This window comes from Chelatococcus sambhunathii, assembly GCF_001418005.1.
GTDB classification, from domain to species: domain Bacteria; phylum Pseudomonadota; class Alphaproteobacteria; order Rhizobiales; family Beijerinckiaceae; genus Chelatococcus_A; species Chelatococcus_A sambhunathii.
The window spans coordinates 1-113908 of sequence record NZ_LIOL01000003.1 but is presented as its reverse complement, the minus strand read 5'-3'; the positions used below and the strand labels follow the sequence as shown (position 1 = coordinate 113908).

The 113908-nt window shown below is 67.3% G+C and carries 105 protein-coding genes (1 of these 105 cut by a window edge); 85 read left to right on the top strand and 20 right to left on the bottom strand.

Annotated features, from left to right (window positions below):
• From ASC46_RS07105 to ASC46_RS07015, 19 genes are all read left to right on the top strand, one after another.
• Positions 1-596, top strand: the end of a protein-coding gene (locus tag ASC46_RS07105) for an HlyD family type I secretion periplasmic adaptor subunit (protein ID WP_055458606.1). 814 nt of this gene lie to the left of the window's left edge; only the last 596 of its 1410 coding nucleotides appear in the window; its start codon lies off the left edge, out of view; the stop codon is at positions 594-596.
• A gap of 392 nt (positions 597-988) precedes the next feature.
• The gene (locus ASC46_RS07100) at positions 989-1729 is read left to right on the top strand and encodes a calcium-binding protein (RefSeq protein ID WP_055458605.1); all 741 of its coding nucleotides are present in this window, start codon (positions 989-991) and stop codon (positions 1727-1729) included.
• 141 nt (positions 1730-1870) lie between these two features.
• On the top strand, positions 1871-4036 hold the full coding sequence (locus ASC46_RS07095; protein ID WP_245280497.1) for a glycosyltransferase: 2166 nt from the start codon (positions 1871-1873) through the stop codon (positions 4034-4036).
• Positions 4033-4872: a class I SAM-dependent methyltransferase gene (locus tag ASC46_RS07090; protein WP_055458603.1), complete on the top strand. Its 840-nt coding sequence runs from the start codon at positions 4033-4035 to the stop codon at positions 4870-4872. Before ASC46_RS07095 ends, ASC46_RS07090 begins: the two co-directional genes overlap by 4 nt.
• Positions 4869-6119: a glycosyltransferase family 4 protein gene (locus ASC46_RS07085; protein ID WP_055458602.1), complete on the top strand. Its 1251-nt coding sequence runs from the start codon at positions 4869-4871 to the stop codon at positions 6117-6119. Before ASC46_RS07090 ends, ASC46_RS07085 begins: the two co-directional genes overlap by 4 nt.
• A 16-nt stretch (positions 6120-6135) precedes the next feature.
• Positions 6136-6933: a hypothetical protein gene (locus ASC46_RS07080; protein ID WP_055458601.1), complete on the top strand. Its 798-nt coding sequence runs from the start codon at positions 6136-6138 to the stop codon at positions 6931-6933.
• Positions 6934-6970: 37 nt separating this feature from the next.
• Positions 6971-9148, top strand: coding sequence for a glycosyltransferase family 2 protein (locus ASC46_RS07075; RefSeq protein WP_055458600.1), 2178 nt, complete (start codon positions 6971-6973; stop codon positions 9146-9148).
• Between the two features lie 2 nt (positions 9149-9150).
• The gene (locus tag ASC46_RS07070) at positions 9151-10512 is read left to right on the top strand and encodes a glycosyltransferase family 4 protein (protein ID WP_055458599.1); all 1362 of its coding nucleotides are present in this window, start codon (positions 9151-9153) and stop codon (positions 10510-10512) included.
• Between the two features lie 40 nt (positions 10513-10552).
• Entirely contained in the window at positions 10553-11740 is a 1188-nt protein-coding gene (locus tag ASC46_RS07065; protein WP_055458598.1) for a polysaccharide pyruvyl transferase family protein, read from the top strand.
• The gene (locus ASC46_RS07060) at positions 11740-12954 is read left to right on the top strand and encodes a hypothetical protein (RefSeq protein ID WP_055458597.1); all 1215 of its coding nucleotides are present in this window, start codon (positions 11740-11742) and stop codon (positions 12952-12954) included. Before ASC46_RS07065 ends, ASC46_RS07060 begins: the two co-directional genes overlap by 1 nt.
• A 50-nt stretch (positions 12955-13004) precedes the next feature.
• Complete coding sequence (galE, locus tag ASC46_RS07055; RefSeq protein WP_055458596.1) at positions 13005-14000, top strand: UDP-glucose 4-epimerase GalE; 996 nt, start codon at positions 13005-13007, stop codon at positions 13998-14000.
• A gap of 189 nt (positions 14001-14189) precedes the next feature.
• On the top strand, positions 14190-17117 hold the full coding sequence (locus ASC46_RS07050) for a PAS domain-containing protein (RefSeq protein WP_082464741.1): 2928 nt from the start codon (positions 14190-14192) through the stop codon (positions 17115-17117).
• Positions 17118-17351: 234 nt separating this feature from the next.
• A complete protein-coding gene (locus tag ASC46_RS07045) occupies positions 17352-19220 on the top strand; it encodes a TRAP transporter large permease (protein ID WP_055458594.1) in 1869 nt (622 codons plus the stop codon).
• Between the two features lie 38 nt (positions 19221-19258).
• On the top strand, positions 19259-20266 hold the full coding sequence (locus ASC46_RS07040) for a TRAP transporter substrate-binding protein (RefSeq protein WP_055458593.1): 1008 nt from the start codon (positions 19259-19261) through the stop codon (positions 20264-20266).
• Between the two features lie 169 nt (positions 20267-20435).
• Positions 20436-21239 (top strand): SDR family NAD(P)-dependent oxidoreductase, encoded by an 804-nt coding sequence (locus ASC46_RS07035; protein WP_055458592.1) that lies wholly within the window; start codon positions 20436-20438, stop codon positions 21237-21239.
• Positions 21240-21242: 3 nt separating this feature from the next.
• On the top strand, positions 21243-22100 hold the full coding sequence (locus tag ASC46_RS07030) for an IclR family transcriptional regulator (protein ID WP_055458591.1): 858 nt from the start codon (positions 21243-21245) through the stop codon (positions 22098-22100).
• Positions 22097-23716 (top strand): acyl-CoA synthetase, encoded by a 1620-nt coding sequence (locus ASC46_RS07025; RefSeq protein ID WP_055458590.1) that lies wholly within the window; start codon positions 22097-22099, stop codon positions 23714-23716. The genes ASC46_RS07030 and ASC46_RS07025 overlap by 4 nt, the downstream gene beginning before the upstream one ends.
• Positions 23717-23726: 10 nt before the next feature.
• Positions 23727-24482: an SDR family NAD(P)-dependent oxidoreductase gene (locus ASC46_RS07020; RefSeq protein WP_055458589.1), complete on the top strand. Its 756-nt coding sequence runs from the start codon at positions 23727-23729 to the stop codon at positions 24480-24482.
• A 10-nt stretch (positions 24483-24492) separates the two neighbouring features.
• Positions 24493-25332, top strand: coding sequence for a PCC domain-containing protein (locus ASC46_RS07015; RefSeq protein WP_055458588.1), 840 nt, complete (start codon positions 24493-24495; stop codon positions 25330-25332).
• Between the two features lie 18 nt (positions 25333-25350).
• On the opposite strand, the gene ASC46_RS07010 is transcribed toward ASC46_RS07015, so the two are convergent.
• Entirely contained in the window at positions 25351-26454 is a 1104-nt protein-coding gene (locus ASC46_RS07010) for a substrate-binding domain-containing protein (RefSeq protein ID WP_055458587.1), read from the bottom strand.
• A 193-nt stretch (positions 26455-26647) separates the two neighbouring features.
• Between ASC46_RS07010 and ASC46_RS07005 the strand changes: the two genes are divergently transcribed.
• The 7 genes from ASC46_RS07005 (at position 26648) to ASC46_RS06975 (ending at position 34249) form a co-directional block, all read left to right on the top strand.
• Positions 26648-27631 carry an autoinducer 2 ABC transporter substrate-binding protein gene (locus ASC46_RS07005; protein WP_055458951.1) on the top strand — a complete coding sequence of 328 codons (984 nt, stop codon included), beginning with the start codon at positions 26648-26650 and terminating at the stop codon, positions 27629-27631.
• Positions 27632-27714: 83 nt separating this feature from the next.
• Positions 27715-29232, top strand: a complete 1518-nt coding sequence (locus ASC46_RS07000) for a sugar ABC transporter ATP-binding protein (RefSeq protein ID WP_055458586.1) — start codon at positions 27715-27717, stop codon at positions 29230-29232.
• Positions 29225-30226: an ABC transporter permease gene (locus tag ASC46_RS06995; RefSeq protein ID WP_055458585.1), complete on the top strand. Its 1002-nt coding sequence runs from the start codon at positions 29225-29227 to the stop codon at positions 30224-30226. Before ASC46_RS07000 ends, ASC46_RS06995 begins: the two co-directional genes overlap by 8 nt.
• The gene (locus ASC46_RS06990; RefSeq protein ID WP_055458584.1) at positions 30223-31239 is read left to right on the top strand and encodes an ABC transporter permease; all 1017 of its coding nucleotides are present in this window, start codon (positions 30223-30225) and stop codon (positions 31237-31239) included. Before ASC46_RS06995 ends, ASC46_RS06990 begins: the two co-directional genes overlap by 4 nt.
• Before the next feature lie 2 nt (positions 31240-31241).
• Positions 31242-32090: a sugar phosphate isomerase/epimerase family protein gene (locus ASC46_RS06985; protein WP_055458583.1), complete on the top strand. Its 849-nt coding sequence runs from the start codon at positions 31242-31244 to the stop codon at positions 32088-32090.
• Between the two features lie 12 nt (positions 32091-32102).
• Entirely contained in the window at positions 32103-33536 is a 1434-nt protein-coding gene (locus ASC46_RS06980) for an FGGY-family carbohydrate kinase (protein ID WP_055458582.1), read from the top strand.
• A 14-nt stretch (positions 33537-33550) separates the two neighbouring features.
• Positions 33551-34249, top strand: a complete 699-nt coding sequence (locus ASC46_RS06975; protein ID WP_055458581.1) for a class II aldolase/adducin family protein — start codon at positions 33551-33553, stop codon at positions 34247-34249.
• Positions 34250-34252: 3 nt separating this feature from the next.
• Here the strand turns inward: ASC46_RS06975 and ASC46_RS06970 are convergent, their stop codons facing one another.
• Positions 34253-35152 carry a LysR substrate-binding domain-containing protein gene (locus ASC46_RS06970; RefSeq protein WP_055458580.1) on the bottom strand — a complete coding sequence of 300 codons (900 nt, stop codon included), beginning with the start codon at positions 35150-35152 and terminating at the stop codon, positions 34253-34255.
• Between the two features lie 229 nt (positions 35153-35381).
• Here ASC46_RS06970 and ASC46_RS06965 point away from each other — a divergent pair, with 229 nt between their 5' ends.
• The 5 genes from ASC46_RS06965 (at position 35382) to ASC46_RS06945 (ending at position 39950) form a co-directional block, all read left to right on the top strand.
• Positions 35382-36365, top strand: coding sequence for a TRAP transporter substrate-binding protein (locus ASC46_RS06965; protein WP_055458579.1), 984 nt, complete (start codon positions 35382-35384; stop codon positions 36363-36365).
• On the top strand, positions 36362-36943 hold the full coding sequence (locus tag ASC46_RS06960) for a TRAP transporter small permease (protein WP_055458578.1): 582 nt from the start codon (positions 36362-36364) through the stop codon (positions 36941-36943). The genes ASC46_RS06965 and ASC46_RS06960 overlap by 4 nt, the downstream gene beginning before the upstream one ends.
• Positions 36940-38202: a TRAP transporter large permease gene (locus ASC46_RS06955; RefSeq protein ID WP_055458577.1), complete on the top strand. Its 1263-nt coding sequence runs from the start codon at positions 36940-36942 to the stop codon at positions 38200-38202. Before ASC46_RS06960 ends, ASC46_RS06955 begins: the two co-directional genes overlap by 4 nt.
• A 20-nt stretch (positions 38203-38222) precedes the next feature.
• Positions 38223-39593, top strand: coding sequence for an NAD(P)H-dependent oxidoreductase (locus tag ASC46_RS06950; protein ID WP_055458576.1), 1371 nt, complete (start codon positions 38223-38225; stop codon positions 39591-39593).
• 72 nt (positions 39594-39665) lie between these two features.
• Entirely contained in the window at positions 39666-39950 is a 285-nt protein-coding gene (locus tag ASC46_RS06945; protein WP_055458575.1) for a putative quinol monooxygenase, read from the top strand.
• Positions 39951-40097: 147 nt separating this feature from the next.
• Here the strand turns inward: ASC46_RS06945 and ASC46_RS06940 are convergent, their stop codons facing one another.
• Genes ASC46_RS06940 through ASC46_RS06930 form a run of 3 tightly spaced genes read right to left on the bottom strand, consistent with a single transcriptional unit; the run spans position 40098 to position 41197 of the window.
• Positions 40098-40370, bottom strand: a complete 273-nt coding sequence (locus ASC46_RS06940; RefSeq protein WP_276199402.1) for an HPP family protein — start codon at positions 40368-40370, stop codon at positions 40098-40100.
• 54 nt (positions 40371-40424) lie between these two features.
• Positions 40425-40730 carry a DUF6522 family protein gene (locus ASC46_RS06935; protein WP_055458573.1) on the bottom strand — a complete coding sequence of 102 codons (306 nt, stop codon included), beginning with the start codon at positions 40728-40730 and terminating at the stop codon, positions 40425-40427.
• Positions 40727-41197: an RrF2 family transcriptional regulator gene (locus ASC46_RS06930; RefSeq protein WP_055458572.1), complete on the bottom strand. Its 471-nt coding sequence runs from the start codon at positions 41195-41197 to the stop codon at positions 40727-40729. The genes ASC46_RS06935 and ASC46_RS06930 overlap by 4 nt, the downstream gene beginning before the upstream one ends.
• A 224-nt stretch (positions 41198-41421) precedes the next feature.
• Here ASC46_RS06930 and ASC46_RS06925 point away from each other — a divergent pair, with 224 nt between their 5' ends.
• From ASC46_RS06925 to ASC46_RS06895, 7 genes are all read left to right on the top strand, one after another.
• The gene (locus ASC46_RS06925) at positions 41422-42381 is read left to right on the top strand and encodes an ABC transporter substrate-binding protein (RefSeq protein WP_055458571.1); all 960 of its coding nucleotides are present in this window, start codon (positions 41422-41424) and stop codon (positions 42379-42381) included.
• Positions 42371-43201: an ABC transporter permease gene (locus ASC46_RS06920; protein WP_055458570.1), complete on the top strand. Its 831-nt coding sequence runs from the start codon at positions 42371-42373 to the stop codon at positions 43199-43201. The genes ASC46_RS06925 and ASC46_RS06920 overlap by 11 nt, the downstream gene beginning before the upstream one ends.
• Positions 43198-43938: an ABC transporter ATP-binding protein gene (locus ASC46_RS06915; RefSeq protein WP_055458569.1), complete on the top strand. Its 741-nt coding sequence runs from the start codon at positions 43198-43200 to the stop codon at positions 43936-43938. The genes ASC46_RS06920 and ASC46_RS06915 overlap by 4 nt, the downstream gene beginning before the upstream one ends.
• Positions 43935-45182 carry an NnrS family protein gene (locus tag ASC46_RS06910; RefSeq protein ID WP_082464740.1) on the top strand — a complete coding sequence of 416 codons (1248 nt, stop codon included), beginning with the start codon at positions 43935-43937 and terminating at the stop codon, positions 45180-45182. Before ASC46_RS06915 ends, ASC46_RS06910 begins: the two co-directional genes overlap by 4 nt.
• Before the next feature lie 73 nt (positions 45183-45255).
• Positions 45256-46584 carry an HdeD family acid-resistance protein gene (locus ASC46_RS06905; protein WP_055458568.1) on the top strand — a complete coding sequence of 443 codons (1329 nt, stop codon included), beginning with the start codon at positions 45256-45258 and terminating at the stop codon, positions 46582-46584.
• Between the two features lie 9 nt (positions 46585-46593).
• A complete protein-coding gene (locus ASC46_RS06900) occupies positions 46594-47748 on the top strand; it encodes an MFS transporter (protein WP_055458567.1) in 1155 nt (384 codons plus the stop codon).
• Positions 47749-47866: 118 nt separating this feature from the next.
• Positions 47867-48994 carry a GGDEF domain-containing protein gene (locus tag ASC46_RS06895; RefSeq protein WP_245280496.1) on the top strand — a complete coding sequence of 376 codons (1128 nt, stop codon included), beginning with the start codon at positions 47867-47869 and terminating at the stop codon, positions 48992-48994.
• 174 nt (positions 48995-49168) lie between these two features.
• Here ASC46_RS06895 and ASC46_RS06890 read toward each other — a convergent pair whose 3' ends face one another.
• Entirely contained in the window at positions 49169-49936 is a 768-nt protein-coding gene (locus tag ASC46_RS06890) for a Crp/Fnr family transcriptional regulator (protein WP_055458565.1), read from the bottom strand.
• A 138-nt stretch (positions 49937-50074) separates the two neighbouring features.
• On the opposite strand from ASC46_RS06890, the gene ASC46_RS06885 reads away from it, so the two are divergent.
• Genes ASC46_RS06885 through ASC46_RS21510 form a run of 3 tightly spaced genes read left to right on the top strand, consistent with a single transcriptional unit; the run spans position 50075 to position 51599 of the window.
• The gene (locus ASC46_RS06885; RefSeq protein ID WP_055458564.1) at positions 50075-50407 is read left to right on the top strand and encodes a four-helix bundle copper-binding protein; all 333 of its coding nucleotides are present in this window, start codon (positions 50075-50077) and stop codon (positions 50405-50407) included.
• A gap of 47 nt (positions 50408-50454) precedes the next feature.
• Positions 50455-51420, top strand: a complete 966-nt coding sequence (locus ASC46_RS06880) for an SDR family oxidoreductase (RefSeq protein ID WP_055458949.1) — start codon at positions 50455-50457, stop codon at positions 51418-51420.
• A gap of 20 nt (positions 51421-51440) precedes the next feature.
• Positions 51441-51599, top strand: coding sequence for a hypothetical protein (locus ASC46_RS21510; RefSeq protein WP_169790090.1), 159 nt, complete (start codon positions 51441-51443; stop codon positions 51597-51599).
• A gap of 22 nt (positions 51600-51621) precedes the next feature.
• Here the strand turns inward: ASC46_RS21510 and ASC46_RS06875 are convergent, their stop codons facing one another.
• A complete protein-coding gene (locus ASC46_RS06875) occupies positions 51622-52821 on the bottom strand; it encodes a citrate synthase family protein (RefSeq protein ID WP_245280495.1) in 1200 nt (399 codons plus the stop codon).
• Positions 52822-52908: 87 nt separating this feature from the next.
• Between ASC46_RS06875 and ASC46_RS06870 the strand changes: the two genes are divergently transcribed.
• Positions 52909-54045 (top strand): citrate synthase, encoded by a 1137-nt coding sequence (locus ASC46_RS06870; protein WP_072249452.1) that lies wholly within the window; start codon positions 52909-52911, stop codon positions 54043-54045.
• A gap of 72 nt (positions 54046-54117) precedes the next feature.
• Here ASC46_RS06870 and ASC46_RS06865 read toward each other — a convergent pair whose 3' ends face one another.
• Genes ASC46_RS06865 through ASC46_RS06855 form a run of 3 tightly spaced genes read right to left on the bottom strand, consistent with a single transcriptional unit; the run spans position 54118 to position 57618 of the window.
• Positions 54118-55434, bottom strand: a complete 1317-nt coding sequence (locus ASC46_RS06865; RefSeq protein WP_055458562.1) for an ABC transporter substrate-binding protein — start codon at positions 55432-55434, stop codon at positions 54118-54120.
• Positions 55435-55484: 50 nt separating this feature from the next.
• Positions 55485-56771 carry an ABC transporter substrate-binding protein gene (locus tag ASC46_RS06860; RefSeq protein ID WP_055458561.1) on the bottom strand — a complete coding sequence of 429 codons (1287 nt, stop codon included), beginning with the start codon at positions 56769-56771 and terminating at the stop codon, positions 55485-55487.
• Between the two features lie 55 nt (positions 56772-56826).
• Positions 56827-57618, bottom strand: a complete 792-nt coding sequence (locus ASC46_RS06855) for a FadR/GntR family transcriptional regulator (protein WP_055458560.1) — start codon at positions 57616-57618, stop codon at positions 56827-56829.
• Between the two features lie 89 nt (positions 57619-57707).
• On the opposite strand from ASC46_RS06855, the gene ASC46_RS06850 reads away from it, so the two are divergent.
• The 8 genes from ASC46_RS06850 (at position 57708) to ASC46_RS06820 (ending at position 63648) form a co-directional block, all read left to right on the top strand.
• On the top strand, positions 57708-58853 hold the full coding sequence (locus tag ASC46_RS06850; RefSeq protein WP_055458559.1) for a mandelate racemase/muconate lactonizing enzyme family protein: 1146 nt from the start codon (positions 57708-57710) through the stop codon (positions 58851-58853).
• Positions 58854-58857: 4 nt separating this feature from the next.
• On the top strand, positions 58858-59751 hold the full coding sequence (locus ASC46_RS06845) for a carbohydrate ABC transporter permease (protein ID WP_055458558.1): 894 nt from the start codon (positions 58858-58860) through the stop codon (positions 59749-59751).
• On the top strand, positions 59741-60586 hold the full coding sequence (locus ASC46_RS06840; protein ID WP_245280494.1) for a carbohydrate ABC transporter permease: 846 nt from the start codon (positions 59741-59743) through the stop codon (positions 60584-60586). Before ASC46_RS06845 ends, ASC46_RS06840 begins: the two co-directional genes overlap by 11 nt.
• Positions 60587-60600: 14 nt before the next feature.
• A complete protein-coding gene (locus ASC46_RS06835; RefSeq protein WP_055458557.1) occupies positions 60601-61488 on the top strand; it encodes a DUF6772 family protein in 888 nt (295 codons plus the stop codon).
• Positions 61488-61823, top strand: coding sequence for a hypothetical protein (locus ASC46_RS06830; RefSeq protein ID WP_019404311.1), 336 nt, complete (start codon positions 61488-61490; stop codon positions 61821-61823). Before ASC46_RS06835 ends, ASC46_RS06830 begins: the two co-directional genes overlap by 1 nt.
• Before the next feature lie 3 nt (positions 61824-61826).
• On the top strand, positions 61827-62591 hold the full coding sequence (locus ASC46_RS06825; RefSeq protein ID WP_055458556.1) for an SDR family NAD(P)-dependent oxidoreductase: 765 nt from the start codon (positions 61827-61829) through the stop codon (positions 62589-62591).
• Between the two features lie 130 nt (positions 62592-62721).
• On the top strand, positions 62722-62895 hold the full coding sequence (locus ASC46_RS21090; protein WP_210165979.1) for a hypothetical protein: 174 nt from the start codon (positions 62722-62724) through the stop codon (positions 62893-62895).
• A 78-nt stretch (positions 62896-62973) separates the two neighbouring features.
• A complete protein-coding gene (locus ASC46_RS06820) occupies positions 62974-63648 on the top strand; it encodes a phosphoribosyltransferase (protein ID WP_055458555.1) in 675 nt (224 codons plus the stop codon).
• A gap of 5 nt (positions 63649-63653) precedes the next feature.
• Here the strand turns inward: ASC46_RS06820 and ASC46_RS06815 are convergent, their stop codons facing one another.
• From ASC46_RS06815 to cysD, 4 genes are all read right to left on the bottom strand, one after another.
• Positions 63654-65219: a bifunctional aminoglycoside phosphotransferase/ATP-binding protein gene (locus ASC46_RS06815; protein ID WP_055458554.1), complete on the bottom strand. Its 1566-nt coding sequence runs from the start codon at positions 65217-65219 to the stop codon at positions 63654-63656.
• A 34-nt stretch (positions 65220-65253) separates the two neighbouring features.
• Positions 65254-65574 (bottom strand): phasin family protein, encoded by a 321-nt coding sequence (locus ASC46_RS06810; protein ID WP_055458553.1) that lies wholly within the window; start codon positions 65572-65574, stop codon positions 65254-65256.
• Positions 65575-65701: 127 nt separating this feature from the next.
• Complete coding sequence (gene cysC / locus ASC46_RS06805) at positions 65702-67573, bottom strand: adenylyl-sulfate kinase (protein ID WP_055458552.1); 1872 nt, start codon at positions 67571-67573, stop codon at positions 65702-65704.
• Positions 67574-68527 (bottom strand): sulfate adenylyltransferase subunit CysD, encoded by a 954-nt coding sequence (gene cysD / locus ASC46_RS06800; protein WP_072249451.1) that lies wholly within the window; start codon positions 68525-68527, stop codon positions 67574-67576.
• A gap of 193 nt (positions 68528-68720) precedes the next feature.
• Between cysD and ASC46_RS06795 the strand changes: the two genes are divergently transcribed.
• Entirely contained in the window at positions 68721-70163 is a 1443-nt protein-coding gene (locus ASC46_RS06795) for a DUF2793 domain-containing protein (RefSeq protein ID WP_157672322.1), read from the top strand.
• A 32-nt stretch (positions 70164-70195) separates the two neighbouring features.
• On the opposite strand, the gene ASC46_RS06790 is transcribed toward ASC46_RS06795, so the two are convergent.
• The 3 genes from ASC46_RS06790 to ASC46_RS06780 form a co-directional block, all read right to left on the bottom strand.
• On the bottom strand, positions 70196-71905 hold the full coding sequence (locus ASC46_RS06790; RefSeq protein WP_055458550.1) for an FkbM family methyltransferase: 1710 nt from the start codon (positions 71903-71905) through the stop codon (positions 70196-70198).
• 82 nt (positions 71906-71987) lie between these two features.
• Positions 71988-74501 carry a glycosyltransferase family protein gene (locus tag ASC46_RS21210; RefSeq protein WP_055458549.1) on the bottom strand — a complete coding sequence of 838 codons (2514 nt, stop codon included), beginning with the start codon at positions 74499-74501 and terminating at the stop codon, positions 71988-71990.
• Between the two features lie 5 nt (positions 74502-74506).
• Entirely contained in the window at positions 74507-77167 is a 2661-nt protein-coding gene (locus ASC46_RS06780) for a glycosyltransferase (RefSeq protein ID WP_210165978.1), read from the bottom strand.
• Positions 77168-77673: 506 nt separating this feature from the next.
• Between ASC46_RS06780 and ASC46_RS06775 the strand changes: the two genes are divergently transcribed.
• The 13 genes from ASC46_RS06775 to ASC46_RS06725 all read left to right on the top strand — a co-directional run bounded on the left by ASC46_RS06775 (position 77674) and on the right by ASC46_RS06725 (position 91747).
• Entirely contained in the window at positions 77674-78648 is a 975-nt protein-coding gene (locus ASC46_RS06775) for a glycosyltransferase (RefSeq protein WP_276199188.1), read from the top strand.
• Positions 78649-78997: 349 nt separating this feature from the next.
• Positions 78998-80428: a mannose-1-phosphate guanylyltransferase/mannose-6-phosphate isomerase gene (locus ASC46_RS06770; RefSeq protein ID WP_055458546.1), complete on the top strand. Its 1431-nt coding sequence runs from the start codon at positions 78998-79000 to the stop codon at positions 80426-80428.
• A 97-nt stretch (positions 80429-80525) separates the two neighbouring features.
• Positions 80526-81233 carry a winged helix-turn-helix transcriptional regulator gene (locus ASC46_RS06765; protein WP_055458545.1) on the top strand — a complete coding sequence of 236 codons (708 nt, stop codon included), beginning with the start codon at positions 80526-80528 and terminating at the stop codon, positions 81231-81233.
• Between the two features lie 5 nt (positions 81234-81238).
• Complete coding sequence (gene gmd, locus ASC46_RS06760; protein ID WP_245280493.1) at positions 81239-82336, top strand: GDP-mannose 4,6-dehydratase; 1098 nt, start codon at positions 81239-81241, stop codon at positions 82334-82336.
• The gene (locus tag ASC46_RS06755) at positions 82333-83277 is read left to right on the top strand and encodes a GDP-L-fucose synthase family protein (RefSeq protein WP_055458543.1); all 945 of its coding nucleotides are present in this window, start codon (positions 82333-82335) and stop codon (positions 83275-83277) included. The genes gmd and ASC46_RS06755 overlap by 4 nt, the downstream gene beginning before the upstream one ends.
• A complete protein-coding gene (locus ASC46_RS06750; protein ID WP_055458542.1) occupies positions 83258-84451 on the top strand; it encodes a DegT/DnrJ/EryC1/StrS family aminotransferase in 1194 nt (397 codons plus the stop codon). Before ASC46_RS06755 ends, ASC46_RS06750 begins: the two co-directional genes overlap by 20 nt.
• Before the next feature lie 24 nt (positions 84452-84475).
• Positions 84476-85336: an ABC transporter permease gene (locus tag ASC46_RS06745; RefSeq protein ID WP_082464735.1), complete on the top strand. Its 861-nt coding sequence runs from the start codon at positions 84476-84478 to the stop codon at positions 85334-85336.
• 3 nt (positions 85337-85339) lie between these two features.
• The gene (locus ASC46_RS06740) at positions 85340-86602 is read left to right on the top strand and encodes an ABC transporter ATP-binding protein (RefSeq protein WP_055458540.1); all 1263 of its coding nucleotides are present in this window, start codon (positions 85340-85342) and stop codon (positions 86600-86602) included.
• Between the two features lie 10 nt (positions 86603-86612).
• Positions 86613-87500, top strand: coding sequence for a glycosyltransferase (locus ASC46_RS20780; RefSeq protein ID WP_157672320.1), 888 nt, complete (start codon positions 86613-86615; stop codon positions 87498-87500).
• A gap of 61 nt (positions 87501-87561) precedes the next feature.
• Entirely contained in the window at positions 87562-88830 is a 1269-nt protein-coding gene (locus tag ASC46_RS20775) for a glycosyltransferase family 4 protein (RefSeq protein WP_210165977.1), read from the top strand.
• 40 nt (positions 88831-88870) lie between these two features.
• Positions 88871-89713, top strand: a complete 843-nt coding sequence (locus ASC46_RS06735; protein WP_055458539.1) for an alpha-1,2-fucosyltransferase — start codon at positions 88871-88873, stop codon at positions 89711-89713.
• A complete protein-coding gene (locus ASC46_RS20770) occupies positions 89710-90789 on the top strand; it encodes a glycosyltransferase (protein WP_072249446.1) in 1080 nt (359 codons plus the stop codon). Before ASC46_RS06735 ends, ASC46_RS20770 begins: the two co-directional genes overlap by 4 nt.
• A gap of 67 nt (positions 90790-90856) precedes the next feature.
• Positions 90857-91747, top strand: a complete 891-nt coding sequence (locus ASC46_RS06725) for a glycosyltransferase family 2 protein (protein WP_055458537.1) — start codon at positions 90857-90859, stop codon at positions 91745-91747.
• A gap of 119 nt (positions 91748-91866) precedes the next feature.
• On the opposite strand, the gene ASC46_RS06720 is transcribed toward ASC46_RS06725, so the two are convergent.
• The gene (locus tag ASC46_RS06720; protein ID WP_055458536.1) at positions 91867-92583 is read right to left on the bottom strand and encodes a carbonic anhydrase; all 717 of its coding nucleotides are present in this window, start codon (positions 92581-92583) and stop codon (positions 91867-91869) included.
• A 269-nt stretch (positions 92584-92852) separates the two neighbouring features.
• Here ASC46_RS06720 and ASC46_RS06715 point away from each other — a divergent pair, with 269 nt between their 5' ends.
• From ASC46_RS06715 to cydX, 14 genes are all read left to right on the top strand, one after another.
• On the top strand, positions 92853-93812 hold the full coding sequence (locus ASC46_RS06715) for a hypothetical protein (protein WP_245280492.1): 960 nt from the start codon (positions 92853-92855) through the stop codon (positions 93810-93812).
• Positions 93813-94291: 479 nt separating this feature from the next.
• Complete coding sequence (locus tag ASC46_RS06710; RefSeq protein ID WP_055458535.1) at positions 94292-94624, top strand: ArsR/SmtB family transcription factor; 333 nt, start codon at positions 94292-94294, stop codon at positions 94622-94624.
• 179 nt (positions 94625-94803) lie between these two features.
• Positions 94804-95010 (top strand): YgaP family membrane protein, encoded by a 207-nt coding sequence (locus ASC46_RS06705; protein ID WP_055458944.1) that lies wholly within the window; start codon positions 94804-94806, stop codon positions 95008-95010.
• Positions 95007-96356: a bifunctional sulfur transferase/dioxygenase Blh gene (gene blh, locus ASC46_RS06700; protein ID WP_055458534.1), complete on the top strand. Its 1350-nt coding sequence runs from the start codon at positions 95007-95009 to the stop codon at positions 96354-96356. Before ASC46_RS06705 ends, blh begins: the two co-directional genes overlap by 4 nt.
• The gene (locus ASC46_RS06695) at positions 96347-96721 is read left to right on the top strand and encodes an ArsR/SmtB family transcription factor (RefSeq protein ID WP_055458533.1); all 375 of its coding nucleotides are present in this window, start codon (positions 96347-96349) and stop codon (positions 96719-96721) included. Before blh ends, ASC46_RS06695 begins: the two co-directional genes overlap by 10 nt.
• Positions 96718-97149 (top strand): YeeE/YedE family protein, encoded by a 432-nt coding sequence (locus ASC46_RS06690; protein ID WP_055458532.1) that lies wholly within the window; start codon positions 96718-96720, stop codon positions 97147-97149. Before ASC46_RS06695 ends, ASC46_RS06690 begins: the two co-directional genes overlap by 4 nt.
• Positions 97149-97592: a DUF6691 family protein gene (locus tag ASC46_RS06685; RefSeq protein ID WP_055458531.1), complete on the top strand. Its 444-nt coding sequence runs from the start codon at positions 97149-97151 to the stop codon at positions 97590-97592. Before ASC46_RS06690 ends, ASC46_RS06685 begins: the two co-directional genes overlap by 1 nt.
• Before the next feature lie 22 nt (positions 97593-97614).
• A complete protein-coding gene (locus ASC46_RS06680) occupies positions 97615-99363 on the top strand; it encodes a SulP family inorganic anion transporter (protein WP_055458530.1) in 1749 nt (582 codons plus the stop codon).
• A gap of 240 nt (positions 99364-99603) precedes the next feature.
• Positions 99604-100182: a GbsR/MarR family transcriptional regulator gene (locus tag ASC46_RS06675; protein WP_055458529.1), complete on the top strand. Its 579-nt coding sequence runs from the start codon at positions 99604-99606 to the stop codon at positions 100180-100182.
• A gap of 2 nt (positions 100183-100184) precedes the next feature.
• A complete protein-coding gene (gene cydD, locus ASC46_RS06670) occupies positions 100185-101966 on the top strand; it encodes a thiol reductant ABC exporter subunit CydD (protein WP_055458528.1) in 1782 nt (593 codons plus the stop codon).
• Entirely contained in the window at positions 101963-103654 is a 1692-nt protein-coding gene (gene cydC, locus ASC46_RS06665; protein ID WP_055458527.1) for a thiol reductant ABC exporter subunit CydC, read from the top strand. Before cydD ends, cydC begins: the two co-directional genes overlap by 4 nt.
• Positions 103655-103735: 81 nt before the next feature.
• Positions 103736-105313: a cytochrome ubiquinol oxidase subunit I gene (locus ASC46_RS06660; protein ID WP_055458526.1), complete on the top strand. Its 1578-nt coding sequence runs from the start codon at positions 103736-103738 to the stop codon at positions 105311-105313.
• Between the two features lie 5 nt (positions 105314-105318).
• A complete protein-coding gene (cydB, locus tag ASC46_RS06655; protein WP_055458943.1) occupies positions 105319-106476 on the top strand; it encodes a cytochrome d ubiquinol oxidase subunit II in 1158 nt (385 codons plus the stop codon).
• Positions 106477-106488: 12 nt separating this feature from the next.
• On the top strand, positions 106489-106635 hold the full coding sequence (cydX, locus tag ASC46_RS06650; protein ID WP_055458525.1) for a cytochrome bd-I oxidase subunit CydX: 147 nt from the start codon (positions 106489-106491) through the stop codon (positions 106633-106635).
• A gap of 55 nt (positions 106636-106690) precedes the next feature.
• Here cydX and ASC46_RS06645 read toward each other — a convergent pair whose 3' ends face one another.
• Together ASC46_RS06645 and ASC46_RS06640 are read right to left on the bottom strand one after the other, a co-directional pair.
• Positions 106691-107116, bottom strand: coding sequence for a BA14K family protein (locus ASC46_RS06645; RefSeq protein WP_055458524.1), 426 nt, complete (start codon positions 107114-107116; stop codon positions 106691-106693).
• Between the two features lie 40 nt (positions 107117-107156).
• Positions 107157-107579: an EF-hand domain-containing protein gene (locus ASC46_RS06640; RefSeq protein WP_055458523.1), complete on the bottom strand. Its 423-nt coding sequence runs from the start codon at positions 107577-107579 to the stop codon at positions 107157-107159.
• 179 nt (positions 107580-107758) lie between these two features.
• Here ASC46_RS06640 and ASC46_RS06635 point away from each other — a divergent pair, with 179 nt between their 5' ends.
• From ASC46_RS06635 to ASC46_RS06605, 7 genes are all read left to right on the top strand, one after another.
• Positions 107759-108199, top strand: coding sequence for an EF-hand domain-containing protein (locus tag ASC46_RS06635; RefSeq protein ID WP_245280491.1), 441 nt, complete (start codon positions 107759-107761; stop codon positions 108197-108199).
• 47 nt (positions 108200-108246) lie between these two features.
• Positions 108247-108636: a hypothetical protein gene (locus ASC46_RS06630; protein ID WP_055458522.1), complete on the top strand. Its 390-nt coding sequence runs from the start codon at positions 108247-108249 to the stop codon at positions 108634-108636.
• Between the two features lie 15 nt (positions 108637-108651).
• Positions 108652-109263 (top strand): RNA polymerase sigma factor, encoded by a 612-nt coding sequence (locus ASC46_RS06625; RefSeq protein WP_245280490.1) that lies wholly within the window; start codon positions 108652-108654, stop codon positions 109261-109263.
• A complete protein-coding gene (locus ASC46_RS06620; RefSeq protein ID WP_055458520.1) occupies positions 109260-109691 on the top strand; it encodes a hypothetical protein in 432 nt (143 codons plus the stop codon). The genes ASC46_RS06625 and ASC46_RS06620 overlap by 4 nt, the downstream gene beginning before the upstream one ends.
• Positions 109688-110086, top strand: coding sequence for a periplasmic heavy metal sensor (locus ASC46_RS06615; RefSeq protein WP_055458519.1), 399 nt, complete (start codon positions 109688-109690; stop codon positions 110084-110086). The genes ASC46_RS06620 and ASC46_RS06615 overlap by 4 nt, the downstream gene beginning before the upstream one ends.
• Before the next feature lie 261 nt (positions 110087-110347).
• A complete protein-coding gene (locus ASC46_RS06610) occupies positions 110348-113107 on the top strand; it encodes a cation-transporting P-type ATPase (protein ID WP_082464733.1) in 2760 nt (919 codons plus the stop codon).
• An 83-nt stretch (positions 113108-113190) separates the two neighbouring features.
• On the top strand, positions 113191-113908 hold a 718-nt coding region (locus tag ASC46_RS06605), incomplete at its 3' end, for a cation:proton antiporter domain-containing protein (RefSeq protein WP_210165976.1).

The window sequence follows — 113908 nt, the reverse complement described above, 5'->3', positions numbered from 1 at the left end:
CCAAGGCTGCGGCCGAACTGGAGATCCTGTCACTTCAGACGGACTTCCAGCAGCAGGTGGCGGCCGATTTACAGCAGGCTCAGCTCGAGCTCGCGGACACGACCGAGCGCATGCATTCCGCCAAGGACGTGCTGGAGCGCGTCGCGGTGCTGGCGCCGGAGGACGGCATCGTCACCGATATCCGCATGCGCACACCCGGCGGCGTCATCGCTGCCGGCCAGGCGATCCTGGATCTGGTGCCGGATCAGGAGCGGCTCATCGTCGAGGCGAAGGTCAGTCTGCGCGACATCGATTCCGTACACGTCGGGGCGCCGGTGCGGGTGCGCCTCCTCGCCTACAACAATCGCAGCCAGGCGCCGCTCGACGGCCGTCTCATCTATCTGTCGGCCGATCAGCAGATCGACGAGCGCAACCAGGCCGCGTTTTATGTCGTGCGGGCGGAAATCCTGCCGGAGAGCCTTGCGGCCAATCCGTCGGTACGGCTCTATCCCGGCATGCCGGCGGAGATCCTGATCATCAACAAGCCGCGGCTTGCCGTCGACTACCTGCTGGCACCAATCACAGAGAGCTTCAACCGGGCTTTCCGCGAAGAATAGCCGGCGTCGGGTCTCGCTACGCCCCCCCCGGAGCCCGGTAACTCCGGCGGGGCTGCCTTGCTGCACCGCCAAACCGCCCAACGATACCTGTCGTCTATCGCATCGTGGCGACGTCTCCCGGTGTTGCGCCGCGGCATTTAATTCGAGTTTCGAACTTTTTTCGCAGCAAATTGAAGCATTAATATATGAAAATGACTTGCTGATTTGATGACGATATTATGGCAATACAAAAGTCATTCCATGAACTATTATTTTATGACTTCACACTCGCAGAAAGCGCCCCTATAGTCCCGCCGTCAAATGCTGTTGTGCGCTGCACACTGCACATGAAGACGAGCCGGCAAGGCCGGGCTGGATGTCCGCTCTCCGGCGAACCAACGAAGGAGACAGCTATGGCGACTCTCGAAGGTGGCGCCTTCGACGACACCCTCTTTGGCACACGAGGCGCAGATGTGATCTGGGGCCACGGCGGCGATGACCTGATCTTCGGCGGTCGGGGCGATGACGTTCTGTTCGGCGGCGAGGGTGACGACCGGCTCTTCGGCGGCCAGGGCGATGACGCCCTGTTCGGCGGCGAAGGAGACGACCTCCTGTTTGGCGGTCAGGGCGATGACATCCTGCAGGGCGGGGCAGGCAGTGACATCCTGTTTGGCGGCCAGGGGGCCGATATCCTCCAGGGCGGCGCCGGCGACGACATTCTCGACGGTGGCAGGGGTGACGACATCCTGCAGGGCGGCGCTGGCGACGACATTCTGCGCGGTGGCCAGGGCGACGACATCCTGCAGGGCGGAGAAGGCAACGACGTCCTCATCGGCGGCCAGGGTAACGACATCCTGCAGGGCGGTGCCGGTGACGACATTCTCCAGGGTGGCGCCGGCAACGACGTCTTTGTCTTCACCGGCGGCGGCGGAAACGATGTCGTGCTCGACTTCAAGGTCGGCGAAGATGTTCTGCAGATCGCGAAGGACATCAACGGCACGGGCATCGCATCGGCCGACGATCTCGTCGACCGTATCCACCAGGCGGGCGCCAATACCGTGATCGACCTCGGCAATGGCGACACGATCACCCTCGTCAATACGGACGCCGAGAGCGTCCAGCAGAATCCGGGCGACTACTTCACCGTCCACTGACAATGAGGGGCGTCGCGGCCGGGCCTGGCTGCGACGCCCCCGCCGATGCGGGGTGAACGGATGGCGTTGCTTGATGTCGACGAAAGAGCTGCCGAGTCTGCCGAGGCCGGGCATCCGAGAGTTTTTCTCCTTGATCGCGAGGTGCTTCTGCTCGCATGGGACGTGGCGAAGGCGGTTGATGCCGTGGTGCCGCTGTCCGTCGCAGGTGGCCTGTCGATCGCACCGACGGCTTCGCTGCGCCTGACGCTGGCCGAGGGCGGCACACGCCTTCTGTGGGCCCTGCGCCGGCCGGCCGGCATGCCGCTGAACATTTGCCTGTCCGCGAGCGCTCCCGGCGAGCGTGTGGACATCGCGATCGGCGCGCAGGAGGCGGTTGCCCCGGCCGATGCGGCAAGTCTGCTGGGTGGCCTCGACGCCGCGGGCCGCCTTGCTCTACTGTCCGCGCTCCTCAGTCTCTGGCCGTCGTTGTTCCGCCTGCGGCGCAGCCGCGCCTATCTGCGGCTGCTGCGCTCGCTGCTGCAGGCGATGGCGCCCAATCCGCCGGCTGCCGTCATCCTGGCCCGCGCCGCCGATGATTTCGTTCTCGTCGAAACGATGCTGGCCGCCGGCTTCGGCCGGATCGATGCCGCCTATGCCGTCAGCGACCGAGGTCTCTGCAAGCTCGAAGGCGTGCCGCATTGCGCGCCCTTGCGGCGGGACGGCCGCCAGAGCGTGCACTGGCTGGCCGGCGATGCCGCGCTCTCCGGGCCGGGAGCCCTCATCGTGCTGACAGGGCCCGACGGCATGAGCGTGCGCGCGCTGACGCAGGCAGGTACGCAGCCGCCGACGATGGTGCGCTGGCTGCGCGAGAAGGCGCAGGGCGCGCCCGGCCTGCGCGAGCATCTCCTGCGCGAGCTCTCGGAGCGGTCCGAGGCGGGACAGGCCATGGCGCTCGAAGCGCAACTGCGCGCCCCTCTGCAACCGCGTCGCGTCGCGGGCGGGGGCGCCACACCGTCGGCCGAGATTGCCACCGCGCTGGCGACGGCCTCCGGCACGCTCGTCACCGGTTGGTATCGCGATCCGAGCGACCTCGTTGCCGGCATCGAGGCCGTGACGGGCAACGGGCCCCAGGATCTGACACCGGGCCTTCACCGCTTTCCCGTCGACATCGAGGGGCCTGGCGAGGATATCCGCCTGCGCGCCACCGGCTTCGCGGTGCGGGCGCCGGCCTTTCAGGGCGCCGTGCCGCTGCTGCAGCCGCGCTTCCGGCTGCGCCTCAAGTCGGGCGCCTTCCACGATCTCGTGCCCGGCCCGCAGCCGGTCGATCCGGCCGAGCGCCGCGCGGCCGCCCTGCGGGCCGTGCCACCGCAGCATGTGAACGAAGCGGTTCTGGCCGGCACCATCGCGCCGGTGATCGAGCGGCTCCACGCCGAGGCACGCGGTCGTATCGGCGAACCATCCGTGGTGATGATCGGGCGCCCTCTGGCACGGCCCCGGGTATCTGTTGTCGTGCCGCTCTATCGCGTGCTCGATTTCCTGCGCTTCCAGATCGCCGCCTTCGCGGCCGATGCGTGGTTCCGCGACCATGCGGAGCTGATCTATGTGCTCGATTCGCCCGATCAGGCGCGGGACGTGGAGCATCTCCTCACCGGGCTGCACCTCGTCTATGCGCTGCCGATGAGGCTTGTCGTCATGGCGCGCAACGCCGGCTTCGCGCGGGCCTGCAACACGGGCGCCGCCGAGGCGCGAGGCCCGGTCCTCGCCATGGTCAATTCGGACGTGGTGCCGACAGCGCCCGGCTGGCTACCGGCGTTGGCGAAACGCCTCGACGGGCGCCGCGGCATCGGGGCTGTCGGCCCGAAGCTGCTCTTCGAGGACGACTCGCTTCAGCATGCGGGCATGTTCTTCTCGCAGGACCATCGCGGCCGCTGGCTCAACCAGCATTTCCACAAGGGCATGCCGCGCGATTATGCGCCGGCCTGTAAGGAGCGTATCGTGCCTGCCGTGACCGGCGCCTGCCTCGTCCTGCCGCGCCCGCTTTTCGACGACGTTGGCGGCTTCACCGAAGACTACGTCATCGGCGATTACGAGGACAGCGACCTGTGCCTGAAGATCACGGCGCGCGGGCGGCGCATCCTCTATGCGCCTTCGGTGGAGCTCTACCACCTCGAGCGCAAGTCGATGAAGGAGAGCGCCGACTACATGCGCGGCATCGCCTGGCAATACAACTGCGCCCTCCATACGGCGCGCTGGGGCGATCTCATCACCGACATCATGGAATCCCGCGGCAGCCGTCGGCGCCGGCGGGAGAGGAGCCTTTGTGCATGACAGCCCAGATTGCCCACCGCATTTCCTCGCGCGATGCCTCACCGCTCACGGCGGCGGAGGAGGCGCGCCTGACCTGGCTGACCGGGTCGGTGCTCAACAACCGTTTCCTGCCCGCGCCGCCGCCCGAGAACGTCTTCGTCGGCGACGGCGACTACCGCGCCATCGGCGCCGAGTTCCTCGGCCATTTCGTCCGCCTCGGCGGTCTCAAGCCCTGCGACAGGGTGCTCGACATCGGCTGCGGCATTGGCCGCATGGCCGTGCCGCTGACGCAATATCTCGACAGCGACGCCGTCTACGAGGGCATTGACCCGGTGGGCGAGGGCATCGCCTGGTGCACGCAGACGATCACGCCCGTCTATCCCAATTTCCGCTTCTGCCGCCTCGACGTGGCGCATCCCCTCTACAACCCGGAGGGGCCGCTTGCCGGCGAGGACGTGGTGCTGCCCTTCTCTGACGGCAGCTTCGACTTCGCCGCCATGGTGTCGGTGGCCACCCACCTGCCGCTCGCCGAGATCACGGCCTACATGCGCGAGGTCGCGCGCCTGCTCGCGCCGGGCGGGCGCCTGTTCCTCACCGCCTTCATCGTCACGCCGGGTGACCATGCGCGGGACGGCGCCCGCCCGCGCTTCCAGCGCGGCGAAGAGGCCGGCACTTGGGTGGCCGATCCGGAGGCGCCGCTCGGGGCCATCGGCTTCGATTCCGGCCTCGTCGAGAATGCGGTCGAGACCATGGGCCTGCGCATCGAGCGCGTGAGCCTCGGCCACTGGCGCGGCGGCACCGACGCGCCGCATTATCAGGACGTCATCGTGGCGAAGAGCCCGGGGGCACCCGCATGAAGGTGCTCGTCGTCGCGCACAACCATCCCGACTTCCATCCCGGCGGCACGGAGATCTTCGCGCACGACCTGTTCCTGAGCCTGAAGGAGCGGGGGCTCGAGGCCCTGTTCCTGGCCGCCACCAACCGCATCCACCGCGATCCGCGGCCGGGCACGGCCTTTCAGGGCCTGCCGGGGGCGAGCGACGAGGTGGTGCTGTGGAGCGGCCATTTCGACCGCTTCTACATGAGCCAGACCGATACCTATGGTGTCGTGCCGGACCTCAAGGGCCTCATCGAGAGCTTCCGGCCGGACGTGGTGCATATCCACCACCTCCTGCTCGTCGGCGTGGAGTTCATCGCCCTCGTGCGACGCCTTCTGCCCGAAACGCGCATCGTTGTGACGCTGCACGACTATTATCCGATCTGCGCGCATGACGGGTTGATGATGCGCACGAAGGAGCGCGAGCGCTGCGACGCGGCCTCGCCGCACCGTTGCCATGGCTGCTTCCCCGAGATCGGTGCGGACCGCTTCCTGCTGCGCGAGCGCCACCTGAAGACGCACTTCTCGCAGGTCGACCTGTTCATTGCGCCGAGCCGCTTCCTCAAGGAGCGCTACGTCGCGTGGGGGCTGCCGTCCGGCGCGATCGAGGTGGTCGCGAACGGCCGGCCGGCGGTGCCGGCTGCCGCCCATCGCTCCTCCCCCGACGGGCGGCGGCCGGTTTTTGGCTATTTCGGCAACTTCAATCCGTGGAAGGGTGTGACCGTGCTGCTGAAGGCGGCGGCGCGGCTCGCGGACCTCGATGGCTTCGCGCTGCGCCTGCATGGCGGGGCGCCGTTCCAGGCCGAGCACTTCGTGGCGGAAGTCGACGAACTCGCCGCCGCCGTGGAGCCGCATGTGGTGCGGCTCGGCCCCTACCGCCGCGACGAACTGCCGGCCCTGATGGCGGCCGTCGACTGGGTGGTGATGCCCTCGATCTGGTGGGAAAACGCCCCGCTCGTCATCCAGGAGGCCTTCCGCCACCGCCGCCCGGTCATCGCGAGCGGCATCGGCGGCATGGCCGAAATGGTGCGCGACGGTGTCGACGGCCTGCTCGTGCGGCCGGACGATCCGTCCGCGCTCGCTTCGGCGATGCGCGAGGCGGCGGAGACCCAGGGCCTCTGGGATCGGCTCGTCGGAGGCATCGCTGCGCCGCCGGATATCGGCGAGGTCGCGGACCGGCACATCGCCCTCTACAGCCGCGCCGGCCGCATGGCCGACGCCGCCTGAACGAGGAGAAAGCCTCATGACTGCTGCGCAAGCAACGACGGAACGACCAGCGCCCCAGTCGGCGACGCCCGCGCCCGAAGCGGCCGCCAATCTCGCCGCCGACATCAACGGTCGCATGGATGCCATCGAGGGATCGCGTCTGTTCGGCTGGGTATGGGACCGCAATCGCCCGCTGGAGCGACTGCAGGTCAAGGTGCTCATCGCCGGGCGCCAGGTGTTGTCGACGGTGGCCGACAAGCCGCGGGTGGACCTGCGCCGCAACGGTGTCGGCGACGGCGCCCATGCCTTCGAGGTCGATCTGCCGGAATTCGTGCTGCACCATATCGACCAGCTGTCCATCATCGCCACTTCGCCGTCGACGGGCCAGGAGACGGCGCTGCGCATGCCCTCGCAGGACGAGCGAGCGGCGGAGGCGGCGATGAACACGCCACTCGGCCGGGTGCTGGATCAGCTCGACGTTCTGATCGCGGCCCAGCGCCGTTCGCAGATCATCCAGCGCGAGGCGGCCGAGGCGCTGCGCATGACGGCCGAGCAGGTGGAGAAGATGTCCTCCAATGAGGAGGGCATAGGCGCCGCCGTCGAGCTCGTACGTGCGAGCCAGGCCGAGCTGACGCGCCGCGTATCGGACATCGAGGTGTTCCTCCTGCGCTTCGACCGTACGCTTGCCGATTTCGACGAGCGCATCCGCGACCTGACGCACACGGCCGACCGACCGATGCGCCGCGCAGTGGCGCTGCTCGGCGCGCTCAGCCTCGTGGCCGCTGCGTCGTCGATCGCGGTGCTGCTGGTCCTCGTCGGGAGGATGGGCGCGTGAGGCGGGTCTGGCACGTTCGATCAGGGGGAGAGGATCAATGACCGACCAGGCGGACCTGCCCATCGACGGCGAGACGGCGCTCGCCGCGCCCATCGGCGAGGAATTCGTGCTTGTCCTCGGCGTGGCCGATGCCATGCCTCAGACGCTCCAGGTGCTGCTCAACGGCGACCCGGCGATGTGCATGGAGGCGACGGTCGTCTCCTGGCGCCGGCCGGGCGCGCCGTCCGACGCCGCGGTCGGATTCGTGGCCGCCATACCGCTGCAGATCAACGGGCGCCTGCGTCTCGGCTCCGTCGTCATGCGGCGGGCGGGGCGGCCGGCGCGCTTCACGCTGATGCGCCGCGCGCTGCCGCTGCCGCGGCTGCTCCACCTCATGGCTGGCGATGCGGGCGACGCCTTCGCCGAGGCTGTCGACGGGCTCATCCAGGCGCTGATGGCGGGCAAGGGCAGTCAGCGGCGGCTCGCCGCGGCGCTCACCATGCTGCAGGTCGCGGCGCGCAACGACGGTTTCGTCGAGGTGATGGGTGCTCTCGATACGGGCGAGATCTACCTGCAGGGATGGTCCACCGAACTGCCGGCGGATGCGACGCGCCTGCTCGTCTCGCACGAGGGCTTCCTCGTCGGCGATTTCGTCGCCGCGACGGTGCCGCGCGAGGACCTCGGTGGGAACGGCCGCGGCTTCGTCGGGCTGCTCGATCCAGGCAAGGTGCCCGTCGAGGCGGATGCCTTCGAGCGCCTGTTCTTCCGGGGTGCTGAGGGCTGGCGCGCGCTCGACATCTACGAGCGGCGCGTGCTGCTCGCTTCGACCGACGTACCCGCGCACATCCGTGACGTGTTGCCGCGCGCCGAGGCGAGCCCCGAGACGCTGCGACAGCTGCGCCGCGCGGCGCAGCGTTTCGATGGCCGCGACACCGTTTCGGCACTGCAGAAGCCGATCCGCCTCGGCATGGACATGGTGGCGGAGGTCCCAGGCGGTGGCATGCTCGTGTCGGGCTGGATGCTCGATCCAGACGGGCTCGTCGACACGATCGCATTGCGCTGCGGCACCATGGCCGAGGGCATCAATGGCACCTGGACGCGCCTGCCGCGACCGGACGTGACTCATGCCTTCCAGAACGATCCGCTCTTTGCCGGGCGTGTCGATCCCGCACGTCACGATCACGGCTTCCTCGCCTTCGTGCCCGGCGTCTCGGCGAGCGACGGCGCCCCAGCCTATTTCGAGCTGGCGATCGGCGAGGACACGATCGCCTTCTACCCGCTGACGGTCACGCGCGGCCTGTCGCGCCGGGCGCTCGAGCGCCTGATGTCGGCACTCGATCCGCACACCGCGACCGCGTCGGTCGCCATCGAGCGCCACATCGGGCCGATGCTGCAGGCCATGGAGCGGCCCGCGCCGCGGGTCGTCGAGACGCGCGACTTCGGCTTCGACGAGGCGGCGCCGCTGGCGCTCGTCGTCGGCGCCGCCGGCGAGCCGGAGGAGGCGGCGGTCGCCCTCTGCCTGCTGGCGCTCGATCCGGAGACGCGCAACGTCCCGATCATCCTGTCCGTGCCCATCGGCCATGCCGACCGCATCGGCGCCGACGCGCAGCGTCTCGCCGGCTTCTACGGGCTGCGCCTCAGGCTCGTCGTTGCGGAGGGCATCGAGGACATGTGCGACGCCTTCGAGGCGGCCGTGGGCGCCACGAGCGCCGAGACGCTCGCCTTCCTTTCCGCCTCGGTGCTGCCGCGCGAGGCCGGCTGGCTGTCGCGCATGGAGCGCGCCTACCGGGCCCGCGGCGGCAAGGTGCTCGTCAGCCCCACCATCGTCTTCGAGGATGATTCCATCCGCTTCGCGGGAACGTGGCTCGAGACCGAGGATGGCGAGCGGCGGCTGAGCGACCGCTACATCGGCTATCCGCGCGACGTGGTGCGCAACGCCGAACCGAGTGACGTCGTCGCCGGTACGGTGGCCTGCTGCATGCTGCCGCGCGCCGCCATGGAGGCCGTCGGGGGCTTCAACCGGTCCTATCTCGGCGCCACGGAAAAGGGACGTGACCTGTGCCTGCAGCTCAAGCTCGCCGGCACGCCGTCCATGTGGCTGCCGGAGGTCGAGATGATCGCTGCGGAAGAGAACGCCGGCGCCATCGCGACACCGTGGCAGAAGCTCGCCCAGCGTGCCGATAGCTGGAGCTTCAACCGCCGCTGGTCGCTCCTTGTCGCCAACATGCGGGGGTGAAGATGACCGATCGTTCGAGAGCCGACCGTCAGACGCCGCGTGCCGCGAACCATCCGCTGCGCGTGCTCGTCGTCTCGCATGGCCACCCGAGCTTTTCGCTCGGCGGCGCCGAGATTGCATCCTACAACCTGCATAAGGGGCTCAACCGCATCGATGGCGTCGGCTCGCGCTACCTCGCCCGCGTCGGCCATCCGGTCGCGCGCCACGGCGCGACGGCACTTCTGAGCCTGCGCCAGAAACAGGGCGAGATCCTCTACCACGCCGACGAATACGACCATTTTCTGCTGTCGAACCGCAATACGGAGGAGATCGAGCGCGATTTTCTGCGCGTGGTACGCGATCTCAGGCCGGACGTGGTGCATTTCCACCACTTCATCGGCCTCGGCCTCGAATGCCTCTATGCCGTCCGGCAGGCACTGCCCGAGACCTTGATCATCGTCACCTTCCACGAGTTCCTCTCCATCTGTCACCACCACGGGCAGATGGTGAAGACCGGTGGCGCCAAGCTCTGCAACCGCGCTTCGCCGGCGGATTGCAACGCCTGCTTCCCTGACATCTCACCGGCCCGTTTCCTGCGGCGGGAGCATTTCGTGCGGGGCCTCCTCGACGTTGCGGACCATTTCGTCTCGCCGAGCCGCTTCCTCGTCGAGCGCTATGTCGACTGGGGGCTCGACGCCTCGCGCTTCACTGTCATCGAGAATGGGCTCGACATCGCCGAGCCTGCGCCGCCGCGGCCGCTGCCGGCGGGCGGGCGGCGCTGCCGCTTCGCCTATTTCGGCCAGATCACGTCCTTCAAGGGCGTCGACGTCTTGCTCGATGCGGTCGGGCGGATTCCTGAAGCGGTGTGGGGCGAGGATGCCCAGCTGATGATCTTCGGCGGCAACCTCGAGCGCCAGCCCAAACCCTTCCAGGAGAAGATCGAGGCGCTGATCGAGCGGGCCGGCCCGCGCGTGCGCTTCTACGGCGCCTACCAGAACAGCGAGATGCCGCGCCTTATGCGTTCCATAGACTGGACGATCATCCCCTCCATCTGGTGGGAGAACTCGCCCATCGTCATCCAGGAATCCTTCTTCCACGGCCGCCCGCTCATCTCGAGCAACATCGGCGGCATGGCCGAGAAGATCACCGACGGCGTCGACGGTCTGCACTTCCGCGTCGGCTCGTCGGAGGACCTCGTCGACCGCATGGTCGAGGCGCTGACGGACGAGACCCTGTGGGAGCGGCTGCGCGCGCGCATCACCCGCCCCATCGACTACGAGGAATGCGCGCGGCGCCACCTCGATCTCTACAACGCCGTCGCCGCGGAGCGCGCCGCGACCCGGGCCACCGCCGCGGTGCCCTCGGCGGCGGCGCGCAGCGCCTGAATTGTCCATCGTAACGCCACAGGTGAAAGGGAGAGGTCCTATGGCAAGAATTCTCGTGATGATCCCCTCGGGAGAGGTCTACGATCACGACTGCGTCCGCTGGTACCGCTACAAGGATGTTCAGGCGCACATCAACCATTATCATAACATCGGCGACGCCTTCGTCTTCGATTCCTCGCTGAAGCTTCTCAACTACGAGAAGCTCGACGTGCTGCAGATCGCCAACCCGAACCTCGACGACATCGACCGCATCAACCGGGAATACGACTACGTCTTCCTGCGCGGTTCCAACTACGTGCACAAGGACATGAAGTGGAGCCGCACGCTCGAGGTCCTGCAGCGGCTGAAGATCCCGGTCATCGCCTTCGGCATCGGCGCCCAGGCACCGGTCAAGGGCAAGATCGAACTGTCCGACGAGACGAAGACCGTGCTGCGCATGATGGCGGATTCCACCACCTCCATCGGCGTGCGCGGCGCCTATTCGGCGCAGGTCCTGTGGGACATAGGCATCCGCAACGTGCGCATCGTCGGCTGCCCCACGGCCTTCCGCCGCAACGACCCGAACCTGGCGATCACCCTGCCGCCGCTGGAGAAGGTGAAATACGCCGGCATCACCATGCGCCGTGAGGTCTCGCCGGCCTATGCACAGGACATCAAGCGCTATCTCACCTTCCACCGCGACCTTGTGAAGTCGCTGGCCCAGCGCTTCGACGTGGTCCTGATGGCCCAGGGCGAGGTCGAAGAGAAGAAGATCGTCTTCGGCACGCCCGAGCAGAAGGAGGAAGCCTTCGAGGCGCTGCGGGCCAACAAGTGGGTCTCCGAGTGGTATCTCGACGAGGTGATGGAGAAGCTGCACCGCGAGCGGCTGTTCTATTCCGACGTCGTTGCCGACTACGAGGCGCTGGTGCAGCAGAAGGATATCGTGCTCGGCTACCGGCTGCACGGCAACCTGATGGCCCTGTCGAACGGCACTCCATCCATCTATTTCACCTACGACAGCCGCACGGTGGAATTCGCCGAGACGTATCAGATCCCCAGCTTCGACGTCTTCTCGGGCAAGGACTTCGTGCTCGAGGAATATTGGGACCAGTCATTGTTCGACAAGTTCAACCGGGCTTATCATCACACCTATCGCGAGATGCGCCAGTTCCTCGTCGAGAACGGCGCCGACACCAAGATGGTCGACGTCATGCAGAAGACGCCGGAGCCGGCGCGCAAGGTGGCGTGATGGCGGCCAGCGCGAGGGGGGTAGCCACCGCTGTCATTGCAGGAGCGCTCGCGGGTGCGATCGCGACCGGGCTCATGCCCGGCGCGGCCCGCGCCCAGACCTCCGGCGGCTATTCCCTCGCGCCGACGGGGCCGGTCGAGACCGTGTTCGACTGGTCCCGCGACGCCTGCGTCAAGAGCCACGTGCCGGATGCTCCGGCGCGTGCCTTCCGCAACGCGGATGGCGAGGTGCGGCTGATCATCAGCCACAACGACAACCGCGCGCTGCTCGGCCCCAGCCTCGATGCGGTGGTGCCGAGCTGCGCGGTGATCTACGAAGCCAACCGCTCGCCGAAGCTCGCCGCCTTCGACGACCTCAGCTGGATCAGCAGCGTCTATACGGGCGACGGGCGCACGGTCTATGCGCTGGCCCACACGGAGCTGCGCGGCGAGCGCACCCCGGGCCAGTGCCCGGCCGGCAAGTACAGCGCCTGCCTGCTCAACACCGTCACCGGGCTCGTCTCGCGTGACGGCGGCCGCAGCTTCCGGCCGGAGGGGGAGGGCGGCCCGCCCGTCGTGGCGACCTTGCCCTACGACTTCCCGACCGATCGCACGGCGCGCGTCGGCTACGCCAATCCGACCAACATCATCAAGCGCGACGGCTGGTACTACGCCTTCATCTTCGCCGACGGCTACCGGGCGCAGAAGCGCGGCGCCTGTCTCATCCGTACGAAGAACCTTAGCGATCCGGCGTCTTGGCGGGCGTGGAACGGGCGCGATTTCTCCGCCCGCTTCGTCGATCCTTTCCGCGACGAGGTGACCGATGCCGACGCGCACACCTGCACGCCAGTGGCGACGCGCATCATCGGCCGCATGATCGGCGGGCTCGTCACGCTGCGCGATAGCGGCGAGGTGATGGCGGTGTTCGGCGACAAGCGCAAGATGCCGGACGGCCGCGTGGTCGAGGGCTTCTTCACCTCCACCTCGCGCGATCTCATCGAATGGAGCGAGCCGCGGCTCGTCATGGCGGCCGAGCTCCTGTGGGACAAGTCGTGCGACGAACGGCACGCCTATTTCTACCCCTCACTCATCGACCCCGATGCGAAGACCTTTTCCTATGAGGATTTCGGCGAGCGCGGCTATCTCTATCTCACGCGTTATCAACTGAGAAACTGCAAGGTCACGTGGGATCGGGATCTCGTCCGCGTGCCGGTGGAACTGAAGCGCGGTGGCTGATAAGACCGGGCAGGACACATGCAACGACGGATGATCTCAAGAGGGCGGCGATGACGGTTCTGGTGACAGGCGGTGCGGGCTATATCGGCAGCCACATGGTACTCGCCCTGCGCGATGCAGGGCGCGAGGTCGTGGTCCTCGACAACCTGAGCACCGGCTTCCGCTGGGCGGTGCACCCGGAGGCCGCCTTCGTCGAGGGCGACTGCGGCGACGAGGCGCTGCTCGGCAAGGTGATCCGCGAGCACGGCGTCGATGCCATCGTGCATTTCGCGGGCTCCATCGTGGTGCCGGATTCGGTCGCCGATCCGCTCGGCTACTATCTCAACAATACGGTCAGGTCGCGCGCGCTCATCGCCGCAGCGGTGGCGAACGGCGTGCCGCGCTTCCTCTTCTCCTCGACCGCCGCCGTCTACGGCGATGCGAAGGAGAGCCCGATCGTCGAAGCGGCGCCGCTCGATCCCGTCTCGCCTTACGGCACGTCGAAGCTGATGACCGAGATGATGCTGCGCGACACGGCGCGGGCGCATCCGCTGAAATATGTCGCGCTGCGCTATTTCAACGTGGCGGGCGCCGACCCGGCCGGTCGCTCCGGCCAGTCGAGCCCGCGCGCCACGCATCTCATCAAGGTCGCGACGCAGGCGGCGCTCGGCGAGCGCACGCATCTCGATGTCTTCGGCACGGACTATCCGACGCCAGACGGCACCTGCCTGCGCGACTACATCCATGTGAGCGACCTGGCGCGGGCCCATGTCCTCGCCCTCGACTACCTCGCTGCCGGGGGCGAGAGCACGGTGTTCAACTGCGGCTACGGGCGCGGCTATTCGGTGCTCGAGGTCATCGAGGCGGTCAAGCGCGTCTCCGGCGTCGATTTTCCGGTCAACCATGCGCCGCGCCGGGCCGGTGATCCCGCCGCGCTCGTGGCCGGTGCCGGGCGGATCCGCGAGACGCTCGGTTGGAAGCCGGAGTTCGACCACCTCGACACGATCGTGGCACACGCGCTCGCCTGGGAGCGCAGTCTCGCGGCCCGGCGGCAGGCCGCGGAATAGGCGACGGATCCCATCTTGCGCCGTGCGCAACAGACTTAAGTGTTGCTTCACGTTTTTCCTGCTGACCTAATGCCTAAATCGAGGGCAGCGGGCCCGGCGACGGTCGACGGCAGTCCGCCGTCGGCACGGGCGGGTGGCCGTGCGGGTGCGGTAACGGCCCCGGCTCGGCCGGGGCGGTGAGACGTCGAGATGCCGAGAAGGAAACGCCGCCTGGTACGGCGGGTGCCATCCGCGAGCGATGCCTGGTCGGCTCCCCGTCTCAGGCGGCAGGTCAACGACCTCTCGCGGCGGTTCGACAGGATCATCAACGGCACGCCGCAGATGCTCTGGACGAGCCGCGCCGACGGCAAGGGAGATGCCTTCAACAAGGCCTGGCACGATTTTGTAGGCGTCCCGCCCGGCACGATCACGTCGGACAACCTGGCGCAATGGATCCATCCGGACGACCGCGCCAGGGTCCGACGTGCGTGGCGGCGGGCCTTGAGCGCACAGGACGGATACGAGATCGACTATCGCCTCCGGCATCACTCCGGCGCCTATCGATGGGTGACGGCCCGCGGCGCTCCTACCTACGACGCCGATGGCCGGATGGAGGGGTGGCTTGGGACGACGATCGACATAGACGACCGCAAGAAGGCCGAGCTGCTGCTCGCGCTGAACGCCCAGCGCTACCGCGCGCTGCATGAGACGAGCGCCATGGTCCTGTGGATCGCTTTACCGGACGGGCGCGTGACCGAGCAATGGGGCTGGGCGTCGGTATCGGCGCAGGAGGGCGACGATTTCCGTGATTGGGGCTGGCTCGCGGCGGTCCACCCCGAGGATCGTCAGCGGGTCATGGCGCGCTGGCAGACGGCGCTGGCCGGCGGGTCTGTCTATGATGCCAGTTTCCGGGTGCTGACGCGCAGCGGCGACTTCCGCTGGGTCGAGGCACGGGCCGTGCCCGTGCGGGATGCTGACGGGGCAATCCGCGAGTGGGTGGGCAAGCTGTCCGACATCCACGAGCGTATGGAGGCAGAGGAATCCCTGCGGGCCAGCGAGGAGCGGCTGCGCCTCGCCGTCGAGAGTACCGCGCTCGGCATCTGGGATGCCGATTTCGTCACCGGCAGGCGTGAATGGAACACGCAGGCGCGCGCCATCCTCGGTCTGCCCGACGAGATGCCGGTTGATCGCGATTCCTTCCGCGCGCGTGTTCACCCGGACGACCGCGAGGAGGTCGAGCGGCGCTTCTTTGTCGACAGCCCGGCCGACGGCTCCGTCTATCGCGGCGAATACCGGATTCTGCGGGCGGACACGGGTGAGGAACGATGGGTGGCGGCGACGGGACGCACCGTTGTTGACGGTCGCGGGCGGCCTGTCCGCAAGATCGGTACCGTTCGCGACATCACGGAGCGGAAGAGGTCGCTGCAGGCGCTAAGTAGCAGCGAGCGCCGCCTGAGGCTGGCGCTGCAGGCGGCGCGGATGATCGCCTGGGAACAGGATCTGACGACGGGTTTCGTCACCCGCAGTGAAAATGCGGTCGGCATATTGGGGATCGGCTCTGGACCGGTCGAGGAGATCCTCGCCTGCATTCACCCCCAGGATCGGCAGCTCAGGCGCGATTTCCTGCGCTCGCCCGATTGCGGCGACACCATCGAAATCCGCTACCTGCGGCCCGACGGGCAACGCCTGTGGCTCGCCATCCGCGGCGAGCGGGTGGGGAACGACCGCCTCGTCGGCGTCACCTTCGACATCACGGCGCAGAAGCAGGCGGAGGAGGAGGCCTGGCGCATGGCGAGCCTCGATGGCCTGACGGGTCTCAGCAACCGCGCCTCGTTCCAGGAGACGCTGGAGCATATATGCAGCGGTATGTCCGGTGAGGCCCCGGCCTTCAGCCTGCTCCTCGTCGATCTCGATCATTTCAAGGACGTCAACGATACGCTCGGCCACGATGCGGGCGACCAGTTGCTGATGGAGGTCGGTGCCCGCCTGCGCCGGGCGGTGCGCGCTGGCGACGTGGTGGCGCGGTTCGGCGGCGACGAATTTGCCGTTCTCGTGCGTGAGCCGCCTGCCGCCGGCTGGGCGGAGAAGCTCGCCGAGCGCATCCGCACGACGCTCCTCGCGCCCTTTGCAACCCGTGGGCGGACGTTCGCGACGCGGGCGAGCATCGGCATCGCGACCTTTCCCCACGACGGGGCGAATGCCAAGGATCTGCTGAAGAGCGCCGACATCGCGCTCTATCGCGCGAAGGCCGAGGGCCGCAATCGCTTCGTCACCTATACGCCCGCCCTGCGTGCGGCCGTGGAGGAACGCATCGCGCTCGTCGAGGACGTGCGGCGCGGCCTCAGGGCCCGCGAGATCGTGCCCTACTACCAGCCCAAGGTCTGCCTCGCCTCCGGGCGGATCGTCGGCTTCGAGGCGCTGGCGCGCTGGAATCACCCGGATCGCGGCCTGCTCACCCCGGCATCGTTCAGCGTCGCATTCGAGGATCCGGAGCTGTCGCGCGCGCTCGGCGAGCAGGTCCTCGCCTGCGTCACCGCGGACATGCGCCATTGGCTCGATCATGGCCTCGCCCCGGTGCAGGTTGCGGTCAACGTCTCACCGGCCGAGTTCAGCGATCGCCGCCTCGCCTCCTCCATCATGGAGATGCTCGACAGGCGAGGAATACCCGCCCGGTGGATCGAGGTGGAGATCACGGAGGCCGTCTTCCTCGACCAGATGCTGGCCGACGCGGCGGCGACGCTGCAAGAGCTCCACGCCGCAGGCTTCTCCATCGCCCTCGACGATTTCGGCACTGGCTACGCATCGCTGAGCCATCTCAAGCGTTTCCCGATCGACCACATCAAGATCGACAAGAGCTTCATCCACGAGATCGAGCGCAACGAGGACGACGAGGCGATCGTTTCGGCGGTGATCCACCTCGGTCATCGCATGAAAATGCAGATCACGGCCGAGGGCGTCGAAACGCTTAGCCAGGCCAGCCGGCTGCATGAGCTCGGCTGCGACAATGCGCAGGGCCATCTCTACGCCGGGGCGATGAGCGCCTGTGACGTCACGGCCTTTCTGACGCGCCTGCCGGGCGACGAAAGCCGTGCTGCTCCGGGACGCCGCGGGCCGGCGGCGCGGGCCGGTGGCGGCTGATCCCGAGGCGGGCCAAGTCTGGCGAGGGCGTCCGGATGGGCTCAAGCCCACCGGACGGATGTTGTAAGTCCACGATACGGACCTTCCGCGCTGCAGGATCAGTATTGCCTGCCTCGCCATTCCGTGCGATGACTGCTCTCCTACGCCATCAAAAATCATAATGTGGAATCGCGTGCCGCCTCGCCGTCATCAGGGCGGGTGGGCCGGAGAGGAAAACGGGAGGAGGCGCGCAGGATGGCTGCCGCGAACAACGACTCTTTGGTGCTCGAGACGCCGTCGGAGGTTGTCGATGCGCGGCCGGGCTCGCGCCTGATGTGGCCGGTCGAGTTCGTGGCGTCGGTTCTGCTCGTTGCCGTCGTCGGCCTGCTCCTTATAGGGGTCGTGTCGCGCTATGTGCTGTCGCTGCCGATCGTGTGGATCGATGAAGCGGCGTCGATCTCGTTCCTCTGGCTTGCCATGCTCGGCGCGGCGATCGCCATCGACCGCAACGAGCACCTGCGCCTGACGCTCTTCCTCGGCCTCATGCCGGAGAGGGCCAGGGCCTTTGTCAGCACGCTCGCGCTCGTCATCGTCGCCGCCGTCCTCATGGCACTCATCATGCCGGCGGTCGAATATGTCGAAGAAGAATGGTACGTCACTTCGGCGGCGCTCAACATCCCGATGAGTTTCCGCGCTTCGGCGCTCGTCGTCGGGCTCGTGCTCATGTTCGCGCTCGCGGTTGGCCATGCGGTGCGGGAATCGACGCTGCCGAACCTTGCCGGCGCGGTGGCGCTCGTCGCTGCCTTCGGGCTGCTCGGCTGGCATTTCTCGCCTTTTTTCCTGTCGCTCGGCAATCTGAACATCCTCATCTTCCTCGTCTGCGTGGTCGCCTTGTGTCTTCTTGCCGGCGTGCCGATTGCCTTCTGCTTCGGCATGGGGACGATCGCCTTCATCCTCTTCAGCACGCATGTGCCGGTGATCGTGCTCATCGGCCGCATTGACGAGGGCATGTCGAGCCTCATCCTGCTCTCGGTGCCGGTTTTCGTGCTGCTCGGCTGCGTGCTCGACGCGACCGGCATGGGCAAGGCCATCGTCGAGTTCATGGCCTCGCTGCTCGGGCACGTGAAGGCGGGCATGTCCTATGTCCTGCTCGGCTCGCTCTTCCTCGTCTCCGGCATCTCCGGCTCCAAGGTGTCCGACATGGCGACGGTGGCGCCGGCGCTGTTCCCGGAGATGAAGCGTCGCGGTCACAAGCCGCGCGAGATGATCGCGCTGCTCGCCACGGGTGCGGCGATGGCGGACACGGTGCCGCCCTCGATCGTGCTCATCGTGCTCGGCTCGGTGGCGGGCGTCTCGATCGCGGGGCTGTTCACGAGCGGATTTGTCATTGCCATGGTGCTGCTCGTCGTGCTCGCCGTGCTGGCGCGCATCAAGGCGGCGCGCGAGAACATGGAGGGGGTCAGGCGCGCGCCACTGGCCGTCGTCGGCAAGGCGCTCATCGTCGCGGCGCCGGCGCTCGTCCTGCCCTTCCTCATCCGCGGCGCGGTCGGAGGCGGTGTCGCGACGGCCACCGAAGTTTCCACGATCGCGGTGCTCTATGCCATCGTCATCGGCATCGTGCTCTATGGCGGCATCAGCCTGCGCAAGTTCTACAGCATGCTGGTGGAGACGGCGGCGCTCTCGGGCGCCATCCTGCTCATCCTCGGCACGGCCTCGGCCATGGCCTGGTCGCTGACGCAGACAGGCTTCGCCAACCAGCTTGCCGGCTACATGACGGACCTGCCGGGCGGCTGGTTCTCCTTCATGCTCGTCAGCATCGTTGTGTTCCTCGTGCTCGGCTGCGTGCTCGAGGGGCTGCCGGCCATCGTGCTGATGGCGCCGATCATGTTTCCCATCGCGGCGCGGCTCGGCATCAACGACATCCACTATTCCATGGTCATCGTGACGGCGATGAACGTCGGTCTCATGGCGCCACCCATCGGTATCGGCTTCTACATCGCCTGCAAGATCGGCGACGTCTCGCCGGACGAGGCCATGGCGGCGATCTGGCCCTATCTCGGCGCGCTCGTCGTCGGGCTGTTGCTGATCGCGGCCATTCCGGCGCTGTCGACGGCTTATCTTTGAAAACATTAAGAAGACGTCCAATCAGGAGGAAACGACCCATGAAGATCTCTCGTCGCACGATGCTTGCAGGCACCGCTTCGGTCGCCTTCGCCGGGACGCTGAAATATGCCGGCGCGCAGACCGCCGAGTTCAATTACAAGTACGCCAACAACCTGCCGCTGACGCATCCCATGAACAAGCGCGCGCAGGAGGCGGTCGAGAAGATCCGCGAGGAGACGAGCGGTCGCGTCTCGATCCAGATTTTCCCCAACAATCAGCTCGGCGCCGACACCGACATGCTGAGTCAGGTGCGCTCGGGCGGCGTCGAGTTCTTCACGCTGTCGCCGCTCATCCTGTCGACGCTGGTGCCCAACGCCTCAATCAGCGGCATGGGCTTCGCATTCCCCAACTACGACGCTGTCTGGCATGCCATGGATGGCGACCTCGGCAAATATGTGCGCGGCGAGATCGAGAAGGCCAATCTCGTCGTCATGGACAAGATCTGGGACAACGGCTTTCGCCAGATCACGAGTTCGACCGGGCCCATCAACACGGCCGACGATCTCAAGGGCTTCAAGATCCGCGTGCCGGTGAGCCCGCTGTGGACCTCGATGTTCAAGGCCTTCGAGTCGGCACCGGCGAGCATCAATTTCGCCGAGGTCTATTCCGCCCTGCAGACCAAGATCGTCGACGGGCAGGAGAACCCGCTCGCCATCATCGCCACCGCCAAGCTCTACGAGGTGCAGCAGTACTGCTCGCTCACCAACCATATGTGGGACGGCTTCTGGTTCCTCGCCAACAGGCGCGCCTGGCAGCGCCTGCCGGAGGACCTGCGCACCATCGTGGCGAAGAACCTCAACGATGCGGCGGTGAAGGAGCGCGCGGATGTCGCCGCCCTGAACGCCTCGCTGCAGGAGGAACTGACCGGCAAGGGCATGAAGTTCAACAAGCCCGAGCCCGACTCCTTCCGCAAGAAGCTGCGCGACGCCGGCTTCTATGCGGAATGGAAGAGCAAGTACGGCGACGAGGCGTGGGCGATCTTCGAGAAGGCGATCTCGCCAGCGTAACCGGTCTGGAGCAGGTCTCTCAAGGAGCGACGGGCGCTAGTCGCACCATGAGGGTAGGCTTCTTCCTCCCCTCGCAGGCGAGGGGAGGTGAAGACCTGCGTCGGTCCGTGTCGTGCTCGTCGCGGCGGGCCGGCAAAGGCGAAGTTCATCACAAGGGAAGACATCGACCGTGGCCGATCGACTGAAGGGAAGATGCGCGATCGTCTTCGGCGCCGGCTCGTCCGGCCCCGGCTGGGGCAACGGCAAGGCCACCGCCGTCGCCTTCGCCCGCGAAGGGGCGAGGGTTGCCTGCGTCGATCTTGCCGAGGCGGCCGCGGCCGAGACGGCGGCGATCATTCGCGCGGAGGGCAACGAAGCCATCGCGCTTGCAGCGGACGTGACGAGCCTCGCGTCGGTCGAGACGGCGGCTGCCGCCGCGATGGAGGCGTTCGGCGCCATCGACATCCTGCACAACAATGTTGGCGTCACCCACATGGGCGGCCCGGTCGAGCTTGACGAGGAGCGGTTCCAGGCCGCGCTCGACCTCAACATCGGCTCCGTCTATCGCACCGCCAAGGCCGTGCTGCCGCACATGTTGACGGGTGGCGGCGGCGCCATCGTCAACATTTCCTCGCTCGCGGCCATCCGCTACGTCGGCTATCCGTATTTCTCCTACTATGCCACCAAGGCGGCGGTGAACCAGGCGACGGTGGCCCTCGCCATGCAATATGCCCGGCAGGGCATCCGCGCCAATTGCATCATGCCCGGCCTCATCGACACGCCGATGATCTACAAGCAGATCTCCGGCCAGTACGGCTCGGTCGAGGAGATGGTGGCCGCCCGCAACGCGCTCGTGCCGACCGGCCGCATGGGGACGGCCTGGGACATCGCCGCCGCGGCCGTCTTCCTCGTCTCCGACGAGGCGCGCTTCATCACCGGCGTGTGTCTGCCGGTCGACGGCGGCCAGAGCTGCGCCGTCGGACCGATGTCCTGAGCCATGGCCCTCGCGCTGTCCCGTGATCGCGACCAGACCGGGGCGCAGAGCGTCGACAGGGCGCTTGGCCTGCTCTCGATGGTCGGGCGCCACGCCGACCGGGGTGCCTCGCTCACCGACATTGTCGAGGAGAGCGGCCTCAACAAGCCGACCGCGCGCCGCCTGCTGCTCGCGCTGATGCGTGCCGGCCTCGTCGAGCAGGACGAGACGAGCCGCCGCTACTACCTTGGCGAGGAGGCCTATGTGCTCGGCTCGCTGGCCTCGCGGCGCTTCGGCCTGCTGCAGGTTGCCATGGAAAGCCTGACGCGGCTGTCGAAGCGCACGGAGGATTCGAGCTTCCTGTCGGTCCGGCGCGATACCTTCTCCGTGTGCCTCTACCGCGAGGAGGGCACCTATCCGGTGCGCACCCATGCGCTGCAGGCTGGGTTCGAGCATCCGCTCGGTGTCGGTGCCGGCTCGCTCGCCATGCTCGCGGCCTTGCCTGACGAGGAGGTGGAGGCGGTGCTGGCGGCGAACGAGTCCGTGCTCAAGGCGAAATATCCCATGCTGCCGGCATCGCGCATACGCGAGGGCGTGGCGGCGACCCGCGCCCGGGGGTTCGCGCTCAACCCCGGGCTCATCTTCGCCAATTCCTGGGGCATCGGCATGGTGGTGCGGGGTCCCGACGGCCGGCTCGCCGGAGCGCTGTCGATCGCAGCTATCGACAGCCGCATGCAGCCCGAGCGCCAGAGCGAACTTGCCGGCTATCTCGCGCTCGAGGTGCGGGTGGTCGAGGAGCGCCTCGCCCAGATGTTCGCGACCCGCGGTTCGCCGCGCGGACAGGCCGCCATGAGGAATCAGGTCAGGAGATCGCCACGATGACGATGACGCCACCCGGAGGGGTTGTGCCCTGTTCCACGCGGGTGATGAACCTCTCCCATTTCCTTACCCAGACGGCGCGGCGCAATCCGGACGACATCGGTTTCGTCTGGCGCGAGCAGCAATGGACCTGGCGGGAGATGGAGGCGCGGGTTGACGCCATGGCGGCGGCCCTGCGCGACCGCTTCGGCCTTCGCAAGGGCGACCGGGTCCTCATCCAGTCCGCCAACTGCAACCAGATGTTCGAATCGATGTTTGCCTGCTTCCGCCTCGGTGCGGTATGGGTGCCGGCGAACTACCGCCAGTCGCCGGAGGATGTCGCCTATCTCGCCAAAGCAAGCGGCGCGCGCGGCCTCATCTGCGGCGCAGGCTTCCCCGACCATGCGCACGCCTGTCGCGAGGCGGCGCCGGATCTTGCGTTCACCATCGCCATCGGCCCGGCGGACTTTGGCGAGGATTACGACGCCCTCGTTGCGCAGCACATCGGCCGGACGGTGCCGAGCGTTGCGGTGGAGCGAGACGATCCGTGCTGGTTCTTCTACACCTCTGGCACCACCGGGCGCCCGAAGGCGGCCGTGCTCACACACGGTCAGATGGCCTTCGTCATCACCAACCATCTGTGCGACCTGATGCCGGGCACGACGCGCGAGGATGCGTCCGTCGTGGTCGCGCCCTTGTCGCACGGGGCGGGTGTGCACCAGCTCGTGCAGGTGGCGCACGGGGCAAAGACCATCCTGCTACCCACGGACAAGCTCGACGTGCCGACCGTCTGGCGGCTCGTCGAGGAATGGCGGGTGACGAATCTCTTCACGGTGCCCACCATCCTCAAGATGCTGGTGGAGGACGAGAGCGTCGGCCGATTCGACCACTCCTCGCTGCGCTACGTCATCTATGCCGGCGCTCCCATGTACCGCGAGGACCAGAAGAAGGCGCTCGCAACGCTCGGGGCGGTGCTCGTGCAATATTTCGGCCTCGGCGAGGTGACGGGCAACATCACCGTGCTCCCGCCGGTCTACCACAGTCTGGAGGACGGACCGCAGGCGCGCATCGGCACCTGCGGATTCGAGCGCACGGGCATGCAGGTCGAGATCCAGGACGATAATGGCAATCCCGTCGCGCCGGGCGAGACGGGTGAGATCTGCGTCATCGGCCCGGCCGTCTTCGCCGGCTACTACGACAACCCCGAAGCCAACGCCAAGGCCTTCCGCAACGGCTGGTTCCGCACCGGCGATCTCGGCCATATGGCCGAGGACGGCTTCGTCTACATCACCGGCCGCGCGTCGGACATGTACATCTCCGGCGGGTCGAACATCTACCCGCGCGAGATCGAGGAGAAGATCCTGCAGCATCCCGACATCGGCGAAGTCGCGGTGGTCGGCGTGCCAGACCCGCTGTGGGGGGAGGTGGGCTATGCCGTCTGCGTCGCCCGGCCGGGCGTCGCGCCCGAGAGCCTCGGGCTCGACCGGTGGCTGGACGGCAAGATCGCCCGCTACAAGATGCCCAAGCGCTTCATCTTCTGGGAGGCCCTGCCCAAGTCGGCCTACGGCAAGATCACGAAGAAGATGATCCGGGAGGAGCTGGAGCGGCGCGGCGAGATCGCCAGCAAGGCCCCAGCGTGAGGAGGGCGCGATGAGCAATAGCGAGAAGGGCGCCGTCGCCGTCACCGGCGGCGCCTCCGGCATCGGTCTCGAGACGGCGCGATTTCTCGGCGAGCGCGGACAAGCCGTCTTCCTCATCGACATGAAGCGCGAGGCGCTCGATTCGGCCTGCCGCGACCTCGGCCTGCCCATGGTGCACGGCATCGCCTGCGACGTCACCGACGAAGTCGGGATCGAGACAGCCATCCGGACGATCACGGCACAGCATCGCCTGGCAGGCGTCGTCAACTGCGCTGGCATCGCCCTCGACCGCCCGGCGGTGGAGACGAGTGTCGCCGACTTCCGCCGCATCGTCGACGTCAATCTGACAGGATCCTTCATCGTCTCGCGAGCCGCGGCGCGCCACTGGCTGGCAGCGAAGGAGCCGGGCGCTATCGTCAACATCACCTCCGTGTCGGGCCTCACCGGAAACAAAGGCCGCAGCGCCTATGGCGCATCGAAGGGCGGGCAGAACCTGCTGACGCTCGTCATGGCGACCGAGCTCGGCGCAGCCGGTATCCGCGTCAATGCGGTCGCGCCGGGGCCCGTCGACACGCCGCTGACGAAGGCGGTCCACACCGAGGATGTGCGCCGGCAATGGATCGAGCGCGTGCCCCAGCGGCGCTACGGCACGCCGCGCGAGATCGCCGGGGCGGTCGCCTTCCTGCTCTCGGAGGATGCGGCCTATGTCAACGGCCAGATTCTCGCCGTCGACGGCGGCTTCATCCATGCGGGCCTTGTGCCCTGAGGAGGTTCCGATGCGCAGCATCCGCCACCCGGGGCCCGTCTCCCGCGAACGCTTCTTCGCCGTACCGTGCGCGGCGGTGCCGCTGCGGCTGACGCTTGCCGCCGGCACCAGCATCAACGAGGCGGTCGGCCGCGCCTTCGCGGAGGCCGGCCTTGCCGGCGGCTACATCCGCCTCGCCGGCGCCCGCGTCGATCCGATACGCTACGTTATTCCCGCCGCCGCGCCGGACGATACGCACGCCGCCTGGTACAGCGAAACCTTCGCGCCCGCGGGCGTGACGGTGATCGAGGATGCCGGGCTCGTCGTCGGGCGCCGCGATGGCGAGCCGTTCCTGCACTGCCACGGTCTCTGGACGCCGGCGGGCGGCGAGCGCCGCATGGGCCATCTCCTGCCGCTCGATTCGTGCCTGTGCGAGCCCGTCGAGGTCGCCGCCTGGGGCCTTGCGGGTGCGCTCTTCGATGTGCGGGAGGATGAAGAGACGAACTTCCGGCTGTTCCGCGCCGTGCCCACCGAGATGGCGCAGCACGACGGCGCCCGCGCGATGGCCTGCACGATCAAGCCGAACGAGGATATCGTGCCGACCATTGAGCGCATCTGCCGCGAAAGCGGTATCGCCGATGCCTCGGTCCACGGCATCGGCAGCCTCGTCGGCGCGACCTTCACCGAAGCACCGGAGATGGCCTCCTACGCGACCGAGGTGCTCGTCACCGCGGGCTGCGTGCGCGCCGGCCGCTGCGATCTCGACATCGCGCTCGTCGGCATGGACGGCTCCATCGGCGGTGGACGCCTGCGGCACGATGGCAACGCGACCTGCGTAACCTTCGAGCTACTCATCGTGGCGGACGCCTGAGAGGCAGGCCGCGCCGCGTCATGCGGGATGAGCGACGCCGGCGCCGGTGGGGCGACCCGCCGGCCGCGACGGTATGTCCTTCAGCGCGTCGAGCGGGCCGGCGAGGGCCGTGCGCGGCGGCACGAGCTCAGGCGCCACCAGATGGATCTGCGCCGCGGCCGCGGGATCCGCGATGATCTCGAAGGCCCGGGCCAGCATGGCTTCGACATCCTGCCGGATCATGATGACCGGGAAGGGCAGGAAGGACGCGAACGGGTCGTAATCGTAGCAGCCCACCACGAGATCCTTGAATGCGGCGTCCGGGAAGCCCGCCATGAAGCGCAGGAAACCTTCGAGATTGATGGTTGAATTGATGATGATGGCCCTCGGCAGCCGTCCCTCGCGCGCGAAGAACGCCTCGAAGGCGAGCCGCGTGTTGTTGGCCGAATAGCCCGTGGGCTGGATGCAGACGTCGGGGTCGGCGCCCAGCAGCGTGCGCTTGACGGCGCGGAAGCCGCGGATGCGCTCGCGGCTCGCATGGTCGTCGCGCCCGCCGAAGATATAGAGCTCCTCCGGGCGCAGTGGTTCCGTCGCGGCGCAGTGGCGGATGACGGCCTCGGTAAGCCGGCACGCGCCGTCATAATTGTCGCTGATGATCGAGGGGGCCCGAGTGCCCGGCAGGTCGATGTTGACGTGCCTGAGCCCGGCCTTCTCGCAGATCTCGTGTACGCCATCGGGGTCGGTCGCGCCGCAGATGAAGAGTTCGTCCACCGAATAGGCGATGAGGCTTTCCGCCGTCTCGCGCTCGGCCCTCGGGTCGCGGCTGGCGCTCGCCACGATCGGACATTCGCCGCGCGCCCGCACCATCGCCTCGAAGGTCTGGGCGAGCGACGAGAAATAGCGGTTGTCGTAGAGCGGCAGCAGGAGGCCGACGAGGCCGGAGCGGGAGCGTCGCAGGCCGCGGGCCTGACGGTTGGCGGTGTATTGCTGGCTATCGGCGAGCTTGAGGACGAGCGTGGCGGTCTTCTCGCTGATCCGGCGCTTGCGCCACGAGCCGTTGAGCACCGCGCTCACCGTCGACGGCGAGCAGCCCGACAGGGCCGACAGGTCGTAGATCGTCTTTCTCTTGCCGCTTCTCGTCATGGCCGATCCGACTGCCGCCGTGCCCGTCCTGCATGGAAATACCCGACGGGCTTAATCGCGGCTTGACGACAGGATAGCAACTGCGGAATAGTTGCACCATCGATTGTGCAAGCCCCGCAAAGATCGGTCAACGACAGGGCTGCGAGCAGGATTGTCCGCGAAGGGCGCGGACACGGCTGCCTGGGAGGAAAGCATGAGGAAACTGCTTGTCGCTGCGGTTGCAGCGTCCTTGTCCATCGCATCGGCTTTTTCGGCAGCGGCGCAGGAGACCGGCAAGGTCGGCGTCGTCGTCAAGATCGGCGGCATTCCCTGGTTCAACGCCATGGAGGCCGGCATCAAGGAGCGGGGCGCCAAGCTCGGCGTCGACGCCTTCATGGTCGGCCCGACGAGCGCCGATCCGGCGCTGCAGGTGCGCGCCATCGAGGATCTCATCGCCCAGGGCGTCAAGGTCATCGGCGTCGTGCCGAATGACGCCACCGTGCTCGAGCCGGTGCTGAGCAAGGCGCAGAGCAACGGGATCATCGTCATCACGCATGAATCGCCCGGCCAGAAGGGCGCCGACTGGAATTTCGAGCTCGCCTCCGCCACCGGCTTCGGCGAGGCTCATGCCGAACTCCTCGCCGAGAAGATGGGCGGCAAGGGCAAGTATGCCGTCTTCGTCGGTTCGCTGACGGTGCCACTGCACAATGCCTGGGCCGATGCCGCTATCGCGCACCTCAAGGAGAAGTACCCCGAGATGCAGCTCGTCGGCGAGCGCTACGGTGTTGCCGAGGATGTCGACGCCAGCCGCAAGACGGCGCTCGACCTCATCTCGGCCCATCCGGACCTCAAGGGGTTCCTCGCCTTCGGCAGCCAGGGGCCGATCGGCGCCGGCCGCGCCGTCGAGGAGCGGCGCAAGGTCGGCGAGATCTTCGTGCTCGGGCCGTTCTCGCCCGGACAGGGGCGCCGGCTCATTAAATCCGATGCCATCTCGGGCGGCTTCATGTGGAACCCCAAACAGGCCGGCGAGGTCTTCGTCACTTTGGCCGACCGGCTGATGAAGGGGGGCAAGATCGAGGCCGGCGACGAGATCGAGGGCCTCGGCAAGGTCACGCCCGACGGCAACAACCTCATCGTCGACCAGCTCGTCGCCATCAACAAGGACACGGTGGACCGGCTCGCCGACATGGGCCTCTGAGAGCCGGATCGGCAGCGTTGAACCACCTCGGCCGGGTGGCCCGTCCGCCCGGCAACGGGCCGGCAAGCGAGAGCGGACGAGACATGGCTACGGCTCAACCGGGCGCCGCGCCGGCGCCCCGGCCCCTCCTATCGCTGAGCGACGTCAGCGTCACCTTCGGCGGCGTGACGGCCCTCAAGGGCGTCTCCTTCGAAGTGATGCCCGGCGAGGTGCATTGTCTTGCGGGCGAGAACGGTTCCGGCAAGAGCACGCTCATCAAGGTCATCACCGGCGTCTACCGGCCGGACGGCGAGGCGCGTATCAGCTTCGACGGCGAGGTTTACGACCAAATGACGCCGGTCGCGGCCCAAGCGGCGGGCATCCGCGTCATCTGGCAGGACCTTGCCCTCTTCCCCGAGATGTCGGTGGCGGAGAACATCGCCTTCCAGGAGGTGGTTGGCGGCCGCCCGCGCCGCGTCGACCACGGGGCCATGCGCGAGACCGCGCGGAAGGTGCTGGCGCGCCTCGGCACCAGCCTCGACCTCGACCTGCCGCTGCGCGACTATTCCATCGCCCGCCGGCAGATCGTCGCCATCGCCCGCGCGCTCGTCGGCGAGGCGAAGATCATCTTCATGGACGAGCCGACGGCCTCGCTGACGCAGGCCGAGACCAGCCATCTCCTCGCCATCGTGCGCACCCTGTCACGCGAGGGGATCGCGGTCGTCTTTGTCAGCCATCGCCTCGCGGAGGTGATCGAGATCGCGGACCGGATGACGGTGCTGCGCGATGGGCGGCTCGTCGGCGTCTATCCGGCGAGGGAGATGACCCCCTCGCGTATCACGGAGCTGATGACGGGGCGTACCTTCGACGCCAATGTCCGCGCCCGCTCGCATGGCACGGCACCCGCCGTCCTCGCGGTTGAAGGCCTGACGCGCCCTGGCGAGTTCGAAGACGTCTCGTTCGTGGTGCGGCGCGGGGAGACGCTCGGCATCACGGGCTTGCTCGGGGCCGGGCGCACGGAGCTCGCCCTGACCCTCTTCGGCATGCGCCGGCCGCATGCGGGCACCATCCGCCTCGACGGCAAGCCGGTGCGCTTCCGCTCCAACCGGGACGCGATCCGCGCCGGCATCGCTTATCTGTCGGAGGACAGGCTCTCGCTCGGCCTCATCCAGCCGCAGTCGATCGCCGACAACCTCGTCATCGCCTCGCTCGGCAAGGTGATGACGGGCGGGCTCATCTCGCAACGCCGGAAGCAGGGGCTCGTCGCCCGCTGGGTCGGCGAACTCGGCATCAAGATCGGCCGGCAGGAGGATGCCGTCTCGACGCTCTCGGGCGGCAACCAGCAGCGCGTCGCCATCGCCAAGTGGCTCGCGACGGACCCGCGCCTCCTCATCCTCGACGCGCCGACCGTGGGCGTCGACGTCGGAGCCCGGGCCGGTATCTTCGACATCGTGGCGCGGCTGGCGGCCGAGGGGCTCGCCATCATCCTCATCTCCGACGAATTGCCGGAGGTCTACTACAACGCCGACCGGGTGCTGCACATGGCGCGCGGCCGCATCGTCGGCGAATACGACCCGCGCAGCATCGCGCTGCCGGAGCTGGAGGCGGCGGTCTATGCTTAGAAGGCTTCAGACCCAGACCACCGAGATGGTGCTGCTCGCGGTGAGCGTGGCGATCTGCCTCGTCCTGTCGCTGGCGAGCGACCGCTTCTTCACGCTCGTCAATCTCTTCGACCTCGCCAACGCCAGCGCCGTCAACATCATCTTCGCGGTCGGCCTGCTCGTCGTGCTGATCGCCGGCGGCATCGACATCTCCTTCGCCGTGGCGGCCTCCGTCGTGCAATATCTGACCGCGCTGGCGCTCGCTCAGATCGGGGGCGGCGGCTGGGTGAGCGGCCTTCTCATCGCCGGCAGCATCGGCATCCTGCTCGGGGCGTTCAACGCCTTCCTCATCCACCGCTTCCGCATCATCTCCATCGTCGTCACCATCGCGACCTTCAACATCTACTTCGGCCTCCTGATGTTCTTCACGCGCGGCGTGTCGATCTACGACCTGCCGGACTGGTGGACGGGCAAGGTCATCCTGTTCGAGCGGCAGATGGCGGACGGCAACTGGGCGGAGCTGCGGCTGCCGGTGCTGGTCATGGCACTCTGCGTCTTCGCCACCTGGGCGCTCATCCGCCACACGACGACCGGGCGTCAGCTCTATGCCTTCGGCGATAATCCCGAAGGGGCACGCCGCTTCGGCATCAGCGTCGCAGCCATGCAGTTCATCGCCTTCGGCTGGCTCGGCCTCATGGCCGGCATCGGCGGCCTCGTGCAGGCCCATTATGCGCAGGAGGTGGTGCCCAATGCGCTCTACGGGCGCGAGCTCGACGTGCTGGCAGCCGTCGTCCTCGGCGGGGCGCGGCTCGGCGGCGGGCGGGGATCGGTGCTCGGCTGCGTGCTCGGCGTGCTGCTCGTCGCCATCGTGCAGAACGGGCTCAACCTGCTCGGGGCGTCGCCTTACGCCTTCCGCATGATCATCGGCGTCATCATCCTCGTCGCCATCACCTTGTCGAACGCGCAGATCGGAAAGCTGTTCGCGACGCGCAGCGAGGGGAGGGCGGCGCCATGACGTCCCCCTTCGTGGTCCTGCCCCTGAAGCGCCCGCCGCAGGGGTTGAGCGCGGACCTGGCGGGACCGCTCGCCGCCTTCGTCATGGTGATGCTGATCTTCAGCCTGGCGACGCCGCGCTTCCTGTCGTCGGCGACCTTCGGCTCGGTCGCCTTCCAGTTGCCCGAGCTCGGCCTGCTCACGCTCGCCATGCTGCTGCCGATTCTCACGGGCGGGCTCAACCTCGCCATCACCTTCACCGCCAATATCGCTGGGCTGACGGTCGCCTGGGTGCTGCACCAGAACGGCGGCGTCAACGCCGGTCCGGACGCCTTTGCCCTCGGCGTCGTGCTGGCGCTCGCGGCAGGGGCGGCGAGTGGCCTCGTCATGGGGCTCGTCATCGCCTTCTCGCGCGCCCACCCCATCCTCGTGTCGCTGGCGATGATGATCTTTCTGCGCGGGCTCGGCGAGTTCCTGACGCGCGGCGGCGACATTTCGGGCTTTCCGGCCTTCATCCGCCCGCTCGGCCACGGCATGGTCCTCGGCGTACCGGTGCCGCTCATCGTCTTCCTCGCCTGCGCCGGGCTGTGGCATCTGATGCTGTCGCGCACGCGGCTCGGCTTCAACATCTACATGATCGGCTCGAACAGCGCCGCGACGCGCTATTCCGGCGTCGATACGCGCAAGGTCATCGTCCTCGTCTACACGCTCTCCGGCCTCATGTGCGCGATCGCCGGCATCATCATGATGGCGCGCTTCAATTCCGTGCGCGTGGGCCATGGCGAGGCCTATCTGCTGATCACCGTGCTCGCCTGCTTTCTCGGCGGTGTCGACCCCTTCGGCGGCTTCGGCCGGACGGTCCCCGTCGTCGTGGCGCTCGCCGTGCTGCAGCTCCTGTCCTCCGGGCTCAACCTCCTCGGCGCCAGCCAGCATCTGGCGACGGCCGTGTGGGGCATGCTGCTGGTGGCGGTCATGGTTCTGCGCTGGCTGGCGGGGCAGGTCGCGGCGGCACTCGAACGAAGACGAAGGAGGTAGCGATGCAGGGATTCGGCGTCCACACGAGCATGTGGACCATGACGTGGGACCGGGCCGGGGCGGAGCGGGCGGTCGCCGCCGCGCAATCCTACGGCATGGATTTCATCGAGATCGCGCTGCTCAACGCGCCGGCGGTCGATGCCGCCCATTCGCGTGCGCTGCTCGAGAAGGCGGGCCTGAGGGCCGTGTGCTCGCTCGGCCTGCCCGAACAGGCCTGGGCCTCGCAGCGGCCCGAGGCGGCGATCGACTATCTCAAGGTCGCCATCGACAAGACGGCGGAGATCGGCGCCGAGGCGCTGTCCGGCGTTATTTTCGGAGGCATCGGCGAGCGCACCGGCGTGCCGCCGACCGAGCAGGAATACGACAACATTGCCCGCGCGCTGACGGCGGCGGCCCGGCACGCCAAGGCGCGCGACATCGAGCTCGGCATCGAGGCGGTCAACCGCTACGAGAACCACCTCATCAACACCGCGCGGCAGGCCGTGGAGATGGTGGAGCGGGTGGGCGCCGACAATGTCTTCGTCCACCTCGACACCTATCACATGAACATCGAGGAGAAGGGCGCCGCCATGGGCATCCTCGATGCGCGCGAGCACCTCAAGTACATCCACATGTCGGAGAGCGACCGCGGCACGCCCGGCTGCGGCAACGTGCCGTGGGACGAGATCTGCGCGGCGCTCGCCGCCATCGGCTTCCGCGGCGGCCTCGCCATGGAGAGCTTCATCAACATGCCACCGGAGGTGGCCTATGGCCTCGCCGTCTGGCGACCGGTGGCGAAGGACGAGGCGGAGGTCATGGGCAACGGCCTGCCCTTCCTGCGCAACAAGGCCCGGCAATACGGCCTCATCTGAGCGGAGGACGCGATGGCCGGGATGCGGGCCGGCGGCGTCGTCGCGGTGTTCGACGTCGGCAAGACGAACATCAAGCTGAGCGCCGTCGACGCCGACGGGCGCGTGCTCGAGACCCTGAGCGTGGCCAATCCGGTGCGCGAGGGGCCGCCCTGGCGGCACCACGACCTTGCGGCGATCCGTGGCTGGCTGCTCGACGGGCTCGGCACGCTGGGGAAGCGCCATGCGCTGCAGGGCTTCGTGCCGGTCGGGCACGGCTCCGGCGGCGTCCTCGCCCTTGCCGATCCCGACACGGGCGACGGTGCGGCGCTGCCGATGATCGATTACGAGCAGCCGCTGCCGGAGGACGTCCGCGAGGCCTATGCGCCGCTCGCCGGCCCGTTTCTCGACCGCGGCAGCGCGCTGATGCACGGGGCGACGCACCAGGCACGCCAGCTGTTCTGGATGGAACGGGAGGCGCCGCAGGTGGTCGCCGCGGCCCGCTGGTATCTCGGCATCCCGCAATACTGGGCCTGGGTCATGTCCGGCGTTGCCGTCTCGGAGGCGAGCGTGCTCGGCGCCCAGTCGCATCTGTGGAACGTCCCCGAGCGGCGCTGGGCAGCGATCGTGCGCGCGCGCGGCTGGGAACGGCTGATGCCGCCCTTCGCCAGGGCCTGGCAGGCGGTGGGCCGGATCCGGCCGGTGCTCGCGGACCGTCACGGGCTGCCGCAGGACCTTGCCATCTTCGCCGGCGGCCACGACAGCAGCGTGAACTACTATCGCTACCAGGCGGCGGGGTTGCGCGCGGCGAGCGTCGTCTCTACCGGCACCTGGATCGTCGGGTTGTCGGGCGGAACGCCGCTCGCGCGGCTCGACGAGCATCGCGGCATGACCTGCAACAGCGATGTCTTCGGCGCGCCGCTCGGCGGCGTTCTCGGCATGGGCGGGCGGGAATTCGCGGCGATCGCGGGTCCGGATGCCCCGGCGGAGCCTGTCGCCATCGAGACCGCCGCCCGGCTTGCCGCGCGCGGCACCATGGCGATGCCCTCCTTCGGCGACAGCGACAGCCTCTTTCCCGGAAGCGCCGGGCGCGGCCATATCCGCGGCGAGCCGCCGGCGACGCCAGCGGAGCGCAAGGCGCTCGCCGTCCTTTACTGCGCCCTGCTGACGGCCGAGTGCCTCGATGCGCTGGGGCCGGGGAGGGATGTCGTCCTCGATGGCAGCTTCGTGCGCGAGCCGCTTTATCCGGCGCTTGCCGCCGCCTTCGCGCCCGGCCGGCGCGTGCGCTTCAGCCTCGATGCCTATGGCGTCGCGGCCGGAGCGGCACTCCTCGCCGGCCATGGTGAGCGATCGCAGCCGGCCCCCGTCGATCTGAGCGAGGCCGGCCCGCTTCCGCCGGTCTTTGCCGCCTATGCGGAGCGGTGGCGCGAAGCGGTGCATCGCGACGGGCCGGCTGCCCCGACATCATGAGAAAGGAGCCTTCCATGGCAGCAAGCGACACGCAGGCCCTGCGCCGCGAGATGGTGGACATCTGCCGGCGCATGAATGCGAGCGGCATCAACCAGGGCACGGCGGGCAACCTGTCCGTCCGCACCGGCGATGGTTTTCTCATCACGCCCTCGTCGATGCCCTATGAGACGATGACGCCGGAGGACATTGTCGAGATGGACTTCGACGGCACCTATGTCGGCCGCCGCCCGTCATCCGAATGGCGCTTCCACCGCGACATCCTGCGCAGGCGGGACGACATCGACGTGGTGCTGCACTGTCATTCGGTCTATGCGACGACGCTCGCCTGCCACCACAAGCGCATCCCCGCCTTCCACTACATGGTCGGTGTTGCGGGCGGCAACGACATCCGCTGCGCCGGCTATGCCACTTTCGGCACGCAGGCGCTGTCCGACAACGCGCTTACCGCGCTCGAGGGGCGCTTGGCCTGCCTCCTCGGCCAGCACGGCCAGATCGCGCTCGGCAAGACGCTGGAGGCGGCACTGTGGCTCGCCATCGAGGTCGAGACCCTGTCGCGCCTCTATGTCCAGGCGTTGACGCTCGGCGACCCGCCGGTCCTGCCCGACGACGAAATGGAGCGCGTGATCGGCCAGATGCGTCGCATGAGCTACGGCCTTGCGCCAGACGCGGAGGGCGTCAACGACATCGCTCGGCCACGCGGGGGCGCCGGATAGCGCTCAGGGACGCCGGCCGCCGCCGGGCTGACGGGACAGGACCTCCCGCGCCCAGGCGATGAAGACCTGCACCTTGCGGTGGCGCAGGTTCTGGTGCGGGCAGACGAACCATTGCGAGACCATGCGCAGGGGCAACGGATCGCGCATGGGGCAGACGAGGCGCCCGTCGCGGCGCTCGCGCCAGGTGGTGAGGTCGCTCTCGAGGGCGATGCCCATGCCGTCGGCAGCCGCCTCGATCGTCATGTACGAACGGTCGAAGAGCACGCGCCTGACGCGCGAGGGCATGTCGATGCCCGCGTGGCGGAACCAGTCCGGCCACTGCACCAGCGTCTTGACGGACTGGATGAGGCGGAAGCCGAACAGATCCGCGGCGCCGAGCGAGCCGGGCGGCGCGAGCTGCGGCGCACACAGCGGCATGACCGTCTCCTCGTAGACCGGATCGACGAACAGGCCCGGCCAGCGCCCCTCGCCGTGACGAAGCTCGACATCGACGCCCTCGCGGGCAAAGTCCGTCGGCTCGTTCGTCGCGTCGATGCGCACCTCGAGGTCGGGGTTGTCGTCGAGGAAGCCGGCGAGGGCCGGCAGCAGGCATTTGGTCGCCAGCGTGGGGGCAGCGCGGACGGTGAGCACCGTGACCGCATTGTAGCCGCGCATGTTGCGCGTCGCCGTCGCGATGCGCTCGATCCCCGGGTCGATCATCTCGAAATAGCGCTCGCCGGCCTCGGTCAGGGCGATGCCGCGGCCCCGGCGCGTCAGGAGCGACGTGCCGAGATGCGTCTCGAGAAACTGCACCTGCTGGCTGATCGCCGAGGGCGTGACGCCGAGCTCTTCCGCCGCCTTGGTCAGGCTGCGCCAGCGCGCGGTAGCGTGAAAGGCGCTGATGGCCCGGTAGGGAAGATGCATGGCGACCTTTCAGACCAGCTAAACAATCGGATCATAAAACTGGTTTGTCCTAAAGACCAAGCTGTCCTAGCCTTTTAACCGTGACAACAAGTGCTGCACTGCAAAAAGCCAAGCAGCCATCGCACAGGGAAGTAATCGCCGCGGCGCGGCGATGGCCGGGAAACGCAAATCTCATTTTTACAACGTCGCCGCGCCTTGCGCGGGCGCGGCGCGAACGGGAGGGTGTTCCATGCGCTGGATCAATGTTGCGGCCACGACGACCCTTGCGGTCGTGCTCGGTCTGTCGAGCATCGCCGTCGAAGCCAAGACCCTTCGCCTCGGGCATGCCACGTCGGACACCAATCCACGGCATACGGCCGCCCTTGCCTTCGCCGAGAAGGTGAAGGAGGCGAGTGGCGGCAAGTTGACCGTGGCCGTCGCCGGCAATGCCCAGTTCGGCGACGACGTGGAGATGATCTCCGCGCTGCGCCTTGGCACGCTCGACATGTCGCTCAACAGCCAGGGCTCGCTGTCGGGCGTGGTGCCGGAAGTGACGACGCTCGGCCTGCCGTTCCTCTTCGACAATCTCGAAAGCGCCTGGAAGGTGATCGACGGGCCGATCGGCGACGAGCTTGCCAAGAAGGCCGAGGAGAAGAACCTCATCGTGCTCGCCTGGTGGGACAACGGCATCCGCCAGATCACCAACAATGTGCGCCCCATCACGAAACCGGACGATCTCAAGGGGCTCAAGCTGCGCGTGCCGCCAGACCCGATGGGCACCGATATCTTCGCCGCGCTCGGAGCCAATCCGACGCCGATGAAGTTCTCCGAGCTCTACCTTGCCCTGCAGCAGGGCGTCGTGGACGGGCAGGAGAACCCGATCATGAACATCTACTATTCCAAATTCCAGGAAGTGCAGAAGTTCATGTCCCTGTCGGGACACAAGTACGAGGTGACGCCCTTCCTCATCAACAAGATGGCCTGGTCCGGCCTGTCGCAGGAGGAGAAGGACATCATCCTCGAGGCGGCGCGCGAGGCGCGCGACTTCCAGCGCCAGCTGTCTCTGAAGGCCGACGGCGAATTGCTGCAGAAGATCAAGGACGCCGGCGTTGCTGTGAACGAGGTCGACCCCGGTCCGTTCCGCGAGGCGACGAAGTCGGTCTACGACAAGTGGCAAGCCCAGTTCGGCGACTTCGTGCCGAAGCTCGTCGACGCCGCGCGGGCAGGCTCGTGACGGCCCTGAGCCGTCCCGCCGAGCGCACGGGCAGCGGCCTTGCCGCGCTCGTGCGCATCATCGACGGGACCGTGCTTCTCCTCGCCCAGGCGATCGGTGCGCTCGTCACAGTCGCGCTCTTCGTGGCGGTGATGACCTCGGTCATCGTGCGCTACGCTACCAACGCCAGCATCGGTTGGGTCAACGAACTGCCGGACCTGCTGTTCCCGTGGCTCGCCATGTCCGGTATCGTCGTCGCGGCGCAGTTCGGCCGGCACATCGTGGTCGAGTTCGGCATCCTGCTGATGCCGCGGGCCATGGGCCGCGTCGTGCTCGTCATCGTCCAGCTCCTCGTCGCGGCGATCTTCGTCTTCCTCGCGCTCGAAGGACGCATGGTGATCGAGGTCACGTCCGCCGAGCGGTTCCCGGTCCTCGGCCTGCCGATGTCCTTCGCCTATCTCGCGCTCGTCACCGGCTGCGTGCTCATCGCCGTCACGGCGCTGACCACGGCCCTCCGGATCGCCGGCGACGCGGGCGACCCGCTCAAGGCGCGCGAAGGCATGGAGCCGGGCGGCCACCATGGTGAGGCCGTGTCATGACGGTCCTGCTCATTATTCTCTTTGCCGCGTTCATGCTCGTCGGCATGCCCATCGGCTATGCGCTCGTCCTTAGCGGCACGGCGGCGATCCTCCTCCTCGGCGACATCCCGAGCACGGTGGTGCTGCTCAAGATCTTCCAGCCGATGCAGAGCTTCCCGCTGCTTGCCATTCCCTTCTTCATCCTGTCGGGTGCGCTCCTGATGTCGGGGCGGCTGGGACAGCAGCTCATCGCCTTCGCCGCCGCGCTTGTCGGGCGTTTCCGCGGCGGCCTCGGCCAGGTCAACGTGTTCGGCTCGGCGCTGTTCGGCGGCGTGTCGGGCTCGGCGGTGGCGGACGCCTCCGCGCTCGGGGCCATGCTCATCCCGTGGATGCGGCGCGAGGGCTATCCGCCGGCGCTGGCGGCGGCCATCACCGCCTCCTCCTCCATCATCGCCGTGCTCATCCCGCCGTCGATCCCGCTCATCCTCTATGCGGCGGTCTCGAACGCCTCCATCGCGCAGCTCTTCCTCGCCGGTCTCCTGCCCGGCGCGACGCTGACGATCGGGCTCATGGTCTCGTGCTGGCTCATCGGCCGCGCGCGCGACCTACCGGTGGTGCGCATCGAGGGCGGCGCGAAGGCGGTGGCGAAGACGGCGCTCGTCGCGGCGCCAGCCATCTCCCTGCCGCTCATGATCGTCGTGCTTCTGCGCTTCGGCATCGCGACGCCGACGGAGGTGAGCGTCATCGCCGTCGCCTACGCGCTCATCATCCGCTTTGCCTTCTACCGCGACCTCAACGGCACGGGGCTTCTCGCCAATATCATCGCGACGCTCGCGACGACGGGCGTCGTGATGCTGGTGATCGCCGCCTCGAACCTCATCGGCTTCATCCTGACCGTCGAGAACATCCCGGCCATGCTGGCGGACTGGGCGCTGAACACGCTCAAGGAGCCCTGGCTCGTCATCCTGATGATGAACCTCGTCATGCTCTTCGTCGGGATGTTCCTCGACCTGCCGGCGGCGATCCTCTTGCTCGGGCCGCTGTTCGTGGCGCTTGCCGGGGCCATCGGGCTCGACCTGATCCAGCTCGGCGTGATGATGACGATCAACCTCGCCATCGGCCTGTTCACGCCGCCCGTGGGGACGACGCTCTTCATCGCCTCCGCCATCTCGCGCGAGAGCGTAGGCGCCGTCACCCGCGAGATGTGGCCGTTCTACCTCGTCGCCATCACGCTGCTCGGGCTCGTCGCCTTCGTGCCGGCCTTCACCATCCACTTCTGATCTGAACAGGAGCAATCCCCGTGAATCTCGCTTCCATGCTCAAGCGTCGCGCAGCCGAGGGCCGGCCCGTGCGGGTCGGCCTCATCGGGGCCGGCAAGTTCGGCTCGATGTTCCTCTCGCAGGTGCGCACCACAGTCGGGCTGCACCTCATGGCGGTGGCCGACCTCTCGGCCGAGCGCGCCCGCAAGGCCATGACCAACACCGGCTGGGACGTCGAGGCCGTCGCCGCCGCCTCCTTCGCCGATGCCCTAGCGAAGGGCGGCACGCACGTCGGCGAGGATTCGGAGGCGCTTATCAAGGCTGATGGCCTCGACGTCGTCATCGATGCCACAGGCAATCCGGGCGCCGGCATTCGCCACGCCCTTCTGGCCGCGAGAAACGGCCGGCACATGGTCATGGTCAATGTCGAGGCGGACGTGCTCGCCGGCGCCTATCTCGCGGAGGAATTCCGCAAGGCCGGCCTCGTCTACACGCTCGCCTACGGCGACCAGCCGGCGCTCGTCTGCGAGATGGTGGACTGGGCCGAGACCTGCGGCTTCCGCGTCGTCGCGGCCGGCAAGGGCACCAAGTACATGCCGAGCTACCACCAGTCGACGCCGGAGACGGTGTGGACGCATTTCGGCATCACGCCGGAAGAGGCCGCCCTCGGCGGCATGAACCCGCAGATGTTCAACTCCTTCATCGACGGCACCAAGTCGTCCATCGAGATGGCCGCGATCTCGAACGCGACGGGTCTGCTCGCGCCGAAGGACGGCCTCCTCTTTCCGCCCGCCGGCGCGCACGACCTGTCTCGGGTTCTGAGGCCCGTTGCCGACGGCGGCGTGCTCGAGCGCAAGGGCATGGTCGAAGTCGTCACCAGCGTCGAGCGCGACGGGCGCCAGGTGGTCAACGACCTGCGCTGGGGCGTCTACGTCGTCTTCGAGGCGGCGGACGGTGATGCGCGCGGCGACTACGCCCGCCGCTGCTTCCGCGAATACAACATCACCGTGGATCCGTCCGGCCGCTATGCCGCGCTGTACCGCACGGTGCACCTCATCGGCCTTGAGCTCGGCGTCAGCGTCGCCAATGCGGCGCTGCGCGGCGAGGCGACGGGCGCGCCGAGCGCCTTCCGCTCGGACGTTGTGGCCGTCGCCAAGAAGGCGCTCAAGCCGGGCGAGATGCTCGACGGCGAAGGCGGCTACACCGTCTGGGGGCGGGTGATGCGGGCGGAGGATTCGCTTGCCATCGGCGCGCTGCCCATCGGCCTTGCGCACAAGGTGGCGCTGAAGCGGCCGGTCGCGCCCGGCGGCGTCGTGCGCTGGGAAGATGTCGAAATCGCCGACAGCGAGGCCGTGCGCATGCGTCGCGCCATGGAGCATGAGGCGGCTGCGCGGCGCATCGCGGCCGAGTAGGATCGGTGGCAACGGGGCCGGCTCGCCGCCGGCCCCTTCACGTTGGGACACTTGCCGGAGGTTCGTTCGCCCATGCTGACCGTCGTCGCCATCATTCGCGCCGAGGAGGGACAGGAAGAAGCCGCCCGTGCCGCGCTCGAAGCACTCATCGCCCCGACGCGGGCGGAAGACGGCTGCATCCAGTACGACCTGCACCGGGACAACGCCGATCCCGGCCTCTTCATCTTTTACGAGAACTGGCGCGACGAGGCGGCGCTCGACCGGCACCTCGCGGCTCCGCACCTCGTGGCCCATGGCGAGCGCAGCCGCGGCATCATCAAATCCGCCGAGGTGCGGCGCATGACGCGCATCGGCTGAGGCTCACGCGCACCCTAGCGCGTGGGTGCGCACGCGGTTTTCCACGAGCCGCACCAGGCCAAACACCGTCATCTGCAAGGATTTCGGATTGCCGGCCAGCGGCCGGTTCTTGATCCTCACCTCGATCTTGCAGAAGGTGCCGGTATTTCACGACCAGTAGCGCGGATAGTCCCTCCGCCCGGTGCAGCGGTGATAGAGGAGGGCGGCGGCGACGAGCGTCATCGCGCCGGTGAGCACCGGCGTCACGAGGAAGGACCAGTCGGCCCCGGCGAGCATGACAAGGAGCGGGTTGGCGCCGGCCGGTGCGTGGGTCCTGCGCGTTACGAGCATCGCGGCTATGGCGAGACCAACGGCGAGCGCCATGATGGCCGCATTCGTGCCGAAGAAGTTCATCACGCCGAGACCGATGGTTGCGGCGATCAGATGTCCGCCGCCGAGCGCCTGCGCGCCGATCCCTCCATCAACTGACGGTGGTCAGGGCCCGCCCGGGCGATGCATGGCCCCGGGCAAGGTGCGTTCGCCGAAATCGACGACCGACTGCCGGAGCACCTCACCCGCCTCGTCGACGGTGAGGCGCACCCGGCGCCCCTTGTGAAAGAAGGTCAACCGGTACTGCCCCTGGTGCTCCTCCTCGCCGCGCTCGCACAGACTGGTGACCTCACCGGCGCGCATCAGCTCGGGCAGCGCGGAGGGCGCGATGCCGAGGAGGCCACCGAGCAGGGTCGCGTCGACGAGGAAGCCACCGTCACTGCTACGGTTCAGGCGTCTGGCATGTCTCATCGGTTGCTCCGGTCACGATAGCGAGATACGACCCGCCCATCTCGGGCGGCCGACTGCAGAAAGTCCTCCGGCTTCAGCAGGATGTCGGCGAGGGTGTAGCGGTCGAGCGTCGCGGTGAAGGCATCGAGCGCCTCGCGCAGGATGCGCGGCAGCCGGCAGGGCTGCGTGATGAGGCAGGTATCGTCCGTGGCGAAGCATTCGACGAGATGGAAATCGGGCTCGGTCGCCCGCACGACGTCGCCGAGTCTGATGTCCTTCGGGTCATGCGCCAGGGCAAGGCCGCCGGATCGGCCACGCACCGCCTTCAGGAAGCCCGCGCGGGTCAGCGCTGTCGCTACCTTCATCAGATGGGCGCGGGAGATGCCGAAGGTGCGTGCCGTCTCCTCGATGGTGATAAGCCGCGCACCGGCCGATGCCGCCAGCATCAGCATGCGCAGGGCATAGTCGGAAAAGTTCGTGAGCCTCATGCCCGCAGGGTCCCATGCGCGAAGGTGTTCGGAAAAGATGCATCGTCGATGCGATTTTTCAACATGGGCGAGTCCCCACCCTTGACAGGAGCCGGCAAGCCTGCGCGATAAAAGAGACATACAAAATATGTCTTTTTAAGTATTCCAAGACGGAGGGCCGGCGCCACCCGGGCTTCCGCCTGTCTGTGATCGGGCCGGAAGCCCAACGAAACTGAGGATTGGTCATGATCGATCGCCGTCATCTCATGCTGTCCGGCATCGCCGCTCTCGCCGTGCGCCACGCCCTCGCCGCCTCGCCAGCCATGACGCTCTGGGGCCCGCCCGCGGCACCCTCCGTCCTCCTGGCGCAGGCGGTGGCCGCAGGAAGTATCCAGGGCCAGTCCCTCGACTTTCGCGTCTGGCGCTCGCCTGACGAGATGCGCGCCGGGATCGCGGGCGGCACGATGCAGGCGGTCGTGGTGCCGACCTATGTCGCGGCCAATTTCTACAACAGGGGTGCCGGCCTGCGGCTTCTCAACGTCCTGACGGAGGGTCTGCTCTATGTGGTCGGCACGCCTGACGCGGAGGGGGTCGTCGGACTTGCCGGCCGGCGTGTCGCCGTTCCGTTCGCCAACGACATGCCTGACCTCGTGCTGCGGCGGCTTCTGGCCAAGGCCGCGCTGACGCCGGGCAGGGATATCCATCTCGACTACGTCGGCTCGCCGCCGGAGGCCGTGCAGCTTCTCCTCGCAGGACGGGTTGATGCCGCGCTCCTGTCGGAGCCGGCGGCCTCGGCCGCCATCCTGCGCGGCGGCATGGCGGGCAAGGAACTGGTGCGCGCCGTCGATTGCCGGCGGGCCTGGCAGGTGGCCACGGGTGCGGCCTCCATGCCGCAGGCCGGCCTCGCTGTGATGCCAGCGCTAGCCGACAGGTTAGGCGGGGAGGGGCTCGAAGCCCTGCAGGGGGCGCTCGAAGCCGCCCTTGCCCGCGTGAAGGCCGATCCGGCTGCTGCGGGCGGAGCCGCCGCAACGGCTCTCGAACTGCCGGCACCGGTCGTCGGGCGTGCGATCGCCTCCAGCAATCTCGTCGCCCTGCGTGCCTCCGCCGCCCGCGAGGCGCTGACAGGCTTCTTTGCCGCCTTGGCCGAAGACGACCCGCGCATTATCGGCGGCGGCCAGCCCGATGCCGGCTTCTATGCGCTCTGACGCGAAGGGGGTGGCCGCCTGGTTCGGGCGCTATCTCTGGTCGGCCTGGGCCGGGGCGACGGGGCTCCTGTGCCTCGCCGCCGCTTGGCAGATGGCGCACGAGCTCTATGGGGCCTTCATCCTGCCGGATCCGCTGACGACACTCGCGACACTCGCCGATCTCGCGACTGAGCCGGGGTTCGGCGCGGCCGTGAAGGAGACGGGGCTGCGCGCGCTCAACGGCTTTATGCTTGCGGCCGGCATCGGCGCGGCCGCGGGAACCGTCGCCGGCTATTCCTTTGCCGCCCTGAGGCTGATGAAGCCGGTCGTCACCTTCATCCTCGGCGTGCCGCCGATCTCGTGGATCGTCCTCGCCCTCATCTGGTTCGGCGCCTCGGGCGGCTCGGCGGTCGCCACCGTCGTCGTCGCGGCGTTGCCCATCTCCTTCGCGGGAGCGCTGGAAGGGGTGGCGACGCGGGACCGCGGCCTCGACGCCATGGCGCGCGCCTTCGGCGCCGGGCCGCTCCGCCGCTTCCGGGATGTGACGCTGCCGCATCTTCTCTCCTATCTCTTCGCGGCCTGGACAACGGCCATCGGCACCGCCTGGAAGGTCGCGGTGATGGCAGAACTCCTCGGCAATGCCGGCGGTGTCGGCGGTGCACTCGCCAGAGCGCGCGCCCTGTTCGACATCCCGCAGGTCATGGCCCTGACGGTCCTCGTCGTCCTCTGCGCGCTCGGCAGTGATCACCTCGTTCTGCAGCCGCTGCGCGAGGCGGCCGAGCGCTGGCGCACGGCCGGGCAGTCGGGGAGTGTCAAACAGCCTTGGAGCGTCAGGCCATGAAGCTGCGGCTGGAAAATGTCGGCCATGCCTTCCTCGGTCGCACTGTCATCGAAGGCATCGACCTCGCCCTAGCCGCCGGCGAGATCGTCGCTCTCGTCGGCCCGTCGGGTTGCGGCAAGACGACGCTAATGCACATCGCCGCCGGGCTCGTCGTGCCGCTGCGTGGCCGCGTGCATCGCGCGTACAGGCGCCACGCCATGGTCTTCCAGGAGCCGCGGCTGCTGCCATGGCTGACGGCGCGCGACAACATCGCCTATGGCCTCGCCTGCGCGGGGACGCCCCGCCGGCACAGGCGGGAGATCGCTGCCGTGCGAGCAAGGGAGGTCGGCCTCGAGGCTGATGACCTAGACAAGTTCCCGCCGGAACTGTCTGGCGGCATGCGCCAGCGTGCAGCAGTGGCCCGTGCGCTCGCCGTCGCGCCGGACGTGGTCTTTCTCGACGAGCCGTTCTCGGCCGTCGATGCCGGGCTGCGCCGCATGATGCAGGATCACCTCGCGCAGGCGGCGGCGCGCGAGGGCTTCTGCGCCCTCTTCGTGACGCACGATCTCGGTGAAGCCGCGCGCATCGCCGACCGGCTGGTCGTGCTCTCGGCCCGCCGGCGCGGCATCATCGACCTGCGGGCCATACCCGGCCGGCCGGGCGCGCGGGACGAGCGCTTCGTTTTCGACCTCGTAGCGGCCTGGTCATGCGAAGAGGCCTTCGCCGAAATCCTCGACGGGGCCGGACGGCTGCAATGAGCGTCTCCGTCGACCGTTCGGTCAGGTTGCAGCCGCTGCTTCTCCTCGATGAAGGCCTGCGCCTCTTCTTTCCTGTCGCCGCCTTACACGGCGCCCTCTGGCCGCTCCTGTGGACGCTGGTCTTGTCGCTCGACCTGCCTTTCTCGGGCGTGGTGCCCCAGGGCCAATGGCACGCGCATGAGATGGTCTTCGGCACCTGTGCCGCCGCGCTCGCCGGCTTCCTGACCTCGGCCGTGCCGGAATGGACCGATACGGACCGGCCCCGCGGCCCGGCGCTGCTCCTCCTCGTGGGGGTCTGGTTGCCAGGGCGTATCGTCGGGCTTCTCGCCGCCGATGCGCTCGTGCCGCTGGCGCTCGCAGGCGATGCCGCCTTCCTGTCACTGCTCCTTGCCCATGTCGCCGTCCCGATGGCGCGGCGGCGCCTGTGGCGTCATTGGTCCTTCGCGGCTTGGCTCGTGGTGCTCGTTGCGGCTGAAATGGCCATCCGCCTTGCCTGGATGGCGGGCGAATTCGCGCTCGCGCAGCGCCTGCTCGTCGCGAGCCTCCTTGTCCTCGTGATCCTGTTCGCGCTGTCTCTGTCGCGGATCAACGTGGTCGTGCTTAACTTGGCGCTCGATCCTTCTGGTGAGACGACTCCCTACAAGCCCCATCCCGGACGCCAGAATCTCGCCGCCGGGCTCACGGCCCTCTACGCGGCGGCACAGCTCGCCTTTCCGCAGTCCGCGGCGCCGGCCTTCCTCGCGCTCGCTGCCGGCGCGGCCTTCATGGACCGGTTGGCGGAATGGTTCGTGGGGCGCAGCGTGCTGGCAAGCCACGTGCTGGCTCTGGCCGGCGCGAATGCCGCAGCGGGGACCGGTCTTCTGCTCATCGGCGCGGGGCAGCTCGGGGCATCGGTCTCCCCCGCCGCCGGGCTGCACATTCTGGGCATGGGCTGCCTCGGCCTCGCGCTGCTCGCCGTCTTCGCCATCGCAGGCCTCAGGCACACCGGCCGGATACTGGCGATGCCGTGGCAAGCGAGGGCCGCGTTCCTGCTCGTCGCGATGGCCGCGCTGGTGCGCACCGCCCCCGAGACAGGGCTTGTTGCGGCGCTTCACGGGCTGCACTACAGCCTCGCCGCCCTCCTGTGGGCGAGCGCCTTCGGGCTGTGGCTGCAGGGTTTCCTGCCGTTCATGCTCGCCCCTGCGCTGCCCGATTGTCCGGAGCCGGCCGCCACCGTTAACACTTTGGACAAGGGGGCGAACTAGCATGGCGACGTCGCGGGATACGATGCCGGCTGCGGAGCGAGCGACATGCCGGTGTCCGGGGGCGTGGCCAAGCATGCTGGAGCTTCTTCTCCTGCTTATCGGCGGCGGCATGGTGCGTCGCAAGTGGTGGCTCGTGGGGGTCCTCGGGCTTCTGTGGATGGCGATCGGCCTCTTCTTCGTCGTGACCGCGCTCGACGACAGCCTGCGTTTCTCGTCCACCTATTTCGCCATTCCGCTGCTCGTCGATGCCGCCTTCTCCGCGGTCAGCGGCCTTTCGGCACCGGACGGGCGCCGGCTGCTGCGTCTCGGCAAGGCGGCCGTTCTCCTCATCATCGTTCTCCTGATAATCGAGGCGCCATGGCACAGCGGCATCCTCGTTGGCATCCTGGTCGGCGCGCTCCTCGTCGGTGACGCCGTCTGGCGGGCGAGCAGCGCCTATGTCGTGCGCTTTCACCGCTGGCGGCTCTCCATCGTGAAGGCGGCCGTCGAGTTCCTGATCGGCCTCTGGTCCTTCGTGCCCTGGCCGAGCCATTGGCAGGGGGAAGTCGGTGCCGACGTCGGCACCCTGATGATCGTATCGGCCATGGGATTGTGCGGGTTGGCGCTGCGCATCCGACGGCTGCCGCTCGACACGTCCGTCGCGATGATTCTAGCAAGGGGGCGCGCACGGGATCTGAGGCCCGGCTCTCCGCGGCGGATCCTTCCCGTTCGGGGTGAGGGGCCGGACGAGGGCGACGTCATCGTGCACGTGTGGACGCCGACCGGCGGCATCGTGCCCCTGCACAGGGGCGTCGAGCGCTATGTCGCGGCCCGGGACGAGAAGGGCATCGTCTCGACCGGTCATGCCGCGCTCGAGGCGCCGCCGGACATCTACATCAGCCACTATCCCGCGGTTGAGATCGACCGGGCGCCCTCCCAGTTCGCCCGCGCCCTCAGGGCAACCCCGGACAACGACGTGCCCGGTCTGTTCAAGCCGAGTTATGCCGAGGAGAGTGCGGAATGGTGCCCCTCGACCGTGCAGGTGCGGCTCGCCGGCCTCAATCGGCGGGCGCTGCGCGCGTTCTGGCAGGTCTACCGAGCGGATGCGATCTACAATCTCACGGATCGCAACTGCTCCAGCGCGGTCGCGAGTGCGCTCGACGTCGCCATTGAGGGCCGTTTTGCCGAGGCGGCGCGATCACCCGCCTTGCTGCTGCGCCTCCTCTGCGCACCCGAGCTGTGGATCGCAGGGTTGCTGCGCCGCCGGGCGGCGTGGATGGCCTGGACGCCCGGCATCGTCCTCGACTACGCCCGGGCCGTCGGCGCCCTGATCGCCCAGTTCGAGCCGCGGCCGGACGGCGGCCGCGTCCATCCGGCTCCGTCCGACCATTCGGCTGCCGCCGCCGTGCCGTCCGGCGACTGAGAGGTTCGCGTGTACACCAGCATCGTCGGGGGCAGCGCCGTCCTGGCCCGTGCGGGCATCATCGCCACGGCGGCGGTTTTCGGGCTGACCTACAGCCTGAGCGCGGCGCTGATCGCGCTCGATCTGGCGGAACGCGGCTTGAGCGAGGGCCTCATCGGTGCCAATGCGGCGATGCATGCCGTCGGCGTCCTCGCCATGGCCTTCCTCCTTCCACGGATCGGGGCCCGGTTGGGACTGCGGCGGGCGATCGCCGGCGCGCTCGGCTGCGCGGCGCTGCTCCTGTGCCTTTTTCCGCTGATACCCCTGGTGTGGCTCTGGTTTCCGCTGCGCATATTGCTCGGCGCGGCCTCTGAGGTGCTGTTCGTCCTGTCCGAGACATGGTTGAACGCGTTGAGCACCGAGCGCTCGCGGGCACGGACGATGGGCGCCTACACCGCCGCCCTGTCCGTCGGCTTCGCGCTCGGACCGCTGATCCTGTCGCTCGTGGGGTCGGAGGGCTTCACTGCCTATGGCATCGGCGCCACCCTTGCGGCCTCTGCCGCTCTCTTCATCGCCTTTGCTCGGATCGCGGCGCCGGCCTTCGAGAAGCCCGCCCACGGCGATCCCCTGCGCTACATGCGTCTTGCGCCGGTCGCCATGGGCGCCACGGCCCTCAATGCGGCAATCGAGACGGCCGGACTGACCTTCCTCACACTCTACGCCATGTCGCTCGGCTGGGGCGAGGGCGATGCCACGCAGCTCATGGCCTACATGATGTTCGGCGCCATCGTCCTGCAGGTGCCCATCGGCTGGCTAGGCGACCGGATGGACCGGGAGCGCCTGATCGTCGCCCTCGCTGCGGTGTCGGCCCTCGGTGCCGCCGTCTGGCCCTTTGCGCTCGCCAGTCCCGCGATGACCTACGCCCTCCTCTTCGTCTGGGGTGGCGTCTTCGTCGGCATCTACACGCTGATGCTGGCGATCGTGGGCAGCCGATTCTCCGGCAGCGACATCATCGGCATCTATGCGGGCATGGGCCTGTTCTGGGGCGTCGGCGCGCTCGTCGGCCCGGCGCTTGCCGGCTTCGCCATGCAGGCAGCCGGCCATGGCCTGCCGATCTTCGTCGCGCTGGCCTGTGGGTTGTTCGCGATGGCGGCGCTCGCCGTCGGACGGCGCGCGATGCGCTAGCAGGGCAGCGCCCGGCCGCAACCGACGCAACTTGCAGAGGTTGCATGCGGGCGATATGCAGCGCCGGACAGACCTTGCGGAAAATGGGGCATCGCGCAGCGCCATGCGGCTGGTTCTGTTGGTAGGTCCGACCATATTGCTCGTCTTTGCGGCGAGCTTCGTGCTGGCGTGGACCTTCGACCGCCGCCGGAGGCACCTTCTGGTCTTCGGCGCCTCCTGCTTGCTGTTCTGTCTCGGCACGCTGTCGCAGATCCTGCAGATCCCGCCCGGCGCCGGGCCGAATGCCGTCGTTTCGGCCTTCATCTATACTGCGAGCGTGCTCGCCTTCACCGAAGGGCTGCTCGCCCGGACCGGCAAGCGCACCTCCTTGGCCGAGAAGGCCGCTATCACACTTCTCATCGTTGGGGGCATCGCGTATTTCTATTATGTCGACCGCGACCTGCTGGTCCGCATCTACATCCTCAATTTCGGCTATGGGCTGATATGCCTCGCAACGGCCTGGCGGCTGCGTGACATGCGCAAGGGGCGCCTGACGGAGCGCGTGCTGTTCTGGACGCTCCTGGCTTTTGCCCTGCATTTCTTCCCGCGGACGATCCTGACCGTTGGCGTCGCCGCGCCGGATCCGGCCCAGTTCGGCCTGTCGCCGTTCTGGCTCGCGCTGCAGTTCTCGCTCGCCGTGCTCGGTGTCGCCCTGGCGCTTGCGCTCCTTGCCGTGACGGTCGGTGATGTCATCGAGGACCTGCGCCGCACGGGCAACCTCGACCCGCTGACCGGCATTCTCAATCGGCGCGGCTTCGAGGAGGGTGCCGCGCAGCGGCTCGCCGACCGTCACAGCCATCCGCTATGCCTCGTCATCGCCGACATCGACCGCTTCAAGAACATCAACGACACCCTTGGCCATCCGGCCGGCGACGAGGTGCTGCGCACCTTCGCGGCCCTGGTGCGGCGGGCGATGCGGCGAGGCGATCTCAGCGCCCGCTTCGGTGGCGAGGAATTCGTACTGCTGCTGTCCGGGTGCGACGCGGAGGGCGCCGCGGCCTTCGCCGAGCGGCTGAGGGCGTCGGTCAGCGAGGCGCGGTTCGGCTCCCTGCCCGACGGCTGGCAGGTCACGGCGAGCTTCGGCCTCGCAGAAGCCCGCGCCGGCGAAAGCCTTGGGCAGCTGGTGGCGCGCGCGGATGCGGCGCTCTATGCGGCCAAGCGGGCCGGGCGCAACCGCGTGCGGCGGCACGGCGCCATCCCCGCCTGAGCCGCCCGTACGGCCGGTTGTCTGGGCGGCGCATCGCTCGCCGCTCTGCGATTCGACTCGGCCTGCGCCGTCCTCCTCGCCGAACCGGGACGGGCATGCCGGATATCCTCTCGGTTTCAGGCTGCTCGGGCAGCCAGAAACGCGGCCGCAACCGCGCCCTGAGGATGGTGCATCTCAGGTCGTCTCGAGCGGCGCCGAGGCATCGGGCCGCGCCCGCTCGCGCAGATGGAGGTGGCGGGGATTGAACATGGCGTAGTCTTCCAGCGCCTCGAGGTTGGGCAGAATGACCGTACCGTTCTCCATGTCGACGAGTCCGCGTCGGCGCAGCAGTTGCAGCGTCCGGTTGACGTGGACGACGGAAAGGCCGAGGGCATCGGCCAGCTCCTGCTGCGTGACCGGAAACGTGAAGCGCCCCCCGTCGGCGAGTTCCACCGCCTTGAGGCGGTGATAGATTTCGCAGAAGAGATGGGCCGTGCGCTCGCCGGCCGAGCGCCGGCCCATGTTGAGGATCCACTCGCGCGAGATCGCCTCCTCGACGAGCGTCGCCCACCACAGGGCGGTGGTGATGCGCGGGAACCGGGCAGTGACCTGCCGGATCTCCTCCGCCGGCAGGACGGCCACCTCCGCCGCCGTCACGGCCGCGATGGAATGATCCATTTCCTCGAGGACGAACACGCGCAAGTCGCAGATGTCGCCCGGCACGAAATAGCCGAGGATCTGGCGTCGGCCGTCCGGCAGCGCCTTGTAGCGGCAGGCGAAGCCAGACAGGACAAGGTTCACGCCCTGCGGCCGCTCGCCTTCCTCGATGATGATCTCGCGCGGCCGGTAGGGCACGGGCTCGGATGCGAGCGCCTCGATCGCGGCCGTCTCATCGGCATCAAAGGTACTGAAGTTGCTCAGCTTCCGCAGCAGGGGGCTCCTCTTCCCCGACAGTAGGCTCATGGGCGGACTCCATCCAGTGGCCGGGACCGCTCCCCGGCAACGGCCATCGCTCAATGCGCATAGGAGCGGTGCGGTTCCGCCCGGCGGGGAACAATCGGGACCGGACGCGATTGGGGGGCCAGGACAGGGAGAGCTGCCATGCATCACACCGACCGGAACATGCGAGCCTGCATCGATGCCTGCCTTCACTGCTATGGAACGTGCCAGTCGACCGCGATGGGACACTGTCTGGCGCTCGGCGGCGCCCATACCGAAAAGCGGCATTTCACGCTGATGATGGCCTGTGCCGAGATTTGCCGCACGGCCGCGCATTTCATGCTCATCGGCTCCGAGCATCACCGGCACGTATGTGCCGAATGTGCCGAGATTTGCAGCCAATGCGCCGATGATTGCCAGCGGCTCGGGGACATGCAGGCCTGTGTCGAGGCCTGCCGTACCTGTGCCGAGCATTGCCGCAAGATGGCGGCGTGACCCTGTTCCGCAGCCCGGAGGTTTTCGTGTCCGACACTCGCCCAGGCATGTCGCACAACGCCCGCGCCGCAGCGGCGCGCCAGCGTGAGGTGCAGAAGAAGGTCGATGCCGCTGACAGTCGCAAGGACGGCGGCGGCGGTGATGGCGCCATGCAGGCCGGCGCGCGCCGCTATCCCGAGCCGCCCTTCCCGGAGCAGCATCACCGCAAGCCCGGCGTCGAGGCCAAGCTCTCGCCGGCACCGATGTACGATGCGCCCTACTACCTCGGCTCGAAGAAGCTCGAAGGCAAGACGGCGCTTATCACCGGCGGCGATTCCGGCATCGGCCGGGCCGTGGCGGTGCTCTTCGCGCGCGAGGGGGCCGATGTCGCCATCGCCTATCTTTCGGAGCACGAGGACGCCGAGGAGACGCGGCGTGCGGTGGAGAAGGAGGGCCGCCGCTGCATCCTGCTGCCCGGCGACGTCGGCAGGCAGGAGACCTGCGAGGAGACGGTGAAGCGCGTGCTCGACGAATTCGGCAAGCTCGACGTGCTCGTCAACAACGCCGCCTTCCAGTACCACGCCTCCGACATCGAGGATCTCACGCCGGAGCATTTCGACACGACGCTGAAGACGAATCTCTACGGCTACTTCTTCATGGCCAAGGCGGCGATCCCGCACATGAAGCCGGGCTCGGCCATCATCAACACCGGCTCGATTACCGGCATCGACGGCAGCAAGGAACTCATCGACTATTCGATGACCAAGGGGGGCATCCACGCCTTCACGCGGGCGCTGGCGGCCAACCTGGTGTCGCGCGGCATCCGCGTCAACGCTGTCGCGCCCGGGCCCGTGTGGACACCGCTCAACCCGTCCGAGCGGCCGCCGGAGCAGGTCGCGCAGTTCGGCGCCAAGGTGCCGATGAAGCGCCCGGCCCAGCCGGAGGAGATCGCGCCCGCCTATGTCTTCTTCGCCTCGCCGCACTGTTCCAGCTACATCACGGGCGAGATCCTGCCCATCATCGGCGGCTACTGAGGCGGAGGACGGAGGCACCCATGGGTGAGTATTTCTGGTTCTTCCTCGTCGTCATCGGTCCGGTCTTGTTCGCGGCCGCCGTAAGCTACGTCCTGATGCGGCGCCGGCGGCTGAGCCCCGGCGAGCGGGAGAAGCAGCACCACAAGATCAAGGAGCTCTACGGAGACCGCCGCGAGTGAGCGCGGGGCGGTTTCGCCCTTCTCAGACACCCTCGGCGGAAGGTCCGGTGTAGCGTGCGCGGGGCCTGATGAGCCTGTCCTCCAGCCGCTGCTCCAGCGCGTGGGCGATCCAGCCGACGGTGCGGCCGACGGCGAAGATCGCGAGCGCCGCGCCCGCCGGCAGGTTGAACGCCCGGCGCAGGGCCACCAGCGCGAAATCGATGTTGGGCAGCCGCCCGGCGCTTGTCTGCATGACCTCCGCCAGGGCATCGCGGGCAGCATCCGCCGGCAGCAGCGGCAGGAGGGCGGCGGCGCGCGGGTCACCCTCCGGATAGAGCGGATGGACGAAGCCCGGCACGCCTTCGCCCCGCCTGAGCCGCGCCTCCACGACCGCGGCCGCATCGCCGGCCCGCTCCACCTCATCGAACAGGATCTCGACCAGGCTCGTCGTGCCGCCGTGCAGGGGACCGCTCAGGGCCGCGAGGCCGGCGTTCAGGCAGGCGCCGAGCGAGGCCCCCGTCGAGGCAACGACGCGCACGGCGAAGGCCGAGGCATTGAGCTCGTGATCGGCGGCGAGCACCAGCGCCCGCCGCAGGATGTCGGCGCCCGTCTCGTCGAGATGCCAGGCCCGGGCGAGATGCCGGTGGACGTCGTCGCCGTCCGGCTCCGTCCCGCTGGCCGCGGCGGCGGTCGCACGCAGCAAGGCCACGGCGCCGGGCCAGAGGCTGCGCACGTCGCGCTGCCAGGCGATGGCGCGGCCGGCGGGAACGAGCGGCAGCAGCGCCTGGCATCGTTCCGACAGCGGCAGGTGGGCAAGGCGGGCGAGGAGCGCGGCATCCCAGGGGGACGGTACTCCTGAGGGCGCCTCCGCAAAGGGATTCCGCCCCTCGCAGTTCCAGAGGAGCCGCGCCGTGTCCTCCAGCGTCGCCGTCTCGGCCCAGCGGGTCGCCTCGTGGCCGCGATAGTAGAGGCGGCCGTCCTCGATGAGCGTGATGGCGGATGCGAGGACCGGCAGGCCCCAGTCGAGCGTCGTCTCCGCGATCCGGGCGGGTCGGCGGCCGGTTTCCTTGCGCCGCTTGAGCGCCTCGATGTCGTGCGCGCTGTAGAGGCGCCGGCGCGGATCGCCCGCGGCCTCGCCCACGCGGATGAGGCCGCGGCTTACATAGGCATAGAGCGTCGCCCGGCTGACGCCGAGGCTCTGCGCAGCCGCCGCCGCGTCCATGAACCGGTCGTGCTGCGCCACCGTCGCTCCTAGATTGATTACATGAATCAATATTGACTATATGTATTCCAGCGCCATCCTCGTGGCAAGCTTTTCGCGAGGATGACCATGACGAGCCGTTCAAACCCATTACCGCCCGCCCTTGCCCCGCTTGCCGCTCATGCCGCGCCGGGGCTCGACGATGTCATCGCCGCCGAAACCGTGCTGAGCCATGTCGATGGCGCGGCCGGGCGCCTGATCGTGCGCGGGCACGATCTGGAGGCCCTTGCGAGCAGAAGCTTCGAGAACGTGCTCGGCCTGCTGTGGCGGGACCTCGCGCCCGAGCCGATGGAGGAGGCCGAGATCCGCAGCGCGCTCGGCCGTGCGCGCACCCACGCCTTCGCGCTCCTGCCGCCGCTGCTGCCGGCGACGGACGGCCTCGCGCCGGTCGAGGCGCTGCGCCTGCTGCTGTCGGCGCTGGCGGACGCGGAGGAGGGGCCGCATCACGTGCTCGCGGTCGCGGCGGTGCCGGTCTTCGCCGCGGCGATCCACCGCCGCCGCGCCGGGGAGGACCCGGTCGCGCCGGATATGGATCTGGGGCAAGCGGCGGATTTCCTCAGGATGCTGCACGGTAGCCCGGCTGTTGCGAGCCATGTGCGCGCGCTCGACACCTATCTCGTCACCGTCGCCGACCACGGCCTCAACGCATCGACCTTCACGGCGCGCGTCATCGCCTCGACCAAGGCGGGGCTGTTCTCATCGGTCATCGGCGCGCTCTGCGCCCTCAAGGGGCCGCTCCACGGCGGGGCGCCGGGGCCGGTGCTCGACATGCTGGACGCCATCGGCGAGGAAGGCCGGATCCGTCCGTGGCTGACGGAGGCGCTGGCGCGCGGCGAACGGCTGATGGGCTTCGGCCACCGCATCTATCGCGTGCGCGACCCGCGGGCCGACGTGCTGAAGGGCGCCGTGGCCGGCCTGCGCGATGCCGGCGGCCGCATCCGCTTCGCCGAGGCGGTGGAGGCGGCGGCCCTTGCCCTGCTCGCCGAGCGCAAGCCGCTGCGGCCACTCGAGACCAATGTCGAGTTCTATACGGCGCTCGTCCTCGAGGCCGTGGGCTTTGCACGCGAGAGCTTCACCAATGTCTTCGCGGCGGGCCGCATGGCGGGCTGGACGGCCCATGTGCTGGAGCAGGAAAAGGCCGGCCGGCTTATCCGGCCGCAGTCGCGCTATGTCGGGCCCATGCCGGCATCGCGGCCAGGCGCGTAGAGCCGGATCCCGTCAGATTGAAACCTGATCGGATCGGACCCGGGGAGTGCGCCCGGTGCTTGAAGGGCAACGTCAGCCGAGCAGGGGCGCGACGCGCTTCACCGCCTCCGCCATGGCATCCTGCGGCGTCTTCATGCCGAAGACGGCGGCCTGCGTCTCCTCGATGAAGATATCGTGGGCGCGGGCCTGCTCGTCGAAGGCGGGCAGGTGGATGCGTGAGGCGGCCACCGCCTCGGCCTCCACGCCGGCGTAAGGGTAGCTCTTGCCGAAGTCCGGGTCGGCATAGGTCTTGATCCGCACCGGCCCGTTGCCATTGAGCGCCATCTGCGTCGTCGCGGCGGGCGAGGACAGGTGCCGGACGAAATCCCAGGCGGCGCGCTGGTTCTTGGAATTGGCCGGAATGACGAGCGACCAGAACTCGACCGTCGGCGCATAGCTCGCCTTGCCGACGAGCGCCTCGGCCATCGGCGGCACGAGTGGCTTGAGCTTGCCCGGATAGCGCGACTTCTGCGGGTCGTTGTAGGAGGCGAGGCGGGCGAAGGGCTGGATGCTCATGGCGGCCCGGCCCTGCTGCATCCAGGTCGTCAGTTCCTCGTTGTTGAGCGTCGCCGTGTTACGCGGCAGGACGCCGTCCTTGTAGAGCGAGGCGAGCACCTTCAGCGCCTCGACCATCGGAGCCTCGGCCGCCACGATCTTCCGGTCCTCCGTCATGTAGTCGCCATCGAGGCAGCGGGCGATGGTCAGGAAGTTCGAGGCGAAGACCGGCGTGAAGGCGAGGCCGTAGACCTGGGTTCCGTCGTCGCGTTTGAAGGTGAGCTTGCGCGCCGCCTCGACGAGTTCCTCGAAGGTCTTCGGCAGGGCGACGCCGCGCTCCTCGAACAGCGCCGCATTGTAGATGATGACATTGGTGGCGTGGCGCACGGGCACGCCGTAGAGCGCGCCGTCGAGCTGCAGGGGCTTCACGAGCCCCGGCGCGATGTCGTCGAACTCGGCGATCGGCGCCTCCTTCTGGAAGCTGTCGAGCGGCGTGAAGAGCTTGAGGTTGCGCGGCACGGCCCGGCCGTTGAGCAGATAGGCAACGTCGATCGTCGTCGTGCCGAGCGTCGCCTCGCGCAGGAGGCGTTCGTGGATGGCGTTGACGTCGCCGAGCGTCACCCAAGAGGCGGTGTTGCCGCTCTTCCGGCGCCAGGCCTCCGTCGCGTCGCCGCCCGGACCGGTCGTCGCGGCAGCCTGGTGGACGCGATGGCCGAAGACGTTGAGTTCGAGCCCCGCGGCCATGGCCGTGCGCGGCAGGAGGCCGGCGAGCGCGGCCCCGGCCGAGAGCTGCAGCATCCGGCGGCGTGACAGACGCCAGCCGTCATTCCTTGCCCAAGCGATATCCTCCGCCATCGCGGATCTCCTCCGGTTTCGTTGTTTTAATCGCCCGCCGCGCTGCGTCGTCAGGACGGCAGCAACGGCCTGACCCGTTCGACGACCGACGTCATGGCCGCCTCGGGGCTCTTCATGCCGAGGACCGCCGCCTCGGCCTCTTCCTTGAAGATGTCGCCGGCGCGCGCCGCCTCGTCGAAGGCGGGCACCGGCACGCGCGCCACCTTCAGGACGTCGCGCTCGGCATCCGCATAGGGGACCGACGCCCGGAAGCCGGCATCGTCATAGGTCGAGGCGCGGACGGGACCGTTGCCGCTCAGCGCCATCTTGAGCGTCGCGTCCTTCGTCAGCATCGCCTTGATGAAACTCCAGGCGAGGTCCTTGCGCGTGCTGTTCTTGGGGATGGCGAGGCCCCAGAACTCGACCTTCGCCGGCGCAACCGCATAGCGGTCCTTCAGCGTTTCCGAGATCGGCACGGCCCCCGTCATGATCTTGCCGGCGAACTTGCTCTTCTGCGGGTCGTTGAAGATGCGGTTGCGGCCCATGCTCTGCAGGGCCATGGCAGCGCGACCCTGCTGCATCCAGGTCGCGACCTCCTCGGTCGTCAGGGCGGTGAAGTTGCGCGGGAAGGCGCCGGCCTCGAACAGGCCGCGCAGCAGGCGGATGGCATTGAGCATGCCCTCCTGATCCGCCACCACCTTGAAGTCCTTCGTGATGAAATCGCCGTCCCAGGCGCGGGCGATGTCGATGACATTGGGATAGGTGACGCCCGGCATGCACAGGCCGACGCAATTGGTGCCGTCGGCGCGCTTGTAGGTCGCGGCCTTCGCCACCTCGACGAGCTCTTCCATCGTCGCCGGCGGTTTCTCGAAGCCGCGCTCGGCGAGGATGTCGGCATTCCAGTGCAGGCCGGACGAGGCATGCCGCACGGGCACGGCGACGAGCCTGCCGCCGACGGTCATGCCCTCGATGAGGCCGGGGAAGATGTCGGCGACATCCTCCGGCGGGTCGCTGCGCATGTAGTCGTCGAGCGGCTCGAAGAGCTCGGCCGTGCGCGGCACCGCCTGGGTGTTGAGGATGAAGCCGACGTCGACGCTCGTCTGCGACAGGGAGGCTTCGCGGAACAGGCGTTCCTGCAACGGTCCCGTGTCGAACGTCGTCCATTCGACGGCGATGCCCGTATCGGCCGTCCAGGGGGCGGTGACGTCGCCGCTCTGGCCGGTCGCCACGGTCTTGTGGACGCGGTGGGAAAAGACCTGCAGCGGCGGGCCCTTGGCCGCCTGGCCGAAGGCGATGTTCGGGGCAGCCAGCGCCGCCCCTGCCGTTGCCAGCAGCGTCCTTCTGTCGATCGGTGCCATTCTCGTTCCCTCCCTTCGGGCCCGTTCTGCTGCGGGCCTCGCTGGTGATATGGGCCTAGCCTGGCCGGCCCGGCGTCGGGTCCGGCCCGAAGATCTCGCGGATGGCGGCATCGGCGGCGGCGAAGTGGCTGCGCATGGCCGCTTCCGCCGCTGCGGGATTGCCTTCCTCGATCGCCTCGGCGATGAGGGCGTGGCGCGCCAGCGTCACGCGCCAATCGTCCATGGTGCGCGCCTCGCGCGCGTTGAAGCGCACCATCATGATGCGCACGACGGGCTCGAGCCCCTTGAGCTGCAGCATGACGAGCCGGTTGTGCGCCATCGCCGCCACCTGGTTGTGGAAGGCGAGGTCCGCCTCGATCCACGCCGGCACGTCGCCGAGCGTCGCCTCCATCCGCTTCAGGATGTCGTGCATCGCGGCGATGTCGGCCTCGGTGCGCCGCTCGGCGGCGAGCGCAGCGATATGCGGCTCCAGCATGCGGCGCAGCTCCACCGCCTCGCGCAGGCCGTGCTTCGTGCTGCCGACGGCGAAGCGGTAGAAGCGCGCCAGCGGCCCGCTGTCGATGGCCCGCACGCGGCTGACCTTGCCCTGTTGCACCTGGATGACGCCCATCGCCGCGAGCTCGCGCAGCGCCTCGCGCGCGATCGGCTTGGAGATGCCGAAGGTGGCGGCGATCTGCCCCTCAGAGGGCAGGGGGTCGCCGGGCTTGAGGCGGCCGTCGATGATCGCTTCCGTCAACCGCTCGATGACCGCGTCGCCGAGACGGCTCGGCGCGATATCGGCTGCGCCGAGGAGCGTCGCCCAGTCGTCGGCGCGGGCATCGGCCGCGATGTCGAGTTGATCCTGCATGGTGCCTTCATCGCATAAACCCAGCAGGGTTGCAACCTAGAAACTTATCAGATAGGTGAGATACAAGAGAGGAAACCAGAGGCGGGATCATGCCTGACACTCCAAGGCTTGCAGCCGGCCGTATCGCGCGGGTTGAGGTGCATCCGCTGCGCGCCACGCTGCCGACAGCGCAGCGGACTTCGCAAGGCGACTGGACAACGGTCGAGATCGTCGTCGTCGAGGTGGAGACGGACCAGGGTCTCGTCGGCTTCGGGGAATGCCTCGGCCGGCGCGGCGCGGCCGCCTACGCGCGCTTCATCGAGGGCGTGCTCACGCCGAGGATCGTCGGCGAGGATGCGCTCGACCGGCGCCGGTTGTGGAACGCCATGCGCGGGGTGCTCACCGGCCGTGTCGGCGGCATGCTGGTCGAGGCTGTCGCCGGTGTCGACATCGCCCTGTGGGATATTGCCGGCAAGGCCGCCGGCATGCCGGTGGCGAAGCTCCTCGGCGGCGTCGGGCGCGGCACGGTCCCGGCCTATGCTTCCTCGATCAACTGGTTCGACGACGCGGCCGTCGAGGCGGAGGTCGCGGCTGCGCTCGCTGCCGGCTTCCGCCAGATCAAGGTGAAGACGGGCCGTTCCGTGCCCGCCTCGATCGACCGCATCCGCCTCGTGCGTCGTCTCGCCGGCGACGCCGTCGGCCTCAGCGTCGACGCCAACTGGGCCTATGACCTGGACGATGCCGTGCGCGTCGGACGCGCGCTCGAGGAGTGCGGCTACGACTGGTTCGAGGAGCCATTGCGGCCCGAGGATCGCGGGGGCTATCGCCTGTTGCGCGACAAGCTCGACGTGCGGCTCGCCGCGGGCGAGAGCGACTTCACGGCGCTCGACGCCCTGCCAATGCTGCAGGACCGCTCCATCGGCCTCATCCAGCCGGATGTGGCGCGGGCCGGCGGCATCACCGAGACTTGGCGCATCGCCGAGCTCGCACAGAGCTTCAACGTCGCCTATGCCCCGCACGTCGGCTGGTCGGGCGCTGTCTGCGTCGCTGCCAGCCTGCAGCTTGCCGCCGCCGCCGAGAACTGCCTCGCCTTCGAGTGCATGGTCTATCGCAATCCGCTGCGCGAGGCGCTGCTCATGGAGCCGGTCGGCGATCCGGCGACGATGGTCAACGGCGCGCTGCCGGTGCCGGCCGGCCCGGGACTCGGCATCACGCTCGACCGGGCGGCGCTCGCCGCCCACCGCATCACGGAGTGAGCGCATGGCGGCTTTCTCGATCTCCGCCATGCAGGAGCCGCGCCGGGCGCTGCCCTATGTCGCCCCCGCGCTCGCGCTGCTCGCCTTCGTCATCCTCATCCCGGCGGTCTATGTGCTGTGGCTCTCCTTCCAGCAGTCGACCTTCGGCCGGGCGGCGACCTTCGTCGGCTTCGCAAACTACGCCAAGATCCTCGCCGATCCCTATTTCTGGCGAGCGCTGGGCAACACGGTCATCGTCGTGCTCGTCGTCGTGCATGTCGAAGTCGTGCTCGGCCTTGCCATGGCGGTGCTGTTCGCAGCCGGTCTGCCCTTTCGGAAGCTGCTCATCGCCGCCGTCCTCGCGCCTTACGCGGTGAGCGAGGTCGGCGCCGTCGTCATGTGGCGCACGTTGTTCGATCCCGATACCGGCTTCATGACGCGGGTGCTCACCGGGATCGGCCTGCCGCCGCTCGAATGGTCCGTGGTGCCGAGCCACGGGCTGGCGCTCGTCGCTCTGCTCAGCATCTGGCTGCACCTGCCCTTCACTTTCATCATCCTCTATGCGGCGCGGCTCGCCATCCCGAAGGACCTCTACGAGGCGGCCGAGATCGACGGGGCGAGCGCGTGGCAGAGCTTTCGCCGCGTTACGCTGCCGCTGCTCATGCCGGCCATCCTCGTCGCCATGCTGTTTCGCTACATCTTCGCCTACCGCCTGTTCTCGGAAGTGTGGCTGCTGACGCAGGGCGGGCCGGCGCGCTCGACCGAGGTCGTCGCCGTCTACCTCTATCTCGAGGCCTTCCGCTACAACGACTTCGGCGCGGCGAGCGCGACCGGATGGCTGATGGTGGTGACCTCGCTGCTGCTCGCCGCCTTCTACCTGCGCCGGCTCTACCGGGAGATGTTCGCCCGTGCCGACTGATCCTGCCTTCACGCCCTCCGGGCTCCTGCGCCTCCTCGGCAAGGCCGTTGCCGTTGCCCTGGTGCTCGCCTGGTCGCTCGGGCCGATCGCGCTCATCGTGAGCGCCGCCTTCACGCCCGAGCGCGACATCTTCGCCACCGGCGTCGCCTGGCGGCCGACCTTCGAGAATTTCGTCGCCCTGTGGCAGCGCTGGGGCGACTTCTTCACCGGGCTCGCCAACAGCTTCATCGTCACCGTGGGCGCGACGCTGCTCGCGGTGCTCACCTCGACGCTCGCGGGCTTCGGCTATTCGCGCTGGCGCAGCCGTTTCCTCTCCGGCTCCGTCTTCGCCATGATCGCGCTGCGTCTCCTGCCGCCCATCGTGACGACGCTGCCGCTGTTCCCGATCGTCAACGCGCTTGGGCTCAACGACACCTATGCGGTGCTCATCATCCTCTACGCGGCCTTCTTCGTGTCGCTCGGCACCATGGTGATGCGCACCTTCATCGACCAGATCCCGCGCGAGCTCGACGAGGCGGCGATGATGGACGGGGCGAGCCAGGCGCAGATCTTCCGCCGCGTCATCCTGCCCCTGTCGGCGCAGGGCATGGTGGCGGTCGCCATCTTCGTCATCGTCTATGCGTGGAACGAGTTCCTCTTCGCCTTCATCTTCACGACGAAGAACGCCAAGACCGCGCCCCTCGTGCTGTCCGAGATGATCGGTTCGCTCGAGGGCGTCGAATGGGGCGTCCTCTTCGCCGCCACCACCGTGCAGCTCCTGCCCATCCTCGCCTTCGTCGTCCTGTGCCAGCGCCATCTCATCGAAGGCCTGACGGCGGGCGCCACCAAGGGCTGAGAAGGACCATCCCGATGACACTCGACCGCCATGAGATCGCTTCGGCCCTGCGTCTCGCCGATCCCGCCCTGTCGCGCTTCGACCCGCTGCCGCGCATCATCGCCTTCGACGATTTCGACCGCGGCTTCTGCGGCTGGACGCAGCTCGTCGGCAATTACGAGGACACGCTCGATGCCATGCATCCGGGCTATGCCCAGCATTCACAGGCCATGCTGTCGACCTTGCCGACATGGGACTTCGGCAGCCACGGCGGCTTCGACGGCAGCTATGCGCTGAAGATCGCGACCCGGCCGCAGGCGGGCGCGCGCAACGTTTCGATCAAGCGGCTCACCTTCCGTCGGCGCGGCCCCATCCGGCTCGAGTTCTACTTCACCTTCAAGCCCGAGGCGAACGAGCTGCGCCTGTCGGAAACCGACGTGCGCTCCATCGGCTTCCTCTACGACCTGCAGACGGGGGACCAGGACGGCGACGCCTGGCGCATCATGCCGCATCTGCGCTTCCTCAACGCGCTCGACGGCGCGCATGTGCAGAAGTGGCAGTTCAAGCGCCGGAACGAGCCCTTCGCCGCGGTCGGCGCCGGGAACAAGACGGTGACGCACTATCACCTGGCGCCGGAAGGATGGGAGGACATCGCCGGCGGCGGGCAGAGGCTCTGCTACAACGAGATTCCGACCAAGGTGAACTGGCACTACTGCCGCTTCGACTTCGACCTTGTGACCATGCAGGCGACCGGCCTTGCCTGCAACGACCGGGAATTCGACCTGTCGGGCTTCGACAGCATGCGCATCCCGGCCATGCGCAACCTCTGGTGCATGCTGAACCTCGCCTTCTTCGTCGAGACGGACACGGACAAGCGCGCCAGCCTCTTCATCGATTCCGTCTGCCTGTCGGGAGATTTCTGATGCTGCGCGAAAGCCAGGCCGCCGTCGTCGCCCGCAACGAGGAGTGGCGGGGCGCATCCGCCACCGAGCCCTACGAGGCCGGCTGGGCGAGCGAGGCCGTTGTCTTCGTGCGCGCCCTGAAGGACGCGGTCGGCGCGCCGGGCCGTGCCCGCGTCGAGCTGTCGCCCGACGGCATGCACTGGGTGGCGGAGGGCAGCGCGTTCGACCTGCCGGTCCGGGCCGGCGAAGTCACCTTCGCGCGCGTCGCGCATTTCGGGACGTGGCTCAGGATCGCCGCGGACCTGCCGGAGGGGGCCGCGCTCACCGTCCTCGTCACCTGGCATCTGAAGGCCTGAGCCATGGGGAGCCCATTCCGCAACGGCGGGCGCGTCGCCCTCGTCACCGGGTCGAGCCGCGGTATCGGGCGGGCGGTCGCGCTCGGCCTCGCGCAGAGCGGCGGCGCCGTCGCGGTGCACGGCGCGGAGGGAAGCGCGGCGCTGGACGAAGCGGTGGAGGAGATGCGCACCGCCGGTGTCCGCGCCGAGGCGTTCGCCGCCGATCTCGCCCAGGCGGACGCCTGCCGGCGCCTGCCGGAGGCCGTGGCCGAGGCGCTGGGGCCGATCGACATTCTCGTGCTCAATGCGTCCCTCGAGCTGCGCCGCGACTGGCGCGACGTGACGGAGGAGGAGATTGCGCAACAGGTCGCGGTCAATCTCACCGCGAGCCTCCTCCTCCTGCAGGCCGTGGTGCCAGGCATGGCGGCGCGCGGCTTCGGCCGCGTCATCGCCATGGGCAGCATCCAGGAGGTGCGGCCCAATCCGCGCCTGGTGGTCTATGCGGCGCTGAAGAGCGCCCAGACCAACGTGATGGTCAACCTGGCGCGCCAATATGCGGCGCAGAACGTCACTTTCAATACGGTCTCGCCCGGCGCCATCGCGACCGAGCGCAACGCCGCCGTCCTCGTCGATCCGGCCTATCGGGCGCGTGTGGAGAGCGAGATCCCGGCAGGACGCATTGGCCTGCCACAGGACTGCGTCGGCGCCTGCCTGCTGCTCGCCTCCGATGCGGGGGCCTATATCAACGGCGCCCGGCTCTTCGTCGACGGCGGCTGGCATGTTGGCTGAGCGGGTTGAGCGCGACCGCCCCGCGTCCACTGATTCTTGCCCGCAGGTGCCCTGCGGCGCGGGCGATGGCGTCCGCGACGGCTTGGTGGCGATCGCTCGGCGGGTCCTTCGAGCGCAACGGATAGGCCACATGCCGGTGACGGAGGTGGCCGAGGACCTCGCGGAGACCTGTACGGTCGCGGCTGTCATCGACAAGGTTTTCAAGCCGGACCTGGAAGCTTTGCAGGACACGCCGAACGCCCTCGACGTCCTCGCCGTGCGCGCCGCGATCCGTCCATGGGCGACAGTGGTCGCCTGCCCATGACGCGCCGGGGCTCTGGCGATAGGATGGCCATGGCGCTGCCCTGCGCGACAGTGCCATGGGGCGGGACAGGAGTGGGCCATGCCTTTTCTCAACCGTGTGGAGGCGGGACGACGGCTCGCCAAGGCCCTGGCGGGATGGCGGAACGAGGACCCCGTGGTCTTCGCCTTGCCGCGCGGCGGCGTGCCGGTCGCGGCCGAAATTGCCGCCGCTTTCCATGCGCCGCTCGATCTCGTCCTCGTGCGCAAGCTCGGAGTGCCGCGGCAGCCGGAGCTTGCGATGGGTGCGGTCGTTGACGGGGCCGAGCCCATCACCGTGTGCAATGAGGAGATCATCGCGGGGGCGCAGATTGCGCCTGCCGACTTCGAAGCCGTGCGGGCACGCGAACTCGCCGAGATCGAGCGCCGGCGTCGCTTCTATCTCGGATCGCGCCCGCCCGTGCGGGTGGAAGGCCGCTGCGCCATCGTGGTCGACGATGGCATCGCGACGGGCGCGACCGTCAGGGCGGCCCTGCGGGCCATCCGCCGCCGCGCACCGGCGCGGCTTGTCCTCGCGACGCCGGTCGCGCCGCGTGACGTCGTCGCCGATCTCTGCGACGAGGCCGATGCCGTCGTCTGCCTCGAGACACCGGAGCCGTTCTGGGCCGTCGGAGCCGCCTATCTTGATTTCGGCCAGGTGGAGGACGAGGCTGTGATCGCGACGCTGGCACGTTTCCCGCCGGACGAGGGCAGCGCCCGACCGTCCTTGCAGCCGTAGGCGCGTCAGCCCTGCGCCAGGGCCAATCGGGCCCGCGCGAGCACGTCATCCGGTGTGCCGTCCGTGTCGACGGCCCTCCAGCCTGGCTCGGCGGTGACGTCGCCCGTTTCGCGCGCGGCCTGGATCGCGACGACTGCGGCATCCGCATCCGATGCATCGCCGCGGCGGGCCTCGACGCGCGCGACAAGCCTGTCGAGCGGCGCTGAGAGCCACAGCCCGGTGAAGGGGATGCCGAGGTCTGCGGCGAGCGCTGCGACGGCGGCGCGCTCGCCTGGGCGCTGGTGTACGGCATCGACGATGACCGGCCGGCCGGCTTCCAGCGCCGCCCGGGCATCGCGGCACAGCCGGTCGTAGACCGCGGCAGTCGCCGTTGCATCATAGGCGCTGTCCGGCAGGCGCTCCGTTTCAACCGCGCCAAAGAGCTGCTTGCGGATGACGTCGCTGCGCAGGTGAATGGCGCCGGGCGGGCGGCCGATCAGCGGGGCGAGGGCCGCGGCAAGAGTGCTCTTGCCAGTACCCGAGAGGCCGCCGACGGCGACGAGCCGCGGCGGTCCGGGGTCGAGGACAGCTTCGGCGAGGCTAAAATAGCGCCGGCACTCGGCGCTCGCCCGCTCGCGCGCCTCCTCGTCGAGATGGGCGAGCCCTGCCGCGGTGACCTTCGCCCGGATCGCGGCGCGGACGCTGATGAAGAGCGGCAGCGCGGCGAGCCCGGCGAGGTGGCCCGGCTCGCGGCTCTCGACGAGGTAGCGGTTGAGAAGGAGGTTGGCCTCGCCCTGCAGGTTCCGCTCGATCAGGTCCATCAGCAGGAAGGCGAGGTCGTAGAGCACGTCCGTCGTCGCCAGCGCCTCGTCGAATTCGAGGGCGTCGAACAGGCGGGGTGCCCCGTCGAGGAGCACGAGGTTGCCGAGATGAAGATCGCCGTGGCAGCGGCGGACATGGCCATCCCGGGCGCGCTGTGCCAGTAGCGTGGCCACGCGCTCGCGCGCGGCGAGCGACTGGCGGGTCAAACGCTCCGTCCGTTGCGCGGGAAAGAGAACGGGCTGCTCGGCGAGGCTCGTGCCGTTCTCGGCGATGATGGCCGCGAGCGCGCCGGCGAAATCGGCGCCGTGATGGACGGGCGCCCGCGCATGAGCCTCCGCGACGGCCCGCGCCACGGCCGCGACGATGGCAGGCGTCAGGGCCCCCTCGGCCGCCAGGCGGTCGAGCGTACGGGTCTCGTCGAAGCGGCGCATGTGCACCGCCCACTCCACGATCGTGCCTGGGCCGCCGAGGTTGAGCGTGCCGTCCCGGCGCACGATCGGGACGAGGCCGAGATAGATATCCGGCGCACCGGGCCGGTTGATCGCGATCTCGCGCTCGCAGGCGAGCTGCCGCTTCTCCAGGCTGGAGAAATCCATGTAGGGAAAGCGCACGGCGCGCTTCACCTTGTAGGCGTCCGAGCCGGTGAGGAAGACGATCGCGCCGTGCGTGTCGATGCGCTTGACGGGGCCACCCCCGCCATGGCTGTCCGGCGAGGCAAGGAAGCGCAGGATCTCGTCCTGATCTTCGGTGACGTGGTGTGTCGGCGTCATCCTGCCTCGACGGACCGGCGTGGAGCCCGCGCACTCAGTGCTCCGTATGGATGACCTTGTCCTCGGCCTTGCGCACGAGCGTCGCGAATTCCTGCGTATAGTCCGTGACCGCCTGCTGCGCAAAGGCCGTCTGCCGCTCCATGGCCTCCGGCAGGTCGCGGCAGCGGCCGAGATCCTGCCAGAATGAGGCCTGGGCCTCCAGGCGGCGGGCCATGAAGTGCAGCATCTCCGTGCCGATGGCGACCGGCAGGTCGAAGGTGGAAGTCTTGATCCAGAGCGGGAATGCCTCGAGCGGCAGTTGCATGTCGCCGGCGTTCGGGCGGCGCGGACGTGTGGCTTGCTTGTCCGGGGTCATCGTCTCTCCCTCCCTCTTGGAGAACCCAAGCTTGGGCGCGCGGTGGACCCGCGTCCTTGATGAAACGCAATCCTGCCCGGAAAAGACGGCCACTTTCCGGCCGGGGGCTGCGGCGGAGCCTCTTTTATCAGGCAGCAGGCACATGGCCGCGCGCGGCGAGGAGATCGACGATGCGTCCGGCTTCCTGCTGCGGCGTCTCGGCCGTGCCGTCGAGGCGAAGGTCGGGCGCCTGCGGCCGCTCGTAGGGGGCGCCGACGCCGGTGAAGTCGCTGACGAGGCCCTGCCGGGCCCGCCTGTAGAGCCCCTTGGGGTCGCGCGAGGCGCAGACATCGAGCGGCGTGTCGACGAAGATCTCGTAGAACGGCACGTCCTTGGCAATGGCGCGGGCGTTGGCCCGGTCCTGGGCATAGGGGGCGATGGCCGCCACGATGGCGATGAGGCCGGCATCGGCGAGGATATGCGCCACCTCGGCGAGGCGCCGCACGTTCTCGGCGCGCTCGGGCGGCGAGAAGCCGAGATCGCGGTTGAGGCCGTGGCGCATGTTGTCGCCATCGAGCACATAGGCGTGGCATCCCGCCGCGGTCAGCCGGCGCTCCAGCGCATTCGCCACCGTCGACTTGCCGGCGCCGGAGGGACCCGTGAGCCAGAGGATGGCGGGGGTCTGCCGCCCGGCGCTCGGCCGGTCTGCCGTGGTCGTATCGAAGCGCTGCCAGTAGACGTTGGCGGCGGCGTTCACGGCTTCGACCACCATGCCCGCTGCGAGAGTCTCGTTGTTCAGCCGGTCGATGAGCAGCAAGGAGCCGAGCGTTCGGTTGTCGCCATAGCGCTCCACGACGACCGGACGGCCTGTCTCGAGAACGGCCGTGCCGATATCGTTCGCGCCGAGCGTTGTTGCCGGGTTCTCCGCCATGCGCACGACGTCGAGCCGACTGCGCAGGGCGGTGATGCGGCAGGGCACGAGGTCCGTGCCCTGCCGCATGAGCAACTCCCGGCCCGTGCCGAGCGGCATCTCGGACAGCCAGACGAGGCGAACGACCACATGGTTCACGCAGGCCGGCGGGTTGTCCGGGCAGGCGAAAACCGTGCCGCGGCCGGCTTCGATCTCGCGGTCGAGCACCAGCGTCACGGCTTCGCCGGGCCCTGCTTCCTCCAACTCGCCGGCGAAGGTGACGATCTGTCTGATGCGGCTCGGCTGCCCGCCAGGCAAAGCGACCACGGGATCGCCGCGCCGGACACGGCCGCCGGCGACCGTGCCCTGATATCCCCGAAAGTCCGGATCCGACCGGCTGACGCGCTGGACGGGAAAGCGCAGGCTGCCGGTGCGCCGCGGCGCGAGCGCGAGGGTCTCAAGGAGGTCGAGGAGGGTGGGGCCTGCGTGCCACGGCATCGCGGCGGCGGGATGGACGATGTTCTCGCCGAGGGCCGCCGAGAGCGGCACGGAGCGCACATCGAGGCCGAGACTGTCGGCATGGGGGCGGAACGACGCCACGATGGCCCTGAACACGTTTTCGTCATGGCCGACAAGGTCCATCTTGTTGACGGCGAGAATGACATCGCGGATGCCCATCAGACCGGCGATGACCGCATGCCGCCGCGTTTGCGGGAGCAGCCCCTTGCGCGCATCGACCAGCAGCACCGCGGCGTCGCAGATTGAGGCGCCGGTCGCCATGTTGCGGGTGAACTGCTCGTGCCCGGGAGCGTCGACCACGATGAAGCTGCGCCGCGCCGTTGCAAAATAACGGTAGGCGACGTCGATGGTGATGCCCTGCTCGCGCTCGGCGGCGAGGCCGTCGAGCAGCAGGGCGTAGTCGAAGCCATCCTCGCCGCCGGCGCCGGCAACGGCCGCCATCTGGTCCTCCGGCACGAGGCCGGCGTCGGCCATCAACCGCCCGAGCAGGGTCGACTTGCCGTCGTCGACCGCGCCGCAGGCAAGGACTCTCAGCAGGCCGTGTTCCTTGATCGGCGCGGCGCTCGTCGCGCAGGCATCGATGATGCGCACTCAGAAATATCCTTCCGCCTTCTTGGCCTCGATGGAATCCGCCCGCTCGCCATCGATGAGGCGGCCGGCACGCTCCGACCGGCGCGAACTGCGCAATTCGTCGATGACGGCATCGAGGGTGGCGGCTTCGGATACGACCGCCGCCGTCAGCGGGTAGCAGCCGAGCGTGCGAAAGCGCACCCGCATCGGCTGCGGTGTCTCGCCCGGCGCGAGCGGCAGGCGGGCGTCGTCCACCATGATCAGGCTGTCGCCGCGACGCACGACGGGCCGCTCGCGCGCGAAATAAAGCGGCACGACCGGGATTGCCTCGGCGCGGACATAGGCCCACACATCGTGCTCCGTCCAGTTCGAGAGGGGGAAGACGCGCATGGTTTCGCCCTCGAGGAGCCGCGTATTGGCGAGCCCCCAGGGCTCGGGGCGCTGCATCTTCGGATCCCAGCGGTGGCCAGGCGCTCGCACCGAGAACATGCGCTCCTTGGCGCGGCTCTTCTCCTCGTCGCGTCGCGCCCCGCCGATGGCCGCATCCGCGCCGAGACGGTCGAGGATCTGCCGCAGTGCCACCGTCTTCATCGCGTGTGTGTAAAGGCCCGCGCCGTGGCTGAAGGGCGATATGCCGGCCGCGAGCCCCTCGTGATTGGTATGGACGACGAGGTCGAGGCCGAGCGCGCATGCCTGCGCATCGCGGAAGGCGATCATCTCCCGAAACTTCCAGGTCGTATCGACGTGAACGACCTTGAAGGGAATGGCCTCCGGGTAAAAAGCCTTGCGCGCCAGATGCAGCAGGACGGAGGAATCTTTCCCGATCGAATAGAGGAGGGCCGGCCGGCGGAACACGGCTGCGGTCTCGCGCAGGACGTGGACGGCCTCCGCCTCCAGCATGCGCTGATGGGCGCTCAGCGCAAAGCGGTCGGTCGATTGGCTTGCAGGCGGGGCGGCGCCGGTCGCGTCCAGCATGGCTCGGCAATCGGATCAAACATGAAAAATGGCAAACAACGCAGGAAAACGGGCAGAATGTAGCCATGGGTGAAACGACTTGCAAGCCTCGCGACGGCGACGTCCGAGCGACGGCTGTTGACATTCTCCCTATTATAGGTTTAATTTCCTACATAGGATCATTCATTGCATCAGATCATTCATGGGGACTGCCGTGGCCATCGCTTCCGAAACCACCGCCAATCTGAAGCTGCCCTATATCGCCGCCGGCCAGGCGCAGAAACACGTGACCCATAACGAGGCGCTGCACATGCTGGATGCGCTGGTGCAACTTGCCGTCGCGGACACGGACCGGACGGTGCCACCGGCCGACCCGGCCGAAGGCGCGCGCCATATTGTCGGTGAGGGCGCGACGGATGCCTGGACAGGCAGGGACCACCACGTCGCCATCTTCGTCGACGGCGGCTGGTTGACCTTCGCCCCTGCGCCCGGCTGGATGGCCTATGTGACGGGCGAAGGGCGTCTTCGTGTCTGGACCGGTACGGAATGGGCTACCATGCAGGACGATACGCCGACCGAGCTGCACAATCTCGCCGCTCTTGGCGTCGGCACTCGGGCGGACGAGGTCAATGGCTTTGCTGCCAAGCTCGAGAATGCCCTTTGGTCGGCGAAATACACAGGCGAGGGGGGTAGCGGCACGCTGCGCATGGCGCTCAACAAGGAAGGCTCCGCCGACACGGTCTCGCTCATCTTCAACAGCGACTGGTCGGGACGCGCCGAGATCGGCCTCGCCGGCAGCGACCATTTCGAGATCAAGGTCTCGGAGGACGGCTCGCTCTGGACGCCGGCGCTGCGGATTGATCCCGCGAGCGGCGCGGTAACACTTCCGCAGACGCGGCAGGAGTGCGGCCTGCGCAATCTCCTCATCAACGCCCGCGGCCTCGTGAACCAGCGCGGCTATGTCTCGGGCACGGCGACGGCGGCCGCCGGCCGCTATACGCTCGACCGCTGGCGGGTGGTGGCTGCGGGGCAGGCGCTCGCCTGGACCGAGGCCAACGGCTATCGCACCTTTACCGCGCCGGCCGGCGGCGTCGAGCAGGTGATCGAGGGCCTCGACGTCGTGGCCGGCACCTACGTGCTCTCATGGAACGGCACGGCAAGCGCCAGCGTCAACGGCGCGGCCGTGGCGAAGGGCGGCACCGTGTCGCTTGCCGGCGGCGCGAATGTCACCGTGCGTTTCTCGGGCGGCACCTTCGCCTTGCCCCAGCTCGAGCACGGCACGGTGCCGTCGGCCTTCGAGGTGCGGCCGTTCAGCCAGGAGCTGATCATGTGCCAGCGCTACTTCGAAAAATCCTACAATCTCGAGGTGGCGCCGGGCACGGCGAGCCAGATGGGCCGGCGCAACCAGAACACCTTCCAGATCGCGACCAATCACCGGGCCGATATTCCCTTCCGCGTCATCAAGCGCGCGGCGCCCACGGTGACGATCTACAACCCGACCACCGGCGCCGCGGGGCAGGTGCGCGCCCAGCCGGACGCGGACATCACCATCGGCGGCGTCTACGTGCCCGGCGGCGCCGGCTGCATGATCGACTTCGTCACGACCGCCACGACCCAGGCCGTGTACTGGCACTGGGTGGCCGAGGCCGAGCTCTGACAACTGCGTGACTCGCAGGGGGCCCGTCGGCTTCACAGCTCCGTCTCGAAGCGCGAATCCTCGATGACATGCCCCCCGATGGTCGCCGCCGTGCCGTTGCGTGCCGCCCAGGCGGCGAATGCCCGCGCGAAGCCGCCATAGTGGTCTTCCGGCATGGCGAGCACGTTGCGCTCGTCCGCGATCGGCTCGACCGCATAGCCGACGGAGGTGAAGAAGGTCTGGAGCCTGTTCTGAGCCTCAGCGTCAAGCGCCTCGCAGATGAAGGCGGGCCGGTGGGCAGCGATGACGTGCCGCGCGCCTTCCAGCACCTCGGGCTCGACGCCTTCCACGTCGATCTTGACGGCGACGACAGGGCGCTTGGCGATCGCCGCGAGCTGTGGCGCATTGAGGTAGTCGAGCCGCGCCGGTTGCAGGATGGCGTCCAGCGGTACGGCCTTGACCGTCTCAGTGTGGTCGACCGCCTGTGTCTGACTGATCTTCTCGCCCGAGCACAGGCTGAAGAAGCCATACCTGTGCGGCAGGGTCAGGATCTCCTCGCGGTTCCATGCCGCCAGATGACAGGGCACGATGCGCGGATTAAAGCCGTTGAGCTGAATGTTGTAGATGAGACGGCCGAAGGTCACCGCCGACGGCTCGAAGGCGATGGAGAGCAGGTCCGGGCGGGCCCGCGCCGTCAGCAGCGCATAGAGGCCCGTATAGGCTCCAACGTCGATCACCATCCCGTTCTGCGGCGCGCCTTCCATCAGGAAGAGCCAGTAGGCGAGGGACTTCGGCTCGTCGAAGGCACCCTGCCGTATTGCGCCGAGGAGGTTGTCGTCCTCCCCCCAGGGTGCCGTGATGCTGTGCATCGTCACACTGTGCCCGTTGATGGTGATGGTGGAGTTCTGGAAGACGAATTTCTGCACGGGCAATCCCTTGGTGGCAGGCGTGGGCCGGGTTGTCGGGGGGCCGTCCCCGGCGAGCATCCAGGCATGAGGGGTGCCGGCGAGCGCCTTTGCCACCTCGTCGTAGTTCCGGATCGATTCTGTGAGACTCCACGGCGCCTGCTTGACGAGGGACGGCCTGCGCTGCGCCAGCGGGTCCACGCCGAAGGCGCGGGCGATCTCATCGGCCCGCTCGCTCGCCAGCAGTCCCTGGGCGTCGAACATCTCCTGATAATCGAGCGCGACGAGCGGCTGGTGCCCGTCGAGCCATTGCTCGATCACCTGTCGTTCGCGTTGCATGCCGTCGATGAAGCGCAGCAGCTTCGGGATATCGACGACCGCGGAACGGATCGTCACCTCCGCCGCATCGACCGTGTGCCAGACCTGGTTGGCGGCCGCGAGCAGGCCGGAGACGAAGACCTCCAGGAGATTGCGCCGCGTGAGGTGGATGATCGGCGCGCCTTCGGCCCGCGCGAATTCCAGGAGCCACGGCCGCGCAAGCGGCGCATGCCAGGGCCCGTTGAGGCTATGCAGGCTGTCGTATTTGACGTCGGGCAGGAGCGTCCGGCCTTCTCCGGCGAAGGTCGCGAGAAATCTCCGGAAATTCTGCGGTGCGTTCTGCGCCAACGCATTCAGCGGATCCTCCCGAACGTAGTCGCGGAGGTGGGTGAAATAATTGTGGCGATCGCCGAGGCCATCAGGGTGGAAGATCTCGCCGAGATAATAGAATTGCGGATGGTTGCGCCAGTCGAGGAGGCTGCCCAGCGCGCCGGTGCCGGATCGCTGGCGGGCAACGAGAAGGCCGAAGGGTGGGATCATGGCTGTTCCTTGCGTGAGACGGCGGGGCGCGTGGCTGAAGGCGGGAGCGCCGATGTCGCCCGCATGCGCGGCATTCGCACCGTCAGAGGATGTTCTCGTTGAACCAGAGCTCCACGCGTTCGAAGGCGAGATGGCAGTCGCTCTCCTCGCCGCGGGGCGGCAGCCGCGTGATGAGGAGCAGGCGATCGTTGCCCCGGCTCGTGCCATAGGCGGAGAGTTCGATCAGTGCCTGCCGGCCGGGCCCCACAGTCTGCCAGGCGCTCAGGGCGACGTCGTCCGCCATCTCTCCCCCGTCGAGACGGGCGAGGATGCGCTGCGTCGCCGCGTTGCCGCGCGCCAGGGCGACGGCTGCCTCGACCCCGCCGTTGTGCTCGCTGAGGTTGCGCACATGGGCGACGATGCGGCCCACCCGCCGGTGCGGGCCGCGCAACTCGCCGATCGTCACCTCCCCTGCGATGGGGTGGACGATGATGCCTCGGCTGCCGCCATGCCATTGCACCGGCTCCCATTCCCGCACGCGCCCCTGGGGATGGATGCGCGAGACCGGGCGCAATTGCTCGCCATGCAGCGTCAGCGGTCGATCGGGCCCATCTCCGGGCGGCTGGACGGGGTCGAGGCTCAGGAGGCGGGCAGGCAGCCCGACCGCGATCCCTGCCGCATCGGTGAGCCCGCCGGAGATCTTCTTGGTTGTCTCGCGTCGCCCCGCCAGAAAGGCGTCCATGGTGGCCGCGATCACGGGCATGACGAGGATGCCCTCGCCCGTCAGCGCACATTCCCGGGCGAAGACCTCGAACCAGAGGTCGCCGGCCCGCGGATCGAACGGCACCCGGGTCGGCAGATCGCGTCGCAGCAGACAGAACGGCGACGCGATGCGGCTCGAGACGAGCGCCATCGATGGCGCCTCGCCGGCATAGGCGCGCAGATAGTCGCTTCTCGCCGTATGCGGATCGACGAGTTCCACATGGCCGCAGACGAGGGCGAGTTCCGCATCCCGGGCCATCGCGTCGAGCGCGAGGGCGAGAAAACCCGGCGCTGCCTCGAAGCCGAAGGGATGGAGCAGCACCGCCTCCCGCTCCAGCGCGGCAAGCCGGCGCCCCAGCATCTCGGGACATTCGTTCTTGCCGGAGGGGAAGACGGCCTGCCAGCCCTGGGCCTCGACGCGGCGCGCCTCGGGCCCGTCCGGGGCGAAATGCCCACGCGGCAGCAGGACCTGCACCGCATCTGTGCCGCCCGCCAGGTCGAGCTCGGCATCGAGAGGCAGCACGGTATCGAAAAGCCGTTCGAACTCGGCGGGTGAGCGAATCCCGTGGCAGACGACCGTGACACCAGGACGCTTCACCTGCGCGACGGCGGGAGCACGCGAAACGGGCCACGCCGCGGGCCGCAGCCAGTAGGGCGTGTCGGGGGCTATGCTGGCTGTGGCAGAGGGAGTCCAGCGCAGTGCCTTCTCCATTGCGGCAGCAAGACCCGCGACGGAACCATCGAACAGCAGGCAATTGTTTTCGTCCTGCCAGCGCGAGGTCTTGCCGAAGGCGGGGCAGCGTCCATTGAGGATGATCTTGCAACCCATCCGGCTCGCCTCGAAGGCGAACAGGCACAGACTCTCGTAGTCGGACGGCACGACCACCACCGAGCGGGCGAGATGGCTCGCGCGTTCGGCGGCGCTGGCGCCGAAGACGAACAGGATCTTCTCCTTCAGCGTCTCCGGCACGAGCGCCCGCAGGCCGGCGATATAGGCCTCGTCCCAGCCATAGGACACGAGCCTGAAACAGCCGGCGTGGTCCGGATGTCTCTCCAGGAAGAGGATTGCGGCACGAATGAAGAGGTCCGGCCGCTTGAAGGGTTGCAAGCGCGAGGAAAAGATGAAGTCTAAAGGCTCGCGCTCCGCCTGTACCGGCGCGTCGCCATCGTCGGGAAGGATGGGCGGAAATTCCAGCAGGCAGCGTCCTCGCCAGCGTCCGGCAAGGCCGTAATGGTCCTCGTTGAAGGCCAGGACGGTGCGTTCGTGCCCCACGATCAGGTCGGCATGGGCGAGCAGATGGCGCTCGGCATCGAAGACAATGCCGAGGGAATGGCCGGGGTGGTGGGTGAAACGCTCCGCCCGGTAGATCACTCCTTGTGTCGAGTGGATGCGGGCGGCGATGAGTGTCTGCGTGAAGGCAAGGCCGGCGCGCTTTGCCTCGATACTCGCCACGGCCCAGCCTCCGAAATCCGGGAACTCGACGATGTCGAACGGTGCGCCGCGCCGGCGCTCTGCAGCGAGGAGGCCCTGGTAGTACCGATAGGATTCGGCCAGGTGCCATTCCAATGTCCAGGGATGGGCGCCGGCACGCGCAAGCAGCTGGGCCATCAGGTCCGGCCGGTTCGCGAGGTCCGGGCAGATGTGCACCTGCGCGACCCCGTCGAACGTCCCGGCGAGCAGCATCGGTGCATCGGGCCTGCTTGCCAGGAGTTCGGGCGGCACGAGGAAGTGGATCTCCGCGGGAGAGCCCAGCGTCTCGTTGTGCCGGGCGAAATTGTGGAGCATGCGCCCGATGCCGCCGGGGCCGAGCGGATAGAGCTCATTGGTCACGAAGCAGATCGCGGGTTTCGTCATGGCTGTCACAGGGCCAGGAAATCGCCATAGCGCTGCGCTGCCAGGGCATGGCGGCGGGCGAGGTGGCAACTGATCATCTCCGCCATCGCCCCCGGGTCGGCGTGCCGGGCCGCTACCAGCCGCTCGACGTCGCGCGCCAGCAGGGCCGGATTGTCGAGATGCGGTGTGGTGCAGAGTCGGATGAGCGGATCGTCGTCGAACTCGCGGATCGACAGCGGTCCCGTCATGGCGGGCGTGCCGACGGCCAGGCTCTCCAGCTGGGTCATGGGCTGGCATTCGGCGAGGGTGGCCAGCAGCACGAGCGAGCTGCGCGCCATCTCCTCGAAGAGGTCGCGCCCGCGCAGATAGCCGACGAGCCGTAGCCGGTCGAGATTGACGAGGCTTTCAAGGCCGTTGGGGAAATTGGCGGTCTTGACCTGCTCGACATTGCCGGCGGCGAGAGCGCCGAGCACATTGGTATACATGTTCTTGCGCCAGCCCGGGTCGAGCGGCGCATAGACCGAGCGCAGTTCGGGCGGCTGCGCGCGGCGCTGCGACGGCAGATCCGGCGCGAAGTTGACGATGAGGCTGGGCCAGTAGTTCTCGAACACGGCGCCGAAATCCGGCTTGACCGAGGCGAGGCCCTGGAGGGAACCCATCCGGAGCCGTATCAGCAGGCGTGCCTGCATCACCATTTCGAAGTAGTGCTCGAACTGCGCCGTGGTGACGTGCGTGACCGCATGGCAGCGCAGATCCGATCCGAAGCGGGACTTCAGGGCCAGGAGCAACTGGTCGGCATTTTCCGAATAGCCCTGGAAAACGACATGCGTGATGCCGAGAGCCTGGATCTCCTCGGCGATTCCGGCCTTGTCGGCTTCCTCCAGTGTACCTTCGGCCGGGATGAGCAGCTTATGCCCGGGGCAATAGGCTGTGGCCTGGCGGATGCCGTGCCATTCGTGATGCGCAATGTGCAGGACCCGCTCGAAGCCGGCAACGCGATGGGCCGCGCGCAGCATGGCGGGCGTGTCGAAGACCGGCTTCAGAACGTTTGCCGTGTCCGGCGCCGGGCAGGCGTTGTCGTGCGCCGCGGCGAAGGGACTGACATGGCGGCCGGGCCGGCGCCGGCCCTCGAAACGGCCGAACAGTAGGAAATGCACATAGCCCGAATGGAGCTGTCCTTTCTGCACGGCGGCTGCGACATCCGGGTTCGCGGCGAGATAGGCTGGCTCGTCGAAATGGTCTGGAACGGGAATGGGGGCTTTCAGCTTCTGGAGGGCGGACAGCGCCTCGTTCCAGCCGGCGTCGGGTTCGAGAGGCCGGACGCGCAGCGATCGCACGAAGGACTTCAGGGACCTTCTGGCCAGGCTCCGGTTGATGCTGCCGATGATCCAGTCGAGATCCGCCCGGTCGTCGTCGCCGGCCGCGTTGGGGGTGCTCGCCGGCCGCCGCACCGGGTCTGACGCGGCCGCCGTGACCTCGCCGGGCCGCATGTCGTCGATATGGCTGAGGATGAGACTGAGCGCCACCGCGGCCTTGTCCATGTGGCGGCGCAGGAACGCGTTGCGCACGACCGCCGCAAGTTCGTCGTGCTGGTGCCCTGCCGCGCTGACCGAATTGGCATAGACGTTCGTGACGGGGACCTGGTCCCTGTGGTGGTAGAAGGCCAGCGGCTCCGGCAGGACGCCGATGTCCGCCTTCAGCAGGAATTCCAGATTGAAGAACCAGTCGCCGAGGACCGGCAGTGTCTCGTTGAAGCCGCCGATCTCATCCCAGAGCGTTCGCCGAAACAGGAAGGAGATCGGTGGAAAGAAATTGCCGCGGATCATCTGCGCCAGCTGTACGTCGCGCACCGCGGTCTGGAAAGGGCGGCGCCGACGTTCGATTACCTCGTCGTCGCGAATGTCCTCTAACACGTGGATCGAATGGGTGATGACGCCGCCGTAGCGCCGTCCCTGCTGGCTTGAGAGGAAGGTGACGGTCTTTTCCAGGAAATCGGGCGCCCAGCTGTCGTCATCGTCATGGATGACCACGAAGTCCGATCGGCACGCCGCCACGCCGGCGTTGGATGCGGCCTCCATGCCGCGGCTCTGCGCCAGGGAGAGAAAGAGGACACTGTTCCGGTCAAGCTGGCTTCCCTCGACGATGGACCGCGCCGTCTCTTCGTCGCCGCCGTCATTGACGACAACCCAGACGAAATCCTTGAAGGTCTGGCGGCTGACGCTCCGGGCGGCGCGCCGCAGCAGCAGCGGCCGGTTCCGCGTGCGCGTCACGACCGCAACCCTGCGCCAGGCGGCAGGCTGCGGCGTACACATCGCCGGCGTGGTATCGCCGGCAGGATGAGATGGGGTTGCAATGTCCATATGAAACGGTCGCCTGTCGGTTCGGTCTTCGTCCTTGCCTCGCCCTGTTCCCCGTTCACGCCCCACAGCCGCCGCCACGGGGAGCGGAGGAGCTGCTCCGTGCCACCCGGTCGATATCGCGACGGAGGGTTGCCCCGCTGCCGCAGCCCGCAATGCTGCCCTCCTCTCCGCCGCCGCATGTTGGCTGCCTGAACGCGCCGGCGCAGCAACGCCGATCGAAGCGCCGTGTCCGGTATGGCGTGAATGCCCCGGTTCAGGGTGAAGCTGCCACCGCGACGGGATCGCAGCCTTAGGCGGGACCGGCCCGGAAATTCCGCCGGCGGCCAAGGCTGGGTGTCAGGTGATTACTGGGGCGTGGTTGAGAGGAGGGTGTTCTGAGAAGAATAGGTCATGGCCAATCGTCCAATAAAGGGGAATCAGGGGCGGCAATCAAACTAAACCGGCACTATATAATGAAGCTTATTTTCGCGGTTGCTTGCCGTCAAGTGGCCGCGGCCGGTGGATCCTGGCATGCCGTGGCCGCCGTAGGCACGAGGGTGCTGCTGCTCCACCAGATGCCCCGGCGGCGGATGATGCGGGCCCGCGGGTGGGCGTGCGGCACATCGGCCGGTTCGCCATTGGCAGGCGCACCAACGGACTGCCGCGATGGCAACAGGCCGCGGCAGACATGCCACATGCGTGTGTTGGCCCGGTCTAGGCCAGGCGCGGACGTATCTTGACAGGGGCTCGGGGCTGATTGAAGATGCAAAATGCATAAAAATAGAGTTGAATTTTAGAAATCCGAATGCCAGACTTCGCGTATATTTTCTACCTGTCTTATTGGCACGGGTATTGTGTTAACCTTATCATTGCGCATCTATGCGGGGGTCGTCACGTTTCGGCCGGAGTGGGCATCGCTCCGGGATCTTGTGTCGGCATTGGCCGAGACGACCGAATGCGTCTTCATCTTCGCGAACTCCCCGTTGTCGACGGTTCAACGGGATGAATTGCTGGCCATCGGCGGCGCCCGCATCGAGATCATCCAGTCGCGAGACAATGTCGGGCTCGGCAGTGCCTACAACGAGATCCTGCGGCGCGCAGGCCGGTATGGCGGCGATGCGGTGCTGCTCGTCGACCAGGATTCGACGTTGCGCCCGCAGGTTGTCCGGCTTCTTGCCGATCTGATGGTGGAGCTTGCCGCGGCCGGGCAGCGGGTGGCTGCGGTGGGCGTTCAGCCCATCGGCGCGCGGCACACGAAGCCGGCCTTCAAGGACGTGCGCATCTTTCCCCGGCCGGGCCGTGAGGGCACCACCCGCTTCAGGGCGGCGGATTTTGTGATCTCGTCGGGCTCGCTCGTCTCGATCGCCGCGTATCACGTGGTCGGGCCATTCCGCGACGATTTCTTCATTGATGCGGTCGATATCGAATGGTGCTTCCGCGCGTGGCATCGCGGTTTCTCGTGCTGGGTCGCGCGCGATGCGCGGATGGAGCATCGGCTGGGGCGGGGCTCCATATCGCTGCCGTTGCTGGGGCTCAAGCTGTCCGTGCAGCCGCCCAACCGGCTCTACACCTATGTCCGCAACCAGTTTCGCATGCTCGCCATGCGCCACGTCCCGTTGCGCTGGAAGGCCAAGATGGTTCCGTACATCGGCTTCCAGGCCATCGTCTACGCCCTCACGGGGCGGCGCCGCTGCTATGCGCTCACGGCGATCGGTCGCGGCGCGTGGGACGGGTTGCGGACGATGTCGGCCAGTGCGCAGCCGCCGGGATTGCCACAGTTCGGTGACCAAGCGGCGCCGGAGCCGCCCGGCAACACGGCCGAGCCTTGATGCCGCTTTCGATGGATGCGGCGCTCATTCGGCTCGGCGGTGCTGCGCACAGGGGCAAGGCGCGAGCGCCTGAGCCGATGAGGGCGGGCCACGATCCCGTGTGGAATGGGCGGCGATCTTGCTGATGCGGTGCCACGCCAACGGTGAGGAGCCAGCAGAGATCCCTTTGTCCCCGCGCACAGACTGCGACGCGCAGGCCGCCCGAGCTCGGTCCCGAGCGGTCAGACCGGCATTTCCATGATAGTCGCTTTGCGGTAGGAAGCGGCATCGAGCGCGACTCGCACGACGACACTCGACGGGGAAGGGCGCGTGGCGCCGGCGCCTCTCGTCGGCTGACGGGAGGGCCCACATGGCGAAGCATCCGCGGATTGTCCCGGTCGTTCTGTCCGGAGGCACCGGCACCCGCCTGTGGCCGCTGTCTCGCGAGTCCTTTCCCAAGCAGCTGCTGGCGCTCGCCGGCGAGGAGAGCCTGCTGCAGCAGACGCTGGCGCGCGTTGCCGGCGAGCCGGGCTTTGCCCCACCCGTCGTCATCGCCAATGCGGAGCATCGCTTTGTCATCGCCGAACAGGCGCGACAGGCGGGCATCGGGGGCGTTACCATCGTGCTCGAGCCGGTTGGCCGCAACACGGCGCCGGCGGCGGCGGTCGCAGCGCTGATGGCGGCCGAGAGCGATCCCGATGCGCTGATCCTCATCATGCCGGCTGACCATGTCGTGCAGAACGCGGCCGCCTTCCGCGCCGCGGTGGCCACGGGTGCCGGTGCAGCTGTGGCCGGTCGCCTTGTTCTCTTCGGCATGCGCCCGGACAAGCCCGCCACCGGCTACGGTTACATCCGCCGCGGCGATCCGCTGCCGGGGACCCCTGGCATCAACGCCGTCGCCACCTTCGTCGAGAAGCCCGACCGGCCGACGGCCGAGGGCTATGTCGCCGCGGGCGACTATTTCTGGAACAGCGGCATCTTCCTCCTGCCCGCCGCCATCTTCGTCGCCGAGCTCGAGCGCCATTCGCCCGCCGTGCTCGCCGCGGCGCGGGAGGCACTGAAGGGCGCCGTGCGCGACCTCGACTTCCTGCGCCTCGCCGAAGCTCCCTTCGCCGCCGGACCGTCGATCTCCATCGACTATGCCGTGATGGAGAAGACCGACAAAGCTGCCGTGGTGCCGTCCGAATTCGGCTGGAGCGATATTGGTAGCTGGTCGGCCCTGTGGGAGATCGGCGCGCGGGATGCGGACGACAATCTCTGCGTCGGCGAGGTGGTGGCGCTCGAGACGCGCGGCTCCTACCTGCGCGGCGAAGGTCGACTCGTCGCGGCTCTCGGGATCGAGGATCTCGTCGTCGTGGCGACCCCCGACGTCGTGCTCGTGACGCGGCGCGACAGCGACCAGAAGGTTTCGCAACTCGTCGCGGCGCTGAAGAAGGACGGCCACGCCGCAGCCACGCAGACGCAGCGCGTCTATCGTCCATGGGGTTTCTACCAGTCCGTGCACGACGGCGAGCGCTTTCAGGTCAAGCGCATCACCGTCAATCCCGGCGCCAAGCTGTCGCTGCAGAAACATTTCCACCGCGCCGAGCACTGGGTCGTCGTCAACGGCACGGCCCTTGTCACCCGCGATGAGGAGCAGATCCTCCTGCGCGAGAACGAATCGATCTTCCTGCCGCTCGGCTGCGTGCATCGGCTCGAGAACCCCGGCAAGCTGCCGCTCAACCTCATCGAGGTGCAATCCGGCCCCTATCTCGGCGAGGACGACATCGTCCGCATCGAGGACATCTACAAGCGGGTCTGACAGGGGTGCGCCTTCGTTCACGGCGTGAACGTCACGCCTTGACGTTCACGCCGTGAATGACTATTCGTGCCGCCGGAACGCGCGAGACGCAGGGCCGATGGCAGAGAAGCTCCCGACCGAGGTCGACCTCGAGTTGCTCGCCTCGCTGGAAAGCGGGGAAGTGGTGACGCAGATGTCGCTGTCGCAGCGCATCGGCGTCTCCATCGGCCTCGTCAATGCACTCCTCAAGCGCGCCATCCGCAAGGGCTATGTGAAGGCGAGGGCCGCTCCCTACAAGCGCTATGCATATTACCTGACCCCGAGCGGCTTTTCCGAGAAGAGCCGGCTCGTAGCGGATTATCTCGACATTTCCCTGCGCTTTTTCCGCGATGCGCGCGAGCAATATGCGGACGGCTTCCGCCGCCTCGATGTCGTCGGCCTGCGCCGCGTCGTTCTTGCGGGGGCCGGCGAGCTTGCCGAGATCGCCATTCTCGCCGCCCGCGACAACGCGATCGAGGTCGTCGCAGTGCTCGATGCCGAGACCAACCGCAGCCGCGTCGCGGGCGTGCCGGTGGTGCGCGCGCTGAAAGAGGCGCCCGCCTTCGACGCCGTGGTGGTGACGGACGCGCGCACGCCGCAGGCGACCTATGATCGTCTCGGCGGGCAGGTCGACAGCAACCGCATCGTGACCCCGCCGCTGCTGCATGTCTCCGTGACCGCCGCCTCCGCCGGAGCCGGCACTGAGGCGCCGGCTGACGAGACCCTTGCCCGCGGCGGGGATGGACCGGATACCGGCGCGCAGCGCGCGCCAGCAATGGAAGGATGAGCAACTTGTCTAAACGTGCACTCATCACCGGCGTGACCGGCCAGGACGGCGCCTATCTGGCGGAACTGCTCCTCGCCAAGGGCTACCGCGTCTGGGGCGTGAAGCGCCGTTCCTCGTCCTTCAACACGGCGCGCGTCGACCATCTCTATCAGGACGTGCACGAGGGTGACCCCCGCTTCCGCATGATCTACGGTGACATGACGGATGCGACCAATCTCATTCGCATCGTGCAGGAGATCCAGCCGGACGAGATCTACAACCTCGCCGCCCAGAGCCACGTCCAGGTGAGCTTCGAGACGCCGGAATACACGGCCAATGCCGACGCCATCGGCACCTTGCGCCTGCTCGAGGCGATCCGCCTGCTGAAGCTCGAGGGCAAGACACGCTTCTACCAGGCCTCGACCTCCGAGCTCTACGGCAAGGTGCAGGAGACGCCGCAGCGCGAGACGACGCCCTTCTACCCGCGCAGCCCCTATGCCGCAGCCAAGCTCTATGCCTACTGGATCACGGTGAACTACCGCGAGGCCTACGGCATGCACGCCTCGAACGGCATTCTCTTCAACCACGAGAGCCCGATCCGCGGCGAGACCTTCGTCACCCGCAAGATCACCCGCGCCGTCGCGGCCATCGAATGCGGCCTGCAGGAAGCGCTCTACCTCGGCAATCTCGACGCCAAGCGCGATTGGGGCCATGCCCGCGACTATGTGGAGGGGATGTGGCGCATCGTGCAGCAGGACACGCCCGACGATTATGTGCTTGCCACCGGCGAGACCCACTCGGTGCGTGAATTCGTGGAACTTGCCTTCGCCGAGGTGGGCCGCACCATCGCCTGGCGCGGCGAGGGCGTCGACGAGGTCGGCATCGACGAAGCGAGCGGCAAGACCCTCGTGCGCATCGACCCGCGCTATTTCCGCCCGACCGAAGTCGACCTGCTCCTCGGCGACCCCTCCAAGGCCCGCGAAAAGCTCGGCTGGCAGCACCGTATCAGCTTTCGCGAGCTGGTGAAGGAGATGGTGGAGAGCGATCTCGCCGAGGCCCGTCGCGAGGAACAGATGCGCGCGCTCAGCAACACCGCCGTGCGCAATGGAGCCGCCGGCGAATGACGACCATTCTCCTGACGGGCGGAGGCGGCATGGTCGGCCGCAACATCATCGACCTGTGCCGCGAGCGCGGGATCGAGGTTGTTGCGCCCCGGCGCACCGAGCTCGACCTGACGGATCATGCGTCGACGCTCCGCGTCCTGCGTGAGGTGCGTCCCGACATCGTCGTGCACGCGGCGGGGCGCGTCGGCGGCATCCAGGCGAACATCCGAGAGCCTGTCCGCTTCCTGACGGAGAACTGGGACATCGGCCGCAACATCGTGCTCGCCGCGCGCGAGGCGGGCGTCACACGGCTTCTCAACCTCGGCAGCTCCTGCATGTTTCCGCGCAATAGCCCGGATCTGCTGAAGGAGGAGGATGTTCTGAGCGGCACGCTGGAGCCGACCAACGAAGGCTATGCGCTGGCCAAATGTGCTGTCGCCCGGCTGTGCAGCTATGTGCATCGGGAAGAGCCTTCGTTGCTCTACAAGACGATGATCCCGTGCAACCTCTACGGGCGGTACGACAAGTTCGATCCGGCTGTGTCACACCTGGTGCCGGCGGTGATCCACAAGCTACACGTGGCCAAGCGCGACGGCCTTCCGGAGGTCGAGATCTGGGGGGACGGCACGGCGCGTCGCGAGTTCATGTATTCCGGTGATCTCGCCGATGCCATCCTGTTCGCCGTGGATCATTTTGCCGAGATGCCGGATGTACTAAATGTTGGCCTCGGCGAAGACCATAGTGTCAACGAATATTACGCGGTTGCTGCCGAGATCGTCGGCTACACGGGCGGCTTCGTGTATGACACGACGAAACCCGTCGGCATGATGCGCAAGCTGCTCGATATCTCACGGCAGAAGGCTTTCGGCTGGCAGGCGCAGACGTCCCTGCGCCAAGGCCTGCAGGCCACATACGATTTCTATCTCTCCTCGGGAGCTGCTGATGCGTTATCCGCTCGCTAATTCAAGCTGGGACCACGAGGAGATCGCGGCGATCCAGGCCGTCGTCGATTCCGGCATGTTCACGATGGGCCCGCGCGTCGCCGAATTCGAGCGTGCCTTTGCCGATTACACCGGCAGCCGCCATTGCGTGATGGTCAATTCCGGCTCTTCGGCCAACCTGCTCATGGTCGCGGCTCTGCGCTATCGCAAGCAGGGCGCGCTGGAGCCGGGCGCCGAGGTGATCGTGCCCGCCGTCTCCTGGAGCACGACCTATTATCCACTTTATCAGTATGGCTTGAAGCTGCGTTTCGTCGATATCGACCGCGACACGCTGAACTATGACCTCGGAAAGCTCGCCCGCGCCGTGGGGCCGCAGACCCGGGCGATCATGATCGTCAATCTGCTCGGCAATCCGAACGATTTTGCCGAGATCGCAAGGATCGTCGGCGACCGCGACATCGTCCTCATCGAGGACAACTGCGAATCCATGGGCGCGACATTCGAAGGGCGCCAGACGGGCACCTTCGGCGTGATGGGCAGCTTCAGCGCCTTCTTCAGTCACCACATCTCGACGATGGAAGGTGGAATGGTGGTGACGGACGACGAGGAACTCTATCACATCCTCCTCGCCCTCAGGGCGCATGGCTGGACGCGCAACCTGCCCAAGTTCAACCATGTCTCGACGCCAAAGAGCGACGATCCCTTTACCGAATCGTTCCGCTTCATCCTGCCGGGCTACAACCTGCGCCCCCTCGAGATGAGCGGCGCCATAGGCCTCGCGCAATTGCGCAAATTGCCCAATCTCGTCGCCGAGCGCCGCAGGAATGCGGAACGCTTCCTCGAACTCGTGCGGGACTATCCCTTCCTGCGGCCTCAGCGGGAGATCGGCGAAAGCAGCTGGTTCGGGTTCAGTATGCTCGTGGAGCCGGATGCACCGGTTTCGCGGGCCGATCTTATCGCGGCCTTCACGCGCGCCGGGATCGACGTACGGCCGATCGTCGCCGGCAACTTCGCCAAGAACGAGGTGCTGCGCTGGTTCGACTATACGATCAGCGACAACCTGCCGAACGCCGAACGCGTTGACGAGGCAGGTTTCTTCATCGGCAACCACCACTATCCGCTCGAGGAGGAGTTCAAGGTCCTGCGTGCCGCCATCGAGGATGCGGTTTCGTCTCGCGCGCCCGTCTCCGCGTGAGACGGCGCGGATGGAAAGGTTGGAATGACAGTTGCTCCCATGGATACGCCCGCGTCGCCGCAGCCGACAGAAGTGGTGATCCGCGCACGCGCTGATCACCACCTGATGCACGATATCGCGGACGTGTGGACGAACCGTGATATCGCCTGGACGCTGGCACTGCGCGAGATCCAGATCCGCTACAAGCAGTCGCTGATCGGCATCGCCTGGGCCCTGCTGCAGCCCGTGCTGACGACGGCGATCTTCACCTTCGTGTTCAGCTATCTGGCCCGCATCCCGACGGACGGGATTCCCTATCCGATCTTCGTCTTCTCCGGCCTCCTGATGTGGCAGTACTTCAGCCGCGTCGTCGTCGAGGCGTCGGGCTCGCTGGTGAAGAACGAGGCCATCATCACCAAGGTCTTCTTCCCGCGCCTGCTCCTGCCGCTCGTGCCGACCCTGTCGGCGGCGGTCGAGTTCCTCATCGCGCTCGTCGTGCTCGTCGCGATGATGCTCGCCTATGGCATGGTGCCGTCGCCGCTGATTGTCCTTTTGCCGCTCATCCTTCTTGCTGCGGGGCTCCTCGGCTATGGCATCGGGCTCGTGCTCTCGCCGCTCAACGCGATCTATCGCGATGTCGGCATCGCGCTGCCGTTCTTCGTTCAGATCGCCATGTATCTGACGCCGGTGATCTATCCGGTCACCTTCGTCCCGCCGCAATATCAGTGGCTCTATGCGCTCAACCCGGTGGCGACGCTCATCGACATGATGCGCGCCATCATCATTGCCGCGCCATGGCCCGGCCTCTTCAACTATGCGGTCCTTGCCGCATGGGTCATCGGCCTTACGGCGCTCGGGCTCGGCACGTTCCGCAAGCTCGAGCCGGCCATCGTCGACAGGATCTGAGCAATGTCCGCCATCATCACCGTCGACAACCTCGGCAAGCAATATGCGCTGAGCGGCACCGGCGCGCCGGCCTATGCCACGTTGCGCGAAAGCCTGGCCGATGCCGCCCGCAGGCTGTTCTCACGGGCGCCGGCATCGGCGCAGAAGGAGGCCGCACGGTCCTTCTGGGCGCTGCGCAACGTCAGTTTCGACGTCGCCGAGGGCGAGGTCGTGGGCATCGTCGGCCGTAACGGAGCGGGAAAAAGCACCTTGCTGAAGGTGCTGTCGCGGATTACGGCGCCGAGCGAAGGCATGGCCCGCATCCGCGGGCGGGTGGGCTCGCTCCTCGAGGTCGGCACGGGCTTCCATCCCGAGTTGTCGGGGCGGGAGAACATCTATTTCAACGGCGCCATCCTCGGCCTGCGCAAGCACGAGATTCGCGCCCGCTTCGACGAGATCGTGGAATTCTCGGGCGTCGGCGATTTCCTCGACATCCCGATCAAGCGCTATTCGAGCGGGATGAAGACGCGCCTCGCCTTTTCCGTGGCGGCTCATCTCGAGCCGGAGATCATGATCGTCGACGAGGTGCTATCGGTCGGCGACGCTGAGTTTCAAAGGAAATGTCTAGGAAAGATTAAGGACGTGGCGAGTTCAGGCCGCACCGTTCTGTTTGTGTCGCATAACATGAACACGGTTAGGCAGTTGTGCAATCGCGTAATTTTGCTGTCAGGTGGCAAAATACAACTAGATACATATGATGTTGGTAGTGCAATTGACACATACGCTGTGGCTGCAACGCTGACGCGGCGATGGCAGCAATCTATGCCGGTATCAACAGAGTTTTTCACGCTGAATGCATTTCATTCATTCTCGGATAACGTGGAAAGTCCACGTATAAATTTCGGTAATGCCGATTCTATCGGAATCTTCATTGATGTTCATGTTCACAGGTACGTTCCTTTGCTGAATTTTGGCGTTCAGCTTAGCGATAGTTCCGGGAATGAGCTCTTCTTTTCGCTTTCCACTGATGGGGCGGAGAAAGATTGGCCAATCCAAGGGGCGGGTCGGCATAAACTGTTTGCATATTTACCGAGTCGTTTTCTAAATGCCGGGGAATATACGGCGCGTTTTATCGCGAGCCTTCATAACGAGCGTTGGCTTCTCGATCCCGAAACAAGCGAGGTTGTTATAAATTTTACGGTGGAGCAGAATAGTCTGATTTCTCCGTACTGGCGTATGCGACGTCCTGGACTGCTTGCCCCGGAACTCGACTGGCGCGCCATTTAGTGAGTTTATGATGAAAAAAGCTCCAATTATATCTTTTGTTACTCCGAGCTTCAATCGGACAGAGAGCATCGCAAGGTGTATAGAGAGTATCCCGATAAATGTCAGAGATAAAGTTGAGCATATTATTGTCGATGGGCAATCTACGGACGGAACTATTGACGTAATCAAAGGGTATCCGCATGTTCGACTTATTTGTGAGCCCGATGATGGGCTGTATGATGCCCTAAATAAGGGGGTAATGGCTGCTCAAGGAAGGTATATAGGGTATCTAGCGACGGACGATGTTCTAGATCGGGAGTTTTTCAATAAGGTGTCTTGGGGCGATGTTGAGAATGAGGCATCTGATGTTCTTGGCTTTGGATTTTCAATAATACATGGTGTGGAAAAGAAGTTTTGCGCCCCATCTGTTTTCGATATTGAAGGCGTATTTAGAGGTGCGGCGCCGATATTCTCAATCTTGATCCGGCGCGACTTGTTTTTGAAGATAGGTTTGTATGATGTAAGATTTAAGATCGCGTCGGATATGGATTTCCTGCTGCGATTGGAGGCCGTGCGGCCGACCTACAAGGCTTTCGATTTTGCGCTCTATAAATTCATACGACACGAAGCTTCGTTAACTGGACACTCAGGAGTGGCCCGATTCCGCGAGTATGAAGATGTTATTATGATTATAGAAGAAAATAGAAAACGCGCGTCCTCCAAGAAAGAATACAATGCTCTTGCTAAAGAGAGAATCGGCGGTATTGTCGAGTATTTTATGGAGCATCATCTGTTATTCCGCGCTGGGAGGAGTCGGGTGCTAAGGAGGGAGGTCGTGCGATATGTATTACGGAAGTACGCAAAAACCTATTCGGAGAAGGTAAGGCGAAGAATTGTAAGGATATGGCGGGGCATCTGATATGAGAATTCTACTTTGCTGTGAATTCTATTATCCGAGTGTTGGCGGTGTACAGGAGGTCATGCGACAAATTGCAGAGCGGTTGGTGTGGCGGGGGCATGATGTAACCGTTGCGACCTCTCGGTTGAGACAACGTTCGAGCGCCAGCCATAACGGTGTGAAAATTGAGGAATTCGACGTTTCGGGCAATTTCGTGAATGGCATGCAAGGGGAAGTGCGAAGATATCAGAGCTTTGTTACGAATTTCCAGGCGGATGCTGTTTTGATCAAGGCGGCTCAGCAATGGACGTTCGATGCGTTGTGGGACGTAATAGACGATATAAAGGCTCGCAAAGTGTTTATTCCGTGTGGTTTTCCAGCGCTGATGCAGCCTGCTTTCGATCGGTATTATTCTATTATGCCTGGTATTTTGCATAAATTCGATTGGCTTATATTTTACTCAAATAACTTTAGAGACATTAATTTTGCTCGCCGTCATGGATTGAGCCGCATGTCCGTAGTCCCAAATGGCGCGGATGAGCGAGAGTTTTCGTTCCTGGGTCGTGATATCGCTTTGAACAACAAGCTGAACATTCGCCCGGAAAGTTTCGTGATGCTGTCTGTTGGAAGCCTTACGGGGACAAAGGGGCATGATGAGGTACTTGAAGCTTTCGCCTTGCTCGATACCGAGGGGCGTCATGTAACGTTGGTTCTAAATGGTAACATCCCCTACGGTCTGGGAGATTTAGGCGCGACGAGGGGGGGGCTCGGTAACATGTATAGGCAGGCTATACGTTTGGGCTGTAGCGTTCGACGTCTTGCCCGGCCAGGTGCCCTGCAGGCGTTGTCACGGAAACTGAAGCATATTCGAAGGGGAGGACGGAGTCAAAATTTGATCCAACGAATGCAGAACTGGAAAAATATCATCGATGGTAATAATAATAAATCAGTTGTGTTCTGTGATCTCCCTCGAGAGGATCTTGTGAAATTGTACAAAAATTCTGATTTATTTATATTTGCTTCGAATGTCGAATACTCTCCATTGGTGCTTTTTGAGAGTGCGGCTTCTGGAACGCCCTTTTTGACAGTTCCTGTGGGTAATGCGGAGGAAATAGCACGGTGGACGGGAGGTGGATTGATCTGTCCGGCGGTTGTTGATGGCATGGGGTTTGTGCGCACTCAGCCGCACGAGCTTGCTAAATGCATGGCTCAGGCAATACGTGATCCGAGCCGCCTTGCCGATATGGGGATGACGGCACACAACAATTGGAAGGCTGGCTATACTTGGGATTTAATAGTGGCGCAGTACGAGAGCATTCTTGCGGGAACCGAGAGGGGGCTTGCGGTATAAGATGGTTATTATTCGGCTGGTCGGAGGGCTTGGAAATCAGATGTTCCAGTATGCTGCGGGCGTGGGGCTCGCTCAGCATCGGGCGGGGCGAGTGGTCCTCGATCTCTCCGCCTTTGCGGCCTATGCCACTTGGCCCTACCAGCTCGACAAGCTGCGCGTGCCACAGGATATCTCGGCAGGTGAGCCTCTGAGCCGCCCAACGGGGAGGTCTCTGCCAGCCCGCATCGCGCGGCGGCTCACGGGCGGCGTCAAGGCGAGCAGCCTCTATCTGGAGCCTCATTTCCATTTCGACGAACAGTTCTTTGCACTTTCGGGTGACGAAATTCGGCTGGAAGGCTATTTTCAGAGCCCGCTCTATTTCGCCGGGTGCGAGGCCGTACTGCGGCAACGCTTCCAGCCTGCGGAGCCGTTCGGTGTCGCAGCGCAGACTTGGGCGGAGCGCATCGACGCTGTCGACCGGAGCGTGTCCCTCCATGTGCGGCGGGGGGATTATGTGACGAACCCCAGCGCTGCGGCCGTGCACGCGGTGCTCGGCGAGGGCTATTATGGCCGGGCCATCGCCCTCATCCACCGCTTGCTTGGGGGAGACGTCGATTTCTTCCTCTTCTCGGACGAGCCTGACTTCGTGCAGGAAGCCTTCGCGGGTCTGCCGCGCGCTCACGTGGTGCGCACGGACCCGGCGCGCAGCTGGGAAGACATGTTCCTGATGGCTCGCTGCAGTCACCATATTATTGCCAACAGCTCTTATTCTTGGTGGGGCGCCTGGCTCAACCCTTCGCCTGAAAAAGTGGTGATCGCACCGGGGCAATGGTTCACGCGCCACAAGCTGGCAATGACGAACGTCATGGACCTCTACCCCGAAGACTGGATCATCCTCAAATGAGCAAGCCGGCTCTCAGCGTTCTTTTGCCGGTCTATAACGGCGAGCGTTTCCTTGCCGAAGCCATCGAGAGCATTCTCGGCCAGACTTTCGCGGATTTCGAATTCATCATCATTAACGACGGTTCCCGTGACGGTAGCGGCGGGATCATCGATGATTTTGCAGCGCGGGATGCGCGTATCCGTGCCTTCCATCAAGAAAATCGGGGATTGGTCGACACGCTCAACCGCGGGATTGCCCTGGCTCGTGCGCCGCTGATCGCCCGCATGGACGCAGACGACATTTCCCTGCCGCGGCGCTTCGAGCTTCAAGTCACCCGCTTCAAGAACCGGCCAGAGCTCGCGGTAGTTGGCGGTTTCATAAATGTGATGGATAGCGATGGTCAGCATCTAAGGATTGGCGATTATCCCATCAGGGGAAACGCAGTCATAAAGTTCCTCGAGCGTAGCCCTCCCGTTGCGCATCCTGCTGTTATCATGCGCAAATCAGCCGTTGAGGCTGTAGGCGGATATCGTTCTTTGATGAAACACGTCGAAGACTATGATCTCTGGCAACGCCTGTCAGAGGCGGGTTTCCTTATCGAGAATATACCAGAGATAGTTCTAAATTATCGGTTTCATAACGAAAGTGTATCGGCTAAACACCGAGCTCAGCAGGCCCTTTTGACTGTTATCGCGCGTGTTGCTCATCATGTTAGAAAAAACGGTCTCAATGATCCTCTTGAAAACATCAGTGAGATTACAGAATCAACTATCGACCTATTTCCCGAGGAGTGCCGTTCCTATTTTGAGGCGGGCTTATTTGAGCTGCGTTATAATACGATTTCGTTGAAGAATTCCCAGGAGATTGAGCAAGCTCTTCGGGAACTGGGCCGGCTTTCTCCAATTGTCCAGAGAGAGGATTGGATTATTCACTTCCTTCTTCGCGCGGCAGGAGGATCGTGGCGGAATCGTCGGTACGCTACAGCTGTAAGCTGCTTTAGTAGAGCGACAGTTAGAAATCCCGCGCTTGTCTCGATGCTCTCGGCAGCCAAAATGTTCCGCTTGGGCCGACGCGTCCTCTTTCGCCCGCCTAGATAGGGTGGCTGTTGGCACAGCCTGTGCGTTGACCTACAAGTCGCTCTGCTCACCACGCCTGCATGGTGCAATGCATCCCTCCGAGATCAGCGTCGTCATCCCCACCTACAACCGGGCGCATTGCATCATGCGGGCGCTCGAAAGCGTCTTCGCGCAGTCGCTCGCGCCGGGGGAGATCATCGTGGTGGACGATGCCTCGCGCGATGATACGGCGGCGGTGCTCGCACCTCATGCCGGGCGGATCCGCGTCATCCGGCACGAGACGAACGCCGGGGCCTCCGCGGCACGCAACACGGGGATCGCCGCGGCGCAGGGCACGTGGGTGGCGTTTCTCGACAGCGACGATGCCTGGCGGCCGGACAAGCTCGCGCGCCAGCTTGCGTTCATGGCCGTTCACGGCATCAACGTCTGCTGCACCAATTGCGATCTCATCTGGCCCGACGGGCAGGTGGAGCCCGCGTACCGGCCCTATCCGCCGCGCATGGGCATCGGCCATTACGTCTGGGGATGTTTCACCTGCCCGGGCTCGACGCTGATCGCGCGGCGTGACCTCATGGCGGCCATCGGCGGCTACGACCTGCGCTATCCGCGCTACGAGGATTGGGACCTGTTCCTGCGCCTTGCCGATCATCCGGACGTCGTGCTCGGCTTTCTCAACGACTATCTGGCCGATGTCTGGCGTGACTCCGCGGCCAATGCCGCCCTCGTCGACAAGGGCCTCGACCTGATGGTGGACGACCACCTCGAGCGTCTTTCGCAGCGGCCGGGTGCTCTCGGCCGGTCGTTTCGAGCAGCCATCGCCTTCGCGCGCTCGTCGAACGAGACCTCGCGCGGCCGCTACCTCCCGGCAGTCTGGCATCTTGTCGAGAGCTTCGCGCTTGCGCCCGTGCGCAACGAGGCTTTCCGCATCATCCTGTGGCCGTTCCTCAAGCGCAAATGCCTCGGCACGATGCTGCGCTGAGGGGATGTGCGGACGGCGCCGGCATACCGGCGCCACCATGAGGGGATGGATCAGCCGGGTGCCGACCCCGGGTGAGCCGAACGCCACGGTTGTTCCTGTGGGCTCCGCAGGCGGACGGCTCAGACGAGCGTGACTTTGCCGGTCGCCAGATTGTAGACGCCACCGACGACCTTGGCCTTGCCCTCGCTGACGAAGCGCGACACGATCGGCCCGGCCTTCGTCAACTCGGCCACGTTGTGGCGCACGTTCTCGATGATGGCGCGGTCCAGCAGGTCGTCGGAGCCTGCCTTCTTGGCCGCCTCCACCGCCGGCTTGATGGAGTTGACGAGCTCCGGCAGGTGGCCGGGTAGCTCGGCATTGTCCTTCAGTACCTTGATGGTGGCGTCGACGGCGCCGCAATTGGTGTGGCCGAGAACCATGATGAGCGGAATGCCGAGGAACTTGACCCCGTATTCCAGGCTGGCGAGCCCGTCGGTGTTGACGAAATTGCCGGCGACGCGGACGACGAAGAGCTCGCCCGGTCCCTGGTCGAAGGCAAGCTCGGGCGCGACACGGGAATCGGCGCAGCTCACGACGGCGGCGAAGGGGTGCTGGCTCTCGGCGCGCGCCGCCCGGCCGGCGGAGAAGTCCTTGTTCGCGGCGGTGTTCGCCGCATAGCGGGCATTGCCATCGACGAGCCGCTTCAGCGCCTCGTCCGGCCCGATGGCATTGGGCGGCGCGCCCGTCTGGGCCACGGCCGGGCCGAGTTGCATGCCAAGCCAGGCGGCGGTGCCGGCGGCCAAAAGCCCCCGCCGCGACAGGTGCGAGCGGTGCCCGCATCGTGGATCATTGCACATGTTCTGCCCCCCTTTCTCATCCGAGATCCTGTACCGGGCGACCGCCATGACACGCCGCCCTGCGGGCCCGCTCACGCATGGCTCCGCATCGACGCTGCATCGCACCCGGCAATGGCCGGATTGTTATACATTGAGCGCGGGCTTGAAATGCCCAAACTTTGCATGTAGTGGCAGGATCGCAACTAATATTAGGTTCATCGTTGATATATTTATGAAATATTTCAGGGAAATTTAAGCATAGCTGCCGTAGGTGGCGGGGGTGCGCGTTGGTGGCGAGTGCTGCATTGCAGGACGAACGGGGATCGGGGGAGGCGCTCGCCAATGCTGCAGAGCTTGCGGCGCTGGAGGACGCTGCGGCGCACCTGCGCCGGCATCCTGGCTTTCGCGCGGCGCTCGCCGCCTACTGCCGGGGGATGAGCAGTCCGGCGCGGATCGACTGGCCGGTCTACAAGCTCTTCGACCAGATCGGCCGCTATCTGGTCTGCTACATGCTGATCCACAACTACTACGCATGGGTCCGGGGCACGGGGCCCGCGCCGACACTCACGGCCCTGCAAAAGGTTTCGGGCGCCAGTGAGCGACAGACGGCCGGGTTCGTGGCCGCCCTCAAGTCCGGCCGCCTCATCCTCACCGAGCCATCGCCGAACGATCGCCGCGTGAAGCACCTGCGGCCAGCACCGCCGATGATCGCGGAAATCGGCCGCTCGGCGCGGCTGTTCATCGCTGCGTCGGACGCCCTTGCGGGCCGGGGCGGGGCGCGCGCTGCGCTGCTTGCGGACAATCACGATCTTCTCGGGGATGTGATCCGCCGGTCGGCCGCCTATGTGCTGGCGCACGGTACCCTCATCCATCCCTTCCCGCGCGTGCTGCATTTCGCAGAGCGCGACAGCGGCTATCTGTTGCTGACGGCAGTGTTCGCGGCCCGTTTCGATGGCCTTGCCTCGTCCCCCGCGGCGGGCTCGCTGAGCTACCGGCAACTCGCGCGGCGCTTCCAGGTCTCGGCCGCCCACATCGGCAGCCTGATGAACGAGGCCCAGCGCGAAGGCTGGTTCCACACCGACGGGCGCGGGCGGCTTGCCGGTGTCGCGCCCGATTTCGTCGAGGAGTTCGCGCAATGGGCCTCATGGCAAATGGTCCATTGCACCGGTCTCATCGAGGCGGCGCTCGCCGCGACCGGTTCGGCGCTAGTTGAGGCGGGAGGGCCGGGCGTTCCTGCCGACGCCGGCTAGCGGAAGGCCGCCGGGCCCCTTCTCGATGGTTCGGTCGGATTCCCCGACCGGGCTTCAAGCTGATCCGAACCGGCTCCGTGGCACCCCCGGCAGCGGTTGGCGGCCGGTCGCTTCTGCCCATCGGGTGAATATTCAATTTCATCACCGATCAAGACCCCGGCGAAGCCGCAGGCGGAGTGTCTCGCTCATTCGGCATCTTAACTGTTCGATCAGTCAGTGCATGCTGAGCGCTCCTTCCGCCGGGCGCTTCAATGTCCGCACCAAACGCGGCCATTGCCGTTTCTTGGTGCGGACGATCGGCGGCCCGGGCGACGAGCGACGGCGCGCGCGGCCTTCGCGGAACCATGGGGAGGAAAGCGGCTGAACGTTGAGGGCGGACAACGTTCGGCCTATCCGGCCTGATGCTACCCTCTGCATGGCCGGGAAGGATGCAAATGCCGTCTTGACATGTATCTTCGAATTATCGTAGGTTCGCACAAATGAATATCGACAGCCAAACCATGCAACGGGCTGCGGACGAGGCCAGCGAGCTTCTCAAGGCCCTGGCCAACCGTCATCGCCTGTTGATCCTGTGCCAGCTCGTCGACGGGGAGAAGTCGGTCGGGCAGCTCGCGGAGTTCCTGGGCATCCGGGACTCCACCGTGTCGCAGCATCTGGCGCTCCTGCGCCGTGATCGGCTGATCGCTGGCCGGCGGGAGGGGCAGACGATCTGGTATCGGATCGAGAGCGAACCGGCACGGGCGATCCTGGTCGCTCTCTACCAGTCCTTCTGCACGCCTGCCTTGCCGGAGGCCGTAGGCGCCGAAGCCTGACCGGAAGGGAGGGTGACACGGACCGCGGCGGGTTCAGCCCAGAGCGTCGCGAGGGAACCCAAGCCCGTACCCCGTCGCGTGTTTGCAGATTCTTGTAACCAAACAGTTGCAAAAATTTGCAATCGTTATCATGTAAGTATCAACTGAAGGCGATGGCCTTCTCGGGAAAGGGCATGACCATGACGAGGAATATCGGAGGCATTGACCGGGCGGTCCGGATCATCGTCGGCCTCGCACTTCTGTCGCTCGTCGCCTTCGTCGACGGCGATGCGCGCTGGTGGGGGCTTCTCGGCCTTGTGCCGCTACTGACGGGTCTCTTCTCGCTCTGTCCGCTCTACACGCTCCTTGGCGTCAACACGTGTCCCATCAGGGGAGAACGCAGGTGAAGCTCGTCTGGATCACCGATGCCCTTGCCGTCGGCGAGCAACTCCGGCCCGGAGACGTCGAAACGCTCGCCGCGGCCGGTTTCGCGGCCATTGTCAACAACAGACCGGACGGCGAGACTCCCGGCCAGCCGGAGGCCGAAGCGATCGCGACGGCGGCGCGGCAGGCCGGGCTCGCCAGCATTCACCTGCCGGTTGCCGGCATGAATATCGGCGAGGAAACGGTGAGGGCCTTTCAGCGGGCCTTGGCCGCCAGCCCGGGCCCTGTCCTCGCCTTCTGCCGGTCGGGGACGCGCTCCCTCACGCTATGGGCCATCGGCGAAGTACTCGATGGCCGGATGGCGAAGGGCGATCTTGTCTCGTTCGGGGCCGAGCATGGGTTCGATCTCTCAGCCGCAGTCGCTTGGCTGACGACAAGGGGCGCACCGGACACCGGCCCTCAGACGCTTATCAGGAAAGGAACAGCCATGGTGCAGAAACCCGAAGTGACCGGCTTCTTCGACCCTCGCACCTGGTCGGTCCAGTATGTCGTTGCCGACCCGCAGACGAGGAAATGCGCGATCGTCGATCCCGTCTTCGATTTTGACGAGAAGTCGGGGCAGACGGCCTCGAAGAACGCCGATCGCATCCTCGCCTTCATCAGGGCGAAGGGCTACGAGGTCGAGTGGATTCTCGATACACACCCCCATGCCGACCATTTCTCGGCGGCGGCCTATCTGAAGGAGAAGACGGGCGCCCCGACAGCCATTGGCGAGAAGGTCACGGAGGTCCAGAAGCTCTGGAAGGGCTTCTACAACTGGCCGGATTTTCCGGCCGACGGCTCGCAGTGGGACCGGCTCTTCGCCGACGGCGACACCTTCAAGGTGGGCAACATCGACGCGCGGGTGATGTTCTCGCCCGGCCATACGCTCGCCTCGGTCACCTATGTCATCGGCGATGCGGCCTTCGTGCACGACACGCTGTTCATGCCGGACAGCGGAACCGCGCGCGCGGATTTTCCCGGCGGCAGCGCCAGGGTGCTGTGGCGCTCGATCCAGGACATCCTGGCGCTGCCGGACGAGACCCGCATCTTTACCGGCCACGACTACCAGCCGGGTGGCCGCGAGCCGCGCTGGGAATCGACCGTCGCCGAGCAGAAGGCGAAGAACATCCATATCTCGGAGTTCAGGACCGAGGAGGCCTTCGTCGCCGCCCGTGAAGCGCGCGACAGGACCCTGCCCATGCCCAAGCTGATCCTGCAGTCGCTGCAGATCAACACCAATGGTGGGCGCCTGCCGGAGCCGGAAGGCAACGGGCGGCGCTATCTCAAGATCCCGCTCGACCTCCTTGAGGGCGCGGCATGGGAGTGACATCCGTGACGGAAAGGTCCTTCGGCGAGTTGTCCGGCATGAAGGAGAAGGTGGGCGATGCGTCCGCCTTCCTGAAGAAGATGTCGAACCCGGACCGCCTGCTGGTCTGCTGCGCGCTCGTCGAGGGCGAGCGCTCCGTGCGCGAGCTCGAAGAGACGCTCGGCATCCGCCAGCCGGGTCTGTCGCAGCAGATCGCGGAACTGCGCGAGGCCGGCCTCATCGCCGGCCGCAAGGAGGGCAAGCACGTCTTCTACCGGCTCGCGGATCCACGCATCCAGGCCTTCATCGAGACCATGCACCGGCTGTTCTGCGAGACCGGTGCGCCCCACCGGCGTTTGCCGGCCTCATACGAGATCGACCCATGACAGAGTTCACACCCGTCGCCTCCTTCCTCGGGGGCACGATGATCGGCCTTGCGGCCGTTCTCCTCATGGCCGTCCATGGCCGCATTGCGGGCATGACGGGCATCCTCACCGGCCTCCTGCCGCCGCTCGCGGCCGACTGGGCCTGGCGCGCGGCCTTCATCGTCGGAGCGATCGGCGCCCCGGCTCTGATCGTCGCTCTGGCAGGCCGGTCTGCCATCGCTTTCGAGAGCAGCATGCCCGCTCTCTGGCTCGTCGCGGGTGGGCTTCTCGTGGGCTTCGGGGTCCATTTTGCCTCGGGCTGCACCTCCGGCCACGGCGTCTGCGGGCTTGCCCGGCTTTCGCCGCGATCGATGGCGGCGACGGTGACCTTCATGGCCGCGACCGCCGCCACGGTCTTCTTCGTCCGCCACGTTCTGGGAGGCCTGTGATGGCGCGTATCGCCCTTGCCCTTCTCGCCGGTCTCGTCTTCGGCGCCGGCATCGCCGTGTCCGGCATGATCAACCCGGCCAAGGTGCTCAATTTCTTCGATCTTGCCGGATCGTGGGATCCGTCGCTCGCCTTCGTGATGGGCGGCGCCCTCATCGTCACCGCGATCGGCTATCGCGTCGTGCTGCAGCGCCCAAAACCCCTCCTCGACGAGACCTTCCATCTGCCGACGGCACGGCGGATCGACTTGCCGCTCGTTTCGGGCGCGGCCGTGTTCGGCATAGGTTGGGGTATCACCGGCTTCTGTCCGGGCGGTGCCGTGCCGGCGCTCGGGCTCGGACAGCCGCGCGCGCTCATCTTCGTCACTTCGATGCTGGCCGGTATCGCGCTGGCGCGCTTCCTCCGCGGTGGCCTGGCCGGGCGGGCCCGGTCGCGTACTGCCTGACGACTGGTGGAGCGAGGCTACCATGCGCAGCGCTGTAGCTCGGCTTGAACGCTACCTGCCGATCTTGACGTGGGGCAGGGCCTATGACCGCGCAAGCCTCGTGAGCGACCTCGTGGCGGCGCTGATCGTCACGATCATGCTCATCCCGCAGTCGCTGGCCTATGCGATGCTCGCCGGCCTGCCGCCGGAAGTCGGCCTCTATGCGTCGATCCTGCCACTCGTCGCCTATGCGCTGTTCGGCACCAGCCGCACGCTTGCCGTCGGGCCCGTGGCTGTCGTCTCGCTCATGACCGCCGCAGCGGTCGGGGAGATCGTGGCGCAGGGGACCGCCGGCTATCTGGCGGCCGCCGCCGCGCTGGCACTGCTCTCCGGCGCGATGCTGATGCTGATGGGCCTCCTGCAGCTCGGTTTCCTTGCCAATTTCCTGAGCCATCCTGTGATCTCCGGTTTCATCACCGCATCCGGCATCCTGATCGCGGCGAGCCAGATCAAGCACATCCTCGGCATCGCGGGCGGCGGCGACACGCTGCCGGCGATCGTCGCGACGCTCGCGGGCGCCGCCTCCGGCGTCAATCCCCACACCGCCGCCATCGGGCTCGGCGTCCTTGCCTTCCTGCTCTTCGCCCGCACGCGGTTGAAGCCGCTTCTCATAGGGCTCGGCCTCGGGCGGCGCGCAGCCGATCTTCTCACCAAGGCCGCGCCGATCCTCGCTGTCGCCGTGACGATTCTCCTGGCGAAGGGCTTCGACCTTGCCGCGCACGGTGTTGCGCTGGTGGGCGCCATCCCGCCGGGGCTGCCGGCGTTCGCCGTCCCGGACATCTCGCCCCATCTTCTGGGGCAACTCGCCGGGCCGGCCTTCCTGATCGGCATCATCGGCTTCGTCGAATCCGTCTCCGTCGCGCAGACTCTCGCCGCCAAGCGGCGCCAGCGCATCGAGCCTGACCAGGAACTGATCGGGCTCGGAGCCGCCAATATCGCGGCCGGCCTGTCGGCAGGCTATCCCGTGACGGGGGGCTTCGCCCGCTCGGTCGTCAATTTCGACGCTGGGGCGGAGACGCCGGCTGCGGGCGTGTTCACGGCGGCTGGCATCGCCGTTGCGACCCTCTTTCTGACGCCTTTCCTCGCGGCTCTTCCGCAGGCCACGCTTGCCGCGACCATCATCGTCGCCGTGCTTTCGCTTGTGGACCTGCGGGCCATTCGCCATGTGTTCGCCTATTCACGAGCCGATTTTGCTGCCATGGCGGCAACCATCGTGGTCACATTGTCCTTGGGCGTGGAGCCCGGCATCGTGGCGGGTGTCGGTCTGTCCCTCTTCCTGTTTCTCTACCGCTCGAGCAGGCCCCACATGGCCATTGTCGGCCAGGTTCCGGGCACGGAGCATTTCCGCAACGTCGCGCGCCATGCGGTGCTGACGGAGCCGCACATCCTCTCGATCCGTGTCGACGAGAGCCTCTATTTCGCCAACAGCCGTTATCTGGAGGACCGGATCGCGCAGCTGGTGGCGGAACGGCCGCAGGTCCGGCACGTTGTGCTCATGTGCCCGGCGGTCAACGAGATCGACGCCAGCGCGCTCGCCAGTCTCGAGGCGATCAACCGCCGCCTCGCCGATGCCGGCATCGCCTTTCATCTGAGCGAGGTGAAAGGCCCGGTCATGGACCGCCTGCGGCGCTCCGATTTCCTCGACCAACTGACCGGGGAGGTGTTCCTCAGCCAGTTCGCAGCCGTCAGGTCTTTGCGCGGCGCGGAGCACCGGCCGCTCGCGGTGGTCTAGGTCGGCGGCTTCCGATCCCGTCGTTGACGGCAGGGAGCCTTTGATCGCCGTCAATGCCGCAGGGCGTGCCCCGGCGCAGCATCAGCCTGTTCACGGGCGACGGGGTGGGGATCATGCATGCTCCGGCTGACGTTGCCGCCGCGCAGGCGGGTTCCAAAGAACATTCGCACTTGCGCATATACGACGAGTTGCGTATATAATTTTCAGAAATTTCTGAAATTGATGCTTGGGTGCGCGGTCATGAACCTTCCTCCCCTCGTCCAGTCCTTCGTGCTGCATTTCGGCGAGATGGGCAGCCGCTGGGGCATCAATCGCACGGTCGGGCAGATCTATGCGCTGCTCTATGTCTCGCCTCAGCCGCTCTGCGCCGACCAGATCGTCGAGGCGCTCGGCATCTCTCGCTCCAACGTCTCCATGAGCCTGCGCGAATTGCAGGCGTGGAATCTCGTCCTGCTCAAGCACCGGCCTGACGACAGGCGCGACTTCTTCACGACGCCGGACGATGTCTGGCAGATCCTGCGGACGCTCGCCGAGGAGCGCAAGAAGCGCGAGATCGACCCCACCCTGTCGGTCTTGCGCGAGATCCTGATGCAGAAGCCGGGCAATGACGACGAGCGCTTCGCCCAGGAACGCATGGCCGAGATGCACGGGCTGATCGAGCGCCTGACGACCTGGTACGACGACGTCAAGCAGCTCGACACCGACCGGCTCGCCATGCTGCTCGGCCTCGGCTCCCGTGTGACCAAGTTCCTCGAAGCCAAGGACAGGATCGTGTCCATCGCCCGCCGGAAACCGGCGGCCCGCGAACGCAGGGAATAGAGATGACACGGGCCGGCACGATCAGCACCGCTCCGGCGACCGCCCGGCGCAGCGCCATTCTTCCGGTGGGCGACGACCGTGCCGTCGTGCAGGGGGCGGGTGCCGGTGCAAGCCATGCCGCCAGTCGCGCGCAGCGACGTGCTGCGACGCGCACGGGCGCGATGTTCCAGGCGGCGGCCTCTCTCCTGTGGATCCCGCAGGCCGGGTTGCTCGCTTGGTCGGTCGCGGACATCGCCGGCGGCAGCGGTGTCGACGCCATTCTCGTCAATGCGGCCGGCGTGCTGCTCATCGGCATCCTGCGTGCGCTCCTCGATGCGCTCGGCGGCCGCATGGCCTTTCGCCAGGCGCGGGCCGTGCTCGCGGAGCGGCGCCGCGAGGCCGTGGCCGCGCTCGCTGCACGCTCCCCGGTCGATATCGGCCGCCCGGCGGCTGGCCTCGCCGCGAGCACGCTTGCCGAACAGGCCGAGGCCATCGTGCCCTATCTTTCGCGCTTCCAGCCGGCGCGGCTGCGGGCGAGCATCGTCCCGGTCGCCATCCTTCTCGTCGTGCTTGCCTGGTCCTGGGCCGCGGCGCTCGTGCTCCTCGTCGCCGCGCCGCTGATCCCCGTCTTCATGGCGCTCGTCGGCTGGCGTGCGAAAGCCGCGAGCGAGGCGCAGCTCGTCGAGCTCGGCGGCATGAACGCCTTCCTGCTCGACCGGCTGCGCGGCCTTGCCACCATACGCTCGCTCGATGCCGTCGATGCCACGGCGCGGCGGCTCAGGGCCGATGCCGAGAGCCTGCGCATCAGGACCATGGCGGTCCTCAGGATCGCCTTCCTGTCCTCCGCGGTGCTCGAGCTTTTCGCCGCCCTCGGCGTCGCCATGGTCGCCGTCTATGTCGGCTTCCACCTCCTCGGCCAGTTGCCGTTCGGCACCTGGGGCGATCGGCTCACGCTCGGGGAGGGGCTCTTCATCCTCCTGCTCGCGCCCGCCTTCTTCGAGCCGCTGCGCGACCTGTCCGCCGTCTGGCACGACCGGGCGGCGGGCGAGGCGGCGCTCGATGCGCTCGCGCGCCTGTCGCAGAAGGGCTGCGAACTTCCCGGCGCGGAAGACGGGCACCCGTTGCCCGGGCCGGTTGCCGGCGCTGCGCCGTCCGTCCGCATCGAGAAGCTGCGCTTCGGCCATGCGGGGCGGGGCGGGCCGGTCTTCGACGATTTCAACCTCGTGGTGGCGCCGGGCGAGCGCGTTGCTCTGCTGGCGCCGAGCGGCGGCGGCAAGTCGACGCTCATCGCCCTTCTGGCCGGGCTCGTGGCGCCCGAGAGCGGCCGCATCCTCATTGCCGGTGAGGCCCTCACGGCCCGGAGTGCCGGGCGCCTGCGCCGCCGCATGGCCTGGATCGGCCAGCGCCCGCATGTCTTCGCGGGATCGCTCGCCGCCAATGTCACGCTCGGCCGGGACGGGATCGGCCGGGATGCGGTCGAGGACGCGCTTGCTCTCGCCGGCCTCGCCGAGGTGGCGGAGCGGCGGGGCGCGGCGCCGGTCGGCGAGAACGGCGTCGGCCTGTCGGGCGGGGAGGCTTCACGCCTTGCCCTCGCGCGCGTCGCGGTGACGCCGGAGGCCGGCCTCATCCTTGCCGACGAGCCGACCGCCCATCTCGACAGCGTGACTGCCGCGAGCATCACCGAGGCGCTGATCCGGCTCTCCGCGGGACGGACGCTGATCGTGGCGACGCACGATCCTGTGCTCGCCGCCCGCATGGATAGGGTCGTCCATCTCTCCGCGACACGCCTGGAGGACGTCGCATGACCGGGCTTGTGCGCCAGCTCCGTCCCGTCGCCGGGCTCTTCCTCTCCGGCAGCCGTGCCATGCTGATCGCAGGCGTCTTGCTGTCGGTCGCCACGGCCCTCTGCGGCATCGCGCTTCTCGGCCTCTCCGGCTGGTTCATCACCGCGACCGGGATCGCGGGCCTCTCGGCCGCCACGGCGCTCGCCTTCGACGTCTTCGTACCGTCCGCCGGCATCCGCTTCCTTGCGCTCGCGCGGACCGCGTCCCGCTACGGCGAGCGGCTGACGACACATGACGCTACGCTCGCCGTGCTCGCCGCGCTGCGTGAGCGCCTGTTCCGCGGCTGGGCGCAGCCCGGTGCCGCGCGGGACCTCGTCAAGCGGCCGGCGCGCCTCCTGTTCCGCCTGACGCTCGACATCGACGCGCTCGATTCGCTCTATCTGCGTGTCATCGTGCCCATCATCGGCGCTTGTGCCGTCGCCCTTGCGGCGGGCGTCGTGCTGGAGCTGATGCAGCCGCTCCTCGGCTTGTCTGCCGCCGGCTTCCTCATCCTTGCCGGCGCCGGCCTGCCGGCCGCCGCGGCCGTGGCGGCGCGGCGGCCCGCGCGGCGCCGCGCCCATGGGCTCGAGGTGCTGCGCTCGCGCGCCATCGACCTCGTGAGCGGTCAGACCGAATGGATCATGGCCGGGCGGCTCGCCGCGCGGCAGGATGGCCTTGCCGCCGCCGACCGCTACCTGTCCGAGAGCGACGATGCGCTGAACCGCATCGAGGTGCGCACCGGCGCCGGTTTCGCCGTCGCGGGGGCGTTGCTTCTGGCTGGCACCCTCGTCGCGGTCGCGCTGCTGGCCGAAAGCGGCACCATCGGCGCGCCGGTCGCGGCGCTCGGCCTCCTGGTGACTCTTGCGGCGATGGAGCCCTTCGCAGCGCTGCGGCGGGGCGCGGTCGAACTCGGCCGCACGCTCATCGCGGCCGGACGGATCGCGCCGCGGCTCGCTTCGCCCTTGGAAGCAGCAGGCCCCGTCGCGCCGCCCGCCGGCGTCGCCGCCCGCCTCGAGGACGTCACGGTGCGGTATCCGGGTGCCGCGAGGCCGGCCCTCGACGCCATCACGCTCACCATCGGCGAGGGCGAGCGCATCGCGCTCATCGGTGCGAGCGGTGCCGGCAAGTCGACCTTGCTCGGCCTGCTGGCCGGCGAGGTCGCTCCGCAGGCCGGCCAGGTCGCGCGCCGCGCGGCGACGCTGCTCACCCAGCGCACCGAGCTGTTCCAGGACACATTGCGCGACAACTTGCGCCTCGCCGACCCGCGGGCGGACGATGCCCGCCTGATCGAGGCGCTCGACGCCGCCGGCCTCCGGGACGACACCGAGGCACTGCCGAACGGGCTTGACACCCGTCTCGGCGAGGGCGGCCACGGCCTGTCGGGCGGTCAGGCGCGGCGGCTCGCCCTCGCGCGGCTGCTGTTGCGCCCGACGCCGCTCTGGCTCCTCGACGAGCCGACCGAAGGGCTCGACGGGATGACGGCACGCGACGTTCTCGCCCGTCTTGGCGGAAGCGCCGGAGACCGGACGATCGTCGTCGCGACGCATATCAGGCGCGAGGCGGAGGCTGCGGAGCGCCTCGTCATCATGGATCGGGGGACCATCGCCGCCATCATCGCCCGCGGCGAGCCCGGCTTTCAGGCCGCGCTCGCCACGCTGCGACCCGACTGACGGTATTCGACCGCAGCAAGGCGCCGCCCGCCGGTGACGCCGCAAGCACAGGGGGCCCGGGCAAGCCGGACTTGACGTCAAATGGAACTCGACATCGTCGCCCTATCGCGGCTGCAGTTCGCGATGACCGCGCTCTACCACTTCCTCTTCGTGCCCTTGACGCTCGGCCTTTCCGTGCTGCTCGCCATCATGGAAACGGTCTATGTCATGACCGGCCGCCCGATCTGGCGCCAGATGACGAAATTCTGGGGCACGCTGTTCGGCATCAACTTCGTGCTCGGCGTCGCCACCGGCATCGTCATGGAATTCCAGTTCGGCATGAACTGGAGCTATTACAGCCACTACGTCGGTGACATCTTCGGCGCGCCGCTCGCCATCGAGGGCCTGATGGCCTTCTTCCTCGAGGCGACCTTCGTCGGGCTGTTCTTCTTCGGCTGGGACAAGCTGTCGAAGGTCGGGCACCTGATGACGACCTGGGCCGTGGCGCTCGGCTCCAACTTCTCGGCGCTGTGGATCCTGATCGCCAACGGCTGGATGCAGAACCCGGTCGGGTCGGCCTTCAATCCCGAGACGATGCGCATGGAAGTGACCGACTTCTTCGCGGTGCTGTTCAACCCCGTCGCGCAGGCCAAGTTCGTGCATACGGTTTCGGCCGGCTACGTCACCGCCGCCATCTTCGTGCTCGGCGTTTCGGCCTGGTATCTCCTCAAGGGCCGGCATGCGGAGCTCGCCAAGCGTTCGATGACCGTGGCCGCGTCCTTCGGCCTCGCCGCCTCGCTGTCGGTCGTCGTGCTGGGGGACGAGAGCGGCTATCTCTCCACCGAGCACCAGAAGATGAAGCTCGCCGCCATCGAGGGCATGTGGGAGACGGAGCCGGCGCCCGCTGCCTTCACCCTCGTCGGCTTTCCCGACCAGAAGGCGCGCGAGACCCATTATGCGATCAAGATCCCGTGGGTGATGGGGCTCATCGGCACCCGCTCGCTCACGCAGGAGATCCCGGGCATCGACGAACTCGTCACGCGGGCCGAGGCGCGTATCCGGCAAGGCATCGCGGCCTTCGACGCCCTGCAGCAGATCCGCGCCGCCGGCGGGGCGGACAAGGTCACGTCGGAGGTCCGTCAGGCCTTCGAGAACAACGGCCATGACCTGGGCTATGCGCTGCTCCTCAAGCGCCATGTCGACGATCCGCGCGAGGCGAGCGAGGCCGACATCAGGCAGGCGGCCTGGGACATGGTTCCGCACGTGCCGACGCTGTTCTGGTCCTTCCGCATCATGGTCGGGCTCGGCTTCTTCTTCATCGGCCTGACGGCGCTTTTCTTCTACCTGTCGGCGCGGCGCCGGCTGGACCGCTATCCCGGGCTGCTGCGCCTTGCGGTCTTCGCCATACCGCTGCCGTGGATCGCGGCCGAGCTCGGCTGGATCGTGGCGGAGTTCGGCCGGCAGCCGTGGATCATCGAGGGTGTGCTGCCGACAGCCGCTGCTGTCTCGAGCCTCGGCGCCTCGACGGTGCTGATGACGATCATCGGCTTCGCTCTGATCTACACGGTCCTCATCGTCATCGAGATGGCCCTGATGGTCCGCGCGATCCGCAAGGGCCCGGAGGCAGACGACGAACCGGAGGCCGAACTCGTTCCCCAGTCTCTCGTCGCTGCAGAGTGAGCGCCATGATTCTGCATCAACTCATCGACTACGAAACCCTGCGTGTCGTCTGGTGGCTGCTGCTCGGCGTTTTGCTGATCGGCTTTGCCGTGATGGACGGCTTCGACCTCGGCACGGCCACGCTGCTGCCCTTCGTCGCGAAGACGGACGTGGAGCGGCGCGTCGTCATCAATGCCGTCGGTCCCGTCTGGGAAGGCAACCAGGTCTGGCTGATCCTCGGCGGCGGCGCCATCTTCGCTGCCTGGCCGCCGCTCTATGCCGTGTCTTTCTCGGGCTTCTACCTCGCGATGTTTGCGATCCTCTTCGCGCTCATTCTGCGCCCGGTGGGCTTCAAGTACCGCTCGAAGCGCGACAGCGCGGTCTGGCGGGCCGGATGGGACTGGGCCCTCTTCGTCGGCGGCTTCGTGCCCGCGCTCGTCATGGGGGTCGCTGTCGGCAACGTCCTTCTGGGCGTGCCCTTCCGGTTCGATCCGGACCTGCGCATCTTCTACGAAGGAACGACGCTCTTCGAGTTGCTCAACCCCTTCGGCCTCCTGTGCGGGCTCCTCTCTGTCGCCATGCTCGTCATGCACGGCGGCGCTTGGCTCGTGCTGAAAAGCGAGGGCCCGGTCGCCGAACGCTCGCGCATCTGTGGCAGCATCGCGGCCTTCGTCACGATCGTCCTCTTCGCGCTCGGCGGACTGTGGCTGTGGCTCGGCGTTGACGGCTACCGGATCACCAGCGAGATCGCCACGACCGGTGCCTCGAACCCGCTCGCCAAGACCGTCGAGCAGGCTCCCGGTGCCTGGTTCGAGAACTACGGCCGCCATTCCTGGATGATGCTCGCGCCGGTCCTCGGCTTCGCCGGCGCGCTCGGCAGCCTCGCCTTCTTCAAGGCGCGGCGCGAGGTTTCGGCGCTGCTGGCCTCGTCGGTGGCGATCCTCGGCATCATTTCGACGGTCGGGCTGTCGATGTTTCCGTTCATCCTGCCCTCGTCGATTGATCCGCGGTCGAGCCTGACGGTGTGGGATGCCTCCTCGAGCCATCTGACGCTCTTCATCATGCTCGTGGTCACCGCGATCTTCGTGCCGCTCGTCGTCGCCTATACGACGTGGGTCTACCGCATCCTCTGGGGCAAGGTGGACGCCAAGGCAATCAGCGACGGCAGCGGCCACGCCTATTGAATGGAGAGTGCAATGTGGTACTTCGCCTGGCTTCTTGGCCTGCCGCTCGCAGCTGCCTTCGCCGTGCTCAATGCCATGTGGTACGAGCTCATGGACGATGCGGCGAAGGCGCGGATGGAGCCCATCCGCGCCACGGACGGCGAGCGACCGTCCCGCTGAACGCGAGGAGACGCCGCCCTCGGGCGGCGTCTTGCCGTTGGTGGCCGGCCGAAGCTCAGCTATAGGGCGACCAGCACGGCTGGCGCGGGCCGTCATGTGGCTGGTAGCTGTTGTCGTAGGCGCGGTAGGACCGATAGTGGGCGTAGCACCAGCGGATGTGCGCCGCCGGCAGGGGCGGCGTGAGCGCCCGGCCGGCCGCAACCCCTGCGGCGAAGGCGGCCGGCGGGAACCAGTAGCCGTTGTGGTACCGGTAGCCGGGGCGGGCCACCACGAAGCCGCGGTAGCCGTTATAGTAATAGATGCCGCCGACGGCGTAGAAGCCGCGGCGATGCACGATCGGCTCGACGAGATCGGGCTCCGCGACCGAAACGGGCATGGATGCGCCGGCGGCGAACGCGGACGGCATGGCGGCGGCCGGCGTCGCCGCCGAAACGAGCGCGAGCGCGGCGGCGCGGACGGCTGTGAGCAGCCTGTGTCTCATTGGATCTCTCGGTGCTGTGGCTTGTGAGGCAGGGACTGGGCTAACGCCTGAGCGCCCGCAGTTCGGAAAGCGACAGCGAGCGGTCGCCATCCGCGTCGGCACCCCGCAGGCGATCGGGAACGAAGCGGGCGAACTCCTCCCGCGAGATGCGGCCGTCGCCGTTCGCGTCCATGCGCTCTGCCCTTGCCTCGAGCCCTTCCAGCGATGCCGCCTGGAACCTGCCGGCATCCTTCAGGCGCGCGGCTGCCGCCTTCTTTTCCTCTGGGTCGAGGAAGCCGTTGCCGTTGCGGTCCATGCTGTCGAAGAACCGTGCGCGCGCTTCCGCGATCTCCGAGAATTGCAGTGCCCTGTCGCCGTTGCGGTCCATCTGCCTGAACATCTGACGGGGTCCGGGGCTATCGAAGGCGCAGGCGCTGCCCGGAAAGAGCACCAGCATCGCCGCTGCGAGAGCTTTCCACTTCATGCCGATCTCCGTTCGTGAGGAGCGCTGCAGCGCTCCGACGACGGTTCTACGCAGGCTGGCGGGCGCTCCTACGCGGCGCGCATGGTTTCGCTTGGGCGCGTAGGACGAGACGTCGCGGGCCGTATTGGTCGAGGCTGGCGCAGTTGCGGATGCGCGGCAGGAACGGAAGGAACCTCGCCATGAACACGCTGATGAAGATGGTCCTTATGGCCCTCGCAACCCTGGGCACGACAACCCTCGCGGTATCACAGACCCGCCCGGCGGATATGCGGTTCATCGAACGTCTCGACGCCGATGGCGATGGCGTCCTGTCGCGGAACGAGGTCGCCACGGCGCGGCAGCGTCTCTTCGCGCGCTTCGACCGCGACGGCGATGGTGCGATCGATGACAGGGAGATCGAAGCCCTGCGCGACGCCGTCACGGATCGCGCGGTCGCCCTGCAGGCGCGTCTCGGCCGCGCGTGGCGGCGGATGGATACGAACGGCGACGGCCGGGTCTCGGCAGAGGAATTCCGCGCCCGGACGATCCTGTTCGATGTTGCCGACCGCGACGGCGACGGCCGGCTGTCGTCCGCCGAAATCGCCTTCATGCGCGACCTCATCCTCGGCCGTCGCGGTTGACGACGGACCTTTTCCGACGGCCACTGTCACGTTCAGGGAGAGCCTCCATGCGTTTCTCAGCCACGACTGTCCCGGTCCGGCTCTGTCTTGCCGTTCTCGGCCTCGCCGCGACGGCCGGGGTCGCGCCCGCAGCGGAATGGACGCGCGGCACCGTCCAGGGGGGTCAGCTTAGCCGCCATGTCACCGGCGACGGCCTCGTCTACAGCGGCCAGACGACACGCGTCGGCCCGAACGGCGGTACCTATACCTCGAGCGCGACGTGCCTCAACGGCGTCGTCGACCGCTGCCGCCGGAGCTACACCGCGATCGGGCCGGCCGGCGGGACCTATTCCGGCGAGCGGGCGAGCGCGCGTGGGCCGTTCCGGGTGCGCTCGGTCGGCCGCATCACGGGTCCCGACGGCGGCGTTGCCGTCGGCGGCCACCGCCGTTGGAGGTGAGGTGGGGTGGAGCGGGTGCAGGCGCCCGATGCCGTGGAGACGCCGGGACAGGGCGAGGATGAGCGTCTACTCGCCCGCATCGCGGCTGGTGAGCAGGTGGCGCTCGTCCGGCTCATCGATCGGCATGGGCGCGGCCTTCGCCTCTTCGCCACGCGCTATCTCGGCAGCGCGGACGACGCCGAGGACGTGGTGCAGGACGTGTTCGTCACGGTGTGGAAACGCGCTGGGCGGTTCGATCCCGCAAGGGGGCGGGCGACGACCTGGCTCTACCGGATCGCCGCCAACCGCTGCATCGACATGCGCCGGTGGCGCAGCCTGCGTGTCTTCATCGGCCTCGACGAGGTGGCGGAGACGCTGCCGGCGGCCGGTGTCGACGCCGACATGCGCCTCGCGGCGCGGCAGGAGCTCGCGGCAGTGCGCCATGGCCTCGCGCGTCTGCCCGAGCGCCAGCGCATGGCGCTGCTGCTGCGCGCCGTGGCCGATCTCGACGTTCCGGCCATCGCCGAAGTCATCGGATCGAGCACCGGGGCGGTCGAGCAACTGCTCGTGCGGGCGCGGCGCACGCTGCGCGAACACACGACGGACGTGCGCGCAGACAACAAGCAAGAAGAAGGGAGATTGCGATGAACAGGGATGATTTCGAGCAGCTTCGGCGCCGCTTCGGCGAGGATGTGGCCGCATGGCCGCCGCCATACCGGCAGGAGGCAAGGTCCTTTCAGGAGGGCAACGGCACCGACGACGACCTCGACCGCCTGCTGCGCGCAGCTATTGACGCCCCGGCCGACGAGCGGGCGCTGGCGCGCAAGGTCCTGTCGCGGATCGAGGGATCGCGCCGGCCGGCTCATGTCCTGTCCGCCTCCTTGCGGCATATGCCCTCTTCCGCCGTCGCCGCTTGCCTGGCACTGGTCCTCATGGTGGCCGCCGCCGCAGGCTATCGGCTCGGCGGACGGGGCCCGGAGGCGGCGAACGACACACTTCTCGCATTTGCGGCGGGCGAGCCGTCTGGCCTCGACGATATCGTAGAGAGCCTTGGATCCGTCGGAGACGAACTGTGAAACGAGTGGTCCCGATCCGGCTCCTTCTGGTCGCTGGCCTTGCGATCTCGCTCATCGCGAATGTCTTCCTCGTCGGCTTCATCGTCAGGGGCGAGCGTCAGGCGCGTGGCGCGGGTTTCCTCGCCGAGAGCATTGCCGCGGCCTATCCTGAGGAGATACGCGCCGGCTTCCGCCGTCAGCTGCGAGACAACCGGCCACGCGTGCTGACCGCCCTGCGTGACGTGCGCGATGCGAGGCGCACCCTTGCCGCGGCGGCCAATGCGACGCCACTCGACGAAAAGGCGGTGGAGCGGGCGATGGAGGACGTGCGCACAGCGACGGACGCACTGCAGCGGCTCATGCAGGATCTTCTTCTTCAGACGCTGCGCGGCCGACAGGACGCGGGCAGGCCCTGACGGGCGCATTTGCAGATCGTCACGCGCCATGGTCCCGCGGAGCGGCCGCAGCCTGTCGTGCATGAAAAACAGTCCGCACGATGCGGACGGCCTCACGCCCACCCGCGGCATCTGCCGGGGCCATTGATCCCGGTCAAGAGCGCGCCGCGTGCGTTCCTTTAGTCTTCGGTGCCGATGCCTGCCAGCGCTGCCGCGCGGCTGTCATCGCCGTCGGCCCACCGCGCCTGATCCCGCGGCGGGCATTGCAGGGGAGCCCGACGCATGCGCAGCCTGACTTCTGCATCCCATGCCATGTCGTCGGCCCATCCTGCCGAGCGCGGCGTCTCAGGGGAGCAGGCCGTGCTGGATCTCGACCGGACCTGGCATGCCGTCACGCCGGCCGAGGCGCTGCAGGCGACCGGATCGTGTCCGGACGGCCTCAGCGAGGCGGAGGCGGCGCGGCGGCTCGAACGCTTCGGTCCCAACCGCCTGCCCCAGGGGCAGCGGCGCAGCGTTCTGATGCGTTTCCTGCTGCAGTTTCACAACCTGCTCATCTACGTGCTTCTTGGCGCGGCCGTGCTTGCGGCGATGATCGGCCACGAGACCGACGCTCTCGTCATCGCCGCCGTCGTCGTCGTGAATGCGATCATCGGCTTCGTCCAGGAGGGGCGCGCGGAGCAGGCGCTCGGGGCGATCCGCGCGATGATCGATCCGCACGCCTCCGTGATCCGCGATGGCCGGCGTCTGACGATCCCGGCGGACGAGGCGGTGCCGGGCGACATCGTCCTGCTCGAGGCGGGCGATCGGGTGCCGGCGGACCTGCGCCTCGTCAAGGCGCGCAGCCTGCGTGTGGACGAGGCAATTCTCACGGGCGAATCCGTTCCGGTCGACAAGGCCCTGGACCCCGTCGACCTCGATGCAGCCCTCGGCGATCGCGTCTCCATGGCCTTCTCCGGCACCTTCGTCACTGCCGGCCAGGGCACGGGCGTCGTCGTTGCGACGGGCGCAGCGACGGAACTTGGCCGCATCGGCACGATGATCGGTGCTGTCGAGCAGCTCACCACGCCGCTCGTGCGCCAGATGGATGAGTTTGCACGGCAGGTTTCGGCCGTGGTGCTCGGCGTCGCGGCCCTCGTCTTCGGCTATGCCGTGCTCGTCCAGTCCCATGATCTCGACGATGCCTTCATGGCGGTGGTGGGCCTTGCCGTTGCAGCCATTCCGGAGGGTCTGCCGGCCGTCATGACGATCACGCTCGCCGTGGGCGTGCAGCGCATGGCTCGCCGCAACGCCATCATCCGCCGCCTCCCGGCCGTAGAGACGCTGGGCTCGGTCTCCGTGATCTGTTCGGACAAGACGGGCACCCTGACCCGCAACGAGATGATGGTAAGCGCGGTTGTGACTGCCGACCATGAGATCAGAGTCGACGGCACGGGCTACCGGCCCGAGGGCAACTTCCGGGCGAAGGACGGGCGCGAGCTCGATCCGGCCGCCGATCCGGTGCTGGAGGAACTGTCGCTTGCGGCCTTGCTGTGCAACGATGCGCAACTGCGGCGGCGTGACGGGGACTGGATCGTCGACGGCGATCCGATGGAAGGGGCGCTGGTGTCGCTCGCCATGAAGGCGGGGCACGACACAGCCGCGGCGCGCGCCGGCTTCACCCGCCTCGACGAGGTGCCGTTCGATTCCCGCCACCGCTACATGGCAACCTTGCACGCCCGAAACGGGCACCCGCCCGTCGCCTATGTCAAGGGTGCGCCCGAACGCATCGTCGCCATGGCCTCGCGCGTGGCGACCCTCGAGGGCGAAGAGCCGATCGATCGCGCGGCCTGGCACAGCCGGATCGATGCCCTAGCGGCCGACGGGCAGCGCGTCATCGCACTCGCACGCCGGACGATGGACGCCGGCGCCCGTGCACTGGCGTCGGACGATGTCGAGCACGACCTGACGCTGCTCGGCCTCGTCGGGCTGATCGATCCGCCGCGCCCGGAGGCGATGGCCGCCATCGCCGAATGCCGGGCGGCCGGCATCAAGGTCAAGATGATCACGGGTGATCACGCGGCGACCGCGCGCGCCATCGCGCTCCAGCTCGGTCTCGCGGACGACCCGAAGGCCGTGACTGGCCAGGATCTCGACGCCGCCAGCGCGGACGATTTCGACAGGTACACGCGCGAGGCCACCGTCTTCGCCCGAACCAGCCCCGAGCACAAGCTGCGCCTCGTGGAGGCGCTGCAGCGGGACGGCTCCATCATCGCCATGACGGGCGACGGCGTGAACGACGCCCCGGCCCTGAAACGGGCGGATGTCGGCGTCGCCATGGGCGGCAAGGGCACGGAAGCGGCAAAGGAGGCGAGCGAGATGGTCCTCGCCGACGACAACTTTGCCTCCATCGTCGCGGCCGTGCGCGAGGGACGCACGGTCTACGACAATCTGACCAAGGTGATCGCCTGGACATTGCCGACGAACGGCGGCGAGGCCTTTACCATCATTCTCGCCATCCTGTTCGGCCTGACCCTTCCCATCACGCCGGTCCAGATTCTCTGGATCAACATGGTCACCGCGGTCGCGCTCGGCCTCACCCTCGCTTTCGAGCCGACGGAGCCTGACGCCATGCGGCGGCCGGCGCGCCCAGCCGGCCAACCCCTGCTGTCGGGGCGCCTCCTCTGGCGCATTCTCTTCGTTTCGGCACTGATGGTTGCCGGCACCTTCGGCATCTATGCGTGGGCGAGCGCCCGTGGCCTCTCCGTCGAGGCGGCACGCACGATGGCCGTCAACACCATCGTCGTGATGGAGATTTTCTATTTGTTCAGCGTCCGCTACGTACACGGCCCGTCGCTGACCCTCCAGGGCGTCCTCGGCACGCCCGCCGTGCTCATGGGTCTTGCGACCGTCGTCGTGGCGCAACTGGCCTTCACCTATCTGCCCGTCATGCAGACAGTCTTCGGCAGCAGTCCGGTATCCTTCACCGACGGGCTGGCGATCATCGCCGTCGGCATCGTGCTCCTCGTGATCGTGGAGGTCGAAAAGCGCCTCGTCTCCCGATAAGCCGAAGTAAGATGCGGGAAATGACGTAGGATCGAAGGAGAACAGTCAGCGGTCCGACGGCACGAGGCAGGGATCCGAGCTACATGGCTGACGTCGTTTTCCAGGAGATCGCATGGCTGCTGCTGGCAGCCGCCGCCGTCGGGTTATTGGGCGCAGTGCTGCGGCAGCCCGTCATCGTAAGCTTCATCGCCGTCGGCATCGCGGCGGCCGCGTTCTTCGACAGCAGTGCCGAGACGGCGAGCCAGATCCGTTTCCTGGCCGAACTCGGTGTGGCGCTTCTGCTGTTCCTCGTCGGCCTCAAACTCGACTGGCGCCTGATCAAGACCCTGGGGCCCGTCGCCCTGGCCACCGGTCTCGGTCAAGTCGCCTTCACCGCGGGCATCGGGTTCCTCATCGGCCTTGCGCTTGGGCTCGACTGGCTCACCAGCCTTTATGTGGCGGTCGCGCTGACCTTCTCCTCGACGATCATCGTGGTGAAGCTGCTGAGTGACAAGCGTGAGCTGGAGACGCTTCATGGCCGAATCGCTCTGGGTTTCCTGATCGTTCAGGACATCGTGGTGGTTATCGCGATGGTGGTCCTGTCCACGATCGGGATCGGCGCCGCTCAGGGTGGTAGCGGGCTCGGCGACCTCGCCATGGTGCTCGGTTCGCTCTTCGCGGTCGTGGTGCTGCTCGTCCTGTTCGTTCGCTATCTGGCCGATCCGCTGATGAGCCGTCTTGCCCGCACGCCGGAACTGCTCGTCATCGCCTCCATCGGATGGGCGGCGACGGCGGCCACCATCGGCGACACGATCGGTCTCG

Coding starts and splice junctions, on each gene's coding strand:
- ASC46_RS07100 (WP_055458605.1), top strand. CDS start 989: ATGGCGACTCTCGAAGGTGGCGCCTTCGACGACACCCTCTTTGGCACA.
- ASC46_RS07090 (WP_055458603.1), top strand. CDS start 4,033: ATGACAGCCCAGATTGCCCACCGCATTTCCTCGCGCGATGCCTCACCG.
- ASC46_RS07085 (WP_055458602.1), top strand. CDS start 4,869: ATGAAGGTGCTCGTCGTCGCGCACAACCATCCCGACTTCCATCCCGGC.
- ASC46_RS07080 (WP_055458601.1), top strand. CDS start 6,136: ATGACTGCTGCGCAAGCAACGACGGAACGACCAGCGCCCCAGTCGGCG.
- ASC46_RS07075 (WP_055458600.1), top strand. CDS start 6,971: ATGACCGACCAGGCGGACCTGCCCATCGACGGCGAGACGGCGCTCGCC.
- ASC46_RS07070 (WP_055458599.1), top strand. CDS start 9,151: ATGACCGATCGTTCGAGAGCCGACCGTCAGACGCCGCGTGCCGCGAAC.
- ASC46_RS07065 (WP_055458598.1), top strand. CDS start 10,553: ATGGCAAGAATTCTCGTGATGATCCCCTCGGGAGAGGTCTACGATCAC.
- ASC46_RS07060 (WP_055458597.1), top strand. CDS start 11,740: ATGGCGGCCAGCGCGAGGGGGGTAGCCACCGCTGTCATTGCAGGAGCG.
- galE (WP_055458596.1), top strand. CDS start 13,005: ATGACGGTTCTGGTGACAGGCGGTGCGGGCTATATCGGCAGCCACATG.
- ASC46_RS07050 (WP_082464741.1), top strand. CDS start 14,190: ATGCCGAGAAGGAAACGCCGCCTGGTACGGCGGGTGCCATCCGCGAGC.
- ASC46_RS07045 (WP_055458594.1), top strand. CDS start 17,352: ATGGCTGCCGCGAACAACGACTCTTTGGTGCTCGAGACGCCGTCGGAG.
- ASC46_RS07040 (WP_055458593.1), top strand. CDS start 19,259: ATGAAGATCTCTCGTCGCACGATGCTTGCAGGCACCGCTTCGGTCGCC.
- ASC46_RS07030 (WP_055458591.1), top strand. CDS start 21,243: ATGGCCCTCGCGCTGTCCCGTGATCGCGACCAGACCGGGGCGCAGAGC.
- ASC46_RS07025 (WP_055458590.1), top strand. CDS start 22,097: ATGACGATGACGCCACCCGGAGGGGTTGTGCCCTGTTCCACGCGGGTG.
- ASC46_RS07020 (WP_055458589.1), top strand. CDS start 23,727: ATGAGCAATAGCGAGAAGGGCGCCGTCGCCGTCACCGGCGGCGCCTCC.
- ASC46_RS07015 (WP_055458588.1), top strand. CDS start 24,493: ATGCGCAGCATCCGCCACCCGGGGCCCGTCTCCCGCGAACGCTTCTTC.
- ASC46_RS07010 (WP_055458587.1), bottom strand. CDS start 26,454: ATGACGAGAAGCGGCAAGAGAAAGACGATCTACGACCTGTCGGCCCTG.
- ASC46_RS07005 (WP_055458951.1), top strand. CDS start 26,648: ATGAGGAAACTGCTTGTCGCTGCGGTTGCAGCGTCCTTGTCCATCGCA.
- ASC46_RS07000 (WP_055458586.1), top strand. CDS start 27,715: ATGGCTACGGCTCAACCGGGCGCCGCGCCGGCGCCCCGGCCCCTCCTA.
- ASC46_RS06995 (WP_055458585.1), top strand. CDS start 29,225: ATGCTTAGAAGGCTTCAGACCCAGACCACCGAGATGGTGCTGCTCGCG.
- ASC46_RS06990 (WP_055458584.1), top strand. CDS start 30,223: ATGACGTCCCCCTTCGTGGTCCTGCCCCTGAAGCGCCCGCCGCAGGGG.
- ASC46_RS06985 (WP_055458583.1), top strand. CDS start 31,242: ATGCAGGGATTCGGCGTCCACACGAGCATGTGGACCATGACGTGGGAC.
- ASC46_RS06980 (WP_055458582.1), top strand. CDS start 32,103: ATGGCCGGGATGCGGGCCGGCGGCGTCGTCGCGGTGTTCGACGTCGGC.
- ASC46_RS06975 (WP_055458581.1), top strand. CDS start 33,551: ATGGCAGCAAGCGACACGCAGGCCCTGCGCCGCGAGATGGTGGACATC.
- ASC46_RS06970 (WP_055458580.1), bottom strand. CDS start 35,152: ATGCATCTTCCCTACCGGGCCATCAGCGCCTTTCACGCTACCGCGCGC.
- ASC46_RS06965 (WP_055458579.1), top strand. CDS start 35,382: ATGCGCTGGATCAATGTTGCGGCCACGACGACCCTTGCGGTCGTGCTC.
- ASC46_RS06955 (WP_055458577.1), top strand. CDS start 36,940: ATGACGGTCCTGCTCATTATTCTCTTTGCCGCGTTCATGCTCGTCGGC.
- ASC46_RS06945 (WP_055458575.1), top strand. CDS start 39,666: ATGCTGACCGTCGTCGCCATCATTCGCGCCGAGGAGGGACAGGAAGAA.
- ASC46_RS06935 (WP_055458573.1), bottom strand. CDS start 40,730: ATGAGACATGCCAGACGCCTGAACCGTAGCAGTGACGGTGGCTTCCTC.
- ASC46_RS06930 (WP_055458572.1), bottom strand. CDS start 41,197: ATGAGGCTCACGAACTTTTCCGACTATGCCCTGCGCATGCTGATGCTG.
- ASC46_RS06925 (WP_055458571.1), top strand. CDS start 41,422: ATGATCGATCGCCGTCATCTCATGCTGTCCGGCATCGCCGCTCTCGCC.
- ASC46_RS06920 (WP_055458570.1), top strand. CDS start 42,371: ATGCGCTCTGACGCGAAGGGGGTGGCCGCCTGGTTCGGGCGCTATCTC.
- ASC46_RS06915 (WP_055458569.1), top strand. CDS start 43,198: ATGAAGCTGCGGCTGGAAAATGTCGGCCATGCCTTCCTCGGTCGCACT.
- ASC46_RS06910 (WP_082464740.1), top strand. CDS start 43,935: ATGAGCGTCTCCGTCGACCGTTCGGTCAGGTTGCAGCCGCTGCTTCTC.
- ASC46_RS06905 (WP_055458568.1), top strand. CDS start 45,256: ATGCTGGAGCTTCTTCTCCTGCTTATCGGCGGCGGCATGGTGCGTCGC.
- ASC46_RS06890 (WP_055458565.1), bottom strand. CDS start 49,936: ATGAGCCTACTGTCGGGGAAGAGGAGCCCCCTGCTGCGGAAGCTGAGC.
- ASC46_RS06885 (WP_055458564.1), top strand. CDS start 50,075: ATGCATCACACCGACCGGAACATGCGAGCCTGCATCGATGCCTGCCTT.
- ASC46_RS06880 (WP_055458949.1), top strand. CDS start 50,455: ATGTCGCACAACGCCCGCGCCGCAGCGGCGCGCCAGCGTGAGGTGCAG.
- ASC46_RS21510 (WP_169790090.1), top strand. CDS start 51,441: ATGGGTGAGTATTTCTGGTTCTTCCTCGTCGTCATCGGTCCGGTCTTG.
- ASC46_RS06870 (WP_072249452.1), top strand. CDS start 52,909: ATGACGAGCCGTTCAAACCCATTACCGCCCGCCCTTGCCCCGCTTGCC.
- ASC46_RS06865 (WP_055458562.1), bottom strand. CDS start 55,434: ATGGCGGAGGATATCGCTTGGGCAAGGAATGACGGCTGGCGTCTGTCA.
- ASC46_RS06860 (WP_055458561.1), bottom strand. CDS start 56,771: ATGGCACCGATCGACAGAAGGACGCTGCTGGCAACGGCAGGGGCGGCG.
- ASC46_RS06855 (WP_055458560.1), bottom strand. CDS start 57,618: ATGCAGGATCAACTCGACATCGCGGCCGATGCCCGCGCCGACGACTGG.
- ASC46_RS06850 (WP_055458559.1), top strand. CDS start 57,708: ATGCCTGACACTCCAAGGCTTGCAGCCGGCCGTATCGCGCGGGTTGAG.
- ASC46_RS06845 (WP_055458558.1), top strand. CDS start 58,858: ATGGCGGCTTTCTCGATCTCCGCCATGCAGGAGCCGCGCCGGGCGCTG.
- ASC46_RS06835 (WP_055458557.1), top strand. CDS start 60,601: ATGACACTCGACCGCCATGAGATCGCTTCGGCCCTGCGTCTCGCCGAT.
- ASC46_RS06830 (WP_019404311.1), top strand. CDS start 61,488: ATGCTGCGCGAAAGCCAGGCCGCCGTCGTCGCCCGCAACGAGGAGTGG.
- ASC46_RS06825 (WP_055458556.1), top strand. CDS start 61,827: ATGGGGAGCCCATTCCGCAACGGCGGGCGCGTCGCCCTCGTCACCGGG.
- ASC46_RS21090 (WP_210165979.1), top strand. CDS start 62,722: ATGCCGGTGACGGAGGTGGCCGAGGACCTCGCGGAGACCTGTACGGTC.
- ASC46_RS06820 (WP_055458555.1), top strand. CDS start 62,974: ATGCCTTTTCTCAACCGTGTGGAGGCGGGACGACGGCTCGCCAAGGCC.
- ASC46_RS06815 (WP_055458554.1), bottom strand. CDS start 65,219: ATGACGCCGACACACCACGTCACCGAAGATCAGGACGAGATCCTGCGC.
- ASC46_RS06810 (WP_055458553.1), bottom strand. CDS start 65,574: ATGACCCCGGACAAGCAAGCCACACGTCCGCGCCGCCCGAACGCCGGC.
- cysD (WP_072249451.1), bottom strand. CDS start 68,527: ATGCTGGACGCGACCGGCGCCGCCCCGCCTGCAAGCCAATCGACCGAC.
- ASC46_RS06790 (WP_055458550.1), bottom strand. CDS start 71,905: ATGATCCCACCCTTCGGCCTTCTCGTTGCCCGCCAGCGATCCGGCACC.
- ASC46_RS21210 (WP_055458549.1), bottom strand. CDS start 74,501: ATGACGAAACCCGCGATCTGCTTCGTGACCAATGAGCTCTATCCGCTC.
- ASC46_RS06770 (WP_055458546.1), top strand. CDS start 78,998: ATGGCGAAGCATCCGCGGATTGTCCCGGTCGTTCTGTCCGGAGGCACC.
- ASC46_RS06765 (WP_055458545.1), top strand. CDS start 80,526: ATGGCAGAGAAGCTCCCGACCGAGGTCGACCTCGAGTTGCTCGCCTCG.
- ASC46_RS06755 (WP_055458543.1), top strand. CDS start 82,333: ATGACGACCATTCTCCTGACGGGCGGAGGCGGCATGGTCGGCCGCAAC.
- ASC46_RS06750 (WP_055458542.1), top strand. CDS start 83,258: ATGCGTTATCCGCTCGCTAATTCAAGCTGGGACCACGAGGAGATCGCG.
- ASC46_RS06745 (WP_082464735.1), top strand. CDS start 84,476: ATGACAGTTGCTCCCATGGATACGCCCGCGTCGCCGCAGCCGACAGAA.
- ASC46_RS06740 (WP_055458540.1), top strand. CDS start 85,340: ATGTCCGCCATCATCACCGTCGACAACCTCGGCAAGCAATATGCGCTG.
- ASC46_RS20780 (WP_157672320.1), top strand. CDS start 86,613: ATGAAAAAAGCTCCAATTATATCTTTTGTTACTCCGAGCTTCAATCGG.
- ASC46_RS20775 (WP_210165977.1), top strand. CDS start 87,562: ATGCGACAAATTGCAGAGCGGTTGGTGTGGCGGGGGCATGATGTAACC.
- ASC46_RS06735 (WP_055458539.1), top strand. CDS start 88,871: ATGTTCCAGTATGCTGCGGGCGTGGGGCTCGCTCAGCATCGGGCGGGG.
- ASC46_RS20770 (WP_072249446.1), top strand. CDS start 89,710: ATGAGCAAGCCGGCTCTCAGCGTTCTTTTGCCGGTCTATAACGGCGAG.
- ASC46_RS06725 (WP_055458537.1), top strand. CDS start 90,857: ATGCATCCCTCCGAGATCAGCGTCGTCATCCCCACCTACAACCGGGCG.
- ASC46_RS06720 (WP_055458536.1), bottom strand. CDS start 92,583: ATGTGCAATGATCCACGATGCGGGCACCGCTCGCACCTGTCGCGGCGG.
- ASC46_RS06710 (WP_055458535.1), top strand. CDS start 94,292: ATGAATATCGACAGCCAAACCATGCAACGGGCTGCGGACGAGGCCAGC.
- ASC46_RS06705 (WP_055458944.1), top strand. CDS start 94,804: ATGACGAGGAATATCGGAGGCATTGACCGGGCGGTCCGGATCATCGTC.
- ASC46_RS06695 (WP_055458533.1), top strand. CDS start 96,347: ATGGGAGTGACATCCGTGACGGAAAGGTCCTTCGGCGAGTTGTCCGGC.
- ASC46_RS06690 (WP_055458532.1), top strand. CDS start 96,718: ATGACAGAGTTCACACCCGTCGCCTCCTTCCTCGGGGGCACGATGATC.
- ASC46_RS06685 (WP_055458531.1), top strand. CDS start 97,149: ATGGCGCGTATCGCCCTTGCCCTTCTCGCCGGTCTCGTCTTCGGCGCC.
- ASC46_RS06680 (WP_055458530.1), top strand. CDS start 97,615: ATGCGCAGCGCTGTAGCTCGGCTTGAACGCTACCTGCCGATCTTGACG.
- ASC46_RS06675 (WP_055458529.1), top strand. CDS start 99,604: ATGAACCTTCCTCCCCTCGTCCAGTCCTTCGTGCTGCATTTCGGCGAG.
- cydD (WP_055458528.1), top strand. CDS start 100,185: ATGACACGGGCCGGCACGATCAGCACCGCTCCGGCGACCGCCCGGCGC.
- cydC (WP_055458527.1), top strand. CDS start 101,963: ATGACCGGGCTTGTGCGCCAGCTCCGTCCCGTCGCCGGGCTCTTCCTC.
- ASC46_RS06660 (WP_055458526.1), top strand. CDS start 103,736: ATGGAACTCGACATCGTCGCCCTATCGCGGCTGCAGTTCGCGATGACC.
- cydB (WP_055458943.1), top strand. CDS start 105,319: ATGATTCTGCATCAACTCATCGACTACGAAACCCTGCGTGTCGTCTGG.
- cydX (WP_055458525.1), top strand. CDS start 106,489: ATGTGGTACTTCGCCTGGCTTCTTGGCCTGCCGCTCGCAGCTGCCTTC.
- ASC46_RS06645 (WP_055458524.1), bottom strand. CDS start 107,116: ATGAGACACAGGCTGCTCACAGCCGTCCGCGCCGCCGCGCTCGCGCTC.
- ASC46_RS06640 (WP_055458523.1), bottom strand. CDS start 107,579: ATGAAGTGGAAAGCTCTCGCAGCGGCGATGCTGGTGCTCTTTCCGGGC.
- ASC46_RS06635 (WP_245280491.1), top strand. CDS start 107,759: ATGAACACGCTGATGAAGATGGTCCTTATGGCCCTCGCAACCCTGGGC.
- ASC46_RS06630 (WP_055458522.1), top strand. CDS start 108,247: ATGCGTTTCTCAGCCACGACTGTCCCGGTCCGGCTCTGTCTTGCCGTT.
- ASC46_RS06620 (WP_055458520.1), top strand. CDS start 109,260: ATGAACAGGGATGATTTCGAGCAGCTTCGGCGCCGCTTCGGCGAGGAT.
- ASC46_RS06610 (WP_082464733.1), top strand. CDS start 110,348: ATGCGCAGCCTGACTTCTGCATCCCATGCCATGTCGTCGGCCCATCCT.